The sequence below is a fragment of the Serinicoccus marinus DSM 15273 genome (genome assembly GCF_008386315.1).
Classification (GTDB): Bacteria; Actinomycetota; Actinomycetes; order Actinomycetales; family Dermatophilaceae; genus Ornithinicoccus; species Ornithinicoccus marinus.
On sequence record NZ_CP043808.1, the window covers coordinates 675840 to 791182 of the forward strand.

Below are 115343 nucleotides of genomic sequence, written 5' to 3' on the forward strand. Positions count from 1 at the left end.
TCGCACCGTCGGCGGGGACGGTGGCGGTGCCTGCTGCAGCTGCGCCGGCGGTCGCGTCGGTGGTGGGGGCTGCCGCGGCCGCCGCAGCCGCGCGGTGAGGCGGGCACGGTGGGGGCACCGCGGTGGCGCCCGTCCGCGGCCGGCTCACCGAGGAGCCGGCGCACCGCGGCGACCGGGATGGCGACCCAGTCGGGCCGGTTCTGCGCCTCGTAGCTGACCTCGTACAGCGCCTTGTCCAGCTCCAGCGCGGCCAGCAGCGCAGTGAGCTCCTCGCGGCGGTCCTCCCCGGAACCGGTGGCGTAGCCGTCGAGGAAGGACTCGCGGGCGGCGGTGGCCCACGCGCCGCGGTCCCCCGCCCCCGAGGCAGCGGCGGAGGCGGCGGCGTAGTCGAAGGAGCGCAGCATGCCCGCCACGTCGCGCAGCGCGAGGTCGGGCTCGGTGCGCTCGGCGAGCGGGCGCAGCGGCTCGCCCTCGAAGTCCAGCAGCACCCAGCCGCGGTCGGGGGCGTCGAGCACCTGACCGAGGTGGTAGTCGCCGTGGATCCGCTGCAGGTCGGGCAGGTCGGAGGACTCGAGCTCGGCATACACCCCGAGCACCGGCTCGCGGTAGGCCGAGAGCTCCGGCGCGTCCCGGAAGGCCTGCTCGGCGCGGGTCCGCATCTGCGCGACCAGGGTGGAGCGGCGGTCCGCGGCGGGCCGGGTGCCGAAGGCGTCCCGCAGCACCGCGTGCACGGCGGCCGTGGCGGCGCCCAGCGAGCGGGCACTCTCGGTGAAGTCCCGGTCCGCCCCGGCGGCGACGAGCGCACGGCGCCAGGCGTCCTCGGTGCCGGGCAGGAACTCTTGGGCGAAGGCGAGGTGGCCGTGCGCCTCGCCACCGCCGGGAGCGACCCAGCGACCCTCGATCGAGCCGACCGGGTCGGGCACCTGTCGCGACCCGCCACGGCTCACCGCGGTCTGGACGGACACGTCCGGGTTGTCCCCCTCGGCGAGCACCCGGAACAGCTTGATGATGACCGGCAGGTCCTCGCCGTGCATGTCGACGATGATCGAGGTGTTGGACTGCTCGCCGGTGAGCACCCGGGAGCTCGCCAGCGCCGGGACGGGACCCTCCGGCGCGAGGCGTCTCGCGCGCGCGGCGGGGACCTCGTGCTCGGCATACATCTCGCGCAGCAGCACGTCGGCGAAGACCGGGTCGTGGGTCGCGTCGTAGATGTAGCGCGTCCCGAGCTCGCTGTGCTCGGCCGTCGCGACGAGCGCGTGCTCGAGGAAGGGCACCGCCTCGGCGCGGTAGGTGAGGGGCACCTGGTAGACGACGGGCTCGGGACCGGACTCGTCGACGAGGAGGTGGTCGTCGATGCCCACCTCGCCGAACGGGTCCTGCCAGCGGATGCTCGACACGCGCCGCAGCGCCGGCGCACCGGCGCGCTTGCCGCGGTACCACCGCTGCCGGGCCACCCAGGCGGGCAGGAAGTCCTCGAACGTCGGCGTCAGCGTGGCCATCAGGTCCCCTCCGGGGTAGACGTCTCGGGCGTGGCAGCAGCGGCTGCCGGTGCCGGGGGTGCCGGCGGGCGCAGCCCCAGCCAGAAGAAGCCGCGCGACCCCAGGGTGAGGGTGATCGTGCCGTCCGCGGCGACGTCGGGGAAGTTCAGCCCCCCGAAGAGGTCACGGACGTCGGAGCCCCGGAGCCGCTCGGGCAGCGTGATCGTCGTGGCCTGCGGCCGCGAGGAGAGGTTGTTGACGCAGAGCACCGCCGGGTGGCCCTCGCGCTCCTCGTCGTCGGCGTCCTCGCTCTCCGGCAGGGCCCGCGCGAAGGCGAGGACGGCGTCGTTGTCCGCCTCGCAGGGCAGGTAGTCGCCGGTGCCGAAGACCTCGTGCGCGGCGCGGACCTGGAGCATGCCCCGGGTCCAGTGCAGCAGCGAGGAGCCGCTGGCCATCTGGGCCTCGACGTTGACCCCGTTGTGGTGGTAGACGAGCGAGCTGATGACCGGGAGGTAGAGCTTGCCGGGGTCGGCGGTGGAGAAACCGGCGTTGCGGTCCGGGGTCCACTGCATCGGCGTGCGCACCGCGTCACGGTCCTCGAGCCAGATGTTGTCCCCCATGCCGATCTCGTCGCCGTAGTAGAGGCAGGGCGACCCGGGCAGCGAGAGCAGGAGCGCGTTGATGAGCTCGATCTCCTCGCGGGAGTTGTCGAGCAGCGGCGCCAGCCGACGCCGGATGCCGACGTTGGCTCGCATCCGCGGGTCGGGGGCGTACCAACCGTACATCGCCGAGCGCTCCTCTCCGGAGACCATCTCCAGGGTCAGCTCGTCGTGGTTGCGCAGGAAGGTGCCCCACTGGGTGCCGGCGGGGATCGCGGGGGTCTCCTCCATCACCCGGATGACGGGCTCGGCCTTCTCCTCGCGCAGCGAGTAGTAGAGCCGCGGCATCACCGGGAAGTGGAAGCACATGTGGCACTCCGGCGCCTCGGGCGTGCCGTAGTAGTCCACGACCTCGGCCGGCATCTGGTTGGCCTCCGCGAGCAGCACCCGGCCGGGGTACTCCTCGTCCACCATGGCCCGCAGCGCGGCGAGGAACTCGTGGGTGCGGGGGAGGTTTCGCAGTTGGTGCCCTCCTCCTCGAAGAGGTAGGGCACGGCGTCGAGCCGGAAGCCGTCGATCCCCAGGTCCATCCAGAAGCGCACGACGTCGAACATCGCCTCCTGCACGGCCTCGTTCTCGAAGTTGAGGTCGGGCTGGTGGGAGAAGAAGCGGTGCCAGAAGAACTGGCGCCGCACCGGGTCGAAGGTCCAGTTGGAGGTCTCGGTGTCGACGAAGATGATCCGGGCGTCGGCATACGCCTCGTCGGTGTCGGACCAGACGTAGAAGTCGCCGTAGGGTCCCTCGGGGTCGGACCGGCTGGCCTGGAACCAGGGGTGCTGGTCAGAGGTGTGGTTCATCACCAGGTCGGTGATGATCCGGATGCCGCGGGCGTGCGCCTGGCTGATGAGCTCGCGGAAGTCGGGCAGGGTGCCGAACTCGGGCAGGACCGCGGTGTAGTCCGCCACGTCGTAGCCGCCGTCCCGCAGCGGCGAGGCGTAGAACGGCGGGATCCACAGGCAGTCGACCCCCAGCCACTGCAGGTAGTCCAGCCGGTTCATCAGCCCGCTGAAGTCGCCGGAGCCGGAGCCGGTCGAGTCGTCGAAGGCCCGCACGAGGACCTCGTAGAAGACCGACTTGCGGAACCAGTCCGGGTCGTTCCGCAGCCCCGGCTGGTGCAGGTTCAGCCCGCGCATCGTGCTCCTCTCAGACCGTCGTCACGTGGATGATGTGCACCGGCTCGTGCCCGTAGCCCGGGCCGAGCTCGACGTAGGGCGCGTCGTCCCACTCCCACGTCGCGCCGGTGACCAGGTCGTGGGCGCGGAAGTGGTCGCCCCAGCTCAGCCCGAGCGCGGGCAGGTCGAGGTGCAGCCGGGAGCCGCGGACGGTGTAGGGGTCGAGGTTGGCGACGACGAGGACCGTGTCGTGTGCCGAGCCGTCCGCGGCACCACCGCCGTGCTTGGAGAAGACCAGCAGGTTCTCGTCCTCGGCCTGGTGGAAGGTGACGTTGCGCAGCCAGTGCAGGCTCGGGTGCTCGCGCCGGATCCGGTTGAGCATCGTCAGCCAGCCGGACAGGTCCGGGCGGCCGTCGGCGGGCTCGTCCCAGCGACGGTTCTTGTACTCGTACTTCTCGTTGTCGACGTGCTCCTCGGCACCGGGGCGCGGGACGTCCTCGACGTGCTCGAAGCCGGCGTAGATGCCGTAGGTCGGCACCAGCGTGGCGGCCAGCGCGGAGCGGACGAGGTGGGCGGTCACCCCGCCGTTGCTCATGTAGGGCGTGAGGATGTCGTGCGTCGTCGGCCAGAACGAGGGGCGCATGTAGGGCGCGGTCTCGGTCGCCAGCTCGGTCACGTAGTCACGCAGCTCGGCGGCGGTGCTGCGCCAGGCGTAGTAGGTGTAGGACTGCTGGAAGCCCACCTTGGCCAGGGTGCGCATCATCATCGGCTTGGTGAAGGCCTCGGCCAACCAGATGACCTCCGGGTGGTCCTGGGCGACATCGGCGATGAGCCACTGCCAGAAGTTGACCGGCTTGGTATGCGGGTTGTCGACCCGGAAGATCCGCACGCCGTGGTCGATCCACACCTGCACGACGCGCCGGATCTCGGCATACACCTCGTCCGGGGTGTTGTCGAAGAAGACGGGGTAGATGTCCTGGTACTTCTTGGGCGGGTTCTCCGCGTAGGCGATCGAGCCGTCCGCTCGGATCTGGAAGAACTCCGGGTGGCTGGTGGCCCACGGGTGGTCGGGGGAGGCCTGCAGCGCGATGTCCATCGCGACCTCGAGCCCGAGCTCCTCGGCACGGGCGACGAAGGCGTCGAAGTCGTCGAAGTCGCCCAGGTCGGGGTGCAGCGCGTCGTGGCCCCCCTCGGCGGCGCCGATGGCGTAGGGCGAGCCGGGGTCGTGCTCGTCGGCGTCGAGGGTGTTGTTCTTGCCCTTCTTGTTCGTCGAGCCGATCGGGTGCACCGGCGTGAGGTAGACGACGTCGAAGCCCATGTCGGCGATCGCCGGCAGCCGCTCCTGGGCGGTCCCGAAGGTGCCGCTGGTCCACAGCCCGGTGTCCGGGTCCTGGGTGGCGCCCTCGGAGCGGGGGAAGATCTCGTACCACGCGCCGGTCAGGGCGAGCGGACGCTCCACGAGGAGGGTGTAGGACGGGGAGGGACTGACCAGCTCGCGCAGCGGCGTGCGGGCGAGCACGGCCTCGACCTCGGGGGAGGTGCCGGCGTGCAGCCGCTCTGCCACGGGTAACGCGCCGCGGCGCAGGGTGTCGGCCGCGTGCTCGAGCACCTCGCGGTCCCCCTCGGTGTGCTCGTCGGCGTCCAGCGAGCGCTCCAGGACCCGCGCCCCCTCCTCGAGCATGAGCTCGACGTCCACGCCCGCCTCGACCTTGATCGTGCCGTCGTGCTCCCAGGTGGCGTAGGGGTCGGACCAGCCCTCGACCCGGAACTGCCACACGCCCTCGCGGTCGGCATACACCTGCGCCTGCCAGTGCGAGAGCCCCGGGTTGGCGCAGGTCATCGGCACGTGGTGCTCGCCGCCGTCGGGGTCGACGAGGACCACGGTGGCGTTGACGGCGTCGTGCCCCTCGCGGAAGACGGTCGCGGTGACGGTGAAGACCTCACCGGTGACGGCCTTGGTCGGACGCCGCCCGCCATCCACGACCGGCTCGACGTCGAGGACCGGGATGCGGCCGAGCGGCTCCTGGCCGCACGTGGCCAGGGCGGAGCGGTCGATGCCGGGGGAGGCGGACGCCTGGGCGTCGGGACGGGACTGGGCGGTCGTGGTCGAGTGCTCGGTCACCTGGCCAAACCTACCCGGCTTCCGTCCGGGAAACCACGCGCGGTCACCCACCCGCCGGGCGGCCCGGCCCGACCCGGGCGACGAGGACGGTGAGGGTCGTCGCGTCGACCTCGACGACGCCCCCGGACGGGACCGGGCCCGCCCCGTGTCCGGCACCTTCGCTGGAGAAGCGCACGTCCCACCCCGTCACGCCGCCGAGGTCGGGCAGCGCGATCGTGGTGCGTTCGGTGCCGGCGTGCAGCAGCAGCGCCACCGCCACGGGCTCGTGGTGGTGCAGCGTGTCGTGCACGACCGTGAGGGTGCAGCGGTGCGGGTCGTTCCACCGGTCCTCGCCCATGACCTCGCCGCGCTCGTCGAACCAGCGCAGCCGGGTACGGCCGGGCGCGGCGTCGTAACGGGCGAACTCCGGGCCCCGCAGCAGCGCCAGCTCACGGCGCAGCCGCAGGAGCGCGGTGGTGTCCGTGAGCAGCGCGGTCTGCCACTCCTCGAGGTCCCAGTCCACCCAGGTGAGCTCGTTGTCCTGGCAGTAGGCGTTGTTGTTGCCCTGCTGCGTCCGGCCGAGCTCGTCTCCGGCGACGAGCATGGGGACACCCGGGGAGAGCAGCAACGTGCCCAGCAGGTTGCGGATCGAGCGGCGCCGGTGCCGCTGCACCTCCGGGTCGTCCGTGGGGCCCTCGACGCCGTGGTTCCACGAGCGGTTGTCGCCGTGCCCATCCCGGTTGTCCTCGCCGTTGGCGTGGTTGTGCTTGTGCTCGTAGGCGGTGAGGTCGGCGAGGGTGTAGCCGTCGTGCGCGGTGACGAGGTTGACCGAGGCGATGGGACCCCGTCCGTCGCGCGCGAAGAGGTCGGCCGACCCGGCGATCCGGGTGGCGAGCTCGCGGACCCCGTGGCCGTGGTGCCCGTGCAGCCGCCGGCCCACGTCGGCCAGCCAGAAGCTCCGCGCCGTGTCGCGGAAGCGGTCGTTCCACTCGGCGAAGACGGCCGGGAACTGCCCCGTGCGCCACCCGTGGACGCCCACGTCCCAGGGCTCGGGATGAGCTTGACCCGGCTCAGCACCGGGTCGGCCTCGAGCGCGACGTGGAAGGCGTGCTCGCGGTCGTAGGCGTCGTCGCGCCCGCGGGCCAGCGCCGGGGCGAGGTCGAAGCGGAAGCCGTCGACGTGGAAGTCCTCCACCCAGTGCCGCAGCGAGTCCAGCACCATGCGGGCGACCTGCGGGTCCCGCAGGTCCAGGGTGTTGCCGCACCCGGTGACGTCGATGTCGCGGCCGCGGTCGTCGAGGCGGTAGTAGGTGCGGTTGTCCAGACCGCGGAAGGACAGCGTGGGGCCGTCCCACACCGACTGCTCCGCGGTGTGGTTGTAGACGACGTCGAGGATCACCTCGATGCCGGCCGCGTGCAGCGCCCGCACCGCACCCTTGACCTCGTCCACGACGCCCTGCGGATCGGTGGCGGCGGCATACCCCGCGTGCGGCGCGAAGAAGCCCAGCGAGTTGTAGCCCCAGTAGTTGGCCAGGCCCCGGCGCACCAGGGCGGGCTCCGAGGTGAAGGCCTGGATCGGCAGGAGCTCCAGGCTGGTCACGCCGAGGCTCGTGAGGTGCTCGACCAGCGCCGGGTGGCCGAGCGCGGCATAGGTGCCGCGGATCTTCTCCGGTATGCCCGGGTGCCGCATCGTGAGCCCGCGCACGTGCGCCTCGTAGAGCACCATCTCGGTCCAGGGCACGTCTGGGCGGGTGTCCTGGCCCCAGTCGAAGACGTTCTGGTCGACCACGACGGAGCGCGGGACGTGGGCGGCGGAGTCGCGGTCGTCGGGCGTCTCGGGATCGGTCCAGCCGTCCTCGCCGACGACGTGGCCGTAGACCTCGGGCGCCCAGGCGACCTCGCCGTCCACGGCGTGGGCGTAGGGGTCGAGCAGCAGCTTGGCGGGGTTGTGCCGGTGGCCCTCGTCCGGCGCCCACGGGCCGTGCACGCGGAAGCCGTAGCGCGTGCCCGGGGTCAGCTCGGGCACGACGTCCCACCAGATGCCGTGCGCGTTGCGGCGCAGCGGGATCCGGCGCTCGCCGGACGCGGTGGACAGGCATACCTCGACCGCGCTCGCGTGCCGGGCGAGGACAGCGATCTCCGGGCCGGCGTCGGTGCGGGTGAGGCCGAGGCGGGGCGGTCGCTCGGTGCTGCTGCGGGGGCGGACCGGGGCTCCCACGCTCAGATCTCCGCCTCTCGCACCACGTCGTCCTCACCTCCGGCAGGGCGCCCACCGCCGGGCACCGGGCGCAGACTACCGAGCCGGCTCGCGCCTAAGTGATCCGGCCCGGCCGTGCTACAACTCACGTGCCGCAGGAGGGCTGCGGACCGGTCGCAGGGGCCGCAGCGGGAGATGGGCGTCGGGTGAGCGTCAGCAGGTCGACCACGGGTCCGGACCCGGGCGACGACGCGGGTGTGGCGGTGTCCGTCGTCGTCCCCGTCCACGACGCCATGCCGTATCTCGTGGGGCTGCTGCGCTCGCTGGCCGAGCAGGACCTCGACGCCGACGCCTACGAGGTGATCCTCGTGGACGACGGCTCCACCGACGAGGGGCCGCGCGTCCTCGACGCCTGGGCCGCGGACCGACCTCAGGCACGCGTGGTGCACCAGGAGAACAGCGGGTGGCCCGGTGCCCCGCGCAACCGCGGCCTGGAGCTCGCGCGCGGCCGCTACGTCTTCTTCGCCGACGCCGACGACGAGCTCGGTCCGGAGGCGCTGCGCCGCATGGTGGAGTTCGCCGACGAGCAAGGCAGCGACGTCCTCGTCCCGCGCTCGGTCGGCGTGGGGCGGTTCGTCCCCTACCTGTTTCGCGTGACCCGCGTCGACGCCGACCTGGAGCGCGTCTTCCACACCCTGACCCCGCAGAAGCTGTTCCGCCGCAGCCTCCTGGAACGGGAGCAGATCCGCTTCCCGGAGGAGAAGGTGCGGCTCGAGGACGGCATGATGCTGGCTCGGGCCTACCTGCTCGCCGACCGTGTCTCCTTCCTGGGCGGTGAGGTCGTCTACCACCTGATCTCGCGCGACGACGGGCAGAACATCAGCGTCCAGGACTTCGACCCCGACGGCTACACCTGGTCGATCGGTGAGGTCGCCCGGCTGATCCGGGAGAACGATCCCGACCCGGGGCGGGCCGACCGGGTCGTGCTCGACCTGTACCGGCGCACGTGCCTGAAGTTCTACCAGCCCGCGCGGTGGTCGACGATGCCGAGGGCGCGCCGGGAGAAGTTCCTGGCCGCGCACCGCCGGTTCATGGACGTCCACATCCCGCCGGCCCTCGAGGACCAGCTGGCCGAGCCCTTCCGCACCCGCTCGCGACTGGTGCGCGCAGGCGATGCCGCCGGCCTGGACCTCGAGGCCCGGGAGAGCCGGGACCGTGCCCTCGTGGCGGCGCTCGTGGCCTCGGCGACGTGGCGGCGACTCGGAGGCCTGCGCCTGTCCGTGGAGGTCCACGGTGCACGGGCCGGGGATGAGCACCGGCCGCTCCACCTGGTCCTGCGTCGACGAGGGGGGGACGTCGTGGAGACCCTCGACCTCGGTTCGCCCGGCCGTGTCGAGCGGCCCGAGGGGCGGCCGTGCGTCTCCGTCTTCGACGTGAGCGTCCCGACGGCCGCGCTCTCCGCCGGGGCCGGGACCACGCTGGACCTCTACATCCAGGTCGAGGGGAGAAGGACCGGACGCGCCTGGCGGCACCGTTGGTGTCGGTGCTCCCGCCGGCCCGCTCCGGGAACCGGGTCTACAGCACCGTGCAGAACAACCTCAGCATCGAGTGCGGCGCCGGCTGACCCGGGTCGGGGCGCTGGGCCGCGGCCGAGCCGTTACGTTGGATCCATGAGTGATCCGACCTCGCTGCCCAACTTCCCGCCCCCGCCGCAGGAGCACCCGCTGACCGGGCGGGTCCTCGACGCGCTGCAGGACCTGCAGATGTCGCCCAACCTCGACAAGGCCGGTGACGTCTCCTTCGAGGTGCAGAACCAGAAGCTCTTCGTCAAGGTCATCGAGGGCGAGCAGTTCGACATCATGCGCGTCTTCGGCCAGTGGCAGATCGCGAGCAGCGTCCCCGACGAGATGCTCACCCGGCTCAACGGCTGCAACGACGTGACGCTCGGCGTCAACCTGGTCAAGGCCGGGATCGCCTCCGGCAACCTGGTGCTCGCGGTCGAGCAGATCATCGCCCGCGCCGAGCAGCCCAAGCCCAAGGTGCAGATCGCGACCGGCCTGCTGCTGCAGGCGCTGCAGCTGTGGCACCGCAACGTCGTCGCCAAGGCGCAGGCCGAGCAGGGCCTGGAGCCCGAGCTGCCCGAGGGCGCCCCGGAGGGCACCGAGGTCGGGCCGTGGCTGTCGGTCGGGCCGCAGGGACGTTCCGGTGGTGGTCAGGGCACGCCCGGCGGTGGCGGCGTCGGCGAGGACACGCCCGACGCCTCCGGCGAGGGCTCCCCGCGGGACGACGCGTGAGCAGGACCGTCCCCACCGCCAGCGACTTCGTCCGGGTCGAGGTCGAGGAGGGGGTCGGGACCATCCGGGTCGACCGGCCGAAGATGAACCCGCTCTCGATCGAGGTGCAGGACGCCCTCGGCGAGGCCGCCGGGATCGTCGCGGACGACGACGAGGTCGCTGCTGTCGTGCTCTACGGCGGCGAGAAGGTCTTCGCGGCGGGCGCGGACATCAAGGAGATGCAGGACATGTCCCTACACGGACATGGTCCGGCGCGCCCCGGTCATCCAGGAGTGCTTCTCCGCCGTGGCGCGCATCCCCAAGCCGGTCGTCGCCGCGATCGAGGGGTATGCCCTCGGCGCCGGCAACGAGCTCGCGCTCTGCGCCGACTTCCGGGTCGCCGCGTCGGACGCCAAGCTCGGGCAGCCGGAGATCCTGCTCGGGGTCGTGCCGGGGGCCGGCGGCAGCCAGCGGCTGGCGCGGCTGGTCGGCCCGGCGAGGGCCAAGGACCTCGTCTTCACCGGGCGCATGGTCGAGGCCGACGAGGCGCTGGCCATGGGGCTGGTGGACCGGCTCGCGGAGCCGGGGCAGGCATACCAGGTCGCGCGGGAGATGGTCGCCCGCTACGTCGGGGGACCGGCCTACGCGCTGCGCGCGGCCAAGGAGGCGATCGACCGCGGGCTGGACGGTGACCTCGAGACCGGGCTCGCCATCGAGGCGATGCAGTTCGCCGGCGTCTTCGCGACCGAGGACCGGCAGATCGGCATGACCTCCTTCGTGGAGGAGGGTCCGGGAAAGGCGCGCTTCACCGGTCGCTGACCAGCGAGCGTCGCTCGTGGTTGCCCCACCCCCGACCGAGCGTCGCCTGTGGTTGCCGCCGGCCTCGCTGCCCACCACACGCGACGCTCGGTGGGTCTCTGGGTGTCCACCAGCGACGCCCGATCGGCAAATGGTGAACGTGACTAGTTGACATGACTGACTAGTCAGAGACATGATCTAGTCATGGAAGGCGATCAGTGGCCGGGCGAGTGGCTCCGTGGGGTGCTCGGGGTGTGCGTGCTGCGCATCCTGCTCGACGGGCCGAGCTACGGCTACGCCATCACCCAACGCCTCGCCGAGGCCGGGCTGGGCACGGTCAAGGGGGGCACCCTCTATCCCCTGCTCGCCCGCCTCGAGGACGCCGGGCACCTGGCGGTCGAGTGGCGCCCCGGCGAGGGCGGGCCCGGCCGCAAGTTCTACGCCCTCACCGAGCAGGGACGCGTTCTGGCCGGTGAGCAGGCTGCTCGCTGGGCCGACTTCACCACTGTCACGCGGGGGCTGACCGATGCGGCCGCCCGCACCCCCGAGCCGGAAGCGAGCACGCCATGAACGCCACCTCCAAGCGCCCCACCGCCAACCCCGAGCGGCTGGCCCCCAGCGTCGACGCCACCTGGGTGCGCGCCTTCGTCACCGAGCAGAACCTGCGCGGGGTCCCGGCCCACCGGATCGGCGACCAGCTGGCCACCGTCGAGAGCCACGTCCGCGAGGCCGGCGAGCCCGCCGCCGAGGCCTTCGGCGAGCCCGTCGCGTATGCCCGTGCGCTGCCGGAGGGGGAGCCGTGGCGGCTGGGCCGGCGCACCGTCGTCGAGCTGGTCCTCGGCCTCGCGGGGATGCTGCTCGTCCTGGCCGGCTTCCAGGCCTGGCTGGCCGACGGCCCGGTCCGGATCACGACCGGCTACCTCGCCGTCCTGGCGATCACCGCGCTCTGCACGGCCGCCCTCCTGCTCCGCCCGACGGCGCTGCTGCGGCTGGTCGTGGACCGGCCCGCGCTGGCCTGGGGCGTCATGATCGCGCCGTTCGCGGTCTTCGTGGTCTGCCTGCTCCTGCTACGCGCCGAGGTTGCGACGCTCCCCGTCCTGCCTGTCGCCCTCCTCGGGGTGGTGGCCCTCGCGGCCTCGAGCACGCTGGCCGCGCTCAACCCGGAGGAGGACGAGATCACCGGCCCGGGCGAGGCGCCCGGTCGCAGCGCCGTGGCCCGCCGGGTCGGCGTCCTGCTCTACCCGCTGCTCACGCTGGCCGTCATGGCGATCACCTGGGTGCCGACGCTCTTCGCGTGACCCGGCTCCCGGCATACCTCTGCCGGGTGTCGTTGACGCGCGCGTCAAGTGGCATCATGGCGTCAACGACCACCCACAACCACGAGGACGTGAGCAGTGAACATCGTCGTCTGTGTGAAGTACGTGCCCGACGCCCAGGGCGACCGCGCCTTCGAGGCGGACCACACCACCGACCGTGAGGGCGTGGACGGCATCCTCTCCGAGCTGGACGAGTATGCCGTCGAGGAGGCCCTCAAGATCGTCGAGGCGGGCGAGGGCGAGGTGACCGTGCTCACCATGGGCCCGGACGACGCCGCCACCGCCGTCAAGAAGAGTCTGCAGATGGGTGCCGACAAGGGCGTGCACGTCCTCGACGACGCCATCGCCGGCTCGGACTCGGTCGCCACCTCGCTGATCCTGGCCGAGGCGATCCAGAAGATCGGCGACGTCGACCTGGTCCTCACCGGCCTGGCCTCGACCGATGGCGTGATGTCCGTCGTGCCGGCGATGCTCGCCGAGCGCCTGGGTATGCCGCAGGTCACCTTCGCCTCCGAGCTCACCGTCGAGGGCGGGTCGGTGACGATCCGGCGCGACAACGAGTCCGTCTCCGAGACCGTCGAGGCCAGCCTGCCGGCGGTCGTCTCGGTCACCGACCAGATCAACGAGCCGCGCTACCCCTCCTTAAGGGCATCATGGCGGCCAAGAAGAAGCCGGTGGAGACCTGGGGCCTGGACGACCTCGGCATCGACGCCGCCCAGGTCGGGCTCGGGACCGCCTGGACGATGGTCACCGACATCCAGGCCCGCCCGCCGCGCGAGGCCGGTCAGGTCGTCACCGACGAGGGCCAGGGCGGCGAGGCGCTCGCCCAGTTCCTCGCCGACCGCAAGCTGGCCTGACCCGACCACGACATCCCAAGGAGCCATCGACATGAGTGAAGTCCTCGTCCTGGTCGACCACGTCGACGGAGACGTCCGCAAGACCACCGCCGAGATGCTGACCGCCGCGCGCCGCCTGGGTGAGCCGTCGGCCGTCTTCGTCGGCCAGGGGTATGCCGCGGCGAAGGAGGACCTCGCGCGCTACGGCGCCGCGAAGGTCTACCTCGCCGAGGACGCCGTCTACACCGACCACCTCGTCGCGCCCGTCGCCGAGCTGCTGGCCGACCTCGTCGGCCGGGTCTCGCCGGCCGCGGTCCTGGTCGCCTCGACCAACGACGGCAAGGAGGTCGCCGGGCGGCTCGCGATCAAGACCGGGTCCGGCATCGTCACCGACGCGGTCGACGTGCAGCCGGTCGACGGCGGCGTCGGCACGACGCAGTCGGTCTTCGCCGGCAACTACACGGTCACCACCACCGTCACCCGCGGCACCCCGGTCGTCACCGTCAAGCCCAACAGCATCAGCGCCGAGGAGGCCCCCGCCAGCCCGGCTGAGGAGGCCGTCTCGGTCGAGGTGTCCGAGGTCGCGCGGGCGGCGCGGGTCACCGCCCGGGCGGAGAAGGAGAAGTCGGACCGGCCCTCGCTGACCGAGGCCTCGATCGTCGTCTCCGGCGGGCGCGGCACCGGCGGCGACTTCGGCCCGGTCGAGTCCTTCGCCGACTCCCTCGGCGCCGCGGTCGGGGCGTCCCGCGCCGCCGTCGACGCCGGGTGGTACCCGCACTCGCACCAGGTCGGCCAGACCGGCGTCTCGGTCAGCCCGCAGCTGTATGTCGCGGCCGGCATCTCCGGCGCGATCCAGCACCGCGCCGGCATGCAGACCTCGAAGGCCATCGTCGCCGTCAACAAGGACGAGGAGGCCCCGATCTTCGAACTCGTGGACTTCGGCGTCGTCGGCGACCTGTTCACCGTCCTGCCGCAGGCGGCCGAGAAGGTGCAGCAGCACAAGGGCTGAGTCGGGCACCCGGCATACCGGGGGAAGCGACCCCTCGGATGACCTGGGCAAAGTTGCGCACCGCAGACTGTGTCGAGAGCGCTGCTTCTGGTGCACAGCCTTGCCCAGGTCGCCGCAGGGTCGCGGTATGCCCCAGCCTGACGCGGGCGCGACCCGTCCCGCGCGCGGGTGCGCCCGACCCGGCCGGCCGCTCGTAGACTGGCTGACCGTCATGAGCACCCCGCCCAGCCCGCAGCCCCAGGCCGCCCACGCCTACCTCGACCACGCCGCGACGACGCCGGTGCTGGACGAGGTGGTCGAGGTGGTCGCGCGGGAGATGCGGCAGACCGGCAACGCCAGCTCGCTGCACGACCCGGGCCGCCGGGCGCGGCGGGTGGTCGAGGAGTCCCGCGAGCAGGTCGCGGAGGCGCTGGGCGTCCGGCCGTCGGAAGTGGTCTTCACCTCCGGCGGCACCGTGGCCGACAACCTCGTGGTCAAGGGCACGTATGCCGCGCGGCGGGCCGCTGACCTGCGGCGGGACCGGCTCGTCGTCAGCGGCGTCGAGCACCATGCCGTCCTCGACCCGGTCGAGCACCTGGTCACCCACGAGGGTGCCCGGGTCACCTGGGTGGAGCCGGACGCCCAGGGCAGGATCACCGCTGACGCGCTCCGGCAGGCGCTCGACGCCGACGGTGGGCCCGAGACCGTCGCCCTGGCCAGCGTCATGTGGGCCAACAACGAGGTCGGCACGATCCAACCGGTGTCCGAGCTCGCGACCATCGCCCACGAGCACGGCATACCGGTGCACTCCGACGCCGTGCAGGTGCTGGGGCAGGCCCCGCTCGACCTGAGCCAGGTGGACCTGGGGGTCGTCACCGGGCACAAGATCGGCGGGCCGCTCGGGGTCGGCGTGCTGACCGCCGGCCGCGACCAGGCCCCGGTGCCGCTGACTCACGGCGGTGGCCAGGAGCGCGGGCTGCGCTCGGGCACGCTCGACACCCCGGCCATCGCCGGTCTCGCGCTCGCCGTCACGCACGCCGCGGAGCATCAGGAAAGCCACGCGCTGCACCTCGCCCGGCTCCGCGACGCCCTCGTCGAGGGCGCGCTCGCCCTCGACCCCGGCATCAGCGTCTCCGGCCCCTGGACCCGTGGCGACACCACGGCACGCCTCGCCGGCAACGCCCATCTCCAGGTCGCCGACTGCGAGGGCGACTCGCTGCTCTACCTGCTCGACGCGGCCGGCGTCGCCTGCTCGACCGGCTCCGCCTGCCAGGCCGGGGTGCCGCGACCGAGCCACGTGCTGCTGGCGATGGGCATACCGGAGGAGCAGGCGCGAGGTGCGCTGCGGCTGACCCTCGGGCACGGGTCGAGCCGGGCCGACGTCGACGCCTTCCTCGCCGCGCTGCCGCCCGCCCTCGAACGCGCCCGGCGCGCGCACGCCGCGAGCCGCCGCCCGAGCACCCCGGCGAGGAGCGCCTGATGCGGGTCGTCGCCGCCATGAGCGGCGGGGTCGACTCCGCCGTCGCTGCCGCGCGCATGCTCGACGCCGGTCACGAGGTCGTCGGCGTGCACCTGGCGCTCGCCCAGTCCGCCTCCACCCTGCGCGAGTCGGCGCGCGGCTGCTGCACGATCGAGGACGCCGGGGACGCGCGCAGGGTCGCCGACCGGCTCGGCATCCCGTTCTACGTCTGGGACATGGCGCAGCGCTTCCGCGAGGACGTGGTCGAGGACTTCGAGCGGGAGTATGCCGCCGGCCGCACCCCGAACCCCTGCCTGCGCTGCAACGAGAAGATCAAGTTCGCCGCGCTGCTGGACAAGGCGCTCGCGCTCGGCTTCGACGCGGTCGCCACCGGGCACTACGCCCAGATCGAGGAGCACGAGGACACCTCGGCGCCGGGCGGGGTGCGCCGCGAGCTGCACCGCGCGGTCGACCTTGCGAAGGACCAGTCGTACGTCCTCGGTGTGCTCGACGCCGACCAGCTGGCCCGCAGCTTCTTCCCGCTGGGCGACACCACCAAGCCGCAGATCAGGGACGAGGCGCGGCGGCGCGGGTTCTCGGTGGCGAAGAAGCCGGACAGCCACGACATCTGCTTCATCGCCGACGGCGACACCCGCGGCTACCTCGCGAAGCGGCTCGGCGCCGAGCCGGGGCCGATCGTCGACGCCGAGGGGGAGGTGCTGGGCGAGCACGGGGGCGCGCACGGCTACACCGTCGGGCAGCGGCGTGGTCTGGGGCTCAAGGTCCCGCCCGCCGACGGCAGCAAGCGGTATGTCGTCTCCACCGACACCCGCAGCAACACCGTCGTCGTCGGCCCGGAGGAGCTGCTCGGCGTGGACCTCGTCGAAGGCGACCACCTGCGCTGGTGCGGCGCACCGCCGCCGGTCGGCGCCGAGCTGGCCCTGGGGGCGCAGATCCGCTCCCACGGCCAGGAGTACGCTGCCCGGGTGAGCGTGGGGACGCAGGGGGACGAGGGCATACCGGAGCGGGTCGCGGTGCGGCTCGCCGAGCGGATCCGGGGCGTCGCGCCCGGACAGTCCGTGGTGCTCTACGACGGGACGAGGGTGGTGGGGTCGGCCACCATCGCGAGCACGGGGAGGGCCGCGTGCTGAGCCGGATGCGCAGCTGGCCCTGGTGGCTGCCGGAGTCGCGGCGCACCGTGCCGGTGATCCTCCTGTCCCTGCCGGTCGCCCTGCTCGTGCGCGGACGCCCGCGCAGCCTCGAGGAGATCCCCTCCTACGTCAGCGACAGTGCGGTGATCTTCCTGCTCATCTACCTCGTCATCTACACGGTCTTCACGCTCGTGGTGCTCGTCCGCTCCTCGCGGGCCGAGATGGAGGAGTGGGCGCGTGCCGAGGACCGCGGCTCCTGGGCGCAGCGCTACGTCTACGGCACCGCGCCCGGGCCGGGGGTGTCACTCTTCATCGGGGCGGCGGCGCTGCTGGTCACCATCGTCTGGATGCCCGGGGAGGTGATCGAGAACTCGGCCTTCTCGGCCGGGCTGCGGGTGCTGCTCGGGGTCTCGCTCGTCGTGGTGTCGTGGGTCGCGGTCGCCGTGTCCTTCACCGTCGCCTACCTCGTCGAGGACGTGCAGAGCGGGGGCAAGGCCCTGGGCTTCCCGGGCAAGGAGGTGCACTACCGCCCGCTCGCCGACTATGCCTACCTCGCCGTCGCCGTCTCGACGACCTTCGGCACTACCGACGTCGACCTGCGGACGGGTCAGGTGCGCCGGACCGCCACGGTGCACACCGTCGTCTCCTTCGTCTTCAACACCGTCGTCCTCGCGGTCGTGGTCAGTCTGCTCGCCTGAGCACCTAGAGTGTCCGCCGTGGTCGACGTCACCGGCATCGGATCCTGGCCCGGCACCCGGGTGCGCGAGGCGCTCGCGGTGGTGCGGGGTGAGCTCGCGCAGGGCGCCGCGGACGGCGTCCGACCCATCCCGTACCTGCCCGAGCTGCCTGCTCGCGGCCCCGGCGCCGACATGATCGGCCGGGCCGCGCACCTGCTCGTCGACCTGCCGGTGGACCTCCAGCCGCAGGGGTGGCGGCTCGTCGACCGCCCGGGCCGCGACGCCGAGCGCGCCGCCTCGCTGCTCGCCGAGGACCTGGACGAGCTCGCCGAGGCCTCCGACGGGTATGCCGGTCCGCTCAAGGTCCAGGTCGCCGGCCCCTGGACGCTTGCCGCGGCGCTGTGGCGGCCGCTCGGCGACCGCGTGCTCGGCGACGCCGGCGCGACCCGGGACGTGGTGGACTCGCTGACCGAGGGGATCGGGGCATACCTGGGGCGGGTGCAGGCCCTGGTGCCCGGCGCCGAGCTGGTGCTGCAGGTCGACGAGCCCTCGCTGCCGACCGTCCTCCGGGGCCGGGTGCGCTCGGAGTCGGGCTACAGCGTGCTCCGGACGCCGGAGCGCGGCGAGGTCGTGCCGGCGCTGCGGCAGGTCCTCGACCAGCGCGGCGCGCGGACGACCGGGGTGCACTGCTGCGCCGGCGACCCCCCGGTCGACGTGCTGGCCGGGAGCGGCGCCGACTTCGTCGCGCTCGACCTGGAGCAGGTGGGGCGTGGCCGCTTCGAGCAGGTCGCCGCGGCGGTGGAGGGTGGCGTGCGACTGTGGGCCGGTGTGGACCCGTGGTCACCGGATCCTGCCGAGCCCTTGCTACGTCGGTGGCAGGAGGTGGGGCTGTCACCGGCCGCTCTCGCCGAGGTCGGTCTGACCCCGCCGTGCGGACTGGCCTCCGCCGCGCCGGACGATGCGCTCGACGCGACGCGCGGGCTCGTCCAGGGTGCGCTCAGGCTCGCTGAGCGTGCTGACGCCTGAATCACACCCGTCCCGCTAGGCTACGGGCGTCACGCGTGCGCACCGGCACGCTCCACGGAAGGGGAATCATGACGCAGAACCCGGGCCAAGACCCGTACCAGCACGACCCGAACGCGCCGCAGCCCGAGGGCGGCTACCAGTCGGCGCCCAGCTACGACAACGCCGGCGCCGGCCACGGCGGTCCGGTCGCCAAGCCGGGCTCGGTGGGTCTGGCCGAGAAGCTCATGTATGCCGGTGGTGCCCTGGCGCTCGTCAGCGGCATCCTGGCGCTCACCACGCCGGAGGACCAGCTGCGCCAGCAGGTCGAGGAGCAGCTCGAGGCCTCCGGTCAGGCGGTCGACCCGGCCATCGTGGACGCCTCGGTCTCCAGCGCTCCCATCATCGGCCTCGTGACGGCGATCATCATCGCCGCCATCTGGTTTCTCATGGGCTTCCTCAACGGCAAGGGCAAGAGCTGGGCGCGCATCGTCGCGACCATCCTCGGTGTCATCAACGTGGTGACGACCCTGCTCAGCCTCATCGGCACGAGCATGATGCCGGGCTCCGCGGCGGGCGGCACGCTCAACCTCGTCCTGTCGCTGGTCAGCGCTGTCCTCGCGGCGGTCATCGTCTTCATGCTGTGGAAGAAGGAGTCGACGGCCTACTTCAAGAGCACCAGCTGAGCCGGGTCTGAACGGCCAGCACGAGGGGCTGGTGTCGGTGGCGTGCAGCACAATGAGCACGTGACCGACGCCAGCCCCTCGACGCATACCCCCGCCGCCGCCGACGAGGCCCCGCCGCCCGAGGACGCGCGGCGCCGCGCGACCGAGCTCGCCGAGCAGATCCGGGGCCACCAGTTCGCCTACTACGTCCGCGACGCGCCCACCGTCAGCGACGGCGAGTTCGACGGGCTGCTGCGCGAGCTGGAGGAGCTGGAGGAGGCACACCCCACGCTGCGGACCCCGGAGAGCCCGACCCAGCAGGTGGGCGGCACCTTCTCCACCGAGTTCACCGCCGTCGACCACCGCGAGCGGATGCTCAGCCTCGACAACGCCTTCTCCCCGGAGGAGCTGGACGAGTGGTTCGACCGGGTCGAGCGCGAGGCCGGGGGCGCCGAGGTGCACTACCTGTGCGAGCTCAAGATCGACGGCCTCGCGGTCAACCTGCTCTACGAGGACGGCGTCCTGACGCAGGCCCTCACCCGGGGCGACGGCCGGACGGGGGAGGACGTCACCCTCAACGTGCGCACCATCGAGGGCGTCCCGCACCGGCTGACACCGCCGACCGAGCAGCCCGCGACGTCTCCGGACGTCCCCAGCGAGATCCCTGCCCTGGTGGAGATCCGCGGCGAGGTCTTCTTCCCGCTCGAGGGCTTCACCGAGCTCAACGCCTCCCTGGTCGAGGCGGGCAAGGCGCCCTTCGCCAACCCGCGCAACTCGGCGGCCGGGTCGCTGCGGCAGAAGGACCCCCGCGTCTCGGCCAGCCGCCCGCTGCGCATGCTCGTGCACGGGATCGGAGCGCGCACCGGCTTCGACATCACCCGCCAGTCGCAGGCGTATGCCGTGCTCGGCGCCTGGGGGATGCCGGTCAGCGACCGCGCGAGGGTCGTCTCCACCCGGGCCGAGGTGCACGACATCGTCTGCTACTACGGCGAGCACCGGCACGACGTGGAGCACGAGCTCGACGGGGTGGTCGTCAAGGTCGACGAGGTGGCCGTGCAGCGCCAGCTCGGGGCGACCTCGCGGGCCCCGCGGTGGGCCATCGCCTACAAGTACCCGCCCGAGGAGGTCACGACGAAGCTGCTCGACATCAGGGTCGACGTCGGCCGCACGGGGCGGGTCACGCCCTACGGGCTGATGGAGCCGGTGCTCGTCGCCGGGTCGACCGTCGAGCGGGCCACCCTGCACAACCAGCACGAGGTCCGGCGCAAGGGCGTGCTCATCGGCGACACCGTGGTGCTGCGCAAGGCCGGCGACGTCATCCCCGAGATCCTCGGCCCGGTCGCCGACCTGCGCACAGGGGAGGAGACCGAGTTCGTCATGCCGACGCACTGCCCGTCCTGCGGCACCGAGCTGGCCGAGCAGAAGGAGGGGGACAAGGACATCCGCTGCCCCAACAGCAAGGAGTGCCCGGCACAGCTGCGGGAGCGGCTCTTCAGCCTGGCCGGGCGGGGCGGCTTCGACATCGAGGCGCTGGGCTACGAGGGCGTCACCGCGCTGCTCGACGCCGGGGTCATCCGCAACGAGGCGGGCCTGTTCGGGCTGGCCCACGGCACCCCGGAGCAGCCGCCCACCGCCGAGGAGGAGCGCGCGGACCGCGAGCGCCTCCTGGCGGTGCCGCTGTTCACCCGGTCGGCCAAGAAGGCGGACCCGCCGGAGACCGTGGTCGAGGGCCGGGTGCTCTCCGCCAACGGCGAGCGGCTGCTGGCGCACCTGCGCGGGGCGAAGGACCAGCCGCTGTGGCGGGTGCTCGTCGCGCTGTCCATCCGGCATGTCGGGCCGACGGCGGCGCGGGCGCTGGCGACCGAGTTCGGGTCGATGGAGGCCATCCGGTCGGCCTCCGTGGAGGAGTTGGCCGCGACCGAGGGGGTGGGCCAGATCATCGCCGAGTCGGTGGTCGCGTGGTTCGACGTCGACTGGCACCGGGAGGTCGTCGAGCAGTGGGCCGCCGACGGGGTGCGCATGGCGGACGAGCGTGACGCCTCGATCGAGCGCACGCTGGAGGGGAAGACGGTGGTCGTGACCGGCTCGCTCGAGGGTTTCTCGCGGGACGAGTCCAAGGAGGCGATCATCGCCCGCGGCGGCAAGGCGGCCGGGTCGGTGAGCAAGAAGACCGACTACGTCGTCGTCGGCGCCAACGCCGGGTCCAAGGCCGCCAGGGCCGAGGAGCTGGGGGTCCCGGTGCTCGACGAGGAGGGCTTCGCGCGGCTGCTGGCGTCGGGCGAGGCCTGATCGTGTCGCGGGTGACCCTGGAAGTCTCGCCGGGGCGGGCCTTTCCCGGTCGGCCCTCGGAGGTGACCGTGGAAGTCTCGCCGGGGCAGGCATTCTCCGGTCGGGCGCGGAGGGTGACCGTGGAAGTCTCGCCGGGGCAGGGATTCCCCGGTCGGTGGCACGGCTCAGACCGGTTGCTGCTCCGTCTGCTCGGCGGTGCGTAGCCCGAACCAGCTGATGACCCCGCCGCCCACGAGCAGCGCCGTGCAGGCCAGCATCGCCCACCGGTAGCCCTCGGTGAAGGCGACGGGATCGGCGTAGTCGTCGCCCGAGAGCCCGACGAGCGCCGGCAGGGCCGCCACCGACAGCAGCGAGCCGGTGCGGGCGACGGCGTTGTTGATGCCGCTGGCGAGCCCGGCATACCGGTCCGCGACCGCGGCGAGCACCGCCGCCGTGAGGGGCGAGACGAGCAGCGCGAGCCCGAGCGCGAAGACGACCATGCCGGGGACCACCCCGACCCATCCGGTGCCGCGCCCGATGCCGACCATGAGCACCGTCCCCACACCGCAGACGATCGGGCCGACGGTCATCGGGATCCGCGGCCCGATCCGGTCGGCCAGCGCCGCCGCCCGCGTCGAGAGCAGCAGCAGCGCCACCGTCACCGGCAACCCGGCCAGCCCGGACGCGGTGGCCGACCACCCGGAGGTGACCTGGAGCTGGATGACGACGAAGAGCATGACCGCCCCGAGCGCGCCGTAGACCAGCAGCGTCATCGCGTTCGCCGCGGAGAAGACCCGGGAGCCGAAGAGGTGCAGCGGCACCAGCGGGTGCGACGCCCGCCGGCTCCACAGCAGGAAGGCCGCGGCGGCGACAGCCGTCACCACCCAGGCCAGCACGAGCGCCCACGTGGGGGACTCTGCGGCGGTGGTGAGTGCCCACGTCGAGGCGCCGAGGGTCACGACCACCAGCGCCGACCCGACGAGGTCGAAGCGGCCGCTCGACTCCTCGTCGCGGCTCTCCGGTGCCGACCACCACGCCAGCGCCATGACGGCCAGGCACAGCGGCACGTTGATCGCGAAGATCCAGCGCCAGCTCGTCGTGTCGACGATCGCGCCGCCCAGCAGCGGCCCGATCGCGGCGGCGATCCCGGAGACGCCGGCCCAGGTGCCGATGGCGGGCGCCCGGTCGCCGGGGGCATAGCTGGCCTGGATCAGCGCCAGCGCGCCCGGCGTGAGCAGCGCCGCCCCGATGCCCTGCACCAGCCGGGCGGCGATAAGCTGGCCGGGGTCCTGCGCCAGCGCGCACAGCGCGGAGGCGACCATGAACCACGCCATGCCGATGAGGTAGACCCGGCGGCGGCCGATGCGATCACCGAGCGCACCGGCGACGAGCACGAGGGAGGCGAGCGAGAGCAGGTAGCCGCCCACCACCCACTGCAGCTGCGGCAGCGAGGCGGACAGCGACTCACCGATGGTGCGCAGCGCGACGTTGACGATCGACCCGTCGAGGATCGCCACCCCCGACCCAAGGGTCACGGCGGCGAGCATCGCCCGGCCGCGCGGCGAGCGCCGGTCCAGATATCCACCCTGCGGCTGATCCGTCACCGGCTCAGCGTAGGGCTCCCGGTGACGGGATCCGTCCCGCGGGCGATCCGCCGCCAGGGCGCGGGAGCCATCATGGGGGTATGCGCTCTCGACCGCTGTGGATCGCTCTCGTCGTGCTGCTGGCCCTGGTGGCGGTGGACCTCTACCGCGACGGCTCGCGTCTGGCGGCGGTGGGCTACGGTGTCCTGGCTCTCGGGATCGCCTGGTGGACCTCGCCCTGGCGCGGCCGCGGGGGCACGACCCAGGAGGAGGTGGCCGCGATGGCCGAGGAGGACCCGCGCAGCGACGTGGTCGTCTACTGGCGTCCGGGATGCGGCTTCTGCGCCATGCTCAAGGCACGGCTGGGGAGCCTGCGGGAGCGCGCCACCTGGGTCAACATCTGGGACGACGAGGACGCCGCCGCCTTCGTCCGCAGCGTCAACGACGGCAACGAGACGGTGCCCACCGTGGTGATCGACGGCATACCCCACACCAACCCGGACCCGCGACTGGTCAAGGAGCGGCTGCAGGCCGCCTGACGCCCCACCGCCGGCGCTCACGACGAGCGGGAGGAGCTCTCAGCCGCGCCCCTGCTCCGTGAACGGGCCGGACGCTGGAGGCGTCGCCGATGCTGTCGTGCGTGATGACGCCGAGGCTGCCCTCCCGGAGCAGCAGGATGGTGTGCACCGGCTCGAGCGACCCGTGCCCGGCACCGCGCGGCCTCGTGCAGGTCGGCCTCGACGAGACGGTGCCGCCGCAGCGCGCGCTCCACCGGGCGACCGTCGGCATAGAGCACGACCGGCGGGTGGTCGACGCCCCGTCCGGAATGTCCCGTGCCGGGTGGTGGTTGACGCCCTGGTGAGCGACCAGACCACCCCCACGACCCTGCTCGTCCTCCTCGGCAGCCTGCGCGCCGACTCGTCCAACCGGCGGCTGGCCGAGGCGGCGATCGCCCAGCTCCCGGCAGGCATTGCGGCCCACGTCAGCGTGCTGCCCGCGCTGCTGCCGCACTACGACCAGGACCTCGACGGCGACGACGTGCCCGAGGCCGTGACGACGTTCCGCGCGGAGGTGGCCGCCGCCGATGCGGTGCTGGTCGTCACCCCTGAGTTCAACGGCAGCCTGCCGGGCGTGCTCAAGAACGCCATCGACTGGGCCTCCCGCCCGCGTGCCGAGGCCGCGCTGGCGGGGATGCCCGTCGCCGTGCTCGGAGCCGCCGCCTCGCCGCGGGCGGCGCAGTGGGCGCGCGAGGACGCCGTCCGCGTACTCACCGTCGCCGGGGCCCGGCCGCTGGAGACGACGGTGGGTTGGGCTCCTCGCTCGCGGCCTTCGACGGCGCGGACCTCACCGACCGCGAGGTCGCGGAGGCGGTGGCGGCGACGATGCGCCGCCTGGTCAGCGAGCCGCTGGCGGCCTGAGCGGCCCGTCCACGGCGTGGATCTCGTTGCCGAAGCTGCTCCCCACGCCGTCACCGTCCTGCGGTGAGACGTCGACGACGATCCCGGTCCGCACGTCCAGGCTGACGAGGTATGCCGTCGGCAGGCTCTCCCGCGACGTCGCCAGGGTGGGGTCGTCCGGGCCGTACTCGGGCAGTCGGCTGGCCACGCTGTCCAGCAGCGGGCAGCACCCGCAGCGGGGGTCGTAGGCGTCCACGAGCGGGCGGCACACCGCCTGCCAGGCGCGTCGCCCCCGCAGCTCGACCTCGGCGACCTCGGTCACCCCGACGCCCGGCACGCCGCCGTCCGGCTGCTCACCCGGCAGCAGGCCGTCGGCCAGCTCGACTGGGTCGAGCATGGCGGTCCAGCGGTAGTCGCCCCACATCGGGTCGGAGTGGTCCTGGTGCCAGCCCCGGGGCCTCGCCGAGACCAGCCCGTCTTCGCGGAAGGTCACGCCCTCGTCCCGGCCGGGCGGGACGTAGGGCGGAGGGGGCCCAGAGGGGCGTTCCTCCCCGGGCTCCCAGGCGAAGCCCACAGCCGTGCCGTACGGCACCTCGGTGTCGGTGAAGACCTCCCGACCATGCTGCACCGTGAGCCGCGGCTCCTCCCGGTCCAGCCAGGCCTGCGCCGGCTCGTCCCGCGCCACGGTGCCACCGTCGTGGGCGCGATGGGTCCAGTGCAGCGTCGTGAAGCGCCACGGCGCGCTGCGCGCCAGCGCACGGAAGTCCTCCGCGTCCGGGGTGCGGGTCAGGTCGGTGCTCACCCCGCGACGCTACCGGTCTCCCGTGCTGTCGGCGACGGGCTTCTCGACCCAGGGAGCGCCCACCTCGCCCCCGGACGGACCTGGGCAAGGCTCTGCACCGGAAACCACGTCGAGAGCGCTGCCTCCGGTGCCCAACCTTGCCCAGGTCCCGTCGCAGTGCACAGCCTTGCCCAGGTCGGGTCGCCGGTCACCGTGGTGTGGTCCCGTCCCGGTGCTCAACTCTGCTCAGGTCGGGCCCAGAGGTATGCCCGGTCGCCCGCCCGGGTGCCGGGCACCAGGGCGGCACCGCGTGCGACCTAGACTGGCGGCCATGTCCAACCTCTCGCGCGAGGACGTCGCGCACGTCGCCATGCTGGCCCGGATCCAGCTCGAGGACGCCGAGCTCGACCGCTTCGCCGGCCAGCTCGACCAGATCGTCGACTGGGTGGGCCAGGTCGGCGAGGTGACCTCGGCCGACGTGCCCCCGATGTCCCACCCGCTGCCGCTGACCAACGTGACGCGCCCGGACGAGGTGCGCCCGAGCCTGACCCGCGAGCAGGCCCTGGCCAACGCCCCGCAGGCGCAGGACGACCGCTTCGCGGTGCCGCGCATCCTGGACGAGGAGTGAGATGAGCGACACCACCACCCACGCCGCGTCGGGCGGGGGGTCGGCCGAGGCCGACCTCACCCGGCTCACCGCGGTCGAGATGACCGACCGGCTCGCCGCCGGGACCATCACCTCGGTCGAGCTGACCCGGGCCCACCTCGACCGCATCGCGCGGCTCGACCCGACGCTCCACGCCTTCCTGCTCGTCGACGCCGAGGGCGCGCTCGCCACGGCAGCCGAGGTCGACGCGGCCCGCGCCGCGGGGGAGGAGCTGCCCCGCCTCGCCGGCGTCCCGGTCGCGGTCAAGGACATCGCGTGCACCCAGGGCCTGGCCACCACCGCGGGCAGCCGCATGCTGGAGGGCTTCGTGCCGCCCTACGACGCCACCATCGTGACCCGGCTGCGCGAGGCCCGGATGCCCATCCTCGGCAAGACCAACATGGACGAGTTCGCCATGGGCTCCTCCACCGAGCACTCCGCCTTCGGCCCGACCCGCAACCCGTGGGACCTCTCCCGCATCCCCGGCGGGTCCGGCGGCGGCAGCAGCGCGGCGGTCGCGGCATACCTCGCGCCGCTGGCGATCGGCTCCGACACCGGCGGCTCGATCCGCCAGCCCGCCGCGGTCACCGGCACGGTCGGCACCAAGCCGACCTACGGCGCGGTCAGCCGCTACGGCGTCATCGCGCTCGCCTCGAGCCTGGACCAGATCGGCCCGTGCGCCCGCACCGTCGCCGACGCCGCGCTCCTGCACGAGGTCATCGCCGGGCACGACCCGATGGACTCCACCTCGGTCGACGCGCCGGTCCCCGACGTCGTCGGCGCGAGCGCCACGGGTGACCTGACCGGCCTGCGGGTCGGCGTGGTGCGCGAGATCAGCGGCGAGGGCTTCCAGGCCGGCGTACAAGCCCGCTTCGACGAGGCGCTGGAGCAGCTGCGCGCGCTCGGCGCCGAGATCACCGAGGTCTCCTGCCCGCACTTCGGGTATGCCATGGCCGCCTACTACCTCATCCTCCCCTCCGAGGCGAGCAGCAACCTGGCCCGCTACGACGCGATGCGCTACGGCCTGCGCGAGGTGCCCGAGGGCAGCCCGAGCGCCGAGCAGGTCATGGGTGCCTCCCGCGACGCGGGCTTCGGCGACGAGGTGAAGCGGCGCATCATCCTGGGCACGTATGCGCTGTCCAGCGGCTACTACGACGCCTACTACGGCCAGGCGCAGAAGGTCCGCACCCTCATCGCCCGCGACTTCGCGGCCGCCTTCGAGCAGGTCGACGTGCTGGTCAGCCCGACTGCACCGACCACGGCCTTCCCGATCGGTGACAAGACGCAGGACCCGATGGCGATGTATCTCAACGACATCGCGACGATCCCCGCCAACCTCGCCGGGGTGCCGGGCATGTCGATCCCGTCCGGCACCGCCGACGAGGACGGTCTGCCCGCCGGGCTGCAGATCCTCGCCCCCGCGATGCAGGATCAGCGCCTGTATGCCGTCGGCGCGGCCCTGGAGGCCAGGCTGCGCGAGGTGCACGGCGGCTACGTCATCGAGCAGGCTCCCGAGATCGAGGTGGAAGCATGAGCACGACCGCGACCCGCGAGGCCGTCGTCCCGTTCGAGGACCTGATGACCCGCTACGAGCCGGTGATCGGGCTCGAGGTGCACGTCGAGCTGGGCACCGCGACCAAGATGTTCTGCGGGTGCGCGACCGAGTTCGGGGCCGAGCCCAACACCCAGACCTGCCCGGTGTGCCTGGGCCTGCCCGGCGCGCTGCCGGTGGTCAACGGCACCGCGGTGGAGTCGGCGATCCGGATCGGCCTGGCGCTCAACTGCGAGATCGCGCAGTGGTGCCGCTTCGCCCGGAAGAACTACTTCTACCCGGACATGCCGAAGAACTTCCAGACCAGCCAGTACGACGAGCCGATCGCCTTCGAGGGCCATCTGGACGTCGAGGTGCCCCCGCGTGACGGGGTCGACGAGGAGCCCTTCACCTACCGCGTCGAGATCGAGCGGGCCCACATGGAGGAGGACACCGGCAAGTCCACCCACCTTCAAGCGGACGGCCGGAGCGCTCGTATACAGGGCGCGAGCCACAGCCTCGTCGACTACAACCGCGCGGGCATACCCCTCATCGAGATCGTCACCAAGCCGCTCACCGGCGCCGGCGAGCGGGCGCCGGAGGTCGCGCGCGCCTACGTCGGCGCGCTGCGCGACCTGCTGCGCGCGCTGGACGTCTCCGACGTCAAGATGGAGCAGGGCTCGCTGCGCTGCGACGCCAACGTCTCGCTCATGCCGACCGGTGGCGAGCGCTTCGGCACCCGCACCGAGACCAAGAACGTCAACAGCCTGCGCTCGGTGGAGCGGGCGGTGCGCTACGAGATGACCCGGCACGCCGCGGTGCTCGACGCCGGCGAGACGATCCTGCAGGAGACCCGGCACTGGCACGAGGACACCGGGATCACCACCTCCGGTCGCCCCAAGTCGGACGCCGACGACTACCGCTACTTCCCCGAGCCCGACCTGGTGCCGGTCGCCCCGACCCGCGAGGACGTCGAGCGGCTGCGCGCCACCCTCCCAGAGAACCCCACCGAGCGGCGCCGGCGGCTGCAGGGGGAGTGGGGGTATGCCGATCTCGAGATGCGCGACGTCGTCAACGCCGGCGCGGTCGAGGTCATCGAGGAGACCGTCGCCGCCGGCGCGACGCCCGCCGCCGCCCGCAAGTGGTGGATGGGCGAGCTGGCCCGCCGGGCCAAGACCGCGGGTGCGGAGGGAGGCGCTGTCGACCTGCTCGACCTGGGGGTCACCCCCGCCCACGTCGCCGAGCTCGACGGCCTGGTCACCGGTGGCCGGCTCAACGACTCGATGGCGCGGCAGACGCTGGACGGCGTCCTGGCCGGCGAGGGCACGCCGACCCAGGTCGCCGACGCCCGCGGCCTGGAGCTGGTCCAGGACGACGGCGCGCTGCAGACCGCTGTCGACGAGGTCATCGCCGAGAACGGCGACGTCGTGGAGAAGATCCGCGGCGGCAAGACCCAGGCGGTCGGCGCCCTCATCGGCCAGGTGATGAAGAAGATGCGCGGCCAGGCCGACGCGGCGAAGGCCCGCGAGCTCATCCTCGCCACCCTCGGCCTCGAGGGCTGAGCGCTGGTATGCCCTCCCGCCCGCCCGTCGCGGCCGTCCCCGAGGAGCTGGCGCCCTACCTCGGGGAGGTGGCCGGCGTCGAGGTCCTGCCCTACGACCACCACGACGTCGGGGCGCTGCCGGGTGGCGGACGGGACGTCGACGTCCTCGCGCTGTCGATGATCGCCGGGCCGTGGCTGCGGCGGATGGACGAGGTGCCGGGTCTGCGGGCCGTCGTCCTGGCCTCGGCCGGCTACGAGCACGCGCTGCCCTACCTGCCCGGCGGGGTCCAGCTGGCGAATGCCGTGGGCGTGCACGACACGGCGACCAGCGAGCTCGGGCTCGCGCTCGTCCTCGCCGCGCAGCGGCACCTGCCGCACCACGTGCTGCGCCAGGCGCAGGGCGTGTGGGACCGCTCGGCACCCGGACCGTGGCGCTCGCTGGCGGACTCCACGGTGCTCGTCGTCGGCTACGGCGGCATCGGGACCGCGCTCGCCCGTCGGCTGCGGGCGTGCGAGTGCGAGGTCGTGGCGGTCGCGAGCACCGACCGGGACGGTGACGACCTCGTCGACCGGGTGCACGGCATCGAGCACCTGCCGGACCTGCTGCCCGCCGCGGACGTCGTGGTCCTGACCCTGCCGCTCACGGACGCCACGCACGGACTGCTCGGTGCGAAGGAGCTGGCGGCGCTGCCGGACCACGCTCTCGTGGTCAACATCGCCCGGGGCCCGGTCGTCGACACCGACGCCCTCCTCGCGGAGTGCGCGTCCGGCCGGACTCCGGGCCGCCCTGGACGTCACCGACCCCGAGCCGCTGCCCGACGGGCACCCGTTGTTCTCCACCCCGGGGGTGCTGGTCGTGCCGCACGTCGGGGGAGCCTCACCGGCCTCGCTGCCGCGCATGGGAAGTTACCTCCGGTCCCAGCTCGAGGTATACCGGGACACGAGACAGCTGCGCCACACCGTCGGTAGTTGAGCATTCACCCACCGCCTGACCTGCACAAATACATCTCCAGGTGAACATCTGGCCACAGCGTCCCTTGACCCTTGCGCCAACCTACCGACCTCGGTATAGGGTGCATGGAGCCGGTGCCCATGGGAGGCCTCGGCTCCACCTGCCGGTCGCCTCGCCGCGATCTGGCGTGACACTGAAACAGGGGTTATTGCAGTGACGCAACGGACAACGTCGGGGGCACGCCGCGCCCTGGCCATGGTGGCTGGGATCAGCCTCGTGGCCGGACTGGCGCCAGCAGCCGCCTCCGCGATCGACGGGCCGGCACCGGCCGGACCGGTCAGCGCGACCGGTGACTTCCAGGACGGCGCCTACATCGTCGTCCTCAAGGATCTTCCGCTGGCGACCAACCCGGGCACCGCCGGGTCGGCCATGGCCAAGGTGGACACCACCTCAGCGCAGGCCGTCGCCTACGCCGACCGGCTCCTCGCCCTGCAGGACGCCGTCCTGCAGGGTGTGGCGGCCGAGCCGACCTACCGCTACACCGTGGCCCTCAACGGATTCGCCGTGAACCTGACGGCGGCCGAGGCGGCCGCGCTCTCCCAGCGTCCCGACGTGGCCTCCGTGACCCGGTCCACGATGCGGCAGCTGCAGGAGGGCATCATCAACGAGCCCGACGGTGCGCCGGCGCAGCCCGACACCGACCTCTCGCCCGACCTGCTCGGCCTGCGTGGCGACGGCGGCGTCTGGCAGCAGCTCGGCGGACCGATGGAGGCCGGCGCGGGGACCGTCGTCGGCATCATCGACTCGGGCATCGCCTACGACAACCCGTCCTTCGACGCGGCCGGTATGCCCGCCCCGCCCGCCTCGTGGTCGGGTGAGTGCGAGACCGGCGAGGGCGAGGACGCGGGCGACTTCCCCGCGTCCGCCTGCACCAACAAGCTGGTCGGCGCCCGCTACTTCGTCGAGGGCGCCCGGGCCGCCGGCTACGAGCCCGCCCCCGAGGAGAGCGTCAGCCCGCTCGACGTCGACAGCCACGGCTCGCACGTGGCGGGCACCGCGGCCGGCTCCCAGGTCGAGCTCGAGGACACCGGTGGCAACACCTACAACATCGCCGGCATGGTGCCGGGGGCGCACGTGGCGGCCTACAAGGTCTGCTACGACTTCGGGTGCCACCCGGACGACTCGATCGCGGCGGTCGACGCCGCGCTCGCCGACGGTGTCGACGTGCTGAACTTCTCGGTCAGCGGCGACCCGACCACCTTCGAGGACCCGGTCGACCTGGCCTTCAAGAACGCCGCGGCCGCCGGGTCTTCTCGGCCGCCTCCGCGGGCAACTCCGCCGAGGACGGCGTGCCGGTGGCGCACCTCGGGCCGTGGCAGACCACGGTCGGTGCCTCCACCCACCGCGCCGAGGACGGCCCCGTCCCGTCCATCGGATCCTTCTCCGGCCGCGGCCCGGTGGACGTCGCCCCGGACGAGCAGACCATCCTCAAGCCGGACATCGGTGCCCCCGGCATCAACGTCCTGGCCGCGGCCGCCAGCGACGGCGGCCCGAACTGGGGCTACCTGACCGGTACCTCCATGTCCTCGCCGCACATCGCCGGCCTCGCCGCGCTGATCCACGGTGAGTACCCGGAGTGGTCGCCGATGGCGATCAAGTCGGCCATGCAGACCTCGACGATCGACTACGCCAACGCCGAGAGCAACCAGGCGATCGTCGGCGGCACCGGTTTCGTCGAGCCGCGCAGCTTCCTGGCCCCCGGCCTGGTCTTCGACTCGACCGAGGCCGACTGGGACGCCTTCCTGGCGGACCCGACCATGGGCTACGAGCTCAACGCGGCCTACGTCTCGGTCCCCGCGCTGGGCACCGAGCCGACCACGCTGACCCGCACCGTCACCAACCCCGGTGGCGCGGACGCGACCTTCGAGGCCTCCTTCGCCGGTCCGGACACCCTGTCCGTCACCGTCGAGCCGGCCTCGGTGACCGTCCCGGCCGGTGGCTCCGCCGAGCTGACGATCACCGTCGCCAACACCGGCGCGGACACCGACGTGTGGCAGGAGGGCGACCTCAGCTGGACCTCCGGCGAGACCGTCGTGGAGATCCCGGTCCTGGCCCGCGGCGAGGTCGCGGACGACGACCCGGACCCGGAGCCCGACCCCATGGTCGAGCGCGTGTTCGGTGAGGACCGCTACGACACCGCGGCCGAGATCGCGGCGCTCTACCCGGCCATCGAGACGGTCTACGTCGCCTCGGGCACCGGCTTCGCCGACGCCATGTCGGGCTCGCCGGCCGCCTCGCAGGGTCTGGTCCCGCAGATGATGACCACCCCCGAGGGCGACCCGGCCCCGGTCCTGCTGACCAAGAACGACCGGCTGCCGAACGCGACGGCCGCGTCCCTGGAGACGCTGGACCCGACCAACATCGTCATCCTCGGTGGTGAGGGTGCGGTCGACGGCGACGTCGAGGCCGAGCTCGCCGCCTACGGCGAGGTCTCCCGCGTCGAGGGCACGGACCGCTACGAGACCTCCGCCAACCTCGCCATCATGTTCGGTGAGGACGTCGACACGGTCTACCTCGCCTCCGGTGCGGATGCCGCCTACGCGGACGCCCTGACCGGTGCGGCCCGTGCGGGCAGCGAGACCGCTCCGGTCCTGCTGACCCGTCCGGACATGGTGCCGGCCGCCACGGCCGAGGCGCTGGCGACCCTGAACCCCGACAACCTCATCGTCCTCGGTGGTGAGGGTGCGGTGAGCGACGTCGTCTACACCGCGGTGCAGGCGGACGACCGCATCGCGGGCGCCAACCGCTACGAGACCGCTGTCGCGATCTCGCAGGAGCACGAGCCCGACGTGGAGATCGTCCACATCGCCTCGGGCCGTGACTTCCCCGACGCCCTGGCCGGCTCCGCGCTCGCGGGCACCCAGGACGTGCCGGTGCTGCTCACCAAGCCCGACCAGCTCCCGTCGGCCACGCTGGCCGAGCTGGAGCGGCTGAGCCCGGAGCGGGTCGTCATCCTCGGTGGCACCAACGCGGTGTCGCAGGACGTCGAGGACCGGCTCAACGAGGAGTACCCGGGCTGGGTCGGCTGAGGCTGACCTGACCGGCCGGGTCTCCCGGCACGCATGACCGGCAGGGCCGGGGCGGGTATCCGCCCCGGCCCTGCGGCGTCCCCGCGTGGGCATGCGGGACGATGGTCGAGCCCGCGGAGCGGGCCAGGAAGGAGAGACATGCGCACGCTGGTGCTGGTCCGACACGCCAAGGCGGAGGCCACCCCGTCCGGCCCAGGAGGCGACCACGCCCGGACGCTGGTGGCCCGCGGCCGCCGGGACGCGGCGGCGCTGGGGGAGGTGCTGCGCGACTCGGGTCTCCTCCCGGACCTCGCGGTCGTGTCCACCGGGGCGCGGGCACGACAGACGCTGGAGTCGATGCTCGGCGACGACGGCGTGGAGACCTGGCCGACGCGGCGGGTCTACGACGGCGGCCTCGACGGGGTGATGGAGGCGGTGCGGGAGGTGCCCGACCACGTCGAGGTGCTGTGGGTCGTCGGCCACGAGCCGGTCATGTCGACGACGGCGTGGGAGCTCGCCGACCCGGAGCGGACCGGGCCGGCGCTGCGCGAGGCGATGTCGAGCGGTATGCCGACCGCCACCGCCGCGGTGCTCGAGCTGGAGGTCCCGTGGTCCGAGGTGGACCTCGGCTGCGCGCGCCTGGTGGGCAGGCATACCGGACGGGGTGAGGAGTCGGACGGGTGACACGCAGGCACAAAACCGGCTGACGTCGCGAGTCCGGCGACATAAGGTGGGGCGTCGTGCCAACAGTGATCACGGCCCGGGGGCTGCGCAAGACCTACGGCGACGTCCACGCCGTCGACGGGATCGACCTGGAGGTCGAGGCGGGGGAGAGCTTCGGGCTGCTCGGTCCCAACGGCGCCGGCAAGTCCACGACCATGAGGATGATCGGGGGCACCCTGGACCGCACGAGCGGGTCCTTGGACGTGCTGGGCCTGGATCCCGGCGTCCGGGGCCCGGCGGTCCGGGCCCATCTGGGGGTGGTCCCGCAGCAGGACAACCTCGACGAGGAACTGCGGGTCCGGGAGAACATCGTGATGTACGGCCGCTACTTCGGGCTGTCCCGGTCCTTCCTCGCGGCGAAGGCCGACGAACTGCTGGCCTTCGCCCAGCTGGAGGCCAAGGCCCAGGAGAAGGTGGTCAACCTCTCTGGCGGCATGAAGCGACGGCTGACCATCGCCCGCGGCCTCGTCAACGAGCCGCGCATCCTGCTCCTGGACGAGCCGACCACCGGTCTGGACCCGCAGGCCCGGCACGTGCTGTGGGACCGTCTCTTCCGGCTCAAGGAGTCCGGCACCACGCTGGTCGTGACCACGCACTTCATGGACGAGGCGGAGCAGCTGTGCGACCGGCTGGTCGTGGTCGACCACGGGCGCATCGTGGCGCACGGCTCGCCGGCTCAGCTCATCCGCGAGCACTCGACGCGGGAGGTGCTCGAGCTGCGCTTCGGGTCGGCCCGCAACGCCGCCGTGGTGCAGCAGCTGGACGGGGTGGGGGAGCGCCACGAGGTGCTGCCCGACCGCATCCTCGTCTACGCCCCGGACGGCGAGGCGGCGCTGGAGGAGGTCACGGGCCGGGGTCTGCACCCCACGACCTCGCTGGTGCGTCGGTCCTCGCTGGAGGACGTCTTCCTCCGGCTCACCGGGAGGTCGCTCGTTGAGTGAGGTCGACAACGCCCTGGTCACGACCGGCGTCGGGGGTGCCCCCGCCCACACCGAGATGGCGGCGCGGGCGCGACGCTGCGGCATCTGGTTCTACGCCGAGACCGTGCTGCGGGGCATGCGCGCCTTCGCGCTGCCCATCGCCCTGTATGCCGTGGCCCAGCCGCTGCTCTACATGATCGCCCTCGGGGTGGGCCTGGGGGCGCTCGTCGACCGCGGCGTCGGGTCGATGGCGGGCGTGGACTACCTCGTCTTCGTCGCCCCCGCGCTGCTGGTCTCGACCGTCGTCATGTCGGTCTCGGCGGAGATGACGTTTCCCGTCATGAGCGGCTTCACGTGGAACCGGCTCTACTACGGCCCCGTCGCCTCGCCGCTGGAGCCGAGCCAGGTGGCGCTGGGCCACTTCACCGCGGTGATGCTGCGCTTCCTGGCGCAGGGCCTCATCTTCTGGCTGGTGATGCTCGCCTTCGGCGCCGCGCCGGCGGGGTGGGTGCAGTCGGTCCTGGTGGTGCCGGTCGGCATGCTCGCGGCGGCGGCCTTCGGCGCGCCGCTCCAGGCGTATGCCGCGACCCTGGACGACGGCTTCCAGTTCTCGCTGATCCAGCGTTTCGTCGTCATGCCGATGTTCCTCTTCTCCGGCACCTTCTTCCCGCTCTCGGCGATGCCGGGCTACCTGCACTGGATCGGCTGGATCTCCCCCGTGTGGCACGGCACCGAGCTGGCCCGCTGGGCGTCCTACGGTGTCGACCTGCCGCCGCTGCAGGCCGCGGTCCACCTGCTGTTCCTGCTCACCTGCTCCGCGCTCGGCCTGTGGTGGGGCGTGCGGACCTACACCCGCAGGTTGCGCTCGTGAGCACGGCGAGCGGCGGTCCTCGCGAGGTCGCGGCGAGGGTGCGGACGGGCATACCGGTGCTCGCGTCGCTGTCCTCGGGCAACGTGCGTTCGGTCGTGGAGCGCAACGCCAGGGTGATCCGCAACCAGAACGGCGTCATCCTCGTCTCCGGCTTCTTCGAGCCGGTGCTCTACCTGCTCGCGATGGGGCTGGGGATGGGTGCGCTGGTCGGCGAGGTCATCGGGCCGGGAGGGGAGCCGGTCGAGTATGCCGCCTATATCGCCCCGGCGCTGCTCGCGACCTCGGCGATGAACGGGGCGGTCTACGACTCCACCTGGAACGTCTTCTTCAAGCTGCGGCTGTCCAAGCTCTACCAGGCGATGCTGCAGACCCGCTGGGGCCGTTGGACGTGGCGCTCGGGGAGATCCTCATGGCGCTCTTCCGCGGTCTGCTCTACGCCCTGGGCTTCCTCGGGGTCATCGCCGTGCTCGGCCTGGTGACGTCGTGGTGGGCGCTGCTCATGGTGCCGGCGGCGCTGGTCATCGCCCTCGGCTTCGCCGCCTTCGGCATGGCGGTCACGAGCTATCTGACGACGTTCCAGCAGATGGACCTCGTCAACTTCGCGCTGCTGCCGATGTTCCTCTTCTCCGCGACGCTCTACCCCATCGCGATCTACCCGGAGTGGATCCAGTGGCTCATCATGGCGATGCCGCTGTGGCACGGGGTGGAGCTCATGCGGGCACTCTCGGTGGGCTATCTCGACACCTCCACCGTGGTGCACGCCGGCTACTTCGTGGGGATGACGGTGGTCGGGCTGGTGCTGACGACGCTGCGGCTGCGGACGCTCTTCCTGCGCTGACCGAGGTGGTGGCTCAGCGCAGCCAGCTGGTCATCTGCCGCACCGCGCGACCGGCGCGCTCGAGCGGGTGGGCCCCGGCGGCCGCCTCCCGGCGGGAGGTCGCCGCCGATTCGCCGGCTGCTTGCCCCGAGGGACCGTGGTGGCTGGCGAAGCCGGCGGAGTAGATCTGGTCGACGTGGGTCTTGAGCTCGTGGACCAGCGCGACGTAGGCCACCTCCGGCTCGACGCCGCGTGCCGCCAGCTCGTCATAGGCGGACTGCAGGGCCTCCTGCAACGGCGTCTGGACGCGCTCGCGGGCAGCCTCCATGGCCAGGGCCTCGTGCTCGACCGTGGTGACGACGGCGCCCGAGCGCAGCGCACCCATGGCCGCGGCGTAGGCGGTCAGCGTGGCCCACGCAGCGCCGCTGCGGTCGTGCTCGACCGCCACCAGGGCGGGGCAGCCGCGACCGTCGAGGTACTCCTCGCGCACCCGGTCGCCGTCGCCGATGGTGCGGAGCATGGCGAGGTCCACGCCCGCGGGGACGGTCAGCCGGCCGGTGTGCACGGCGTCCGCGCCGGTGACGACGACCAGGTCGCCGGGCTCGGTGTGCTCCTGCACGAGCCGTTGCACGGTGTCGATGTCCTGCTCACCGCGCGCGCCGCCGGGCACCAGCACGATGTCGCACCGCTGCACCGCCTCCTGCGGTGGGACGATGGGCAGGCCCTCGATCTCGGCGCGGGCCGCCAGCCGGCTCTCCGGGTCGGTGCCGACCCAGACGTCGACCCCGCTGTCGCGCAGGTTGAGCGCGTGCGCCGCGGCGACGGCGTCGAAGCCCAGCACAGCCACCTGGCGGTCCTGGAGCAGGGTCAGGTCGGCGCTGTCCGGGTCGAGGGTCGTCACGGCGCCTAGCCTACGAGTGCGTGCCGGGCGTGCGGGGTCCGGCCGTGTGCCCGGGGCCCCGAGGGGGTATGCGTGGCGGAGCCGACGATGCTTGTGCGCGGCGTCGTGCGTCTCCTGGGGTCGCAGGCGTGCCCAGAAGCACGCGTGCGACACATGCTTCGGCGCACGACGAAGCACCTTCGTGCGGGCGGCGTGGGATCAGGCATACCCGGAGGTCAGCGGTCCAGCGTGACGCTGCGTCAACCTTGCCGCTGGCGGTGACGCCTCGTCAGGTGGATACCCTGACGCCCATGACCCAGACAGCGTCGTCCCCGTCCTTCGCGGTCACCGAGGTGAGCGACCGTCGCTCGCCCCAGGAGATCGCCGAGCTGCTGCGCAACCCCGGCTTCGGCAGCCTGTTCTCCGAGCACATGGTGATGGTCGAGTGGGACCGGGAGCAGGGCTGGCACGACGCCCGGGTGGTGCCCTACGGGCCGATCCCGCTGGACCCCTCGGCCGCGGTCTTCCACTACGCGCAGGAGATCTTCGAGGGGATGAAGGCCTACCGGCACGAGGACGGCACGGTCTGGACCTTCCGGCCCGAGCGCAACGCCGAGCGCTTCAACAACTCGGCACGGCGCCTGGCCATGCCCGAGCTGCCGCCGACGCTCTTCCTCGACGCGATCAAGGAGCTGGTCAGCCTCGACGAGGCCTGGGTCCCGGGCGCCGACGCGGGTGAGATGTCGCTCTACCTGCGGCCCTTCATGATCGCCACCGAGGAGGCGCTGGGGGTGCGACCCAGCAACCGCTACCTCTTCAGCGTCATCGCCTCCCCGGCCGGCGCCTACTTCTCCGGCGGGCTCAAGCCGGTCAGCCTGTGGGTCAGCGACCAGTACGTCCGCGCCGCGGCGGGGGGCACCGGCGCGGCCAAGTGCGGCGGCAACTACGCCGCGTCCCTCGCGAGCCAGGCCGAGGGCATCGAGCACGGCTGCGACCAAGTAGTCTTCCTCGACGCGGTCGAGCACCGCTACGTCGAGGAGCTCGGTGGGATGAACCTCTTCTTCCTGTATGCCGACGGCCGGGTCGTCACCCCCGAGCTCACCGGCACGATCCTCCCGGGGGTGACCCGCTCCTCGCTGCTCGACCTGCTCCGCGAGCGCGGCCATCAGGTGGAGGAGCGCCGCTTCACCCTCGACGAGTGGCGCGACGGGGTCGCCTCGGGGGAGATCACCGAGGTCTTCGCCTGCGGCACGGCGGCCGTCATCACGCCGGTCGGGCGGCTCGCGTGGAGCGGCGGCGAGCTCGACATGCCGGAGGAGCACAAGCTCACCGAGGACCTGCGCGCCGAGCTGCTCGACATCCAGTACGGCCGCGCCGAGGACCGGCACGGCTGGCTCTACCAGCTCGTCTGAGCGCGAGGGAGTGGACCTCGGGTCACCGGACCGTCGCCTCGGCGCACCTCAGCCCAGCTCCGGTCCGAGCCCGTCGAGCACGTCCAGCAGCCGCTGGCGCAGCGCGTTCGACCGGCGGGCGAAGGCGCGCTGCGCCTCGGCATACTCGCGCTTGCCCTCGTTCGTCTCGATCCGCACCGGCGCGTAGCCCAGCGCGCGCAGGTCGTAGGGCGCGGCCCGCATGTCGAGCTCGCGGATGTCCCGGGCGAGCAGGAAGGCGTCGAGGGTGAGGTCGCTGGGCACCGCGGGGGCGAGCTTGAAGCACCACTTGTAGACGTCCATCCCCGCGTGCAGACAGCCCGGCTGCTCGTGCTCGACCTGGCTCTCCCGGGTCGGGCGCAGCGCGTTGCGCGGGGCGGCGTCCGGGGTGAAGAAGCGGTAGGCGTCGAAGTGCGAGCACGCGACCTGGTGGCCCTCGACCACCGCGTCGGTGCCCTCGCGCCCCAGCCGCAGCGGCCAGTCGTGCCGCGTCTCGTCGGCGCGGTAGACCATCGCCCACTCGTGCAGCCCGAAGCAGCCGAAGCGACCCGGCCGGGACAGCGTCGCGGTCAGCAGGTCGCGGACGAAGCCGACGGTCCGGCCCCGTCGGCGCACGAAGCCGGCCACGTCGAGGTATGCCGTTCCGCTCCCGTCGACGAGATAGCCGCTCCACGCCGCGCGCTCGTGGGCGTCGGCGAGCCCGACGCCCGGCCCGGGGTGCCAGCGCGCGAGCTGCGCCGGGCGGAAGGCGTAGTACTCCCAGAGGAAGTCGTCGACGGGGTGGGTCCGCCCCTCCACCTGGCGGGCGAGGCGGCCGGCGGTCAGGGCGTCCACGGCTTCCGCGTGCGCCGTGGCGCGCGCCCGCCATACCCCTGCCTCGAGGAGCTGGAGGTCGGTGGTGGGGGTCGGCACGGCGGACCAGCCTAGCGCCGGCCCGGTGTCGCGAGGGCGCCCGGAGCTGGCTCCTGCCGTCGCCCGTGTGGGAGCCTGGAGCAGGACGCCCGCGGTGGGCGGTTCCCCGGACGAGGCACGTCGTACCCGGCTCCGACGACGACGTGGCGCGCCCGGGGAGGGCGTCATCATGGTGGCCATCTCCTGGATCGTCCTCATCCTGTCCGGTGTCCTCGAGAGCGTCTGGGCCGCGGCCCTCACCGCCTCGGACGGCTTCACCAAGCTGTGGCCCAGCGTGCTCTTCGGCGTCGCGCTCGCCGTGAGCATGATCGGGCTCGGCTGGTCGCTGCGGACCATCCCGCTCGGCACGGGGTATGCCGTCTGGGTGGGGATCGGTGTCGTCGGCACCGCGCTCTGGGGGATCCTCGCCCTCGGCGAGCCGGTCTCGGTGGCCCGGGTGATCTGTCTGGTCGCCATCGTCGGCGGCATCGTCGGGCTGCAGCTCACCGGCTCGGGCCACCACTGACGAGGCGACGCCGACGGCATACCCTGACGGCATGCGTATCTGCCGCTTCACCGACGGTGACGACCCCCGCTTCGGCCTCGTCGACGGGGCCGGGGAGCGGATCGCCGAGATCTCCGGCGACCCGCTCTACACCAGGATCGAGCTGACCGGCGAGACCGCCGAGGTCGCCGACGTGCGGCTGCTCGCGCCGGTCATCCCGCGCAGCAAGGTGGTCGCCGTGGGCCGCAACTACGCCGACCACGCGCGCGAGATGGGCAACGAGCTGCCCGCCGAGCCGATGATGTTCTTCATCCCCAACACCTCGGTGTGCGGCCCCGGCGACCCGGTCGTCATCCCCCCTTTCGCGACCGAGATCTCCTACGAGGCCGAGCTCGCCGTCGTCATCGGGCGGATGTGCAAGGACGTCACCGCCGAGGACGCCAAGTCGGTGGTCTTCGGCTACACCTGCGCCAACGATGTCACCGCGCGCGACCTGCAGCGCGGCGACGGGCAGTGGGCCCGCGCCAAGGGGATGGACACCTTCACCCCGCTCGGGCCGTGGCTCGAGACCGACCTCGACACCTCCGACCTGCGGATCTCCTGCACGGTCGACGAGGAGGTGCGCCAGGACGGCACGACCGCCGACATGCACTTCGGCATCGGCGAGGTCATCGCGCACGCCTCGGCCGCCTTCACGCTGCTGCCGGGCGACGTCATCCTCACCGGCACGCCCGCGGGGGTCGGTCCGATCACCGCCGGGCAGCGGTGCGAGGTGGAGATCGAGGGCATCGGGACGCTCGCCAACCCCTTCGTGGCTGGCGACGCATCTTGATGCCACACGCACGATGCATCATGATGTCTCCATGAGGACCACGCTGACCCTGGACGCGGACGTGGTCCGGCTGCTCGAGCAGGCCGTCCATGACCGGCGGACCTCCATGAAGAGCGTCGTCAACGACGCCCTGCGGCAGGCCCTTCGACCAGCGCAGGCTCCCCGCCCCTACCGCGTCGACGTGCACCACAGCGAGCTGGTGGTCGGCGTCGACCCAGCACGACTCAACCAGCTCGCCGACGAGCTGGAGGACGAGACGATCGTGGACAAGCGCCACCGATGATCGTCCCCGATGTCAATGTCCTCCTCTATGCGCACGTCGATGCCTTCCCGGAGCACGACCGAGCCCGTACGTGGTGGGAGGAGACCTTGTCGGCGGGCCGGCCAGTGGGCCTGGCGCCCGTCGTGGTGTTCGGCTTCATCCGCATCGCGACCAGCCGTCGAGTGCTCACCCGACCGTTCAGCGTCCAGCAGGCGCAGGCCGTCGTCGAGTCGTGGCTCGCTCAGCCAGGCGTCCAGATGCTGGACAGCGGGAGAGAACACCTCGGCCGCACGCTCGAGGTCCTGACGGGTGTCGGCACGGCCGCGGCGCTGACCATGGACGCCCAGATCGCCGCCCACGCCTTCATCGAGGGTGCTGCGGTCGCGACGCACGACACCGATTTCGGCCGCTTCGCCGACCTGGACGTCGTGGACCCGGTCCGATGATCGGGCGTCGATCGTGACCGAGGCGCCCATCGGGGTCTTCGACTCCGGCTTCGGCGGGCTCACGGTCGCCCGCGAGGTGCTGGACCAGCTGCCGCACGAGTCGGTGCTCTACCTCGGCGACACCGCGCGCACCCCCTACGGGCCGCGCCCCATCGCGCAGGTCCGCGAGTTCTCCCTCGAGTGCCTGGACCGGCTGGTCGAGCACGGGGTGAAGGCGCTGGTCATCGCGTGCAACAGCGCGTCCGCCGCGGTGCTCGCCGACGCCCGGGAGCGGTATGCCGTCCCCGTCGTCGAGGTGATCCGCCCCGCCGTGCGCCGGGCGATGGCGGTGACCCGCAACGGGCAGATCGGGGTGATCTCGACGGCTGCGACGCACCAGTCACGGGCCTACCTCGACTCCTTCGTCGCGGCCCCGCCCTCGGTGCACGTCGCGAGCCAGGCCTGCCCGCGCTTCGTCGAGCTGGTCGAGGCGGGGGTGACGAGCGGTCCGGAGGTGATCGAGGTGGCGCGCGACTACCTCGCGCCGCTGCAGGAGCGCGACGTCGACACCCTCATCCTGGGGTGCACGCACTACCCGTTGCTCACGCAGGCGCTGCAGTACGTCCTCGGCGAGCAGGTCCAGCTCGTCTCGTCCGCGGCGGCGACCGCGGCCGACCTCTTCCGGGTGCTCACCGACTCCGGGCTGCTCGCCGCGCAGGACAACGAGCCGGTGCACCAGTGGCTCACGACCGGCGACCCGGACGGCTTCCACTACCTCGCGCGCCGGTTCCTCGGGCCGGAGGTGGAGCAGGTGCACCGCGCCTTCGTGGGACGGGCCGACGAGCGGCTCGCCGCTCAGTAGGGCGCCGCGAGGTCGGGGAACATGGGGAAGTGCTTGACGTTGCGCGTCAGCAGCGGGACCTCGAGGTGCACCGCTGTGGCGGCGATGACGAGATCGGCGGTGTCGATGCCGCGGTGGCTGGGCAGCCAGCGACGCCCGAGATCCCCAGCCAGCTCTGCGAGGCCGGCGTCGAGGGGGTGCCAGGTGAGGGTGGAGAGAAGGCTCTCGGTGGCCCGCCGCTCGCGAGAGCGCATCCCGCAGAGCACCTCGGCTCGCGTGATCTCGCTGGCATGAACCGGTCCGGCCCGGCGGCAGGACAGCAGCAGCGAGGTGGCGGCAGCGTCACCGCGCAGCGTGTCGATGAGCACGGAGGTGTCGACGAGCGCGGTCATGCCTGCTCGCGCAGCCGAGACCCGGAGCGCAGCGTCTCGACGTAGCCGGCGCCGTCGACGTCGCGGCCGACCCATGCACCGCTGGCCGAGGCGATGGCCGCGATGTCGTCGTCGGCGTCGCGGCCCGCGCCGTAGGTCTGGTTCACCGCATCGCGGATCAGGCGGGACAGCGACAGCCCGGTGCGGGCGGCTGCGGCGTCGAGCAGGCGCCGATCCTCTGCCGTGAGGGAGATCTGCGTCCGTTGCATGATGTAAGACTACATCATTCTGGGCCGGTGGTCTCTGCCCGGTGGCTCGCCGTGACCCCACCGCCGCGCGCCACGGTGGGTTAGTGTTCACCGGACGTTCGACCGCACGACAGGCGAGAGCAGGTGACCGGTGACCCAGGTGGACTTCCGGCCCGTGGAGAAGGCCACCAGGAGCACCCGCGGCGAGGTGGGGCGGATCGGCGTCGCCGTGCTCTTCATCGTCGGCGTCATCGTCTTCACCGGCGCGGCCTTCGGTCACGTGGAGCAGGCATACCTGCTCATCGCGGCGGCCGTCATCGGCGGCTACATGGCCCTCAACATCGGCGCCAACGACGTCGCCAACAACGTCGGCCCGGCCGTCGGCTCGATGGCGATGACCATGGCCACCGCCATCGGCATCGCCGCGGTCTTCGAGGCGGCGGGGGCCATCATCGCCGGCGGCGACGTCGTCGACACCGTGAAGAACGGCATCATCGATCCGGACAGCATCGCCGACCCGCAGATCTTTGTCTGGGTGATGCTGGGCTCGCTGCTGGGGGCGGCGCTCTGGCTCAACATCGCGACCTTCATGGGGGCCCCGGTCTCGACCACCCACGCCATCGTCGGCGGGGTGCTCGGCGGCGGCGTGGCCTCCTCCGGCTGGGCGATCGTCAACTGGGACGTCATGGGCTCGATCGCCATGAGCTGGGTGATCTCGCCGCTCGTGGGGGGTCTCATCGCGGCGGGCACGCTCTACCTCCTCAAGCGCACCGTCCTCTTCCGCGACGAACCGGTCGACGCCGCGACCCGGGTGGTGCCGCTGCTCATCGCAGTCATGGCCTGGGCGTTCGCCACCTACCTGGCGCTCAAGGGCCTGTCCAACCTGGTCAGCATCTCCTTCCCGGTCGCGCTGTTCGGAGGGCTGGTGATCGCGGTCATCACGTATGCCGTCGTCCGCCCGATGGTCATCCGCGCCGCGCCCGGGCTCACGCAGGACACCGAGGGGGTCAACAGCCTCTTCACGATCCCGTTGATCTGCGCCGCGGCGCTGCTGAGCTTCGCGCACGGCGCCAACGACGTCGCCAACGCGGTCGGGCCGCTGGCCGGCATCGTCGAGGTGCTCGACGGGGGAGCGGCGGGGGTGAGGCGGGCATACCACTGTGGGTGCTCGTCATCGGTGCCGTGGGCATCTCGGTGGGTCTGGCCCTCTTCGGCCCCCGGCTCATCCGCACCGTCGGGTCCGAGATCACCGACCTGGACCGCTCCCGGGCCTTCTGCATCGCGCTGGCCGCCGCCGTCACGGTCATCGTCGCCAGCCAGCTCGGCCTGCCGGTCAGCTCCACCCACGTCGCGCTCGGCGGCATCTTCGGCGTCGGCTTCCTCCGGGAGTTCCTCGACGACCGGATGAACCGGGCGATCGAGAAGGTGCTCCGCGCCCACCGCGACGACACCGACTTCGCCAAGGTCGAGGGGATGCTCGAGGCCTTCCGCGAGGCGCGGCCCGAGGACAAGCGGCGGATGCTGGACACGCTGCAGGAGATGGGCCCGGAGGCCGTCATCACCGCCGCCCAGGGCAAGAAGCTGCGCAAGGCGCTCAAGCGCCAGCTGGTCCGCCGCTCGCACATCCTCAAGATCGCCTCCGCCTGGGTCATCACCGTCCCGGTGGCCGGCATCCTCTCGGCGCTGTTCTTCTTCGCGCTGCGGGGGATGCTGCTCCCCTGACCGGGGAGCGCCGAGGCGGTCGCGGCGCTGCGCTCACGTATCCTGGATCCTCGCCCCGACCCTCGCACCAAAGAACGGTTCCATGCCCCTGGCTGTCCTGACGGCCCGTCCCTGCCCGCCCCGACCACGGCGGTGCTCTCGTGACGACCGCCATCCTGCTGCTGCTCGTCGGCGTGCTCGCCATCGCCGTCATCATCGCGGCCAACGGCTACTTCGTGGCCCAGGAGTTCGCCTACATGTCGGTGGACCGGTTGCGGCTCGCGGCAGAGGCCGAGAGCGGGGACGAGGCCGCCGAGCGTGCGCTGCGGGTGACCCGCCGCACCTCCTTCATGCTCTCCGGCGCCCAGCTCGGCATCACGGTCACCGGCCTGCTCGTCGGGTATGTCGCCGAGCCCCTCGTCGGGCGCGGCCTGTCGGTCATCCTCGGGGGCACGGGCGTGCCGGAGGCGCTGAGCATCACCGTCGGCACGGTGGCGGCGCTGGCCATCGCGACCGTGGTCCAGATGATCTTCGGCGAGCTCTACCCCAAGAACCTCGCCATCGCCAACGCCGGCCCGCTCGCCCGCGCGCTCGCCCGGTCGACCCTCATCTACCTCGCCGTCTTCGGCTGGCTCATCAAGGTCTTCGACTGGTCGGCCAACGCGCTGCTGCGGCTGGTGGGGATCGAGCCCATCCACGACCTCGACACCACGGCGACCGCGGAGGACCTCGAGCGGATCGTCGCCGACTCCCGCGACAGCGGCGACCTGCCGGCCGAGCTGTCGGTGCTGCTCGACCGGATCCTGGACTTCCCCGACCAGGACGTCGAGCACGCCCAGATGCCGCGCTCGCGGGTCGACACCATCGCCCCCGCCACCCCGGTCGGTGAGCTGCGGGAGCTCATGGCGCACGGGCATACCCGCTATCCGGTCATCGACGACGAGGGCCAGCCGGTGGGCGTGGTCAACCTCGTCGACGTGCTCCGGCACCCCGACGCCGAGCACGCCAGTCAGATCATGCGTGAGCCGCTCATCGTGCCCACGCTGATGGCGCTGCCGGACGCGGTCGCCGAGCTGAGCAGCTCGGGCCAGCAGCTGGCCTGCGTGGTGGACGAGTGGGGCGGCTTCGCCGGCGTCCTGACCATGGAGGACCTGGCCGAGGAGCTGCTGGGCGAGATCACCGACGAGCACGACGACGAGGTGCCGGAGGGGATCGTCGGCGAGGACGAGCACCTGTGGCGGATGGACGGCGACGTCCACGTCGACGAGCTGCAGCGCGCCCTCGGCCACGACCTGCCCGAGGGCGACTACGAGACCGTCTCGGGCCTGGTCATCGCCGAGCTCGGGGCGCTGCCGGAGGTCGGCCAGACCGTGGTCGTCGACCTCGCCGAGGACCCCGCCGAGATGGTGCTCGACGAACGGGTCACCCGGTCGGTCGAGATCGAGGTGCGGGAGATCGACCGGCACGTGCCCAGCCTGCTGGGAGTGCGGCTGGTGGAGCGGGCGCTGTCGCAGGACCCGGAGTCGATGGATGACGACACCGAGGCCGCCGGGCGCGAGGAGGAGCAGCGATGAACGGACTGACCGTCACCCTCGTCACGGTGCTGCTCATCGTGCTGAGCGCGCTCTTCGTCATCGTCGAGTTCGCCCTCCTGGGTGCCCGCCGCAGCCGGCTGGAGAACGAGGCCGAGCACTCGGCCTCGGCCCGGGCCGCCCTGCGCGGCATGAACGAGCTCACGGTCATGCTCGCCGGCGCCCAGCTGGGCATCACGGCCTGCACCTTCGCCCTCGGCGCGGTCACCAAGCCGGCGCTCGACTACTGGCTCGGCCCGATCCTCGCCGACCTCGGGCTGCCCGGCTGGCTGGCCGGGGGTATGTCCTTCGGCCTGTCCCTGCTCTTCGTCACCTTCCTGCACCTCGTGGTGGGCGAGATGGCGCCCAAGTCGTGGGCGATCGCGCACCCCGAGCGGGCGGCGCGGCTCATCGCGCTGCCGATGCGCGGCTTCATCACCGTCGTCCGGCCGCTGCTGGTCTGGGTCAACGCCGTGGCCAACCGCCTGGTGTCCGCCAGCGGAGTCACCCCGGTGGACCGTGCCGCCGTCGGCGGGCAGGACGCTCAGACGATCCGCGTCCTCGTCGAGCAGTCGGCGGCCGAGGGGGCGCTGGAGAGCACCTACCAGGAGCAGATCTCCGAGGCCCTCGAGCTGGAGGAGCTCACCCTGGCGCAGGTGGCGCCGGAGGAGCTCGATCTGGCGGCGGTGGGCTCTGGCGCCTCGATCGGCGAGGTGCAGGAGGCGTCGGCGCGCACCGGCCACAAGCGCATCCTCATGCTCGACGACGACACCACCGACCCCCGCGTGGTCCACGTGCGGGACACGCTGCTGCACTCCGGTGAGGAGCGCGCCGAGCCGCTGGCCCGGGCCGCGCTCGTGCTGCCGGCGCAGACGCCGGTCTACGAGGCGCTCACGACCATGCGCGGCTCGGGCGAGCAGCTCGTGGTGCTGCGCGGCGAGGGGCGGCTGGTCGGGCTGGTGAGCATCGCCGACATCATGCACCGGGTGCTGCCGCTGGAGCGGTCGGCCGGCTGAGGTCGGGGACGTCGCCGGAGGCGGGTCAGGGACGACGCCGACGCCGATGACGCCGACCGTGTGGACGCCGACGCTGAGACGATCCCGGGCCTGTCGGTCCGGTGCGGCAGCATGGGGCCATGAAACTCACGGTGATCGGCTGCTCCGGCTCGCTGCCGGGGCCGCGCGGCGCCGCGAGCTGCTACCTCCTCAGCGCGCACGACGGTGATCGGGAGTGGCGGGTGCTGCTCGACCTGGGCTCGGGGGCGCTCGGGCCGTTGCAGCGGCATACCGATCCGCTCGCGCTCGACGCCGTGCTGCTCACGCACCTGCACCCGGACCACTGCCTCGACCTCACCGGCCTGCACGTGCTGCGCCGGCACGGCCCCACGCCGGCGACGGACGACCTGCCGGTGTGGGGGCCGCCGGGCGTGGCGGAGCGGATGGCCCGGGCGCACGGGGTGCGCGCCGCGGAGCCGCTGCGGGGCATCGCCTGGGGCGAGCTCACCGACCGGGTCGCGGTGCGCGTCGGACCCTTCACCATCACCCCGTATGCCGTGCGCCACCCTGTCGCGGCCTTCGGCTTCCGGGTCGAGGCGGGTGGGCGGGTGCTGGCCTACACCGGTGACACCGACAGCTGCGAGGCTCTGGTGCCGCTGCTGCAGGGCGCCGACCTCGCCCTGGTCGAGGCGGGCTTCGAGGCCGCGGAGGCGACGCGGGGCATACACCTCACGCCGGAGCGGGCCGGGCAGGCGGTCGCCGGGGCAGGAGGCGTGGGCCGGCTCGTCCTCACCCACCTGCCGCCCTGGGCCGACCGGAAGGAGGCGCGACGGGAGGCAGAAGAGGCGTGGCCAGGCCCGCTGACACTCGCTGAGGAAGGAGGGATCTGGGAGGTCTGAGTGACCTCAGAAGCCCCAACTGTCACACCAGTCACGTCAGATAGTGATGTTTCGGGGGGTTTCGGCTCTCAGGTTGGTGTCGGGTTTGTTCCCCTGCGGCGAGGTCCAGGCCATCTGGCGGGCCGTGATCGCGCAGACATCGACCCAAGGAGAGAGGGATACCTGGCGGGACTACGACTGGGTGGGGCTGGCCGAGAAGGCCGGGATCGCCCTCATCATCCTCATCGTCACGTGGATCGAGGCGCGTCTGGTGAAGGCGGGCTTCACCAAGCTGGTGGGCAGGGCCAAGTTCCTGCAGCGCCAGTCCTCCGACGGCCAGTCGCTGGGGGCGGCGCTGGGGCAGATCGCCTTGCTGCTGGTCTGGCTGTTCGGCGCGCCGCGGGCGCCGTCCCCTCCACGGGTCGGCGCCCGCGCCGCGTCCGGAGGTGGGGCCCGCGCCGCGTCTAGAGATCTCCCCCTGGGCCGACCTGGGCAAGGTTCTGCACCGCATACCCCGTCGAGAGTGCTGCCTGCGGTGCAGAGCCTTGCCCAGGTGGCGTCCCGTCGCCCCGGGCCACGTCTGACGAAACGATGACGATCCACGGCTCCGGTGCGCGGACGGGCCTCGGGGCGCGCATCATGGAGGTATGTCCGTGCTAACCCGTCCCGAGCCGACCTCGACCCAGCGACCCCAGGGCCGCGGCCTGCTCGCGGCCCTCGCCGGGATCGCTGCCGGGGCCGTGACCCTGGGTCTGGCCGAGGTCCTGGCCGCGGTGTGGACCGGCTGGCTGGGCTCGGCCGGGACCTCCTCACCCCTGCTGGCCGTCGGTGGCGCCTTCGTCGACCGCACACCGCCGTGGCTCAAGGACTGGGCCATCGAGACCTTCGGCACCGCGGACAAGCTGGCGCTGGGCGTCGGCATGGCGATCACCCTCACCGTCGTGTGCGCGCTCATCGGCGTCCTCGCGCTGCGTCGCCGGGGGCCAGGGATCGGCGCCTTCGCGGTGGTGGGCCTGGTGGGGCTGGCGGCCGTCTACAGCCGTCCAGCCACGGGTCTGCTCGACCTCGTGCCCACCGCCCTCGGCGTGGTGGTCGGCGGACGGGTGCTCCTGTGGCTGCTCGACCGGGTGGCCGGCGTGCGGGACGGCGGCCCGAGCTCGTCGCACCACCCGTCCGCGGCGCCACCGAGCGGATCCACCCGGCGCAGCGTCCTGCTCCTCGGTGGTGGCCTCACCGGCCTCGGTGTGCTGGGCGTCGTCGCGGGTCAGGTGCTGTCCACGGGTGGCCGCGCGGTGCAGCGCACCGCCGAGGCGCTCGGTCTGCCCACGCCGACCCGGACGGTGAGCGTGCCCGGGGGCGCGACCAGCGACATCACCGGGCACACGCCATACCTCGTCGACAACGAGGACTTCTATCGCATCGACACCGCGCTGCGCGTGCCCCGCGTCGACGCGGCCGGGTGGACTCTGCGCGTCACCGGTCTGGTCGACCAGGAGGTCGAGATCACGTATGCCGACCTGCTCGCTGAGGAGCACGTCGAAGCACTCGTGACCCTCACCTGCGTGTCGAACCAGGTCGGCGGCGACCTCGTCGGCAACGCGCGGTGGCTCGGCTGGCCGGTGCGCGAGCTGCTCGCCCGTGCGGGGGTGCAGCCGGAGGCCGACATGGTGCTCTCGCGCAGCACCGACGGCTGGACCGCCGGCACCCCGATCGAGGCGCTGACCGACGACCGCGACGCGCTGCTCGCGGTGGCGATGAACGGCGAGCCGCTGCCGGCCGAGCACGGCTACCCGGTGCGGTTGGTGGTGCCGGGGCTCTACGGCTACGTCTCGGCGACCAAGTGGGTGACCGAGCTCAAGGTGACCCGCTTCGACGCGGACGAGGGGTACTGGACGCCGCGCGGCTGGTCGGCCCGGGGCCCGATCAAGACGGCCTCCCGGATCGACGTGCCGCGCTCGGGGGGTCGGCTCGAGCCGGACGCCGACGGCGCCGTCGTCCTCGCCGGGGTCGCCTGGGCCCAGCACCGCGGCATCGAGCGGGTCGAGGTGCAGGTCGACGGAGGCGACTGGCAGGAGGCCACCCTGCTGGAGGAGCCGACCGTGGACGCCTGGCGGCTGTGGACGTATGCCTGGCCCGAGGCGACCTCCGGCGATCACCAGGTGCGGGTGCGCGCGACCGACGCCGACGGACAGACGCAGACCGAGGAGAGCGCCGCCCCGGCGCCGAACGGCGCGAGCGGCTGGCACACGGTCGACTTCACCGTCGCCTGACCCCCGACCGGGCGCCGCGAGAGGTTGCTCCTGCCCCGACCGGGCGTCGCGGATGGTTGCTCGCGGTATGCCTACTGCGCCGTGGGCGCCAGCTCCGTCCTGGGTGCCGGCGCAGGAGTCTGCGCCTGACTGCGCACGGCACCTGCACCCGCCCAGGCCAGCCCTGCCGCGAGCGCCGTGGCCGCGACGGTGACAGCGAACGCGGGCAGATGTCCGCCGACGTCCGCGAGGCGACCGGCGAGAGCCGCGCCGAGGGCATACCCGGCGCCGGTCGACGCGGCGAGGGCGGTCATGGCGGCGCCGAGCCGCCGGACCGGCGTGGTCCGCTCGGCCAGCGTGAACGTCGTGATCATGGCGGGCGCGATCGCGATGCCGAGGCCCAGGAGTGCCAGCGACAGCGACCCCACGGAGTCGACCAGCAGCAGCGGCAGGGCCAGGACCACCAGCGCGAGGCTGAAGACGCGCAGCCGGGTCAGGTGCCCGACGCGCTCGGGGAGCGCGACGACCGCCAGCCCAGCCAGGACGCTGCCGACGCCGAGCAGCGCGTGCAGCAGACCGGTGAGCCCAGGGGCGCCGGCCTGGGTGGCGAGCACCGAGGTCCCCGTCTGGATCGAGCCGAAGACCATGCCGATGCTGAGCTGGATGCCGGCCAGCACGAGGAGGGCGGGGGTGACCAGGCGGCCCCGGCCCCCACCACCGCTGGTGTCGCGACCGACGAGGGCGACCGTCGGGTGCAGCGCGAACCACGTGCCGAAGGCACCGAGCAGAGCCGCCGCCACGACGAGCGAGGCCACCGGGGCGGCGGCCGTGACGATGAGGCCGACGAGCGCGGGGCCGAGCACGAAGGACGCCTCGTCGGCTGCTCCCTCGTAGGAGAAGGCGGCGTCCATGACACGGGCGTCGGCGGTGGTCCGGGGAGGTGCATGCTCTGCTGTCGCCGAGCTGGTCGGGCCGACTCGCAGGCCGGCCGCACTGATCGGCCGCCAGCGCACGCGGGCCATCGTGCCGACCTGCGGGACGAAGGCTCCGCCGAGGGCGGCCGCGAGAGGCAGCGGCCACCAGGGATCACCGGCCTCGGTCCGGAGGGTGAGGACGGCGAGAGCCAGGAGGCCGACGGCCCCGAGCACGCTCTGCACCAGCAGGACCGGGCGCTGACCCACCCGGTCGGTGAGGGCCCCGGCGACCGGGGAGCCGAGGGCGTTCGCGACGGCGAGGGCGCCCGCGGTCGCGCCGCCCGCGGCATACGATCCGGTCGCGCCGGATACGGCTAGCAGGGCGGCGATCTGCGACATGGCCAGGGGGAGCCGGCCGAGGAAGGCGATCACGACATACATCGGGCCGGTGAGCGCGAAGAGCTGACGGTAGGACTGGACGGGTGACACGGGTTTGCCTCTCGCATCGGTCCGTCGTGGACGGACGCACGCGCCGTCCCAGCCACCCGGCGCGCAGAACCCTTGTCAAGCACGACCAGTCTATCTCGTGACCCCGGTCTGGCACGAGACGACCACTCGCGGCGCTCGGTGGGGGCTGGGGCAACCACTGGCGGCCTCGGTGTGGAGTGGGGCAACCACTGGCGGCGCTCGGTGGGGGCTGGTCAGGCGATGATGCGGCGCTCGACCGGCTGAGGTCCGCGCCGGTCGTCCCGGCCAGCGCTGACCCGGCCCGCCAGCACGTCGGCCCAGGCTTGCGCGAGCCGCGGTGCGACCTGCTCGAGCTGGTCGTGGCCGAGCACGTAGGGCAACCGGACCCAGCCGTCGAGCCCGCCGCCCGCGGCGAAGTTGGGGCCGGCGGCGAGCGCGACATCATAGGCCCGCGCCGCGGTCGCCAGCGCGGTCGATCCCGGGCGCGGCAGGGCGCACCACAGCGCCATGCCGCCGCTCGGCACCCGCACTCGCCAGTCGGGCAGGTGCTCGCGCAGCCCGGCCAGCAGGACGTCGCGGCCCGCCCGGAGCCGGGCCTGCTGCTGCGGCAGGATCTCGGGCGCCGCCTGCAGCATCCGTGCGGCGACGAGCTGCTCCAGCACCGGCACCCCCAGGTCCAGCTTGAGCCGGCTCGCCGCCATGTCTGCGGCGCGGCCCCGCGGCACCCGCAGCCAGCCGACCCGCAGCCCGCCCCACAACGACTTGCTCACGCTGCCGACGGTGATCGCGTCCGGGACGTGACGGCCCAGCGGCTCAGGGACGACCTGTCCGTCGAGCGGCAGGTCGACGATCGACTCGTCGATGATCGGCACGACGCCCGCGGCCCGCAGCATCCGGCCGATCTCGGCCCGCTGCCCGGCCGGCATGAGAGCGCCGGTGGGGTTGTGGAAGTCGGGGATGAGGTAGGCGAACGCGCGCCCCGCCTCTGACGCAGCGTCCGGCCCAGCCCAGCGACGTCCCAGTCGTCGTGGGCGTGCTCGATCGGGTGCGCCACGGTGCGCGCACCGGCGCCCTCCAGGGTGGCGATGGCGTTGGGGTAGGTGGGCGTCTCGACGAGCACCCGGCCCCGTGGCGCCAGCAGCGCCCGAGCCGCGATCGCCACTCCGGCCAGGGCCCCCGGCGCGACGATGACCTGGTCCGGTGTCGTCGCCAGACCGCGCGCGGTGAACCGCTCCGCGACGACCTCGCGCAGGACGGGGACGCCGCCGGGGTAGTAGCCGGTGCCGGGCAGGTAGGCCCCGAGCTCCTCCAGCGCCTGCCCGTAGGCCTCCGAGGTGCCACCCGGCGCACCGGCCGCGGTGCAGGTCAGGTCGATCGCGCCGTCGCTGAGCGCCGAGGGCGTCAGCAGGTGGTCGATGCGCCCGCCCGGGACGTCCGGCACCTGGACCACGCTGCCCGATCCCCGGCGGGTGTGCAGGTAGCCCTGGGCGCGCAGCGCGGTGTAGGCACGGGTGACCGTGGTCCGACTGAGGCCCAGGGGACCGGGCAGGTCCCGTTCGGAGGGGAGCCGGCTGCCCTCGGGCAGCCGGCCGTCGGCGATGAGGTGCCGCAGCGCCTCGGTGAGGCGGCCGTAGGCCGGCCCGGACGACTCGGCGGCCAGCGCCGGCGCCACGAGGTCGGCGACGGCGCGGGCGGTGAGGACGCGGGGCATACCCCCACTGTGTTCGACAGGTGGCCCTCTCGTCCATAGCCACTTTGTGTCCACCGGCTCGGAAGTGGCTATGGATCGCATAGCCAGTTGCGCGCACCTTGGAGGTATGAGCATGCTCACCCACGTGGAGAACTCCCGGGCCGTCACGAGCGCGCGGCGCCGCGCGGCCGACCCGCGCCGCCAGCTCGCCGCGCTCGGTCCGGTCGAGCAGCTGCGCGCCGGGCGGCTCGGTCGCCGGATCCCGCAGCTGCTCGTCGGGCTCGCCCTCTACGGCGCCTCGATCGCCCTCATGGTGCGCGGCGTGCTCGGCAACATGCCGTGGGACGTGCTGCACCAGGGCGTCACCCGGCACGTGCCGCTCAGCCTCGGCGTCATCATCATCGCGGTGTCGGTGCTCGTGCTGCTCCTGTGGGTGCCGCTGCGACAGTCGCCAGGGCTCGGCACCATCGCCAACGCCCTCCTCGTCGGCCTCGCGGCGGACGCGACGCTGTGGGTCGTGGCGCCGGGTGAGGGCTGGGTCGTGCGTGGTGCGCTCATGGCTGCGGGGGTGCTGCTCAACGGGGTCGCCAGCGCGATGTACATCGGCGCCCAGCTCGGCCCGGGCCCGCGCGACGGGCTGATGACGGGGCTGGCGCGCCGCACGGGGTGGTCGCTGCGGCTGGTGCGCACCGGCATCGAGGTGACGGTCATCGCGCTCGGCTGGCTGCTCGGCGGCGTGGTCGGCCTCGGCACGGTGGTGTATGCCGTGGCCATCGGCCCGCTGACCCAGGCGCTGCTGCCGTGGTTCACCGTCGACCTCGGGGACCGCGCCCGGCGGTGACGGTGCCCGCCGGTTGGCGGGCCCGCCCTCGCGCGCGTTGGCTCAGTGCTCGCGCAGGGCCTCGATGAGCTCGTCCTTGGTCATGGAGGAGCGGCCCTCGATGTCGAGCTCGGCGGCCCGCTCGCGCAGCTCCTCGACGGTGCGGTCCTCGTAGTCGGAGGCCTCACCGCCGCGCTCGCCGACCTCGGAGCGGGAGGAGTTCGCCGCGGCGTTGGCGATCCGCGCCGCCTTCTCCTTGCTCGCGCCGTCCTCGCGCAGCGCCTCGTAGACCTCGGGGTCCTTGACGCTCGGGCCTGGGTCGTCCTGCGTCTTGTTCTCGCCTGCCATGCTCCCGACGGTATGCCCAGCCACGCTGGGCCGCATGGCGAAGACCCCTGAGCGCCCCGTCCGCCTCGGCGTGCAGATCCAGCCGCAGCACGCGGCACACCCGCAGATCCGGGAGACCCTGCGCCGCGTCGAGGAGGCGGGCGTCGACGTGGTGACCACGTGGGACCACTTCTTCCCGCTGACGGGCGAGCCCGACGGCTACGACTTCGGCGAGATCGAGGTGTCGGTCGCCGGCGGCGCGCTCGACGGTCCCGGGCCGGGGCAGGCGGCGCAGGACCTGTATGCCGAGGGCGCACGGCTCGTCACGGTCACCACGAGCGGCCCGGACCACCCGCTCGACCAGCTCGACGCCTGGCTCGCGTGGCGGGACGAGCGGAACGGCTGAAGCAACCATTCGCGGCGCTCGGTGGGCTGAGGGCAACCCTTGGCGGCGCTCGGTGGGGGGGAGCGGGGTCGAGCGCCTACCCTGGCTGCCATGACCTCACGCCACGACGGCCGTAGCGCCGACCAGCTCCGCGAGATCCGGATCACCCGCAACTGGCTCGACCACGCCGAGGGCAGCGTCCTCGTGGAGTTCGGCAAGACCCGGGTGCTGTGCGCCGCGTCGTTCACCGGGGGCGTCCCGCGCTGGCGCAAGGGCAGCGGCAAGGGCTGGACGACGGCGGAGTACGCCATGCTCCCGCGCTCCACGCACACCCGTTCGGACCGTGAGTCGGTCAAGGGTCGGCTCGGGGGCCGGACGCACGAGATCAGCCGGCTCATCGGCCGCTCGCTGCGCGCTGTCGTCGACCTGGACGCCCTGGGGGAGAACACGATCCAGCTCGACTGCGACGTGCTGCAGGCCGACGGCGGCACCCGTACGGCGGCGATCACCGGCGCCTACGTCGCGCTGGTCGACGCCGTCGAGACGGCCCGCGCCAAGGGGCTCATCGCCAAGAAGGCCGAGCCCATCACCGGCTCGGTCGCGGCCGTGAGCGTCGGCGTCGTCGCGGGTGAGCCGGTGCTCGACCTGGACTACCCGGAGGACTCGACCGCCGAGACCGACATGAACGTCGTCATGACCGGCGACGGCCGCTTCATCGAGGTGCAGGGCACCGCCGAGGGCACCCCTTTCGACCGGGAGCTGCTCGACGCGCTGCTGGACCTGGCCGCCGAGGGCTGCGCCGAGCTGACCGCCCGCCAGGCCGCCGCCTTCGGGGCCGACGACATGGCCGGGTCGGACAGCCACGAGGCGGGCGCCGACGTGGACCAGGGCCCACCCACGTGGTGAGCGACCCCACCTCGGGCGCGGACCGTCCTGGCCAGGTCGTCCTCGCCACCCGCAACCCGGGCAAGGTGGGCGAGCTGCGCGACATCCTCGCGGGCGTGCTCGACCGGGCCGGGCTCGAGCTCGTCGGGCTGGACGCCTTCCCCGGGCTCGAGGACGTCGTCGAGTCCGGCGTCACGTTCGCGCAGAACGCCCTGCTCAAGGCCAGGTATGCCGCAGCCGCCACGCGCGTTCCCGCGCTCGCCGACGACTCCGGGCTGGCCGTCGACGTGCTGCACGGTGCGCCGGGGATCTTCTCCGCCCGCTGGTCCGGCCCGCTGGGCGAGGCCACCGGCCGCAGCAAGGACGAGGCCAACAACGATCTGCTCCTGGCCCAGCTCGCCGACGTGCCCGACGAGCACCGCGGGGCGGAGTTCGTCTGTGCGGCGGCGCTCGTGCTGCCCGATCGCCGCACCCCCGAGGCGGTCGTCGCCGCCGGGGGCGCCGGCCCTCAGGTGCCGGGGACCGAGTGGGTCCGTGAGGGCCGGTGCCGCGGCGTGCTCGGCCGGGAGCCGCGCGGGAGCAACGGCTTCGGCTACGACCCGCTGCTCGTCCGCCCGGACGGCCGCACCCTCGCCGAGCACACGGCTGCGGAGAAGCACGCGATCTCCCACCGCGGCGAGGCCTTCCGGGCACTGGCCCGAGACCTGGAGGCCCTGCTCGGCCCCGACGCCGGACCGTGGTCGGGATAGCACGACCGTCATCAGCAACGTCGGCGATGACGGTCGTGCCAGGCCGTGGTCACTCCCGCAGTGAGGCGTGGTCGCTTCCCGGGTGAGGTGCAGGACGGGGCGCGCGACCCCATACCCTTGTCCCTTGACCCGTGGTCACCTGCGACGAAAGACACCCCACGATGGCCCACCAGTGGCGCGGCGTGATCGCCGAGTATGCCGACCGCCTGTCCGCCTCGATCACCGAGCAGGTCGTGACCCTGCGCGAGGGCGGGACGCCGCTCATCCCGGCCGAGCACCTCAGTGAGCTCGTCGGGGCCCAGGTGCACGTGAAGTACGAGGGTCTCAACCCCACCGGCTCGTTCAAGGACCGTGGGATGACCGCGGCCATCAGCGACGCCGCGCGGCAGGGCGCGAAGGCCGTCATCTGCGCCTCGACCGGCAACACCAGCGCGAGCGCCGCGGCCTACGCCACGAAGGCCGGGATGGAGTGCGGCGTGCTGGTGCCCGACGGCAAGATCGCGATGGGCAAGCTGAGCCAGGCCATCGCCGGGGGCGCGACGCTCATCCAGGTGCAGGGCAACTTCGACGACTGCCTCACGCTCGCGCGCAAGCTGGCCGAGGCCTACCCGGTCGAGCTGGTCAACTCGGTCAACCCGGCCCGGATCGAGGGGCAGAAGACCGCCGCCTTCGAGGTCGTCGACGCGCTCGGCGACGCCCCGGACATCCACTGCCTCCCGGTGGGCAACGCCGGCAACATCACGGCCTACTGGAAGGGCTACGGCGAGTATGCCGACCCGCAGGCCCCCGGCGCCGGCGGCACGGCCCCCGCCTCGCGCCGACCGCGCATGTGGGGTTTCCAGGCCGCCGGGGCCGCACCGATCGTCAAGGGTCACCCGGTCGACGACCCGGAGACCATCGCGACCGCCATCCGTATCGGCAACCCGGCCTCCTGGGAGCAGGCCGAGGCGGCCCGCGACGAGTCGGGAGGGCTCGTCGACGCCGTCACCGACGAGGAGATCCTCGCCGCGCACCGGCTGCTGTCCTCGCGCGAAGGGATCTTCGTCGAGCCCGCGTCGGCCGCCTCGGTCGCCGGGCTGCTGAAGCGGCACGCCGCGGGGCAGGTCCCGGCCGGCGCCACGATCGTGTGCACGGTCACCGGACACGGGCTCAAGGACCCGCAGTGGGCGCTGAAGGGGGCCGACGGCAGCGACGTCGACCCGGTGCGGGTCTCGGTCGACGTCGTCAGCGTCGCCGACGCCCTCGGGCTGGAGTGATGGCACCGCTCACCCCCGGCGCGACCGCCCGGGTGCGGGTGCCGGCCAGCAGCGCCAACCTCGGCCCGGGCTTCGACAGCGTCGGGCTGGCCCTCGGGATCTGGGACGAGTATGCCGTCGAGGTGCTGCCCGAGGCGGGTGCCCTGGAAGTGGTGCTCGCCGGGGAGGGTGCGGACGACCTGCCGGCGGACGAGCGGCACCTCGTCGCGTCCCGGTTGCGGGAGGCGCTGCAGGCCTGCGGGGTCGGCTGGCTCGACGGCTACGGGCTGCGGCTGACCTGCGCCAACACCATCCCGATGGCCGCTGGCATGGGCAGCTCGGCGACGGCGATCGTGGGCGGCTTGGGGCTCGGCTTCACGCTGGTGCGCGGCGGCGACCTGACCGAGGCCGACCTGGGCCTCGTCAACACGCACGCCGGAGTCGCCGAGGGGCACCCCGACAACTCCTCCGCCTCCGTCCACGGCGGGCTCACCGTGTCGTGGATGCCCAGCGCCCAGGTGGTGCGCACCGCGCGGCCCCCGCTGCACCCCGACGTCGTGCCGGTCGTGCTGCTGCCGGAGGGGCAGCGCCTCGACACGGCCACCGCCCGGGCGGTGCTGACGCCCACGGTGCCCCGGTCCGACGCGGTGCGGCAGGCGGGCCGGGCCGCGCTGCTCGTGCACGCGCTGACCAGCGACCCCACCCTGCTGCTCGACGCCACGAGCGACTGGCTGCACCAGGAGCAGCGGCGCGAGGCCTACCCCGTCACGATGGGGGCGGTCGACACCCTGCGGGCCCTCGGGCACGCAGCCGTCGTCTCGGGGGCCGGCCCGACGGTCCTCTGCCTCACGACCGCCGACCTCCTCACCACGGTGCTCGCCGAGGCCCGCTCGTGGGGACGCGGCTGGCGGGTCCTGACCCCGGGCATACCGAGCACCGGGCTGCACGTGGTGACCGACGCGGCTGGCTAGGCTGGTCCCTCACGCGCTCGTGGTGGAACTGGTAGACACGCAGGATTTAGGTTCCTGTGCCTTGTGGGTGTGCGGGTTCGAGTCCCGCCGAGCGCACCGCACGCTGGTGCGGCTCCCTGTGACCTGGGCGTCGCCATGGTGACGCCTGCGTCACCAGCGAGCGCACCACCAGGCGCACAGGTATACCCTCAGCCGGCTCCCGGCAGCTCGACGCCGAGCTGCCGGGCCAGGGAGGCGACGTGGCCCTTGGCGCGCACGTTGTACTTCGCGACCTCGACGACACCCTGCTCGTCGAGGACGAAGGTCGAGCGGATGACGCCGACGACGGTCTTGCCGTAGTTCTGCTTCTCGCCGTAGGCCCCGTAGGCGGTGAGCATCTCCTTGCTCTCGTCGGACACGAGCGGGAAGCCGAGCGACTCCTGCTCGGCGAAGGTCGCGAGCTTGCCCACCGGGTCGGGGGAGACGCCGACGACCGCATACCCCTCGCGGGTGAAGACCGCCTCGTTGTCGCGGAAGTCGCAGGCCTGCGTCGTGCAGCCCGGCGTCATCGCGGCGGGGTAGACGTAGAGGACGACCTTGCGGCCGGCGAGGTCGGCGAGGCTCAGCTCGCCGCCGTCGGCGGTGGGCAGGGTCCAGGCGGGGGCGGGCTGACCAGGCTCGAGGCGGGGCACGGGGGTCCTTTCGACGTCACCAACGGGGCAGGCCTAAGTTATCGTCTCAGCAGACAGCACGACCACGTCGACCCGAGGACTTCACCACATGGCCAACAAGCAGCCTGCCCGCTCCGTCAAGGAGATCGAGGCCGACATCTCGGCGACCCGCAGCCGGCTCGCGCGCACCGTCGACGAGCTGACCTACCGGGTGAGCCCGGACACCATCAAGGCCAACGCGGTCGCGTCGCTCAAGGGCAAGGTCAACGACGCGACCATGGACGCCGAGGGCAACCCGCGCTTCGACCGGCTCGCGACCGTGCTCGGGGGCGTCGCCGTCCTGGCGGTCACCCTCGGCAGCCTGCGTCGGGTCTTCAACCGCAGCTGAGCGGTATGCGGGGGCCGCGCCGCGGCTGCGTGATCAGGCCCGCTCGCGCACCCGGCCGGCGCTCGCCTCGGGGGAGAGGTCGAGCCGCCGCAGCAGCTGGGCGTTGAGCGCCACGACGACCGTCGAGGCCGACATGAGAATGGCGCCCACGCTCATGGGGAGCACGAAGCCCACGGGGGCGAGGATCCCGGCCGCGAGCGGGACCGAGAGCAGGTTGTAGCCGGCGGCCCACCAGAGGTTCTGCGTCATCTTCCGGTAGCTCGCGCGGGAGAGCTCCACCACCGACAGCACCGACCGCGGGTCGGAGCCGGCGAGGACGACCCCGGCACTGCCGATGGCCACGTCCGTGCCGGCGCCGATCGCGAGACCGACGTCGGCCTGGGCCAGGGCCGGGGCGTCGTTGACGCCATCGCCTACCATGGCCACGGTGCGGCCCTCGGCCTGCAGCTCGGCGACCTTGTCCGACTTGTCCTCGGGGCGGACCCCGGCGAAGACCCGGTCGATGCCCAGCTCGCGGGCGACCGACTCGGCCACCGCTCGGGCGTCACCGGTGATCATGACGACCTCGACGCCCTGCGCGTGCAGCGCGTCGACCGCCTCGCGGGACTCCTCGCGGACGCCGTCGGCGAGCCGGAGCGCGCCGGCGACCTCGCCGTCGACGACGACGTGCAGGATGATCGCGCCCTCCTCCCGCCAGGCGTCGGCCGCCGGCAGCTCGTCGAGTCCCTCCTGCTCGAGGAGGTAGGGGCCACCGACCTGCACCGTCGTCCCGTCCACGGTGGCGCGCACCCCCACCGCGGGTGAGGAGGAGAAGTCGGCCGCGCGCGGCAGGTCGAGGTCGCGGTCCTGCGCGGCGCGGACGATCGCGCGGGCGAGCGGGTGCTCGCTGTCGGCCTCCGCCGCGGCGGCGAGCCGGAGCAGGTCGTCCTCGCCGGCCTCGCCCGCGGGCTCCACGGCGGTGACCCGGGGCTCGCCCTCGGTGAGCGTGCCGGTCTTGTCGAAGAGCACCGTGTCGACCCCGCGCATCGCCTCCAGCGCCAGCCGGTCGGTGACGAGCACCCCTCCGCGGGCCGCCCGCTCGGTCGCGATCGAGACCACCAGCGGGATGGCCAGACCCAGCGCGTGCGGGCAGGCGATGACCAGGACGGTGACCGCCCGCACGACGGCGGAGTCGGGCATACCGAGCGTCGACCACACGATCGCCGTGACGACCGCGGCGACCAGGGCGAACCAGAACAACCAGCCCGCGGCGCGGTCGGCGAGCCGCTGGGTGCGGGTCGAGGAGGACTGCGCATCGCTCACCAGGCGCTGGATGCCGGCGAGGGTCGTCTCGTCACCGGTCGCGGTGACCTCGACGCGGAGGCCGGAGTCGGTCGCGACCGTCCCGGCGACCACGTCGTCGCCCTGCTCGCGGCGCACCGGGGTGGACTCACCCGTGACCATCGACTCATCCATGCTGGCCGAGCCGTCGACGACGCGACCGTCCGCGGGCACGGCGGCCCCGGGGCGCACGACGACGACATCGCCGACCTCGAGGTCGGCGGGGGAGACGGTGACCGTGGTGTCGCCCTCGACCTTCTCCGCCTCGTCCGGCAGCAGGGCGGCGAGGCTGTCCAGGGCCGAGCTCGTGGCGGCCAGCGAGCGCATCTCGATCCAGTGGCCGAGCAGCATGACGACGACGAGGAGCGCCAGCTCCCACCAGAAGTCGAGGCTGCCGTCGAGCAGGCCGAGCGTGGCCCCCCACGACGCGAGGAAGGCGACGGTGATCGCCATGCCGATGAGCAGCATCATCCCCGGCTGCCGCGAGCGGAGCTCCGCGATCGCCCCGGTGAGGAAGGGCCGCCCGCCCCAGGCATACATCACCGTGCCGAGCAGCGGCGAGACCCAGCTCACCCAGGCGGCGTCGGGCAGGTGGTAGCCGAGCAGGTGCGCGAAGGCCCCGCTCGCGAGCACCGTGGGGACGGCCAGGACGAGCATGATCCAGAAGAGCCGGCGGAACTGCGCCACGTGGTCGCCGTGCCCGCCGTGGCCCGCGTGCTGCTCGTGACCACTCTCCCCCTCGCTCGCAGGGTGCTCGTGCCTGCCGTGGCCCTGGCCCGCATGCTCGCCGCTGTCGTGCTGCTGTTGCGTGTGCTGGGCGTGCTCCATAGCCCGACCATATACCCCTAGGGGGTATATGTCAACCAGCTCACGGACCCGGGCAAGGCTCTGCATCGTAGGCAGCGTCGAGAAGGTTGCTTGTGGTGCAGAACGTTGCCCAGGTCCCGTCGCTGACGCCCGGACAGGGCATACCGGGGTGTGCGGCGGCCGCCAGGTCGTGCGCTGGCGGGGTATGCCGGCGTGCCTGCTCAGGCGGCGCTGCCCCGCACCGTCAGGACGGGACGCGTGCTGCTGACCTGCTCCGGGACGACCAGACCCATGGAGTTGCCGTAGTCCAGGCGGGGGCAGACCAGGACCGTGTCACCTGAACGGAAACCGGCGGTGCCGCGAGGCAGCGTGAGCCGCACGCTGATGTCGCCCCGCGTCAGCACCACGACCTCGTCACGAGACCCCGACGTCCCGACTCGCTCGACCCTCGCCTCGACCAGCGGACCTCCCGGCCGCCGGACCCAGACCGGCCCGAGGAAGAGGTACTGCATCAGCCCCACCCCACACATGATCAGCGCGGCGAAGATCAGGGACTCACCGAGCGGTCGGTCCAGCAGCCAGAGCTGGAAGCCGAGGTAGAGGAGGAAGGCGCAGGGGAGCGACAGCGCCAGGAGCAGCCGCATCCGTCGCGCCTCGGCCCGCAGGATCCGCCGGGCCTCGTCCTCAGACATGGGGTCTGCGCTGTCTCGCCTGCTCACGCTCACCTCCTGCGTCGTCCTGGCGCGCCGGTATGCCCGTCCGGTCGCGCCGCGGCCTCGACCGCCTCAGACCGGCTGCCGACGACGTCTTGCATCAGACCGAAGGACCGGGCGGCCCGGACCAGGACGATCCGCTCGCCCGGCGCGATCCGCGGCGCGGCCCAGACCTGCTGACCGGCCCGGAGGCCCAGGGTCGAGTCGGGCCGCCACGTCACCTCGTGCCGCTCGCCCCGCACCGTCACCGTGCCGCGCTCCTTGGCCGTGACGACACCCGGCTCGACCTCGGTGGCGTCGAGTGCCGAGGAGCGGGTGGCCCGTCGGCGGCGCTCGGCCCAGGCCCACACCACCACGAAGACGGTCGCGTAGATCGTCGAGAAGATCGCCGCCTCGGCCACGGGATCGTCGGCCCACACGGCACGGAAGACGAACATCAGGCCGCCGAGCACGACGAACATGAACGCCAGCTCGCCGCGGGACGCCCGGTGCGACACGCCTCGCGCCAGCGTGCGGAGGGCCTCTCGTTCGTCGCGCTGCGGGGCCACGTCAGCCCACGGCGTCGCGTGCGGCGACGAAGGCGTCGACGCAGGCGCGCACATCCTCCTCGGAGTGCGAGGCCGACAGCTGAACCCGGATCCGGGCCTGCCCCTTGGGGACGACGGGGTAGGAGAAGGCGATGACGTAGACACCGCGCTCGAGCATGGCGTCGGCGACCTGGCTGGCCGTCCTCGCACCGTCCTCGCCGGGGAACATCACCGGCACGATCGCGTGCTCGCCGGGCAGCAGCTCGAAGCCGGCCTCGCCCATGAGCGACCGGAAGAGCTCGGCGTTGCGCCGCAGCTGCGCGCGCGGCTCGTCGCTGTCGCGGGCGATCTCCAGGGCCTTGAGCGAGCCGGCGACGACCGAGGGGGCGACGGCGTTGGAGAAAAGGTAGGGCCGGGCCCGCTGCTTGAGCAGGTCGACGATCTCCTGGTGCGCCGCGACGAAGCCGCCGCTTCCGCCCCCGAGGGCCTTGCCCAGGGTGCCGGTGACGATGTCGACCCGGTCCATGACGCCGCACGCCTCGTGCGACCCGCGGCCCCCCTCGCCGACGAAGCCGGTGGCGTGGCTGTCGTCGACCATGACCATCGCGCCGAACTCCTCGGCCAGGTCGCAGATCTGCTCCAGCGGCGCGAGGTAGCCGTCCATCGAGAAGGCGCCGTCGGTGACGACGAGCACCCGCCGCGCCCCGCCGTCCCGCGCGGCCTGCAGCTGGGTGCGCAGGTCGTCCATGTCGCGGTTGGCGTAGCGGAAGCGCTGTGCCTTGGACAGCCGCACCCCGTCGATGATCGAGGCGTGGTTGAGCTGGTCGGAGATGATCGCGTCGTCCTTGCCGCAGATCACCTCGAAGATGCCGCCGTTGGCGTCGAAGCAGGACGGGAAGAGGATCGAGTCCTGCGCGCCCACGAAGTCGGCGATCGCCCGCTCCAGGTCGCGGTGCTGGGTCTGGGTGCCGCAGATGAAGCGGACCGAGGCCATCCCGAAGCCCCAGTCGTCCAGCGCCTGCCGCGCGGCGCCCACGACGTCCGGGTGGTCGGCGAGCCCGAGGTAGTTGTTGGCGCAGAAGTTCAGCGCCTCGCCGGCCGTCGTCGCGATGTGCGCCGACTGCGGCGTGGTGATCTGCCGCTCGGCCTTGGTGAGCCCGTCGGCCTCGATCTGCGCGAGCTCCTCGCTCAGCTGGTCCTTGACATCGGCATACATCTGATCGCTCCTAGCTCCAGTCCATGATGATCTTGCCGCCCTGCCCCGCGCGGGCGGCGGCGAAGGCGTCCTGCCACCGCTGCGCGGAAAAGCGGTCGGTGATGACCGAGCGCACGCGGTCGCGCAGCAGCTCCGAGCTCTGCAGCATGGCGGTCATCTTGTACCACGTCTCGTACATCTCGCGGCCGTAGATCCCCTTGAGGGTGATCATGTGCGAGATCACCTTGCCCCAGTCGATCGCGAACGGCTCGGCGGGTATGCCCAGCATCGCCACCCTGGCGCCGTGGGTGCAGTTGTCGATGAGCTCGGCCATGGCGCGCGGGTTGCCCGACATCTCCATCACCACGTCGAAGCCCTCGTCCATCCCGAGCCGCTCCTGCGCCGTGGCGATGCGGTCGCGGGAGACGTCGACGCCGAGGTCGGCGCCGACGCGGCGGGCCAGCTCGAGCCGCGCCTCGGAGACATCGGTGACCACGACATACCTCGCGCCGGCGTGCCGGGCGATGGCCGCCGCCATGACGCCGATCGGCCCGGCGCCCGTGATGAGCACGTCCTCGCCCTCCAGCGGGAACGACAGCGCGGTATGCACGGCGTTGCCGAGCGGGTCGAAGACCGACCCGAGGTCGGGGTCGATCAGCTCCGGCTGCACCCAGACGTTGGTGTGCGGCACGACGACGAAGTCGGCGAAGCAGCCGTCCCGGTTGACCCCGAGGTTGGAGGTGCGCACGCACATGTGACGCCGGCCGGCGCGGCAGTTGCGGCAGACGCCGCAGACGACGTGGCCCTCGACCGAGCATCGCTGCCCGACCTGCAGGCCGTAGCGCTCGTCGGTCGGCACCCCGTCGCCGAGCTCGACGATCTCGCCGTAGAACTCGTGGCCCACGACGAGCGGCGGCTCAAGCATCGAGGCGGCCCAGTCGTCCCACGCCTCGATGTGCAGGTCGGTGCCACACAGCCCGGCGCGCAGCACCCGGATCTTGACCTCGCCCGGTCCGGGCGTCGGCTCGGGCACGTCGGTGAGCTCGAGTCCCGGCCCGGCGCCGGGCTTGATCAGGGCGCGCATGGGTCCATCTTGACGCATGGGTCAAGCCGCGACGTACCCACCGGGCGTCGCGAATGGTTGCCCTGCACCTGACCGGGCGTCGCCTGTGGTTGCTTCTGACCCGTTGCCCGGTGCCGGACCCGGCGAGCGCGCCACTACGGTGGCTGCGTGAGCTGGGAGACGCGCGTCGGGTGCTACGTCTGGGTCGAGCGTGACGGAGCGGCCCTGCTCACCCACTGGCGCGGCGGGCGGATGCCCGACGGGCGCGCCCTGCGTCCCGGATGGACGCTCGTCGGTGGGGGTATGCAGTGGGCCGAGAGCCCCGAGCAGGCGGCGGTGCGCGAGGCGCGCGAGGAGAGCGGCTACGACGTCGCGGTGCACGAGCTGCTGACCGTGCAGTCCCACCCGATCGCCGCTCCTGATCGAGCTGTGGCGGGATCGCCGCCCCTCACCCTGGTGGACGTGGTCTTCCGCGCCGAGGTCGTCGGGGGCGCGCTCGCGGCGGAGCGGGACGGCTCGACCGACGACGTCCGGTGGGTCCCGCTGGAGGAGATCGACTCCCTGCCGTGCTCGACCGTCGTCGACCGCGGCTGGCGGGCGGCGGCTGGGCCCGGATTGCGGCAGCCGCTGCTGCCCGACGGGCACCCGGTCGACGAGGAGGCGGTCGGCCGGATCCGTGCGCAGGTCGACGCGAGGACGCCCGAGGGGGTGCTGGTCGTGGCGATCGACGGGCCCAGCGGGTCGGGCAAGACGATCCTGGCCACCGCCCTCGCGCGCGACCTGGGGGCACCCCTGGTGCAGATGGACGATCTCTACGCCGGGTGGGACGGGCTCGCCGACGCGCCCGCCCGCCTGGCCGAGCAGGTGCTGGAGCCGCTCGCTCGCGGTGAGCGGGCGGCATACCGACGCTGGGACTGGCACGCGGACCGGTGGGGTGAGGAGGTCGCCCTCGATGTCGGCGCGGGTGGCGTGCTGGTCGTCGAGGGCTGTGGGAGCAGCGTCGGTGCGGCGGGGGAGCAGGCTGACGTGCGCGTCTGGGTGGACGCGGACCGCGACGTGCGGATGCGGCGGGGGATCGCGCGGGACGGGGAGACCTTCCGCCCGCACTGGGAGCGCTGGGCGGACCAGGAGCAGCAGGTCTTCGGCGCCGACGGCACACGCGAGCGCGCCGACCTCATCCTCGACACCACCCCGGCGCCGCGCTGACCGTCGATGTCGCGCCCCGGCGGGACTTCCGCGGTCACCGCGGGCGCCCCGACCGGCGAAGTGCTGCCCCGGCAGACATTCCACGGTCACCGCGGGCGCCCCGACCGGGGAAGTCCTGCCCCGGCAGGCATTCCACGGTCACGCTCTGGGACTTCGCACGGATTTCGTCGCCCGACTGACCCGGTGGTAAAGTTCTGCGCTGTTGCGCGCCTATAGCTCAATTGGCAGAGCAGCTGACTCTTAATCAGCGGGTTCGGGGTTCGAGTCCCTGTGGGCGCACCACATCGAGAGCGCCTCGGCATCACGCCGGGGCGCTCTTCGCATCCCCGGAGGTGTGTCCTCAGCCCGCCCAGGCGGCGGCGACCAGCCGGCGCAGGGCGGTCTCGTCGACGTCCTCCAGCTGGTTGACGTAGATGCAGCCCTTGCCCAGCTTCGTCGTCCCGAGAGCGTCGACCAGGTCCTCGTGCGAGCCGTAGGACTGCAGGCCGTAGAGCGTGATCGCGCCCTTGCGCGGGGAGAATCCGACGCGCATGGTGTCGCCCTCGCGGCCGGTGGCGTACTGGTAGTGCGCCTCCCCGAACCCGACGATCGACGGGCCCCACATCCGCGGTGGCGCGCCGGTCACGTCCTCGAAGATCTCCAGCAGGCGCAGCCCCTGCTCGACCCGGCGCGGCCAGGGCAGCTGTGCGATCCACTCGCGCGCGGAGTCGCCCGACGGCGCGGTCTTCGCCTCCGCCGATCTGCCCGCCGCGAGCGGCGCCTCCCCGCGATCCGTGGCCGTCCACGAGGCGTGCCCGCCGTCCAGCGCGAGCCCCTCCTGCTCCATCGCCTCCTGGAGGCGAGTCAGCCCGACCTTCCCGACCCCGTGCAGGTGGAGGAGCGCCGTGCGCGACTGCCCGTCGAGGTCGGCCAGGGTGGTGAAGCCGGCCTCCGCCAGGGCCGAGCGCATCGGAGCGGACAGGCCGGGGGTCTCGGCGATCGTCATACTCATGAGCAGGAGCCTAGATCTCGGCACCGACAGACCGTGCCGACCGGCGCCGCCCTGACCGTGCACGCCCGCACGGGGTCGCGCCGCCCTGCCCCTGTCGGACCCGCGTGCCAGACTGGCCGACGTCACCGACAGCACGCACGAGAGGGCGCGATGAAGACCGACTGGAAGGCCGTGGGCAAACGGACCCTGGCCGAGTTCACCGGCGACAAGGGCACCGACCTGGCCGCCGCGCTGACCTACTACTCGATGATGTCGATCTTCCCGATGATCCTGGCGATGTCGACCTCGCTCAGCTTCATCGACCAGGGTGAGGCCACGACGGAGGCGATCAGCGACCTGGGCTCGGAGCTGGGCCTGCAGCAGGACACCATCGACACCATCACGGCCTACCTCGCCAGCATGAGCGAGAGCGAGGCCGGAGGCGTCCTGCTCATCGTCGGTCTGCTCGGCTCGCTGTGGTCGGCGTCGAACTACGTCAACGCCTTCAGCCGGATGATGAACACCGTCTACGGCATCGACGAGGGACGGCCGATCTGGAAGCTGCGACCGTGGCTGCTCGCCCTCACCGTCCTGGTGATGCTCATGCTCATGACGATCGTGCTGTCGGTGACCCTCTCGGGCACCCTGTCCGAGGCGATCTTCGGTCTCGTCGGCCTCGACGAGACCGCCACCATGGTCTGGAACATCGCCAAGTGGCCGGTCATCCTCGTCATCCTCATGACCATCGTCAGTCTGCTCTACTGGGGCACCCCCAACGTCCGGCAGCCCAAGTTCCGCCTGCTCGCGCCGGGCGCGATCCTCGCCGTCATCATGGCGATCCTGGCCGGGGCGGGCTTCTTCGTCTACGCCATGAACGCCGGCAGTTACAACGCCACCTACGGCGCCCTCGGTGGTGTCATCATCCTGCTGCTCATGGTCTGGCTCATCAACACCTCGCTGGTCATGGGGGCCGAGCTCGACGCCGAGATCGAGCGCGGCAAGGAGCTCGCCGCCGGGATGGCGGCCGAGGACGAGATCCTGCTGCCGCCGCGCGACGTGGAGGGCACGGAGAAGAAGGAGGCCAAGCAGGCCGAGGTGGTCCGCGAGGCGCGGGAGACGCGCATGCAGGCCGCCGCGGACCTCGAGGCCGCGGGGGAGGAGCCCGGGCTGGAGGGTCGCGAACCCTCGCGGCGTTGAGCCGTCCCCGCGACCACGCTTCTGATGACCGCCGCGTTTCTCGGGCACACCCCGGAGGCGCTACGATGGTCGGCGTTGCCCGGGCTCGCCCGCAGGCAGCATGGTGGGCGTAGCTCAGCAGGTAGAGCATCGCGTTGTGGTCGCGAGGGTCGCGGGTTCAAACCCCGTCGCTCACCCCGAGAGAAGGCCCCGGCAATCGTGCCGGGGCCTTCGTCGTGCTCGGGGTGGGTATGCCGCGGGGCGTCGGCTCAGGCCGGCGCCGTGCCCTCGGTGTGCCGCGCCGCGATCTCCTTGAGCGTGGTCGAGTCCAGCCCGGGCAGCTCGCGGAAGAGCGCCTCGCGGTAGTAGCGCAGCTCGGCGATGCTGTCCCGGATGTCGCCGAGCGCGCGGTGGCCGCCGGTCTTGGCGGGGGCCATGTAGTAGGCGCGGGGGTACCACCGCTTGGCCAGCTCCTTGATCGAGGAGACGTCGACGATCCGGTAGTGCAGGTGCGCGTCCAGCTCGGGCATGTCGCGCGCGAGGAAGGCACGGTCGGTGCTCACCGTGTTGCCGCCCAGCGGCGCCTTGCGCGCCTCCGGGACGTGCGCACGGACATACTCCAGGACCTGGCGCTGCGCCTCCTCCAGGGTGATGCCGCTCTCCAGCAGGGGGAGGAGCCCGGAGGCGGTGTGCATCGTGCGCACGAAGTCGCCCATCTGCTCCAGCGCCTCGTCCGGCGGCCGGATCACCACGTCGACGCCGTCACCGAGCACGGTCAGCTCGGAGTCGGTGACGAGGCAGGCCACCTCCACCAGCGCGTCCGCGACCGTGTCCAGGCCGGTCATCTCGCAGTCGATCCAGACGATCCGCTCACCACTCACGGCATCCAGGGTAGGCGCTCGTGTCCCGGTAGCCTCAGGCCCATGGTCTTCCAGCCCACGCCGCCGAGCAGCTCGCTGCCCGGCTCCTCCGCCGGCAGCGGCGCCCCCGGCACGTCCGGCGACTGGCACCAGGTGATGTCCTTCCAGCAGCCGCAGGGGCCGACGCCGCCCAACGCCACGCGGCGCCCGGTCATCCGTCGCGTGCTGCTCTGGAGCGCCGTGGTGAGCGTCTTCGGGCTGGCCGCGCTCGCCATGACCCTCATCGTCACCACGGCGGTCGGGCTGCAGGCCGCGATCCTCGGCATGTTGAGCGCCTCGCTCGCGCTGGGCATCGTCATACCCCTCTTCATCTGGGTCGACCGGCTCGAGGCCGAGCCCGCGCGCCTGCTGTGGTTCGCCTTCCTCTGGGGCGCGCTGATCTCCACGCTCGCGGCGCTGCTGCTCAACGAGCTCGGCGTGACGGTCCTCGCGGGCACCGGGGCCGACCCGCTCGTCGCGGGCGCCGTCCTCGTGGCCCCGCTCACCGAGGAGGTCGCCAAGGGACTCGGCGTGCTGCTGATCTTCCTCTTCGCCAGGCGGGAGTTCAACGGTGTCACCGACGGCATCGTGTATGCCGGCATCGTCGCCGCGGGCTTCGCCTTCGTGGAGAACATCCTCTACCTGGGGCAGACCTTCCTCGAGGCCGGCGCCCCCGGGCTGGTCGGATTGTTCATCATGCGCTGCCTGGTCAGCCCGTTCGCCCACCCGATGTTCACCGTCTGCACCGGTCTGGCGCTCGGGCTGGTCGCCCACCGTCGCCGGGCCAGCTCCGCCTGGGTCGTGCTCGTCGGTCTGGCGTGCGCGGTCTTCCTGCACGCGCTGTTCAACTACAGCGCGGTCGCCGCCTCGGAGTACTACCTCGTGCTCTTCCTCGTCGTCCAGGTCCCGCTCTTCATCGCCTTCCTGCTGCTGCTGCGCTGGGCCCGCAACCGCGAGTCCCGGCTCATGCGCGACGCGCTCACGACCTACGGCATGGCCGGGTGGTACACCACCGCCGAGGTCGCCATGCTCGCCAGCCCCGGCGAGCGTCGCCGGGCGCGCCGCTGGGCCGGCGGTGTCGGGGGCAAGCAGGCCGAGAAGGCGATGGAGGCCTTCCAGGACGAGAGCGGGGAGCTGGCGATGGTGCGCAAGCACCTGATCTCCGGCGGCCCGGACCCGGTGTGGCAGGCGCGCGAGAAGCGGATCCTCGACGCCGTCACCGCGCACCGGCGGGTCTTCGTGCCCCAGGCCTGAGCACGCCTGTGCCTCATCCTGTGACTCGAGCGTCGCTAGAGGCACGCCCGCGTCACGAGGAGAGGCACGAGCGTGGGGGAGCGCTCAGGCGTCGCGGGCCTCGACCTTGGGCTGGCTGATCTCGACCCCGGGGACCGAGAGGTCCTTGAGGGCCTTGGAGACGCCCGCCACCAGGCTGGAGGCGGCGCGCTCCTCCTCGCGGATGTCGTGCGGGGACAGCGAGTCGTCAGGGGTGTCCTGCTCGACCGACTCCACGAGGGCGTCCTCGTCGGTGATGTCGGCCTCCAGGGTGATGGTGAGGGTGTGCTTGCTCATGCCTCCAGCGTCCCCGATCGCGCCGGGGTGTGCGACCTGGACGGGCCCCGGGCGACGACCCGGTCGGGCCGGACCCGGGCGCCTGCTCCGATCGGTGCCCCCGGCGCGACTCGAACGCGCAACCGACGGATTAGAAGGCCGTTGCTCTATCCATTGAGCTACGGGGGCCGGAGCGTCCCAGTCTAGTGCGCGCTCCTCTAGGATCGGTCGCCATGAGCACACCCTCGGGGGCGCAGGAGGCCCTGGCGCCGCTGCGGGACCAGATCGACGACGTCGACGACCAGGTGATGGAGCTGCTCGCGCGCCGGCTGGAGCTCGTCTCCCAGGTGGGGGAGGTCAAGGGGCGGCACGGGCTGCCGATCTACGACCCCGCGCGGGAACGCGCGATGATCGCCACGAAGCGCGAGCGCGCCGCCGAGCGCGGCCTGCCGCCCGACCTCGTCGAGGACGTGCTGCGCCGGTGCATGCGCGAGGCATACACCCACGAGAAGAACATGGGCTTCACCCGGCAGGCACCCGACCTCGGCCCGGTCGTGGTCGTCGGCGGGGCGGGGCGGATGGGCGCGCTGTGGGGGCGGATGTTCGCGCTGTCCGGGTATGACGTGCGCGTCGTCGAGCGCGACGACACCCCCGAGCAGGTCGCGGACGCGGTGCACGGTGCCGGGATGGTGCTCGTCTCGGTGCCGATTCACGACACGGTCGGGGTGGTGCGCGGCCTGCCCGCGCTGCCCGCCGACTGCCTGCTCGTCGACCTCACCTCCACCAAGCGGGAGGTCATGCGGGCGATGCTGGAGACCCACCCCGGGCCGGTGCTGGGGATGCACCCGATGTTCGGCCCCGACGTCGACAGCTTCGCCAAGCAGGTCGTCGCGGCGGTGCCGGGACGCGACCCGGGCGCGAGCACCTGGTTGGTCGAGCAGGTGCGGCTGTGGGGCGCCCGCGTGCACGAGGTCGACGCCGACGAGCACGACCACGCGATGGGTCTGATCCAGGCGCTGCGGCACTTCTCGACCTTCGCCTACGGCTGGCACCTGGCGCACGAGGACCGCGACCTCGACACCCTCCTCGCGCTGTCCTCGCCGATCTACCGGCTCGAGCTGGTCATGGTCGGCCGCCTCTTCGCGCAGGACGCCGAGCTCTACTTCGACATCATCACCGGCTCCTCGGACGCGCTGGAGCTCATCGAGCGCTACCACCGGCGCTACGCCCGGGCCATCGAGCTGTTGCGCACCGGCGACCGCGAGGCCTTCGTCCGGCAGTTCGGCGAGGTCGAGGAGTGGTTCGGCGAGCACGCCGAACGCTTCCTCGGGGAGTCCAAGGCGCTGCTGGCGCACGCCGACGCGACGCGCAGCTGAGCGGCCCGGCGGTTCGTCTTGGTGGACGGCGGCGCGAGGGCCACACTAGGGCCGTGACTTCGGACCCCGCTGCGCTGCTCGCTGCTGTCGAGAGGCTCCGCTCGGGCGCCGGGGAGGTCGCGCTCCCGCTCGACCTGGACGGCGCGCAGGAGGCCCGCACGGCCCGCCGCGAGCTCGAGCAGCAGCTCGACGACTACGTCCTGCCGCGGCTGCGCTCCCTCGACGCGCCGCTGCTCGCCGTCGTCGGCGGGTCCACCGGCGCCGGCAAGTCGACGCTGGTCAACACTGTCGTCGGCGAGGAGGTCAGCCGGGCCGGCATCCTGCGGCCGACGACGAAGGCCTCGGTGCTCGTGCACCACCCCGACGACGCGCGCTGGTTCACCGACACCAGGGTGCTGCCCGGGCTGGCCCGGGTGCGCGGCGACGCGGCCGAGGTCGAGGACCCGGGAGCGGTGCGGCTGGTGGCCGCGGACGCGCTCCCCGCCGGGCTCGCGCTCCTGGACGCTCCCGACATCGACTCGGTGGTCGAGGCCAACCGCCAGCTCTCCAAGCAGCTGCTCTCCGCCGCCGACCTGTGGCTCTTCGTCACCACCGCGTCCCGGTATGCCGACGCCGTCCCGTGGGGCCTGCTGCGCGAGGCCAGCGAGCGCGGGACCTCGGTCGCCATCGTGCTCAACCGGGTGCCGCCGGAGGCGATGGAGCAGGTGCGGGTGCACCTCGCCACCATGCTGCGCGAGCAGGGCCTCGGGCAGTCCCCGATCTTCACCGTCCCCGAGGTCGACCTCGACGACGGCGCCATCCCCGGCAAGCAGAGCGAGCGGCTGCGCGGCTGGCTGCACTCGCTGGCCAGCGACGCCCGGGCACGCTCGGTCGTCATCCGCCGCACCCTCGCCGGCACGCTCGGCTCGCTCGATGCCCGCGCGCAGGCGCTCGCCACGGCCGGCAGGCACCAGGTCGAGGCGCTGGGCTCGCTGCAGCAGGCGCCGGAGCAGGCATACCGGGACGCGCTGGAGTCGGTCGGCGAGGGAGTCCAGGACGGGTCGCTGCTGCGCGGCGAGGTGCTCGCGCGCTGGCACGAGCTGATCGGGACCGGTGAGTTCTTCCGCTCGATCGAGGCGGGCGTCGGGCGGATCCGTGACCGGCTGGCCTCCTTCTTCACCGGCAAGGAGGTCACCTCCGAGCCGCTCGGCGAGGCGCTGCAGACCGGGGCCGCGGCGCTCATCACCTCGCACGGGCAGGTCGCCGCCAGCACCGCCGCCCGCGCGTGGAAGCAGGCGCCCGGTGGCCGCGGCCTGGTCGAGGGGCACCCCGAGCTCGGCAAGGCCTCGCCGGACTTCACCGAGCAGGTGGAGCGGCTGATCCGCGACTGGCAGCGCGACATCCTGGAGATGGTCAAGGAGGAGGCCGGGTCGCGGCGCACGACCGCGCGCTACCTCGCCTTCGGCGTCAACGGGCTCGGCGTCCTGCTCATGGTCGTCGTCTTCAGCGCGACCGCCTTCATCCCGACCGGGGCCGAGGTCGCCGTCGGCGCCGGCTCGGCCGTGCTCGCCCAGCGCCTGCTGGAGGCCGTCTTCGGCGACGAGGCGGTCCGTCGGATGGCGGCGCGTGCCCGCGACGACCTCGTCGTCAAGGTGCGCGGCCTGTATGCCGCCGAGCAGGCCCGCTTCGACGGCGTGCTGGCGGAGTCGGTGCCGGTGTCGCCGGAGCCGATCGAGGAGCTGGAGTCGGCCGCGGCGCAGGTCGAGGGGGCACGCTGATGAGGAAGGGCAAGGGCAACGCCATCGCCGAGCACTCCGTCGTGGAGCGTTCGGAGCACCTGTCCACCGCGCTGGACGTCGGTGGGCCCGAGCTGGAGCAGGAGTCCGCCGGTGCCGCCCGGGAGGTGCTCGGCCGGGTCGGTGAGCGCTGGGCGATCGCCGGTGGCCGGACGGTCGTCGCGCTCGCCGGCGCCACCGGCTCGGGCAAGTCGAGCCTCTTCAACGCCCTGACCGGCGAGGACGTCTCCGCGATCAGCCCGCGCCGCCCCACCACCGCGGAGGCCGGGGCCGCCGTGTGGGGCGACGAGGACGCCGCCGAGCTGCTGGACTGGCTCGGGGTGGCCACCCGCCACCACGTGACGATGACCGAGGACAACGCCGGGCTGGACGGGCTGGTCCTCGTCGACCTGCCCGACGTCGACTCCCGCGAGCTGCGGCACCGGGTCGAGGCCGACCGCATCCTGGAGCGGGCCGACGTCTTCGTCTGGGTCGCCGACCCGCAGAAGTATGCCGACGCCCGGCTGCACGACGACTACCTCCGGCCGCTGCGCCACCACGACGCGGTCATGCTCGTCGTGCTCAACCAGGTCGACCGGATCCGCGAGGAGGGCGGGGTCGAGCAGATCGCCGCCGACCTGCGCCGCCTCGTGCAGGCCGACGGGGCCGGCGAGCACGACATCATCGCCACCTCGGCGCGGACGCAGCAGGGCATACCCGAGCTGCGCGACCGGATCGGCGAGGTCGTCGGTGCGCGTAACGCGGCCGAGGCGCGCCTGGTGGCGGACCTGCGCTCCAGCGCCGGCCGGGTGCGCGAACGCGGGACAGCCGGTGAGACCCCCGAGCTGGGGCAGGAGGCCGACCACCGGCTGCACCAGGCGCTCACCGTCGCCTCCGGCGTCCCGGTCGTGCTCGACGCGGTGGACCGCGACTACCGCCGCCGGGCTGCCGCACGGACCGGCTGGCCCTTCACCCGCTGGGTCGCCGGGCTGCGCCCGGACCCGTTGCGCCGGCTGCGGCTCGGCGACGACTCACCCGGTGAGGCCGGGATCGCGCCCTCCGACGTGCGCGCCGTGCTCGGCCGCTCCTCGCTGCCGAGCCCGACGCCGGCCGCCCGCGCCAACGTGCAGCTCGCCACCCGACGCCTGGGTGAGAACGTGGGCGGGCAGCTCCCGCAGCGCTGGGCGGACGCGGTGCTCGAGGCGGCCAGCCCGCCGGAGGACACCCTCGCCGACGCGCTCGACCAGGCGATCGTGGGGGTGCCGCTGCGCACCCGCACCCCCTTCTGGTGGTCGGTGCTCGGCATGCTGCAGCTGCTCTTCGCCGCGACCGCGGTGGCCGGGCTGCTGTGGCTCGTGCTGCTGGTCGTCCTGGGCTGGCTGCAGCTCCCGGTGGACGCGCCCTTCTGGGGCCCGGTGCCGATCCCGCTGGCGCTGCTCGTCGGCGGGGTGCTGGCCGGGCTGCTGCTCGCCCTGATCGGCCGGCTCGCGGCCGGGGTCGGTGCCGCGCGACGCCGGCGGCACGTGCAACAGGTGCTCGACGACGCCATCGACGAGGTCTCCTACCGGCACGTGCGCAAGCCGGTCATGACGGTGCTGGACCGGCACGAGAAGACCCGCACCCTGCTCGACCAGGCTGCCGCCTGACGCTCCCGTCCACACCCTGCACCGGGCGCGGCGGTCGTCCACAGATCCCGGTATGCCGGTAGTCACCGGCGTCCGGGATGGTCAGGGTGGGGGCACGCCCGCATCCGCGGGTGGGACGTCCAGGAGGGGAACGCACCATGATCAACGAGATGACCGTCACCGTCGCCGGCAACCTGACCCGCGACCCCGAGCGCAAGGTCAGTCACGCCTCGGGCAAGCCGTTCGCCGTCGTGCCGATCGCGGTCAACCGACGGCGCTTCGATGCCGGCCAGGAGGCCTGGATCACCGAGGACACGACGTATGTCGACCTGCAGTGCTTCCGGGGGACAGGGGCCACCGCCCTGGCCAGCTTCCGCAAGGGGGACCCGGTCCTCGCCCACGGCAAGCTGGCGCTGCGCGAGTGGAAGGCCGGCGACGCGAGCGGCACGCGCGTCAGCGTCACCGTCGACAGCATCGGGCACGACGTGACCTTCGGGGTGAGCAGCTTCACCCGGGGCAAGGTCGCCTACGACCCCGACCCGACGAGCGCCCACGACCAGGCCCCGCCGGAGCACGGGGGCGGCGGGGTCGTCGGGGCGCTGGAGGAGAGGACCGGCGGGCCGGTCGCCTCGTCCGAGGAGGTGCCCGACGGGGAGGTGCCCGACGCGGAGATCGCGACCGACGCGGACGGCGTGGTCCAGGACGACCAGCAGGCCGACGCCGCCCTGGCCCGCAGCGCCTGAGCGCGGGCGCGGCGGGCCGGGCCCGGAGATTCGGACTCGGCCCGCCCGCCCTTATACCCTGGCGGCATGGCCGAATTCATCTACACCATGACGCGCGCTCGCAAGGCGCACGGCGACAAGGTGATCCTCGACGACGTGACGATGTCTTTCTACCCCGGCGCCAAGATCGGCGTCGTGGGGCCCAACGGCGCGGGCAAGTCCACGATCCTCAAGATCATGGCCGGCATGGACCAGCCGTCCAACGGCGAGGCCCGGCTCACCCCCGGCTACTCGGTGGGCATCCTCGAGCAGGAGCCGCCGCTCAACGAGGACAAGACCGTGCTCGGCAACGTCGAGGAGGGGCTCGGCGAGATCAAGCAGAAGGTCGACCGCTTCAACGCCATCGGCGAGGAGATGTCGTCGCCCGACGCCGACTTCGACGCCCTCATGGCCGAGATGGGCACGCTCCAGGAGGAGATCGACCACGCCGACGCCTGGAACCTCGACGCCCAGCTCGACCAGGCGATGGACGCGCTGCGCTGCCCCCCGGGGGACAGCGACGTCACCGTCCTGTCCGGTGGTGAGCGCCGCCGGGTCGCCCTGTGCAAGCTGCTGCTGTCCAAGCCGGACCTGCTGCTGCTCGACGAGCCCACCAACCACCTCGACGCCGAGTCGGTGCAGTGGCTGGAGCAGCACCTCGCGTCCTACCCGGGCGCCGTCCTGGCCGTCACCCACGACCGCTACTTCCTCGACAACGTGGCGCAGTGGATCGCCGAGGTCGACCGCGGTCGGCTCTACCCCTACGAGGGCAACTACTCCACCTACCTGGAGAAGAAGCGCGAGCGGCTGGCCGTCCAGGGCAAGAAGGACGCCAAGCTCGCCAAGCGGCTGGAGAACGAGCTGGAGTGGGTCCGCTCCAACCCCAAGGCCAAGCAGACCAAGAACAAGGCGCGCCTGGCCCGCTACGAGGAGATGGCGGCCGAGGCCGAGCGCACCCGCAAGCTCGACTTCGAGGAGATCCAGATCCCGCCGGGCCCGCGGCTGGGCAGCCAGGTCATCGAGGTCAAGAACCTCACGAAGGGCTTCGGCGAGCGCACCCTCATCGACGACCTGACCTTCACGCTGCCGCGCAACGGCATCGTCGGGGTCATCGGCCCCAACGGCGTCGGCAAGACCACGCTGTTCAAGACGATCGTCGGGCTCGAGGAGCCGGACGCCGGGGAGGTCAAGGTCGGTGAGACCGTCGAGATCTCCTACGTCGACCAGTCACGCGGCGGCATCGCCGCCGAGAAGTCCCTCTGGGAGGTCGTCTCCGACGGGCTGGACTTCATCCAGGTCGGGCAGGTCGAGATCCCCAGCCGCGCCTATGTCAGCCAGTTCGGCTTCAAGGGCCCGGACCAGCAGAAGAAGGCCGGGGTGCTCTCCGGCGGTGAGCGCAACCGCCTCAACCTCGCCCTCACCCTCAAGGAGGGCGGCAACCTGCTGCTGCTGGACGAGCCGACCAACGACCTCGACGTCGAGACCCTCGGCAGCCTGGAGAACGCGCTGCTCAACTTCCCCGGGTGCGCCGTGGTCATCAGCCACGACCGGTGGTTCCTCGACCGCGTCGCGACCCACATCCTGGCCTACGAGGGCACTGACTCCGAGCCGGCGAACTGGTACTGGTTCGAGGGCAACTTCGGCGCCTACGAGGAGAACAAGGTCGAGCGCCTCGGCGTCGAGGCCGCGCGACCGCACCGGGTGACCCACCGCAAGCTCACCCGCGACTGAGCGACTGAGCGACTGAGCCTCGTGGACCGGCCACCCGGTCCGCACGGTATGCCCCGCCGCCCCCGCCCCCAGCCCCCGTTGCCGCCGCGTGACGGGCTGGGGGCGGCGCGCGTTCGGATGCCCCTGGAGGCTTCCTGGGAGAGCGTCGTGGCCTTCCTCGTCGAGCGCACCGGCGACGAGGACGGGATCGCCCGCCGCCTCGCCGTCGGCGAGATCCACCTCGCGGACGGCACCCGTGTCGATCGCGGGACGGCATACCGGCCGGGCGGGGTGGTCCACCTCTACCGCGACCTGCCGCAGGAGGTGCCGGTCCCGTTCGAGGTCGACGTCCTCGAGCACGACGAGGGCACCGGGCTGCTGGTCGTGGACAAGCCGCCCTTCCTGGCGACGATGCCCCGCGGCCGGCACGTCGCGGAGACCGTCGTGGTGCGGCTGCGTCGGGCGCTGGACCTGCCGGAGATCGCGCCGGTCCACCGCCTCGACCGGCTGACCAGCGGCGTGCTGCTCCTCACCACCCGCGCCTCGGCCCGCGCCGCCTACCAGCGGATGGTCCAGGCCGGCGGTCTGCGCAAGACCTACGAGGCGCTCGCCCCCGCCCGAGACGACCTGGACCTCCCGCTCACCGTCCGCACCCGGATCGTCAAGGAGCGCGGCTCGCTGCAGGCCCGCTCGGTCGCGGGAGAGCCGGACGCGGTCACCCACGTGGAGCTGCTCGGCGAGCGTGCGGGTCGTGGGCACTACCGGCTCACGCCGCAGACCGGCCGCACCCACCAGCTCCGGGTGCACCTCGCCGGGCTCGGCATGCCCATCGACGGCGACCCGCTCTATCCCACGGTCCGGCCGGTCGACCCCGACGACCTCGGCACGCCGCTGCAGCTGCTCGCCGTCGGGCTGTCCTTCGTCGACCCGGTCACCGGGCAGGACCGCGACTACGCCTCGCGGCGGCGGCTGCCCATCAGCGGTGTCGACGGCTCAGCGTGACCGCGAGCGCAGCATCCCGAGCAGCGGTGAGCCGGCACCCATGAGGAAGCCGAGGTCGTACCAGTTGCCGGCACGCATCTCGTTGTAGAAGGGGAACTGCTCCCACGCGCCGAAGACGTGCGCGATGAGCACCACCCACGCCGTCAGGCCGTTCCACACACCCCACAGCAGGTCGCTCCACCACATCGCCGGTGTCCTCTCGCTCGTCCGTCACGGGCGGTCGGCCACCCACGGGTGCGGCCGACCGGTCGCTCCATGGTGCACCGCCCACCTGTGCCGCAGGTGTGCGCCGCCACGCGCGGGCGGCAGGGATGCCGGACGCGCCGCACGCGGCTGACAGACTCCTGGGTATGACTGCGGCGGAGAACCCTGGCCCGGACGTCCCCATCGGCGACTACGCGGTGGTCGGCGACATGCGCACCGCCGCGCTCATCTCGCCCGAGGGCAGCGTGGACTGGCTCTGCCTGCCCCGCTTCGACTCGCCCTCCGTCTTCGCCTCCCTGCTCGGGACCGAGCAGGACGGGCGCTGGTTGATCCGCGTCGTCGACGGCGAGGTCGAGGACCGCGACTACGTCGAGGGCACCTTCGTCTTCCGCACGCACTGGCGAGGCCCCGAGGGCGCCGCCGAGGTGACGACCTTCATGCCGCACGTCGACGGCCGCTCCGACATCGTCCGGGTGGTGCGGTGCACCTCCGGACGGGTCGAGGTCGAGCACGAGCTGGTCATGCGCTTCGAGTACGCCACGGTGCGGCCGTGGGTGCACCGGACCACGGTCGAGGAGGAGGACGGCCGGACCGAGGAGGTGCTCACCGCGGTCGGTGGGCCCTCGCGACTCATCCTGCACGGCCCGCTGCCCGAGGCGGTCCGCGAGGAAGACACGCACCGGGCCCGGCACAGCCTGGACGAGGGGGAGGAGCTGGCCTGGGTGCTGACCGGCCAGGCATCGTGGAAGCCGCTGCCCGCGCGGATCGACGTCCCCGCGGTGCTGGAGGAGACCATCCGGGACTGGCGTGGCTGGAGCGGGCAGATCCAGGCGACCGGCCCCTGGGCGCGGCAGGTGACGCGCTCGCTGACCGTCCTGCGGGCGCTGACGCATACCGACACCGGCGGCATCGTCGCCGCGGCGACCACCTCGCTGCCCGAGGACCCGGGCGGCGAGCGCAACTGGGACTACCGCTTCACCTGGCTGCGCGACTCCGCGCTCACCCTCCAGGCGATGATCATGCACGGGCTCGACGGCGGGGCGCAGGCGTGGAAGGACTGGTTGCTGCGCGCCATCGCCGGCCACGCCAACCAGCTGCGGATCATGTATGGCCTGGCCGGTGAGCGCGACCTCCTCGAGCGCGAGCTGGACCACCTGCAGGGGTATGCCGACTCCCGCCCGGTCCGCATCGGCAACGGCGCCGCGTCGCAGTACCAGGCCGACGTCATCGGCGAGGTCATGCTCGCGCTGGCCGACCTGCGGGACGCCGGCATCGCCGAGGACGGCTACAGCTGGGGGATCCAGAAGATGATGCTCGCCACCCAGGCCGAGCGGCTCGACGAGCCCGACCACGGCATCTGGGAGATGCGCGGCGACAAGCACTTCTTCACCCACGGCCGGGTCATGGTGTGGGCCGCCTTCGACCAGGGGATCCGGGCCGTCGAGGAGCACGGCCTGCGCGGCGACGTGGAGCACTGGCGCGAGCTGCGCGACAGGGTCCGCCGGGAGATCGAGGAGCAGGGCGTGGGCCCGGACGGAGCCTTCCGGCAGACCTACGGCGCCGACGAGGTGGACGCCTCGCTGCTGCAGATCCCGCACACCGGCTTCTGCGGCTACGACGACCCGCGCATGCTCGCCACGGTCGCGCGGCTGGAGCGCGAGCTCGTCGACGACGAGGGCTTCCTGCACCGCTACCGGATGACCGAGAGCGACAACATGGACGGTCTCGCCGGGGGAGAAGCACCCTTCCTCATCTGCACGTTCTGGCTGGTCGAGCAGTATGCCCGCTCCGGCCGGATCGAGGACGCCGAGCGGCTCATGCACGCGTGCGTGGACGCCGGGGCGCCGTTGGACCTGCTCGCCGAGGAGTACGACCCGGCCTCGCGTCGGATGCTGGGCAACTACCCGCAGGCGTTCAGCCACCTGGGACTGGTCCGTGCCGCCGACGCCATCGCCGACGTACGGGAGCCGTCGGCCTGAGGCATACCGCGCGGTCGGTCGACGCAGACCGCGCGGCCGCTCGGGGGAAGGCGAAGGGCCCGCCCCTCCCGGTGGGAGAGGCGGGCCCGTCGCGGTGACCGGCCGGGGCGCTGCGCCCCGGCCGGCCGAGGTCACGGCGTGTTGACCGAGACCAGGGTGTAGGCGACCTCCTCGGTGCCGTCGCTGTAGCCGATCGCACCCATGTAGCGGGTGGCGGCCTCCAGCCCGGTCCAGGCGGCGGTCAGGTCCAGCGGCGTGCCGGCGACCACCGTCACCGGGGACGGCGTGACCGTCATGTTGCCCTCGTCCGCGGACGGCATGAAGACGTGCAGCGGACCGCTGGCGGTGGCGCCGGCGGCGCCGTTCCAGTAGTCGACCGCCACGGTGTACTCGCCCGGGGCAGGCGCCATCATCGTGATCGACTCGTCCGAACCACCGGCGGCCGACTGGCCGACGACAACGCCGTCGCTGTCCTCCAGGAAGAGGTCCAGGTCGAGCTCGGCCGGCGTCCATTCCGACGCCACGACCTCGACCCGGATGGCCGTGGTGCCCTCCGGCACCGTGACCGTCTGAGTGTAGTCGTCGTAGTCGGCGCCACCGTTCGGGCCGTCGGAGGTGACCTCCACCTCGGTGACCTGCGAGGCCATGAGGCCGTGCACGACCGAGGTGAGCTCACCGGTGAAGCCCGGGGTGACCTCGAAGGTCTCCGAGCCGTCGGTGGAGGTACCACGGATCTCCTCCGGCGCACCCATGGCCACCGGCCGGATGGCCAGCGGGCTCGTCACGTCGGCACCGGGACCGGTCCAGGTGAGCGACCCGAAGGTCCACTCGTCCAGCGGGGCGCCGGCCGTGGTGAACGAGACCGTGAAGGTCGCCGTGCCACCGGGCTCGACGGTGATCGTCGACGGCTCGACGACCGCCTCGACCCCCGGGGGCGCCTCGACCTCGGCGGTGAACGTGCCACCGTCGCCCGTCGCGTCGGTCACGGTGCGGGTGACGGTCTGCGCGCCGCCCAGGTCACCGATCGAGATGCTCGGGTAGTTGAGGTCACTCGCATCCGTCGTGCCGAGGTCCTCACAGATGGCGGCCCCGCCGACCAGCTGCAGCTGGCCGATGGCGCAGGCGTAGGCATACCAGTCGACGATGCCGGAGTCGTAGACCAGCGGCGTGTCGTACGCCGCAGCCGGCTCGACCTCACCGGACCCGTAGTGGAGCGGGCTCGCCGGCGCACCGGCGTAGTTGATCAGCTCGCCCTCGGAGTTGGTCGGGTCGGCCGTCGTCATCATGGCGGACTTGACGCCCATCGGGCCCCAGTCCGGGTTGTCCTGCATCATCAGCGCGGCCAGGCCGGCGATGTGCGGGGCGGACATGGAGGTGCCGGAGAGGCTGTCGAAGTTGCTGCCACTGGCGGACCCGGCCGGGGAGACCGCGGCGATGACGTCGACACCCGGGGCGGTGATGTCCGGCTTGAGCAGGTCCCCGCCACCGGCGATCGCCGGGCCGTAGGAGCTGAAGCCGGCCATCTCCGGGACGGTGATCTCCGGGCCCTCGCCGGAGGCCGAGATGGTGGCCATCGGGTCGGGGTCGGAGGCCTCGTACTCCTTGATCGCGTCACCGGCGGTGCCGTTGACGTGGATCGTGGGCACCGAGTGGAAGTCGCCGTTGAGCGACTCGTCGTTGGTGTTGTTGGCCAGGATCATGCCGACACCGCCGGCGGCCTCGACCGTCTCGCTCTTCTCCACCCGGGCGTTGGTGCCCCGGGTGCAGATGACGATGTGGTCCGCGGCCTCGGCAGCGTCCAGCGAGCCCGGCAGGCACAGCAGCGCGTCATCGGCGGTGGCGCCCGCGGCCGGGATGTCGACCGAGTTGACCAGTGGAGCCGGACCGACGCCCTCGCCGGCGCTGATGCCGGCATAGGTCTCGGTGCTGTCCGCGAACAGCGCCTCGATCTGGATCCGGACGTCGTCGTTCAGCGCACCCTCGCCACCGAGGATGACCGCGGACTCGGGAGCCAACGCCTCCATGCCGTCGAGCACGACGCTGGGCACCCCGTCGGGGCGGCTCAGCATGACGGGCACGCCCTGGTAGCCGGCGAGTGCCGACCCCGCGAGAGCGTCCGGGTAGTCGCGCCCGGTGGCGGTGTGCACCACGGGCGCCGGGTCGTCCGCGCTGAAGCCGAACTGCTCGGCGACGGCGACGGACGTGCCGTACCGGTCCTTGCCGGCGAGGCGCTCTGAGGCGCCGAGCTCCTCGAAGACGTCACCGGTCACGGCCTTGGGCCCACCGATGACGTGCACCTCGGGGTCGCCCATCGCGGCAAGTGCCTCACGGACCGAGTTGGGCACCCGGTCGGTCTTGGTGAGCAGCACGGGCACGCCCTCGCTCCCGGCGAGCGCGGAGCCGGACAGCGCATCCGGGAAGGCCTCGTCCTGTCCGGTGGCGACGTAGACGTGGTCCGCGTCGCCGTACTGCTGGGCGACGAGGGCGGCGGTCTCGTAGCGGTCGTCGCCGGCGACGCGGGTCACCGTGCCGTACGCCTCGAGGGCGTCGCTCACCGTGGTGGAGACGGCGTTCTCGCCGCCGAGCACGACGATGTTGTCGGGGTCGATCGCCTCGAGGGCCTCGATCGTGGCGCCGGGGAGCTCGCCGACCTTGGTCAGCAGGACCGGGGCCGGGGAGCCGTCGGGGGCCACGGCCGGCTGGTCGAGGCCGGTCGCGGGGACGAGGCCCTGCGAGGCGGCCGCGGCGCCGGAGAGGGCGTCGGCGAACTGGTTGCCGGTGGCGATGTAGACGGTGTCCACGCCCTCGGGGTAGGCCGCCGCGATCTCGGCAGCGGTCTCGTAGCGGTTGTCGCCGGCGATGCGGGTGACGGGGGGCTCGCCCAGCTCGACCTCGGCCGAGTTGGTGCGGTCGTGCGTGGAGGCGGCGACCGTCATGGTCCACGGCGAGTTGTGCGCGACCGAGCCCGGACCCAGGTCGTCACCCGAGTTACCGGCCGAGGTCGACACGAAGACGCCGGCGTCCGCAGCGTCGAAGAAGGCCAGCTCGTCGGCGGTCACCACGAACTGCGAGGAACCGGAGACCGAGTAGTTGATGACGTCCACACCGTCCGCGACCGCGTCGTCGATCGCGGCGACCAGGCCACCGGTCGTGCCGCTGCCGCCGCCGTCCTCGGTCGCCCAGAGCGCCTTGTAGAACGCGAGGTGGGCGGCCGGCGCCATACCGCTGCCGGTGCCCAGCTCGGTGCCGGCGAAGTCCATGGGGACGTCGATGTTGCCGGCCGAGGTGCCACCCACGTGGCTGCCGTGACCGTCGGTGTCGCGCGGCGACAGGAAGTCGAACGCGGTGTTGTTGCCCTCGGGGTAGTACCGCGCGCCGATGACCTTGCTGTTGCACTCCACGTTGTCGGCCGGGTTGGCCGCGTCACCCTCGACGCACTCACCGTTCCAGTCGGCGGGCGGCTCCGGGTCGCCCGGCAGGGCGGCGAAGCTGGGGTTCTCCGGCCAGAAGCCGGTGTCGATGATGCCGACGACCATGCCCGCACCCGCGTCGGCATCGCCGCCGAACTGGGTGTTCCAGACGCCGTCCTCGCCGGTCAGGCCCAGGTAGTCCGGGGTGGTGATGGTGTCGGTGGTCCGGACCTCGTCCTCCCACACCGCGGCGACGGCGGGGTCCTTGCGCAGGGCGGACACCTGCGAGCCGGTCAGCTCGGCGGTGAAGCCGTTGAACGAGGTCGAGTAGGTGTAGCGGGCGTCCGCCCGGTCCAGGCCGACCGAGTCGAGCACGGCGTTCTGCTGCCGGTCGAGGTATGCGGTGTACTCCTCGGCGGCGGCGCTCGTGGTGCTGAGCTTCTCCCCTTCGGCGGGCTTGGTCGCGGGGATGCCGCTGACGCCGCCCTCGTAGGCGGCCAGCGAGCTGTCCGCGAGCATGACGATGTAGGTCCCGTCCTCGTTGACCGTGATCTCCGGGTTCGCCCATGCTGCGGGGGCGACCAGGGCCAGCGGTGCGACGACGGCCCCTGCGCCGGCGAGCGCCAGCAGGCGCGTCCTCCGGCGTGCAGATGGCTGGTGCACAGTGTGTCCTTTGCTTGGAACGGTGAAGACGTCGCCGCTGGACAGCACCTCACCGTCGAGGCACTGCGGGTTCCCAGGGGACCCTGGCAGTATCTCCGGGCACCCTCAGGGTGTCCACAGGTAGCGACGAACGGATCTCCGCCGTGACCGGATCGTTACCCGGACGCCACGTCAAGCATCAGCCCCCGGCCTCGCCCTTCACCCGGACCATGCCCTCCTGCCCGACGGTCGCGAGCAGCGTCCCGTCGGCGGCGAACATGTGCCCCGTCCCTAACCCCCGACCGGACTGCGCGGACGGGGAGCTCTGGGTGTAGAGCACCCAGTCGTCGACCCGTGCCGGGCGGTGGAACCACATGGAGTGGTCCAGGCTCGCCGGACGCAGCCGCGGGTCGCCCCAGCCCAGGCCGTGACGCCGCAGCACCGGCTCGAGCAGCACGTAGTCCGAGGCGTAGGCCAGGATCGCCGCGTGCAGCAGCGGGTCCTGCGGCAGCTCGCGGGCGATCCGCAGCCACACCGACTGCTCGCCCGGTCCCGGCTCGGTCGGGCCGAGCAGCAGCGGCTCCACGTGGCGCAGCTCGACCGGTCGGCGCCGCGCGGTCTCCTGCGCGACCGGGTGCGGCACCTGCTCGAGGATCTGCCGGTCCGAGCGGAGACCGTCCGGCCCGGGGACGTCGGGCATCGCGATCTGGTGCTCCAGGCCGCCGGCCTGTTCCTGGAAGGACATGATGATCGACATGAGGATGCGCCCGTCCTGGACGGCGTGCACCCGCCGGGCGCTGAAGCTGCGCCCGTCGCGCATGCGCTCGACGAGGAAGCGCAGCGGACGGTCGGCGTCGCCCGGGCGCAGGAAGTAGCCGTGCATCGAGTGGATCGGGCGGTCCAGCGGCGCGGGGTCGGTCCCGTCCTCCACCGGCTCGACCGTGCGGCCCGCAGCGATGAGGCTCTGGGCGATCACCTGGCCGCCGAAGACGCGGCCGTGCGGCATGGGCTGGCTGCGAGCGGAGAAGACGTCGCCCTGCGAGTCCGCCAGGTCCTCACCCAACCCCTCGGGCGAGGCGACCCGGATGGTGGTGCTGCCCTCCCGGCGCAGGTCGAGCACGTCGAGCAGGTCGTCGATGGGGTAGTCCAGGGGTGCCTCGGTCACGGGGCGAAGCCTAGTGACTCACTCGATGTCGGCAGAGGTCGCCCAGAGGTCGACCCCCTCGGTGCTGCCCGACAGCCGGTCGATCTCGGCGATCTCCTCGTCGGTGAAGTCGGTGCGGTGGGCGGCCGCGAGGTTCTCCTCGAGCTGCCGCACGCTGGAGACGCCGATGAGGGTCGAGGTCACCCCACCGGGCCGGATCGCCCAGGACAGCGCCATCTGGGCCAGGCTCTGCCCGCGCCGCTGGGCCACGGCGGCCAACCCGCGCAGCCGCTCCAGGTTGTCCTCGGTGAGCACCCCCTCGTCGAAGGAGGGACGCTGCATCGAGCGCTGGGCCTCGCCGTCGCCGAGGTACTTGTCGGTCAGCAGTCCCTGGGCGAGCGCGGTGAACCCGATCGAGCCCATGCCGTGCTCCGACAGCGTCGTGAGCAGGCCGTCCTCGGGCCACCGGTTGAGCATGCTGTAGGCCGGCTGATGGATGACCAGCGGCGTGCCCAGGTCTCGCGCCACGGCGACGGCCTCGGCGGTGCGCTCCGGGGAGTAGCTGGAGATCCCGGCATACAGCGCCTTGCCCTGGCGGATCGCGGTGTCGAGCGCCCCGATGGTCTCCGCGACGGGCGTGTCCTCGTCCGCGCGGTGGGAGTAGAAGATGTCGACGGCCTCCACGCTCATGCGGCGCAGCGACTCCTCCAGGCTGGTCAGGAGGTACTTCCGCGAGCCGAGCATGCCGTAGGGTCCGGGCCACATGTCCCACCCGGCCTTGGTCGAGAGCACCAGCTCGTGCCGGTAGGGCGCGAAGTCGGTGCGCATCATGCGCCCGAAGTTCTCCTCCGCGGAGCCGTAGGGCGGGCCGTAGTTGTTGGCGAGGTCGAAGTGCGTGATGCCCTCGTCGAAGGCGCGGCGCAGGATCTCCCGCTGGGTGTCGAACGGCCGGTTGTCGCCGAAGTTGTACCAGAGCCCCAGGGACAGCGGCGGCAGCAGCAGTCCGCTCTCGCCCACCCGGCGGTAGTCCAGCTTCTGGTGCCGGTCGGGGGCCGCGACGTAGGGCCGGTGGGTGTCCGGGACGTCCTGCGCGTAGTAGGGCTCGCTCATGGGGCAACGCTACGCCGGTCGGCTCCCAGCCGCGGGCCAGCAGCGCACGGCACGATGGTGGTATGCCCCCACCCACCCCGCCCCGGCGGACCCGGGTCGCCGTCGTCGCCCTGGTGCTGCTCGCCGCGGTGGCGGTGCTCGCCTGGCGGCCGGTGGTCGGGTGGGCCGAGCGGGCCGCGGCGCCGTGCTCGGTCGTCGTGGCCGGTGAGCGGGTGCCGCTGGACCGGGAGCAGGCGCAGGCCGCGACCGCGACGGCCGCCGGCGACGGTGACGTGGCCGACCCGGCCGGGGCGGGCATACCGGAGGGCGTCGTCGAGGCCGTCAGGGGTGCTCGCGAGAGCACCGCGCTGACCTGCCGGGCGAGCGCCCCCGACGTCGTGGCGCAGGAGCTCACCGCCGACGGCCTCACGCCGCGGGCCCAGACCGTGCTCGAGGAGGCCCGGCGCTCCTTCCCCGACCTGCCCACCGGGGGCTTCGCCCCGGGCGGGGTGGACTCCGGCCACGGCCCGGAGTCCACGCACTACGACGGGCGGGCGGTCGACGTCTTCGTCCGGCCCGTGAGCGAGGCCAACCGGGACCGCGGCTGGATCCTCGCGCAGTGGCTCGTGGCGCACGCCGAGGAGCTGTCGGTGCAGTACGTCATCTTCGACGACCACTACTGGGGGGTGCGTGAGTCGGTCCGGGGCTGGCAGGACTACCGCGTCCCCGGCGGCTCGCAGGACCCGGTGCTGCGCCACCTCGACCACGTCCACGTCGACGTGCTGCGGGGGGAGTGACGCCGGATCGGCGATGGGGGCAGGTGGGCCACACCCTCGGCGTCCTAAGCAGAGAAACACTCTCCACACAGGCGCTGCAGCACGCGTCCCGAGCACTCTTCTCTGCTCAGGTCCTCGGGGAGCGGCAGGGCGGCTCAGCCCACCACGACGACGTCGAGGACGCGGGGCCCGTGGACGCCCTCGACCCGGTCCAGCTCGATGTCGCTGGTCGCGCTCGGGCCGCTGATCCAGGTCAACGGGCGGGCAGGGTCCAGGAGGGCGACCGCCTCGGGCACGTCGTGGACGACCTGGTCGGCGCGGATCACGCAGACGTGCTGGTCGGGCACGAGGGTGAGCGCCCGGCGGCCCTGGTCCTCGGTGTGGTCCAGCACGATCGTGCCGGTGGTCGCGATGCCGACGCGGGCCGCCGTCACCACCGCGTCGATCTCGTCGAGTGCGCCAGGGCTCAGCGGGCTGCCGTCCTCACCGGCGTCGCGGCGCAGCCACATCCCGGCCGCCTGCGAGGGCTCCACCCAGGTCGCCTCCAGCCCGTCGGGCACGAGCACAGCGTGCGCCCGGCCGCGGGCCAGCGCAGCGGCCACCTCCGCTCCGACCCGGTCCGGGGCGCAGCGGACGACGGTGGCGCGGTAGTCGGCGACGTTGTCCACGAAGAGGTCCAGGGTCCCCGCCGCGGACGCCGGGGCGGCCGAGATGGTCGGCACCTCGCCGCGCGCGCCGACAGGGGTGGTCACGTCGGCGGTGGCCTCGCGCAGCCGCGCCAGGATTGCCTCGCGTGCGCTCACGCGTCCTCCCCGGTATGCCCGTCGTTGCGGTGGGAGCGCGCCCACCACTGGCGGAAGGTCTCGGTGGGTGGGGTCGGCACGTCGCGCGCCTGCGTCCAGGCACCCAGCCCGGGCACCGAGCGGATCGTGCGACCACCGAGCAGCCGACCGCCCAGGGAGGCGGCCCGCTGCGCCGCCTCGAGCCGGCGGTGGTCGCCGAAGACCCAGGAGGCGGCGCGCATACCCGCGGCCTCCGCACTGCGCCCACTGGCCTCGTCGACGACCTGGGTGCGCAGGTGGACCAGGAGGGAGGGAATGTCGATCCGCACCGGGCAGGCCTCGAAGCAGGCGCCGCACAGCGAGCTGGCGTAGGGCAGGCTCTTGTCGACGTCGGAGGAGACACCGCGCAGCAGCGGGTTGAGCACCGCGCCGATGGGCCCGGGGTAGACCGAGCCGTAGGCGTGCCCGCCGGCCCGCTCGTAGACCGGGCAGACGTTGAGGCAGGCTGAGCACCGGATGCAGCGCAGCGCCTCCCGGCCGACCTCGTCGGCGAGCACCCGGCTGCGGCCGTTGTCGAGGAGCACGACGTGCACCTCCTGCGGCCCGTCGCCGGGGGTGACGCCGGTCCAGGTGGAGGTGTAGGGGTTCATCCGCTCGCCGGTGCTGGAGCGGGGCAGCAGCTGCATCATCGTGCCGAGGTCGGCGAAGGTCGGCAGCACCTTCTCCACCCCGACGATGCTCACCAGCGTCTGCGGGAGCGTGAGGCACATCCTCCCGTTGCCCTCGGACTCGACGACGACGAGCGTGCCGGTGTCGGCGACCGCGAAGTTGGCGCCCGAGACGGCGACCTTGGCGCGCAGGAACTTCTCCCGCAGGTGCAGCCGTGCCGCCTCGGCCAGCCGCGCCGGCTCGTCGGTGAGGTCCTCGGGCGCGGCCCGCCCGGCCCGGCCCATCTCCCGCCGGAAGATCTCCCGGATCTCGGCCCGGTTGCGGTGGATGGCCGGCACCAGGATGTGGCTGGGACGGTCCTGGCCGAGCTGCACGATGAGCTCGGCCAGGTCGGTCTCCCAGGCGGCGATCCCCGCCTCTTCGAGCGCCTCGTTGAGCTCGATCTCCTGGGTGGCCATCGACTTGACCTTGACCACCTCGTCGGCGCCCTGGGCCCGGGCGACGTCGATGACGACCTGGTTGGCCTCGGCCGCGTCCCGTGCCCAGTGCACGGTCGCACCCCGCGCGGTGAGGTTGGCCTCGAGCTGCTCGAGGTAGTCGGGCAGGTGGTGCAGCGCCTCGTCCTTGGCGTCCGCCCCGGCGACGCGCAGCGCCTCCCAGTCGGCGACCTCCCCGACCACGGCGGCCCGCTTGGCGCGGATCGTGGCGGTCGCGTGCGCGAGGTTGCGGCGCTGCTGGGTGTCGGCGAGGGCGCCCTTCGCCGCGCGCTGGAAGGAGGGCATGCCGAGGAAGGTCGACGACGTCTGCTGCGCCGGTATGCCGCTCACGCCGGATCCTCCTCGGTCGCGGCGAGGATCTGCGCGAGGTGCACGGTGCGCACCCCCGAGCGCTGCCGGTCCAGGATCCCGCCGATGTGGGCCAGGCAGGAGTTGTCGCCCGCGGCGAGCACCTCGGCGCCGGTGTCGCGGACGTGTCGGGCCTTGTCGGCGCCCATGGCGATGGAGGTGTCGGCGTTCTTCACCGCGAAGGTCCCGCCGAAGCCGCAGCACTCGGTCGCGCGCGGCAGCTCGACGAGGTCCAGGCCCCGCACCTCGCGCAGCAGCCGCAGCGGCTTGTCGCCGACCCCGAGCATGCGCAGGCTGTGGCAGGTGGGGTGGTAGGTGACCCGGTGCGGGTAGTAGGCCCCGACGTCGGTGACCCCGAGCACGTCGACGAGGAACTCGGACAGCTCGCGCACCCGCGGGGCCCGCTCCTCGACCTCGCGCTCCAGCCCGTGGTCACCGGCCCGTCGGGCCAGCATGGCGTGCTGCTCCCGGACCGATCCGACGCAGGAGCCGCTGGGGGCGACGACGTGGTCGAAGCCGTCGAAGACGTCGACGAAGCGGCGCACGAGCGGGGTGGCGGCGTCGGCATACCCGGTGTTGGTGAACATCTGCCCGCAGCACGTCTGCTCCCGCGGGAAGGCCACGCGGCAGCCCAGGCGCTCGAGCAGGGTGACGGTGGCGCGCGGGGCCTCGGGCCACATCGTGTCGTTGAAGCACGTGGCGAACAGCGCGACGCTCACCCCGGTGCCGGGGCGGTCGCGGTCCGTGCCGACATCGGTGGCGGTCATCGGTCTCCTCGTGTCGCAGGGTCCCCGCCCACGCTACCAGTCGCCGGGATCGAGGGTCGGCACCCGTGGCCCCGCCGCGCGGGCGTCGCGACACAATGGCGCCATGAGCACCTCCCTGCCCGACGTCCCCGAGGTGGCCTCGGTCTTCGACATCACCGTGCGCTGGTCGGACCTGGACGCCTACGCCCACGTCAACAACGTGCAGTACCTCCGGCTCTTCGAGGAGGCCCGGGTCTACGCCTTCAAGGCGTGGTTCGGTCAGGGCCGTGACCTCATCGACGAGGGGATGCTCGTGGTCTCGCAGGCGATCGACTACCTGCTGCCGATGGAGTTCGCCTATGCCCCCGCCCGGGTCGCGGTGTGGTGCGGCGGGGTCGGGGGCGCCAGCTTCGAGCTCGGGTATGCCGTCGCCGGGCCGGAGGGGGACGACACCGTCTATGCGCGGGGCCGGGTGAGCCTGGTCGCCTACGACCTGCGGCAGCAGCGGCCGCGGCGGCTCGGGGCGGAGGAGCGGGAGGCGCTGGCCGCGGTGACCGGCCCGAGCCCCGTGCTGCGCAGCGACCGGTCGGTCGGCGGAGGGGCCCGCGGGGGGACGCGTGAGCGGCGGCTCGAGGCTCGCCTTCCCCGACGGGGAGGGCTTGGCCGACCTCGCGACGTATGCGCGGCGGGCATCGGTGCTCGACGAGGACGGCGCCATCCGGCTGCAGGTGACCGGCGGTGCGCGTCCGGTGCTGGGCGCCTGGGTGTGCGTGCTGCCCGGTCAGGGCGTGCTGCGCTCGGGGCTCGTGCTGGGGCTGCGGACGATGGCGCTCGCGACCGGGCAGGAGGCGCTCGACGTCACCGTGCCGCTGGCCGGGCTGGCCGACCGCTTCGCGAGGCGGGCCTCGACCGGGGACGTGTCGACGACGCTGCCGGTGCCGCCGACGACGGTCACGCCGCCCTGGACCGCGCTCTCGCCGCCGATGGGTGGCTGGGAGCGGGTCGACGAGATCGCGCCGGAGCTGCTGGCGCAGGGGGCGCGTGACGGAATCGCCGAGGTGGCGCAGGGCTCGCCCGAGGGCTCCGGCTCGGCGGCCGTGGGCGCACTGCGGGCCCGGGTGTGGGGGCGACCGCTGCCGGGGAGCGGCGGGTCTGGCGAGGGAGCGGGCGCTGCGGTGATGGGCACCGCGGTGCCGGCCGGGGCAGCGCTCGCCGCGCACGCGCTCGGCTTCCTCGGACCGGACGGGGCTGGCATACCTCCCGGGGCCGCGGCCAGCGTCCACCGCAGCGGCCCCTGGCTGCGGGTGTCGACCGAGGCAGGCCACGTCGTGCTGCGGCCGTGAGTTCTTGGACATCGGGAAGTGGTGCCCCGGCCCCGGAAACCGATGTCCAGATCCGTGGGCCGGCCGGAGACCGACCGGTCCGGGTCAGGCCGTCAGTCGCCGGGCTGGGCGCTCGGGGCCTCCGGGTGGAGGGCGAGGAAGAACGACCAGGGCTCGGCGTCCGGGTCTCGCGGGCGGTCGTGGAACTCCATGACCAGCTCGTGGAGCCGACGCCGGAACTCCGCCAGCTCCTCCGGCGGCAGCCTGAGTCGGAGGCGGGTCAGCGTGACGTCGGCGCGGTCCGCGGGCACCTGCCCGAGTTCGGCGACGAAGGCCTCGACCATGCTGTGGGAGATGGCCGGGGTGCGGGCATACCAGGAGCGGCCGGTGGCGCGGTAGGGGATCTCCCGCGCGCCGCGCCGTCCGCGCCGCGGCTCCAGCGCCTCGAGGAAGCCGGTGTCGACGAGGGTGCGGACGTGGTGCAGACACGTGGCGGGGTTGAGCCCGAGGGCGTCGGCGATCTCCCGGTTGGTGAGCGGCTCGTCCAGGGCCAAGCGCAGCATCCGCAGCCGCAGCCCGGAGGCCAGGGCGCGGGCCTCGGCGTCGGTGGCGTCGAAGGGCTCCGGCGCCGGGGTGCCCGACGCCGACGTGGGGTCGTGGCGCGCCGGGGTCACCGGACCGCCCCGGAGCGGCGCATGAGCTCGCCGAGGAGATGGGCATACCCCCGGGCGTCGTCGATGGCGCGATGGGTATGCGCCACGTCGCCGAGCCACTCCGGCGGCAGCGTGTGCGGGGAGATCTCGCCGACCGGGCGGCCGAGGACGGCGGCGGCGTAGCTGCGCAGGCACAGCGCGCCGTGGTCGAAGAGGGTGTCGGTCTCGTAGGGACCCATGGTGAGGCCGTAGCGGGTGAAGCGCCGCAGGTAGAGGTCGATCCACGGGCCGTCGAAGGCGATCGGGGAGGCGGCGAAAGCCCGCGGACGGGGGAGCGCCGCGACCCAGTCGACCCAGCGGGCCATGACCTCCGGCACCGGCTCCGGGTCGGTGGTGCACGCGGCCCAGGCCTCGGGGTGCCCCTGGAACCACGCGAGCGTGTCGGGGTTGGGCGCGGCGCCCGGCAGCGGCTCGAGCACCGCCTCGAAGGTGTCGACCTCCTCGCCGGTCTCGCGGACCGCGACGCTGGCGAAGGAGCGCATCGAGTTGGGCCCGGGCCAGGGCCCGTCGACCTCGATGTCGGTCACGATGTAGAGCCAGGAGTCGCCAGCCGCCATGCCAGCATCCTACGCAAAAGTGATTGACAGAACTCAATCACTTGCCGCAGGATCATCGGCGTGACCTCGCCCCGACCCGGCAGCCTCTGGCGCCACCACGACTTCCGCCAGCTGTGGATGGGCGACACCGTCTCCGTCTTCGGGGCGCAGTTCGTCGGTTTCGCGATGCCGCTCATGGCGGTGCAGCTGCTGGGCGCGGACGCCTTCGAGATGGGCCTGCTCGCGGCGCTGGAGTCGCTGGCCTTCCTGCTCATCGGGCTGCCCGCCGGGGCCTGGGTCGACCGCTGGCGCAAGAAGCGGGTGCTCGTGCTGGGGGACCTCACCCGGGCGGCGCTGCTGCTGACCCTGCCGGTGGCGTGGCTGCTGGACGCGCTGACGATGTGGCAGGTCTACGTCGTGGCCTTCGGGGTCGGCTGCATCACCGTCTTCTTCGACGTCGCCAACCAGTCCTACCTGCCCGAGATCGTCGCCGGGGACCAGATCAGCGACGGCAACGGCAAGCTGCAGGCCAGCCAACAGGCGGCGTTCGTCGTCGGGCCGGCCGCGGCCGCGGTCCTCGTCCGCTGGTTCGGCTCGCCGCTCACCATCGCGGTCACCTCGGTCTGCATGGGGCTCTCCTCGCTCTTCGTCAGCCGGATCCAGCACGAGGAGCCGGCGCCCGACCCCGCGGCGCGGCGCCCGCTGGTCACCGAGATCAAGGAGGGTCTGGGCTTCGTGCTCGGCCACCCGCTGCTGCGGCGCATCGTGGCCTGCACCGGGCTCACCAACTTCTCCTCCAGCGGCATCTTCGCGCTCTTCGTGCTGTATACCGTCAGCACGCTGGGCTTCTCCGAGACCACCCTGGGGCTGGTGCTCTCGCTGGGGGCGGTCGGGGGCATCCTTGGTGCGGTGACGTCGGGGTGGTTCGGCCGGCTCGTCGGGGAGGGACGCTCCATCCCGCTCGCCTCGCTCCTCGGGGGCATCGCGCTGCTCAGCGTGCCGCTCGCGTCGATCCTGCCGCCGGTGCCGACGCTGCTCGTGGGCAACCTGCTCATCTCCTGGGCGGTCGTCGTCTACAACGTCGTGCAGGTCAGCTTCCGTCAGCGGCTCTGCCCCAAGCCGCTGCTGGGCCGGATGAACGCCTCGATCCGCTTCCTCGTGTGGGGCCCGATGCCCATCGGCGCCTTCCTCGGCGGGGTGCTGGGGCGCGAGCTGGGTGTGATCCCGACGCTGTGGATCTTCGCGGTCCTGTGCGTGCTGGCCTCGCTGCCGGTGCTGCTCTCACCGCTCATCGGGATGCGCGACCTGCCGCGCGAGCTCGACGCCCTCTCCCCCCGGGACTGACCGCGGCCTAGCACGACCTTCATCGGCATACTTCCCGATGGAGGTCGTGCTACCCCGACGTTGGTCCCGGGTGGGGCGGGGCGGAGGCGGGCTCGGCATACCCTGACCGCATGGATGCCGCCCTGCTGACCAACATCGCGCTGGTGCTGCTCTTCGTGCTCGTCGGGGGCGTCTTCGCGGCGACCGAGATGGCGATCGTGTCGCTGCGACCCTCGCAGGTCGACGAGATCGAGCGCTCCGGCGAGCGGGGCGCGCGGATCGCCGAGCTGGTGCGCGACCCCAACACCTTCCTCTCCGCCGTCCAGGTCGGGGTCACCGTCGCCGGCTTCTTCTCCTCGGCCTTCGGCGGCGCGACGATCTCGCCGTCGGTGTCGGCCTGGCTGCACGGTGTGGGTATGCCCGAACCGGTCGCGGACCCGGTCGCCCTGGTCGCGATGACGCTGGTCATCGCCTACCTGTCCCTGGTGCTCGGCGAGCTGGCCCCCAAGCGGCTGGCGATGCAGCGCTCCGCCGGGCTGACCCGCGTCCTCGCCCCGCCGCTGGGGCTCTTCGCGACCCTGCTGCGCCCGGTCATCTGGTTCCTCTCGGTCTCGACCAACCTCGTGGTGCGGCTGCTCGGCGGCGACCCGGACGCGACCAGCGAGGAGATGACGATCGAGGAGCTGCGGCGGACCGTGGAGGACAACCGCGACCTGCGGCCCTACAGCCGCGAGATCCTCTCCGACGTCTTCCGCGCGGCCGAGCGCACCCTCGGCGACGTGCTCCGCCCGCGTCCGGACGTGCAGTTCCTCGCCGCGGACGCCACCGTCGCCGAGGTCGTCGGACCGATCCGGGACAGCGGACACAGCCGCTACCCGGTCACCGACCAGGGTGTGGACGACGTGCTCGGGTTCGTCCACATCCGCGACCTGCTCACCCTGCCCGAGGCCGAGCGCGAGCAGCGGCAGGTCCGCGAGGTCGTCCGCGAGATCACCGCGCTGCCGGTCACCAAGCCGGTGCTGGCCACGCTCGCGCTGCTGCGCGCCGAGCAGCAGCACCTCGCGCTCGTGGTCGACGAGCACGGCGGCACCGAGGGCATCGTCACCATCGAGGACCTCGTCGAGGAGGTCGTCGGCGAGATCTACGACGAGTACGACACCGACCCCGACCCCGAAGACTCGCTCGTCCGCGCCGGGGGCCGGGCCGTCGTGTCGGGCAGCCTCATCGTCGAGGAGCTGGAGGACGCGCTCGGGCTGGCGCTGCCGCACGGCTCCTACGAGACGGTCGCCGGGCTGGTCCTTGACCGGCTGGGGCGGCTCGCGGAGGAGGGTGACAGCGTCGCGCTCGACGACGTGCGGCTCACCGTGGTCGGGCTGGAGGGGCTGCGGATCACCGAGGTCGAGGTGGTGCGGGAGAAGGCGCCCGGGGGCGAGAGGAAGCGGCCCGGCTGAGGGCATACGTGCCGATGGTGGTGCAGGACCGTGCGTCGCATCCGTGCTCCCAGCGACGGGTGTGACGCACCACTGCGCACAGGGCTACCCCAGCGCGGCGTCCAGGGCAGCCTCGACGTGCAGCGCGGTCGTGGCGAAGACGGGCACGTCGACGTCGTCGGCCCCGAGCAGCAGCTCGATCTCGGTGCAGCCGAGGATCACGCCCCGCGCCCCGCGCTCGACGAGGTCGGCGACGACCCGCTGGTATGCCTGCCGCGACTCCTCGCGCACGACGCCCTGGCAGAGCTCGTCGTAGATGACGCGGTGCACCAGCTCGCGGCCCGGCGCGTCCGGCACGAGCACGTCCAGGCCGTGGTCGGAGAGCCGCCCGGTGTAGAAGTCCTGCTCCATCGTGAAGGCTGTGCCGAGCAGCCCGACCCGCTCGATCCCGGCGCCCTGCACGGCCCGCGCGGTGGCGTCCGCCAGGTGCAGCAGCGGTATGCCCACGGCCGCCTGCACCTGGTCGGCCACCTTGTGCATGGTGTTGGTGCAGATGAGCAGCAGGTCCGCACCGGCCGCCTCGACGCCGCGCGCCTCGTCGGCGAGCAGCCGGCCCGCGGCCTCCCAGTCGCCGGCGACCTGCATGGCCTCGACCTGCGCGAAGTCCACCGACGCCAGGACCAGGCGGGCGGAGTGCAGACCACCCAGCCTGTCCCGCACGCCCTCGTTGAGGAGGCGGTAGTACTCCGCGCTCGACTCCCAGCTCATGCCGCCCAGCAGCCCGATCGTCCGCATGGGCTGCACGCTAGCCAGGCCTCAGCGCCGCTCGGCTGGCACCTGGATCTCGAGGCGGCCCTTCACGCTGATGCCGTCGGAGGAGTAGGTCGGGATCTCCAGCGGCTCCCGCTCCACCTCGCGCCAGCGCTCGAGCTCCTCCAGCGTCTCCGGGGTCGCCCCGGCGAGCTCCTCGAGGCGGCTGGCCTCGACATACCCGCCGACCATGTCCTCGCCGCGCACCTCCACGAGGTCCGGCTCGCCCATCGGGCTGGCCACGCCGTAGGTCTGGCCGCGCTCGTTGACGCCGAACGGGATCTGGTCCACCTCCACCGGCTCCACCACCAGCTCCCAGGAGGCCTCGTCGGTGACCTGGATGGTGAAGGCGCCGTCGGCCTGCTCGACCGGCACGAGGAAGGACCGCGGGAACTCCTGGTAGGCCTGCTCCGGGAGACCGTCGACGGGTCGGCAGCCGATCGTCGCAGCCCGGAAGGGCCACATCGCCAGGGCGTCGCCCTGGCAGTCGACGCGCAGCCGCAGCGCCTCGGTGCCCTCGGGCCGGCTGATGCCGGCGAGGTCGACCTCCTGCACGCCTGAGCCGGTGAAGGTCGTCGGCTCGGCGAGCGCCGTGGAGCCGAGGACGGTCCCCGGGGAGCGGTTGCTGAACTCGAACCCGGGGTTGGTGGTCTCCACGCTCCCCGCCGGGCCGGTCGGACCAGGGTCGCCGGGGATCACCCGGGTCACGCCCCAGCCTGCGAGGACGACCGCGAGGGCCCCCGCTGCGGTCACGGCGGCGGTGCGGCGACGTCGTCGGACCACCCGCTGCCCGATCTGGCCGAGGCGGTCGGCCTCGTCGGGCAGGTCCGGCGGCAGTGCCTTGAGCTGCTGGCTGAGCTGGTCGGTGGTCGTCATCGCACGTTCTCCTCCCGCTCGACGGCGGTGCGCAGACTCGCGAGCGCCTTGGCTGTCTGGCTCTTGACGGTGCCCTCCGAGCACCCCATGGCCCGTGCCGTGTCCGCGACCGACAGGTCCTCGAAGTGCCGCAGGACGACGCACTGACGCTGCCGCACGGGCAGCGCGCGCAGGGCGCGGGCCAGGTCCAGCCGGTCCGGTATGCCCCGCTGCGGGTCGTCGGTCTCCGGACGCGCCGGGCGCACGTCGCGGTCCCCGGCACCGGCGGCTGCCCCGGCGAGGTCCTCGGTCGGCCGCTCGCCGCGCCACCGCCGGGACCACCAGCTCGCGTTGGTCCGCACCATCACCCGGCGCACGTAGGCCTCCGGGTGCTGGTCGTGGATCCGGGACCAGTGCGGCCACGCCCGTGCCAGGGCGGTCTGCAGCAGGTCCTCGGCCGTGTGCGCGTCTCCGGTCAACATCCACGCGGTGCGCAGCAGGGCCGGCGAGCGCTGGGTCACGAACTCGCGGAACCCTTCGGGTTCACGCACCATGGTCCATCCCTTCGCTCGGGTGCTCTCCTGGATGAACCGGCTGGGGGTGCGGATCGGTTGCCTCGGCCGCCTCAGCCCTCGCGCCGGGCCTGCCGACCGATGCTCATGCCAGCCAGACCGTGGTGTCCCGCTGCAGCAGCCGCTGGCCGTCGGCGCCGGTGTGCAGGAAGCCGCTGCAGACCAGCACGTCGCGGTCCTCGGGGACTATCACCGGGTCGTAGCCCAGGTTGGTGACCACGGTGATCGGCGCCCCGTCGGCGCGGGCGTTGGTGAACGCGACGACGTCGTCGGGCAGAGGCATACCCCCGAGGTCGGTGATCCACTCGAGTCCGCCGACGCCGAGGTCGTGCTCGCGCCGCAGCCGTAGGAGGGTGCGGTAGAGCTCGAGCGTGGACCCGACGACGCCGTCCTGCCGGTCGACCGACAGCGGGCCGTAGAGCAGCGGCTGCGGGAGCCAGGGCTCGGTGTCCGCCCCGGTCCCGAAGCCGAAGGACGGCTGGTCCGCGACCCACGGCAACGGTATGCGGCACCCGTCGCGGCCGGTTTCCTCGCCCTGCGTCCGGTGGAAGGCGGGGTCCTGGCGCACGCCGTCCGGCAGCGCCGTGTGGTCCGGCAGGCCCAGTTCCTCGCCGTTGTAGAGGTAGGCCGACCCCGGCAGGGCGAGCATCATCGCGGTCGCGGCGCGGGCCCGGCGCAGCCCGAGGACGGCGTTGGGCTGCGGGTCGTCGACGCCGATGCCGTTGGGGCGGGGCGACCCGACCGGCAGGCCCATCCGGGAGGCGTGCCGGACCACGTCGTGGTTGGAGAGCACCCAGGTCGTGGGTGCGCCGACCTCCTCGGCGGCGACCAGCGAGGTCTCGATGATCCGGCGCTGGTCGGTCGCGCGCCACGCGGCCTGGAGGTAGTGGAAGTTGAAGGCCTGGTGCATCTCGTCCTCCCGGACGTAGGCCATCGTGCGCTCCTGCGTGGGCAGCCAGGCCTCGGCGCACAGGATGCGGTCCCGCGCCGGGTCGCCCTCGGGGTTGTAGGAGTCCAGCACCCGGCGCCACCCGCGGTAGACCTCGTGCACCCCGTCCTGGTCCCACATCGGGCCCAGGTCCCCGTGCACCAGCGGCTCGTCGTCGGCGCCGGCCATGACGGCCCGCTGCTCCCAGTCCGGCAGCTCCGGCTCCTTGACCAGCGAGTGCGCGACGTCGACCCGGAAGCCGTCGACGCCGCGGTCCAGCCAGAAGCGCAGGATGTCGTGGAACTCCTCGACGACCTCGGGGTTGTGCCAGTTGAGGTCGGGCTGCTTGGTGTCGAAGAGGTGGAGGTACCACTGGCCGGGCTGGCCGTCGGCCTCGGTGACCCGGGTCCAGGCGATCCCGCCGAAGATGCTCTTCCAGTTGTTGGGGGGCTCGCTGCCGTCGCCGCGGCCGTCGCGGAAGATGAAGCGCTCGCGCTCGGGGCTCCCCGGGGCGGCCGCCACGGCCTCCTCGAACCACAGGTGCTCGTCGCTCGTGTGGTTGGGCACGAGGTCGACGAGCACCCGCAGCCCCAGGTCGTGGGCCGTGGCGATGAGGCTGTCGGCGTCGTCCAGGGTGCCGAAGACCGGGTCGATGTCTCGGTAGTCCGCGACGTCATACCCCGCGTCGGCCATGGGGGAGAGGTAGAACGGGCTGATCCAGATCGCGTCCACGCCCAGCTCGGCGAGGTACGGCAACCGGGAGGTGATGCCGGGAGGTCACCGACCCCGTCGCCGTCGTGGTCGGCGAAGCTGCGGGGGTAGACCTGGTAGATGACGGCGTGGCGCCACCAGGGCGAGTCGTGGGTCGTGGGGGCGTGGGTCGTGGGGGCGTGCGTCGAGGGGGAGGCGGTCACGCTGCGCAACGCTATGTTGCCGCGCCCCCGCCCGCGCAACTCGACCGACCGTGCGGCCGGTCAGTCCTCGGCGAGGGTGTTGACCATCGCCTGCGCGGCGTGCGCCATGTAGGCGCGCATCTGCTGCTCGTCCAGGGCGCTCATCCGGTCGCTGACGGTGTCGAGCGCGGTGTTCATGTGGTGCAGCCAGCGGTCCCGCTGCGCGGGGGTGACCCGGAAGGGGTGGTGGCGCATACGCAGGCGGGGGTGGCCCCGCTGTTCGGAGTAGGTCGTGGGGCCGCCCCAGTACTGCTCGAGGAACATCCGCAGCCGGACCTCGGCCGGGCCGAGGTCCTCCTCGGGGTAGAGGTCGCGCAGCGGCGGGTCCTGGGCGACGCCGCGGTAGAACTCGCGCACCAGGACGACGAAGAAATCGTGGCCACCGACTCGCTCGTAGACGGTGGTGGGGACGTCGGGGGAGGGCTGGGTCACCCGTCCATGGTGCCAAACCCGGACGGCCCCGGACGACGCCGCAGCAGAGCCCCGCCGGTTCCCGGGTTGTCGGCACCGGCCTCTAGGCTCGGACCCGTGCCGGCCAGATCCTCGTCCTACCCCGGTATGGGCGCGGTCCCGCACGACGACGGCGTGACCTTCCGCGTGTGGGCACCGCAGGCGCGGCAGGTCGCGGTGGTGGGCGACTTCTGCGGCTGGGACCAGCGGCGGCGCACCGTCCTCGCGAAGGACCACCACCGCTCCGGCACCTGGTCCGCCTTCGTGCCGGGGGCCGGCCCGGGCAGCCACTACCGCTTCCTCGTGCGCCGTGGCGGCCCCTACCTCTCGCGACAAGACCCGTGCGCCCGGCAGGTCACCGGTGCGCGGGGGGCCTCGGTCGTCTTCGACCCGCGGCGGATCGACTGGGGAGGAGAGCACTTCCGGGCACCGGGGTGGGACGACCTCGTCGTCTGCGAGCTGCACGTGCCGACCTTCGCCGCCACGGCCGAGGGCCCCGGCACCTTCGACACCGCCATCGGGCGGCTCGACCACCTCGCCTGGCTCGGGGTCACCGCGGTCGAGGTGATGCCGCCTTTCGAGTTCGCCTCCGGGACGAGCTGGGGCTACAACCCCTCCCAGCTGTATGCCATCGAGTCCAGCTACGGCGGGCCGCAGGCCTTCGCACGCTTCGTGCGCGAGGCGCACGCGCGGGGCATCGCGGTGATCCTCGACGTCGTGCACAACCACGTGGGTCCGGACGGTCCGCACCTGTGGCGCTTCGACGGGGCCGCCGGGCGCCGCCGCTACGGCGGTGCGTTCTTCTACAACGACCGCCGGGCCCTCACCCCGTGGGGGCGACCCGGCCCAACTACGACCGCAAGGCGGTGCGCAACTTCCTGCGCGACTCGGCCGTCATGTGGCTGGAGGACTTCCGGGTCGACGGCCTGCGCCTCGACGGCACCAACTTCGTGCGCTCGCGCTGGGGCGACGTGCGCGATCCCGCGCACCACATCGCGGCCGGCGACCGCTACCTGGCCGCGCTCACCAGCGACCTGCGCTCGCGTCAGCCGTGGAAGCTGCTGGTCGCCGAGGACATGCAGGACGACCCGGCGGTCACCCGGTCGCCTCACGAGGGAGGGTTGGGCTTCCACAGCCAGTGGGACGCCCGCTTCGTGCACGGGGTGCGCGCGGCGCTGGAGGCCGTCGACGACGCGGGGCGTGATGTGCGGGCGGTGGCCGCCGCGGTCCTGGGGCAGGGCGGTCCCCTGCACGAGCGGGTGGTCTACACCGAGTCGCACGACGAGGTGGCCAACGGCCGCGCCCGGGTGCCGGAGCAGATCATGCCGGGCCGGGCCGACTCCTGGCACTCCCGGACCCGGTCCGCCCTCGGGCTGGTCCTCACCCTGACCGCCCCGGGCATACCCATGCTGTTCCAGGGACAGGACGTGCTGGAGGACGGCTGGTTCACCGACACCCACCCGGTCGACTGGGCCAAGGCCCATCATCGGGCGGGTTTCCTCCACCTGGTGCGGCAGCTGGTCCGGCTGCGCCGCGACGCCTCCGGCACGACCCGTGGCCTGCGGGGACGGCACACGCAGGTCCTCCGCGCCGACGACGGGATCCTGGCCTACCACCGGTGGGACCGGGGCGGGCCGGGCGACGACGTCGTGGTCGTCGTCAACCTCACCACGCACCCGCGGCGCGACCTGCGTCTCGGGCTGCCGGGAGGCGGCCGGTGGCGGGTGCGCTGCAACACCGACGCCCCGACCTACGGCCCCGGGCTGGGGTCCGTCCACGCGCACGACACCGACACCGAACCGCGCCCGTGGGACGGTCGGGCGGACAGCGCGCTGGTCAGCGTCGGTCCGTATGCCGCGCTGATCCTCTCGCAGGACTGATGACGACCTCGCGCGGTCAGCTGCTCAGCACGCCGGCCACCGGCGTCACATCCGCAGCAGCTCGATCGTGAAGTCTTCGTAGTCCTCGACGACCACGGTCAGCTGCGGCTGGATCGTGCCACCGTAGGAGTAGCTGAGCGGGGTCTCCGAGGTCACCGCCTCGACGGTCCAGCTCGACCACCACCCGCCGGCCGTGCAGACCGTCGACCGGGTGATCGTCTACCAGGAAGCGGATGCGGCCCTTGCCCTCGGTGCTGATCCGGGCGCCGAACCCGCCGGCGGGCACTTTCCAGCACGGTCGTGCCGTCCTCGTCGAGGTCGGCCGGCCGGAGGGTCTCCAGCGGGTCGCCACGCAGACCGTAGTCGGAGCGGCCGGGATCCTCCCCGGCGCTCCACACGTGCTCCGGGACCGCCGCGGCGGCGAAGTCGAACTCCTCGTAGGGCACCGGCTCGTAGCCGACGAGCAGGCTCGTCGGGTGGCCGGGCGTGGCGGGTGCCGTGGCGCGCAACGGTGCGTCGGCGTCGTCCAGGGGGAAGGGATCGGCCCAGGGAGCCGCGAGCCCCTCGACCACCTGGGACGGGTCGAGCATCGTGTAGACCGGGATGGCCTCCTCGCCGCGCTCGAGCAGCCCCTCCCCGGCGAAGGGGGCCCAGCGCGACGCGCTCTCGGGAGCCTCCTCGAGCAGCAGGGACCATACCAGGGCCGACGGGTCCGCGGGAGGGGACTCGAGCTCGCGGGCGTGCGCGTCCGCCGGGAGCTCCCACGTCCCGACGAGCCGGTGCCCCGAGACCAGGGTCGGGAGGTCGGGCGGCTCCGTCCTGGCCGCGGGCGAGAGGTCGACGTCCACCGGCGAGGTGTCGGTCGCCACGACCTGCACGTGGTCACCGTTGCCCTCGGCCATGACCTCGACGACCGCCTCGCGCCGCTCGCCCGGAGCGGGCAGCGCCTCCGGTGGGAGGGGGAACTCCCGTTCCTGCCCCGGCGCGTAGACCGTCCACCGCCCGTCGCGGAGCCCGGGGTCCTGCTCGCGCCAGTCGGCCTCGCCGTCGGCCCAGGCGGCCAGGTCGCCGTCGTCCGTGACCGGCGAGCCGTTCACGGTCACCGACACCGCGCCGGTGCGGCCCGCCCAGACGCGGATCGTCGTGTCGGCCCCGAGCTCCACCGCCTGCACGCGCCGCGTGTAGGGCGCCATCCGGAACGGGACGGCTGCCTCGGTCTCGACGACCGTGCTGTCCGCGGGCACCGCCGGGGCGTCCGTCCGGTCCCCCTTGGGGAAGGGGGTCTGGAAGACCTCGGGGTCCTCGGCGTAGACGCCGAGCGCTGCCTCCCCGTCGGGCGGCAGGTCGCCGGTCACCGCCACCGTGGCCAGGCCGCCGGGCGGCAGGGTGACGAGGTGGTCCTCGGTGACGGCCGGCTCCCCGTCCCGCCCGGCGCACGGCAGGGGTATGCGCTCGCCCGCCACCGTGACCATCCCGGCGGGGGTCTCGAGGTTGCGGTCCTGCGCCGGGGGCATGTCGCACCAGAGGACCGCGAAGGTCGCGAACAGCGCCTGGTCACCTCCCAGCTCGACGTCGACCTCGTCACCGGCCGCGAGCACGACGGACTCCTGCAGCCGCAGCCCGGCCGCGCCCCGCGGTGGCGTGCCGTCGTCCCGCAGCTCGAAGCCGGCGTCGGTGAGGTCGACGGCGCCGGCCGACACGCTGGTGCTGGGTGCCGCGGCGTCGTCCGGCCCGGTCCGGTCCTCGCGGTCCAGGGAGAGGGCATACCCGCCCAGCACGGCGAGCGGGACGGCCGCCGCAGCGGCCCACCACCACTGTCGGTCGCGGTCCGGCGGCTCCGGCGGTGCCTGCGCCACGGCGTCCCCGAGCTCCTGCTGCAGCTGGTCACCGGTCAGCGCGTGCCGGTGCGCCAGCGCCTCCAGCGCCACACCCACACCCTCCTGGTCCGGCACGAGCCGACCGACCCGGTCCGGGGCGATCCGCAGGGTCGTGGCGACGTCGGCGACGCTGGCCCCCTCGACGAGACGCAGCACCGCGGCGGCGCGCGCCCGGGGCGCCAGCCGCGCCACCACGTCCCCGGCGTCGCGGGTCGCGGTCGGGAGCGTCCGCTCACGCCGTCGGGGCGCGGTGCGCACGAAGGTCCGGACCAGCCGCTGCCGCAGCTCCTGCGCCGTCGGTGCCCCCGGCGCGTGGGCCAGGGTCAGGCCGGTGAGGCGGGTGGCGGCGGCCTGGTCGCCGGTGAGCATGACGGCGAGGCGGTGCAGCCCGGCACCGTGGACGCCCACGAGCTCCTCGGCTCCGGTCCCTGCCTCCGTCGGCCTCCCTGCCATGCGGCCAGTCTCGCAAAGTCCTCAGCGATCCGCCGGTGCGAGCAGCCCGGCGCACCGAGATCGGGTCGAGGTGGTGACGAGGACGGAGTCGCGGTCCTGCGTGACCGACAGGGGCGGCGCCGCCGCTCAGACCTGGGCGTCCCCGAAGGGTGAGATCCGCGGCCCGCGGACGCCCTCGTCGTCGAAGCGCTCCTTGGCGCGCTCCCGGATGACCCGGGGCACCCCCCACTGCTCGCCGGGCGTGTCTTGGCGAAGACCCGCAGCGTCATCGTGCCGCCGGAGACCGACTCGACCCCGGCCACCGAGGGCTCCTCGAGCAGCTTGTCCGACCACTCGGGGTCGGCATACACCTGCGCTGAGACCTCCCGCAGCAGGGGTATGACCCGGGCCGGGTCCTCGTCGTAGGCGACCGGGATGTCGATGGTCGCCACCGCCCACCCCTGGCTCTTGTTGCCGATGCGGATGATCTCGCCGTTGCGGATGAACCACACGACACCGCTGGGGTCCCGCAGCCGGGTGACCCGCAGGGTGACCTCCTCGACGGTGCCCACCGCCTCGCCGGTGTCGACGAGGTCGCCGACGCCGTACTGGTCCTCGATGATCATGAAGATGCCGGACAGGAAGTCCTTGACCAGCGACTGGGCGCCGAAGCCGATGGCCACGCCGCCGATGCCCGCGCTGGTGAGCAGCGGTGCCAGCGGCATCCCGAGCTCGGCCATGATCGTCAGCAGCGCCACCGTGGCGATGACGAAGGTCGCGATGCTGCGCAGCAGCGAGCCCATGGTCAGGGCGCGCTGGCGCCGCCGCTCCCGGCGGGCACCGGTCGCGGTGTCGAAGGCGCGCTCCAGCGAGGAGCGCTCGTGGTCGTCGGCCCGCTTCGCCGCGCCGTCGACGACGCCGCGGATGGCGCGGTGCGCGGCCCAGCGGGCCACGACGGCGAGCAGCAGGATGAGGACGACGCGCAACGGGGCGCCGAGCAGCCAGTCCACGGTCGAGTCCCAGGTGTCGAACGGCAGGTCGAGGCCAGACATGCCTGCCATTGTGGACCTGTGCCGCAGTGCTGACAGACTGGCCTCGAACCCGCCCCGCCCGAGAGGTCAGCACCCCTGTGACGCAGCGCACGCCCGCACTCGCCCACCTGGCGGACGCCTACGGCATCGCCACCGAGTTCTGGGACTGGCAGGGCCAGCACACCGAGGTCCCTGACGAAACCGTCGTCGCGGTCCTCGCCGCTCTCGGTGTCGACGTCTCCGGTGACTTCGTCGGCCGCGAGCTGAGCCGGGCCCAGGAGCGGGAGTGGCGGCGGACGCTGCCCCCGGTCCTCGTGATCGCCCAGGGCACCGACGCGACCGTGCCCGTGCACGTCCGCCCCGGCGTCGAGCCGGCGGGCGTGGTGCGGACCGAGGACGGCGAGGAGCTGCGGCTCACGGCGATGGCGGGCGAGCCCGAGCAGCGCGACGTCGGCGGGACGCCCGTGCGCCGGGTGCTGCTCCAGGTGCCGTCCGACCTCCCGCTGGGCTGGCACGAGGTGGTCGTGACGGTCGACGGCGAAGGTGCCGGGGGGACCGAGCGGATGCCGTTGGTCATCACGCCGCCGCGGCTGGAGCTGCCGGACGCGCTCGCCGGTGAGGGCGCCCAGGGCTGGGGTCTGATGACGCAGCTGTATGCCATGCGCTCCTCCGCCTCGTGGGGCCTGGGCGACCTCGCCGACCTGGGTGAGGCCGGGGCCTGGGCGGCGGGCATGGGCGCGGACTTCGTGCTGGTCAACCCGCTGCACGCGGCGGAGCCGGTGGGGGAGATGGAGCCCTCGCCCTACCTGCCCACCAGCCGCCGCTTCGTCAACCCCATTTACATCCGGGTGGAGGACGTGCCGGAGGTGGCCTACCTGTCGGCGGCGCAGCGCCAGCTCATCGAGTGGCACGCCGACGACGCGCAGCGCTACCTCGAGCTCGACACGCTGGAGCGGGACCCGGTGTGGGCGGCGAAGGAGGCCGCGCTGCGGCTCATCCACCGGCAGCCGCGGTCGCTGCGGCGGGCGCGCGCCTTCCACGCCTTCGTCGAGCGCGAGGGGCAGGGGCTGGTCGACTTCGCGACCTGGTGCGCGATCAGCCAGGAGCACGGCACCTCGTGGCGGCAGTGGCCCGAGGAGCTCCAGGACGCCCGCGCGGAGGCGGTCGAGGCATACCGTCAGGCGCACGAGCCCGAGGTGGAGTTCCACTGCTGGTTGCAGTGGGTGCTCGACGAGCAGCTCGGCCGGGTGCAGCGCGACCTGCTCGACACCGGGATGTCGCTCGGCGTGATCTCCGACCTCGCCGTCGGGGTGCACCCGGACGGCGCCGACGCCTGGGGGCTCGGCGACGCGCTCGCGCGCGGCGTGACCGTCGGGGCTCCCGCGGACCAGTACAACCAGCTCGGGCAGGACTGGAGCCAGCCGCCGTGGCGCCCGGACAAGCTCGCCGAGCTGGGGTATGCCCCCTACCGCGAGATGGTGCGCGCCGCGCTGCGCGACAGCGGCGGGCTGCGGGTGGACCACGTCATCGGCCTCTTCCGGCTGTGGTGGATCCCGGACGGTGCCGAGCCCTTCCAGGGCACCTACGTGCGCTACGACCACGAGGCGATGATCGGGATCCTGCTGCTCGAGGCGCACCGGGCCGGTGCCGTCGTCATCGGCGAGGACCTCGGCACCGTGGAGCCATGGGTGCGCGACTACCTGCGCGAGCGGGGCGTCCTGGGCACCTCGATCCTGTGGTTCGAGCGGGACTGGGACGGCGACGGCCGGCTGCTGGACCCCGAGGCCTACCGCGAGCTGTGCCTGGCGACGGTCACGACGCACGACCTCCCGCCGACCGCCGGCTACCTGCAGGGCGTGCACGTCGACCTGCGCTCCCGGCTGGGCCTGCTGGACCGGCCCCTGGAGGAGGAGCAGGCGGAGGAGGCACGCTCCCGCGACGAGGTGCTGGCCGACCTGCGCCGCCGCGGCCTGCTGAGCGAGGGCGCGGACCTCGACGAGCAGGTGCGGGCGCTGCACGCCTTCCTCACCCGCACGCCGGCCAAGCTCCTCGGCGTCAGCGTCAGCGACCTCGCCGGCGACACCGGGTCATCAACCAGCCCGGCACCGACGAGGAGTACCCCAACTGGCGGGTGCCGCTGGCCGGACCCGAAGGTCGCCCCGTGCTCCTCGACGAGCTCGTCACCTGGCGGACCGCCCGGCGGCTCGCGCGGGCCGTGAACGACCCCGCTGCACCTGCGCGCCTCGGCGACGTGAGTTTCTGAGCCTTGACGCCAGATCGACGCGGTGCCTACATCGTCCTGGGCGGCTTCTGCGTTCAGCTGCTGCTTGCCGCGATAAGCATCGTCACCGACGGTGGGAGCCGATACTGGGCCTGGGCCGTGGTGAGTCTGGCGGGCGCCCTCCTGGCGGGGATCTATCTGATCAAGATCAAGAAGACGGGGTCGGAACGCTCCTGAGAATCGAATCATCCGCGCAGGTGCACGGTCAGGGCTGGCCCGCTCCTCGGTCCGACGCACGGGCTGATCGAGGCGGATTGACAAGGGTGCTGCTGGTCTGGGACGAGCACGCCTGGGAGGACTACCTCTGGTGGCAGTCGCAGGACCGCAGGGTCCTCAGACGCATCAACCTGCTCCTCAAGGACAATCCAGCGCAACGGCCATGCGGGGTCGGCAAGCCGGAAGCGCTGAAGCACGACTTCGCCGGCTACTGGTCGCGGCGCACCACCGACGAGCACCGACTCGTCTACAAGATCGCCGCGCACGAGATCCGCATCGCCGCCTGCCGCTACCACTACGGATAGGGTCAGCTGGCTGACCGGCGGAAGCGCACGGTCTGGCCCGGCCTGGCCTGCGCGGCCAGCGGCACGTCCCGGGGGTCGACCACACCGATGACGGGGTAGCCGCCGGTGACCGGGTGGTCGGCCAGGAAGATGGTCGGCTGCCCCGAGGGTGGGACCTGCAGGCTGCCGAGGACCATGCCCTCGCTCGGCAGCTCCTGCGTGTCGGAACGTTCGAGTGCCGGGCCTTCCAGCCGGGCGCCGACCCGGTCGGAGTCGGAGCTGAGCCGGTATGCCTGCGCGAACAGGGTGCGCACGGCCTCGTCGGTGAACCAATCGTCCCGAGGGCCCAGCCGCACCCGCAGGACGACCTCGTCGGCGGTCGGCGGGTCGACCGGCGCGGCGTCCACGACCGGGTCGGCCTGCGGCGCCGGCCCGACCGGCAGGACCGTCCCCTCGGTCACCGGCTCCGGCCCCAGGCCCGCCAGCGTGTCCTGCGAGCGAGAGCCCAGGACCGGTGGCACGTCGAGACCGCCGCGCACGGCGAGGTAGCTGCGCAGGCCGACCGGGGGCATACCGAGGGAGAGCTCGGCGCCGTCCGGGAGCCAGTGGACCGCATTCGCCGCGGCGTCGCGACCGTCCACCGCCAAGGGGCAGGGGGCGCCGGTGAGCGCGACGTGCACACCACCGACGGCGCGCACGGTCAGCCCGCCCAGGGTGACTTCCACCGCGGCCGCCCCCTCGTCGTTCCCGAGCAACCGGTTGGCCAGCCGCAGCGAGGGCCGGTCCGCGGCACCGGAGCGGCCGACGCCCAGGGCGGCCAGCCCCGGACGTCCGAGGTCCTGCACGGTGGTCCCGGGCCCGGCGGCCAGCACCTCCAGCGCGGAACCCCCCGACCCGGTCACGCCCCGACCTCCACGAAGCGGACCCGCGTGCCCGGCACGAGCAGCGCCGGCGGGTCGCGCTCGACGTCCCACAGCGTCGCGTCGGTGCGGCCGATGAGCTGCCAGCCGCCGGGGGACTCGCGCGGGTAGATCCCGCCGAATTCCCCGGCCAGCCCGACCGCGCCCGCCGGCACCCGGGTGCGCGGCGTGCTCCGCCGCGGCACGTGCAGCCGGTCGTCCTGGGCGACCAGGTAGCCGAAGCCGGGGGAGAAGCCGCAGAAGGCGACCCGCCACTCCTGCCCGGTATGCGCCTGCACCACCTCGCGCGGGCCCATCCCGGTGTGCTCGGCGACGTCGGCGAGGTCGGCGCCGTCGTAGACCACCGCGATCTCGACGCTGTCGGCCGCCGGCGCCGCACCGGGCTGCAGCGTCGTGAAGCGCACCACCTCGGCCACCGCCCCCGGGTCGGTGAGCGCGGGATCGAGCTGCAGCAGCAGGGTTCGTGCGGCCGGCACGAGGTCGACGACACCGGGCGGCGGAACCTCCTGCAGCGCGGCGTGCATCGCCAGCACCTGCTCCAGGTCGTCCAGCTCGACCAGGAGCCCGGCCTCGCCACAGGGCAGGCAGCGCATACCGGCGCCCTAGCCTTCGACCTCGACGAACGGGCGCAGCCGCACGCCCGCGCCCTCCAGCGCCGAGCGCACCGCCCGGGCGATCGCGACCGCGCCGGGGCTGTCGCCGTGGACGCACAGGGAGGCCGCACGCACCTCGACCTGTGTGCCGTCCACCGCCTCGACGACGCCCTCGGTCGCCAGCCGGACGCAGCGGGCGGCGATCTCGTCGGGGTCGTGCAGGACGGCGCCGGGCTCGCTGCGCGGGACCAGCGTGGCCTCCGGGGTGTAGGCCCGGTCGGCGAAGGCCTCCTCGACGATCCGCAGCCCGGCCTCCTCGGCGCGTCGCAGCCACGCCGAGCCCGGCAGCCCCAGGACGGCGAGTCCGGGGTCGTAGGAGCGCACCGCCTCCACGACCGCGCCCGCCTGCTCCTCGTGGTGCACGATCGCGTTGTAGAGCGCGCCGTGCGGCTTGACGTAGGCCACCCGGGTGCCCTCGACGCGGGCCAGGGCCTCCAGCGCCCCGATCTGGTAGAGCACGTCGTCGACCAGCTCGGCCGGCGGGACGTCGAGGAACCGGCGGCCGAAGCCCGCCAGGTCGCGGTAGCCCACCTGGGCGCCGACCACGACGCCACGGGCCGCTGCGCCGGCGCAGGCCCGGCGCAGCACCCCCGGGTCACCGGCGTGGAAGCCGCAGGCGATGTTGGCGCTGGTGACGACCTCGAGCATCGCCTCGTCGTCGCCGAGGCTCCAGCGACCGAAGCTCTCGCCGAGGTCCGCGTTGAGGTCGATGTGCGTCATGTCTGCCTCACTCCCACAGCTGGGCGATCCCGCCGAGCGACTGCCACGCGAGATAGAGCGTCAGAAGCCACACTGCCAGACCGCACAGGCCCAGCCATAGCGGGTAGCGGTAGCCCTGCAGCAGGTCCTGGCGGCGCAGGGCCACCCACACGATGACGCCGAGTCCGACCGGCAGGATCAGCCCGTTGAGCGCTCCGGCCAGGATGAGCAGCGTGACGGGAGCCTGCCCCAGGGCGACATAGACCACCGTTGACAGCGCGATGAACCCGACGACGACCCAGCCCCGGTGCCGCTGCAGCCAGCCCGAGAAGGTGGCGAGGAAGGACACCGAGGTGTAGGAGGCGCCGATCACGCTGGTGATCCCGGCCGCCCAGAGGATGACCCCGAAGATGATGACCCCGACCTCGCCGAGCGCGGCCTCGAAGGCGGACGCCGGAGGGTTCTCCTCGGACAGGGCGACGCCCCCGGCGACGACGCCGAGCACGGCCAGGAAGAGCAGCCCGCGCATGATGCCCGCGACGACGATGCCGGTGACCGACACCCGGCTGATCTCCCGGACATGCTGCGGCCCGGTGATCCCGGAGTCCACCAACCGGTGGGCGCCGGCATACGTGATGTAGCCGCCGACCGTCCCGCCGATGAGAGTGACGATGACCAGGAAGTCGACCCGGTCCGGACGCACCGTCTGACGCAGCGCCTCGCCCAGCGGGGGATCGGAGGTGATCGCCACCCAGGTGACCATGACGATCATCACCAGCCCGAGCACGACCACGATCCGATCCATGGCCACCCCGGCACGCTTGCTGAGGAAGATGACGATCGCCACCAGCGCTGAGGCGGCGCCGCCGACCCGCGGGTCGAGCCCGAGCATCGCGTTGGCTCCCAGCGCGGTGCCGCCGATGTTGCCGATGTTGAAGACGAGCCCGCCGAAGACGACCAGCGCCGCGAGCAGGTATCCGGCACCCGGGACCACCCGGTTGGCCAGGTCCTGCGCCCGCAGCCCGCTCACCCCGATGACCCGCCACACGTTGAGCTGCACGGCGATGTCGACGATCACCGAGACGAGGATCGCGAACGCGAAGGCCGCACCCAGCTCGGCGGTGAAGACCGTGGTCTGGGTGATGAACCCGGGCCCGATGGCGCTGGTCGCCATGAGGAAGACGGCGCCGAGCAGGGCACCACGTCCCGCCCGGGCGGAGACCGGGGTGCGCGGCGACCCGGTGGACGCTGGTGGTTGCTCCATCTGCTGATCCTCCCCGTGGGAGCGGTCGGTCGCGCCCTCAGCCGGCGTCGGCCGCCTGGGCGGCGACTGCCCGGGCGACGGCGTCGCGGTTCTCGGCGATGGTACGCCGCAGGCTGTTGGAGGCGTCGGTGTGCGCCGCCAGCCAGTCCTCGCTCGCCTGCAGCAGGGCCGGGCTCGCCAGGGCCAGCGGGTAGAAACCGACCGCGAGCGACTCGGCGATGTGGTGCGTGCGCTCGGACCACACCCGGTCGATCACCGCGTGATAGCGCTCGGCATACGGCTCCAGCAGGGCCACGTCGTGCACCCGGCCGAAGCCGAGCGCCATGGCCGCGAGCACCGAGTTCGACAGACCGGCGGTCTCGACCGCGTCGGTCCACGCGCGCTCCTTGGCCTCAGCGGTCGGCAGCGCCGCGCGGGCGCGGGCCGCCTTCTCGTGCCCGGTGGCGGTGTTGTCGCGCTCACGCTCGGCGGCGATCTCCTCCTCGCCCGCCGCGCCGGCCGTGGCCAGCGCGGTGAGCAGCGTCCAGCGCAGGTCCTGGTCGATCGTCAGCCCGGCCAGCTCGCGCTCGCCGTCCAGCAGGGCGTGCACGAGGACGACGTCCTGCTCGGCCTGCGCGAAGGCGGCCCACGCCGTCACCAGCTGCAGCTGGGCGTCGCTGCCGCCGTCGGCGCCCAGCGCGGCCTCGCGCAGCCCGGTCGTCAGCGAGGACACCACCGACTCCCGGTGAGCCGGCGCGGTATACGTGAGCGCGGCAGCGCTGACCTGCTGGATCAGCACCCGGAGCAATGTGGAGTCGGTCTCGCCGGGCAGCGCGGTGAGCACGAGCCGGACGTAGTCGCTGGCCGACATCTCGCCGTCCCGGGTCATGTCCCACGCGGCGCCCAGCACGAGCGCCCGCGCCAGCGAGTCCTCGATCCCCCGGACGTGCTCCAGGGCCGTGGCGAGCGAGCGCTCGTCCAGCCGGATCTTGGCGTAGGCCAGGTCGTCGTCGTTGACCAGCAGCAGGTCCGGCACCGGCTGCCCGACGAGCTCGGCGACCTCGGTGCGCTCGCCGTCCACGTCCAGCTCGACGCGACGGGTCCGGCGCAGCACGCCGTCCACCAGGTCGTAGCAGCCGACCGCGAGGCGGTGCGGCCGCAGGGTCGGGTGCTCCTCCGGCGTGGTCTGCACGAGCGTCAGTGCCGAGATCGTGCCGTCCTGCGCGACCTCGACCTCGGGGCTCAGCGTGTTGACTCCGGCCGTCTCGAGCCAGACCTGGCTCCAGGAGCTCAGGTCGCGCCCGCTGGTCGCCTCCAGCTCCGTGAGCAGGTCGCGCAGCGTGGTGTTGCCCCACGCGTGCTTGGCGAAGTAGGCCCGGAGCCCGTCCCGGAAGGGCTCGCGCCCGACGTAGGCGACGAGCTGCTTGAGCACCGAGGCGCCCTTGGCATACGTGATGCCGTCGAAGTTCACCTCCACCGCGGCGAGGTCGACCATGTCCGCCGCGACCGGGTGGGTCGAGGAGAGCTGGTCCTGCTTGTAGGCCCAGGCCTTCTCCGCGGTGCCGAAGGTCGTCCAGGCGTCCTTCCACCCGGTCGCCTCGGCCTGGGCGGTCGTCGAGGCCCACTCGGCGAAGGACTCGTTGAGCCACAGGTCGTCCCACCAGGTCATCGTCACCAGGTCGCCGAACCACATGTGCGCCAGCTCGTGCAGGATCGTCAGCGCGCGCCGCTCCACGATCGCCTCGGTCACCTTGGACCGGAAGACGTAGTTCTCCACGATGGTGACGCAGCCCGCGTTCTCCATCGCGCCCATGTTGTACTCCGGCGTGAAGATCTGGTCGTACTTGCTGAACGGGTAGGCGCAGTCGAACTCCTCCTCGAAGAAGGCGAAGCCCTTCTTGGTGACGTCGAGGATGTTGTCCGCGTCCAGGTGCGGGGTGAGGCTCTTGCGGCAGAAGACCCCGAGCGGGATCTCGCCGGCCCGGGTGCTCACGCTGTCGCGGACCACGTCGTAGGGCCCGGCCACCAGGGCGGTGATGTAGGAGGAGATGCGCGGCGTCACCGGGAAGGCCCAGGTCGCGGCCCCGCGGTCGTCGTTCTGCCCGTCCGTGCCGTCGGCGACCGCCGTGGGCTCCGGGGTCGGCTCGTTGGAGATGACCTGCCAGTGGGCCGGCGCGGTGACCGTGAAGGCGAAGGTGGCCTTGAGGTCGGGCTGCTCGAAGACGGCATACATCCGGCGGCTGTCGGGGACCTCGAACTGGGTGTAGAGGTAGACCTCGCCGTCCGCCGGGTCGACGAAGCGGTGCAGGCCCTCGCCGGTGTTCATGTAGGTCCCGGTCGCCTCGACGACGAGCTCGTTGCTCTCCTTGAGCTCGGGCAGCGCGATCCGGGAGTCCACCCAGGCGGTGGCCGGGTCGAGCTCGGTGCCGTTGAGCACGACCCGCTCCACCGAGGCGCCGACGAAGTCGATCCACGTCGACTCGCCCGGGCTGGTGCAGGTGAACCTGACGGTGCTGCTCGTCGCGAAGGTCTCCGCGCCCCGGGTGAGGTCCAGGGCCACGTCGTAGGACTCGCAGCGGACGAGCGCGGCCCGGGCGGCCGCCTCGTCACGGGTCAGGTTGGTGC

The 115343-nt window shown here is 72.9% G+C and carries 96 protein-coding genes, 4 tRNA genes, 12 pseudogenes and 1 riboswitch (2 of these 113 cut by a window edge); of the genes and pseudogenes, 67 read left to right on the forward strand and 45 right to left on the reverse strand.

The window, feature by feature from the left end; all coding sequences use genetic code 11:
• The 5 genes and pseudogenes from FU792_RS03345 to FU792_RS19480 form a co-directional block, all read right to left on the reverse strand.
• On the reverse strand, positions 1-1499 hold the 5' portion of the coding sequence (locus tag FU792_RS03345; RefSeq protein ID WP_238706039.1) for a maltokinase N-terminal cap-like domain-containing protein. 352 nt of this gene lie to the left of the window's left edge; the window shows 1499 of its 1851 coding nt (coding positions 1-1499); its start codon is at positions 1497-1499; its stop codon lies off the left edge, out of view.
• Positions 1499-3270, reverse strand: a pseudogene (gene treS / locus FU792_RS03350) (maltose alpha-D-glucosyltransferase). The gene FU792_RS03345 and the pseudogene treS overlap by 1 nt, the downstream one beginning before the upstream one ends.
• Before the next feature lie 10 nt (positions 3271-3280).
• Positions 3281-5371 carry a maltotransferase domain-containing protein gene (locus FU792_RS03355; RefSeq protein WP_022924368.1) on the reverse strand — a complete coding sequence of 697 codons (2091 nt, stop codon included), beginning with the start codon at positions 5369-5371 and terminating at the stop codon, positions 3281-3283.
• Positions 5372-5414: 43 nt separating this feature from the next.
• A complete protein-coding gene (locus tag FU792_RS19100) occupies positions 5415-6389 on the reverse strand; it encodes a hypothetical protein (RefSeq protein ID WP_420876886.1) in 975 nt (324 codons plus the stop codon).
• A gap of 935 nt (positions 6390-7324) precedes the next feature.
• Positions 7325-7567 (reverse strand): annotated as a pseudogene (locus tag FU792_RS19480) (early set domain-containing protein); the annotation flags it as partial.
• Between the two features lie 185 nt (positions 7568-7752).
• Here FU792_RS19480 and FU792_RS03365 point away from each other — a divergent pair.
• From FU792_RS03365 to ligA, 12 genes and pseudogenes are all read left to right on the forward strand, one after another.
• Positions 7753-9840: a glycosyltransferase family 2 protein gene (locus tag FU792_RS03365; protein ID WP_149814546.1), complete on the forward strand. Its 2088-nt coding sequence runs from the start codon at positions 7753-7755 to the stop codon at positions 9838-9840.
• Positions 9837-10638 (forward strand): annotated as a pseudogene (locus FU792_RS03370) (enoyl-CoA hydratase/isomerase family protein). The gene FU792_RS03365 and the pseudogene FU792_RS03370 overlap by 4 nt, the downstream one beginning before the upstream one ends.
• A 183-nt stretch (positions 10639-10821) precedes the next feature.
• Positions 10822-11187, forward strand: coding sequence for a PadR family transcriptional regulator (locus tag FU792_RS03375; RefSeq protein WP_022924363.1), 366 nt, complete (start codon positions 10822-10824; stop codon positions 11185-11187).
• On the forward strand, positions 11184-11915 hold the full coding sequence (locus tag FU792_RS03380; RefSeq protein WP_022924362.1) for a hypothetical protein: 732 nt from the start codon (positions 11184-11186) through the stop codon (positions 11913-11915). Before FU792_RS03375 ends, FU792_RS03380 begins: the two co-directional genes overlap by 4 nt.
• Before the next feature lie 96 nt (positions 11916-12011).
• A pseudogene (locus FU792_RS03385) lies at positions 12012-12790 on the forward strand (electron transfer flavoprotein subunit beta/FixA family protein).
• 31 nt (positions 12791-12821) lie between these two features.
• A complete protein-coding gene (locus tag FU792_RS03390) occupies positions 12822-13778 on the forward strand; it encodes an electron transfer flavoprotein subunit alpha/FixB family protein (protein WP_022924360.1) in 957 nt (318 codons plus the stop codon).
• A 211-nt stretch (positions 13779-13989) separates the two neighbouring features.
• A complete protein-coding gene (locus tag FU792_RS03395; protein ID WP_149814547.1) occupies positions 13990-15237 on the forward strand; it encodes a cysteine desulfurase family protein in 1248 nt (415 codons plus the stop codon).
• Complete coding sequence (gene mnmA / locus FU792_RS03400) at positions 15237-16367, forward strand: tRNA 2-thiouridine(34) synthase MnmA (RefSeq protein ID WP_022924358.1); 1131 nt, start codon at positions 15237-15239, stop codon at positions 16365-16367. Before FU792_RS03395 ends, mnmA begins: the two co-directional genes overlap by 1 nt.
• A 5-nt stretch (positions 16368-16372) precedes the next feature.
• Positions 16373-17065 carry a DUF1345 domain-containing protein gene (locus FU792_RS03405; RefSeq protein ID WP_149814548.1) on the forward strand — a complete coding sequence of 231 codons (693 nt, stop codon included), beginning with the start codon at positions 16373-16375 and terminating at the stop codon, positions 17063-17065.
• 18 nt (positions 17066-17083) lie between these two features.
• Entirely contained in the window at positions 17084-18070 is a 987-nt protein-coding gene (locus FU792_RS03410) for a uroporphyrinogen decarboxylase/cobalamine-independent methonine synthase family protein (RefSeq protein WP_028130901.1), read from the forward strand.
• Between the two features lie 68 nt (positions 18071-18138).
• Positions 18139-18732: a hypothetical protein gene (locus FU792_RS03415; RefSeq protein WP_022924355.1), complete on the forward strand. Its 594-nt coding sequence runs from the start codon at positions 18139-18141 to the stop codon at positions 18730-18732.
• 60 nt (positions 18733-18792) lie between these two features.
• Positions 18793-21000 (forward strand): NAD-dependent DNA ligase LigA, encoded by a 2208-nt coding sequence (gene ligA / locus FU792_RS03420; protein ID WP_033418683.1) that lies wholly within the window; start codon positions 18793-18795, stop codon positions 20998-21000.
• 164 nt (positions 21001-21164) lie between these two features.
• Here ligA and FU792_RS03425 read toward each other — a convergent pair whose 3' ends face one another.
• Entirely contained in the window at positions 21165-22583 is a 1419-nt protein-coding gene (locus tag FU792_RS03425) for an MFS transporter (protein WP_237739995.1), read from the reverse strand.
• Positions 22584-22663: 80 nt separating this feature from the next.
• On the opposite strand from FU792_RS03425, the gene FU792_RS18745 reads away from it, so the two are divergent.
• Positions 22664-23101 (forward strand): glutaredoxin domain-containing protein, encoded by a 438-nt coding sequence (locus tag FU792_RS18745; RefSeq protein ID WP_022924352.1) that lies wholly within the window; start codon positions 22664-22666, stop codon positions 23099-23101.
• A gap of 319 nt (positions 23102-23420) precedes the next feature.
• Entirely contained in the window at positions 23421-24047 is a 627-nt protein-coding gene (locus FU792_RS03435; protein ID WP_238706040.1) for an NADPH-dependent FMN reductase, read from the forward strand.
• Here FU792_RS03435 and FU792_RS03440 read toward each other — a convergent pair.
• Positions 23958-24761, reverse strand: coding sequence for a hypothetical protein (locus FU792_RS03440; RefSeq protein WP_022924349.1), 804 nt, complete (start codon positions 24759-24761; stop codon positions 23958-23960). The genes FU792_RS03435 and FU792_RS03440 overlap by 90 nt on opposite strands.
• Before the next feature lie 310 nt (positions 24762-25071).
• Between FU792_RS03440 and gatC the strand changes: the two genes are divergently transcribed.
• From gatC to FU792_RS03490, 11 genes and pseudogenes are all read left to right on the forward strand, one after another.
• Complete coding sequence (gatC, locus tag FU792_RS03445) at positions 25072-25368, forward strand: Asp-tRNA(Asn)/Glu-tRNA(Gln) amidotransferase subunit GatC (RefSeq protein WP_022924348.1); 297 nt, start codon at positions 25072-25074, stop codon at positions 25366-25368.
• Between the two features lies 1 nt (position 25369).
• Positions 25370-26920 (forward strand): Asp-tRNA(Asn)/Glu-tRNA(Gln) amidotransferase subunit GatA, encoded by a 1551-nt coding sequence (gene gatA, locus FU792_RS03450; RefSeq protein WP_022924347.1) that lies wholly within the window; start codon positions 25370-25372, stop codon positions 26918-26920.
• Positions 26917-28479, forward strand: a complete 1563-nt coding sequence (gene gatB, locus FU792_RS03455; RefSeq protein ID WP_022924346.1) for an Asp-tRNA(Asn)/Glu-tRNA(Gln) amidotransferase subunit GatB — start codon at positions 26917-26919, stop codon at positions 28477-28479. Before gatA ends, gatB begins: the two co-directional genes overlap by 4 nt.
• A 185-nt stretch (positions 28480-28664) precedes the next feature.
• A pseudogene (locus tag FU792_RS03460) lies at positions 28665-29174 on the forward strand (NAD(P)-dependent oxidoreductase); the annotation flags it as partial.
• Positions 29128-29433, forward strand: a complete 306-nt coding sequence (locus FU792_RS18350; RefSeq protein WP_275100766.1) for an NAD(P)-dependent oxidoreductase — start codon at positions 29128-29130, stop codon at positions 29431-29433. The pseudogene FU792_RS03460 and the gene FU792_RS18350, both read left to right, overlap by 47 nt.
• Positions 29434-29667: 234 nt before the next feature.
• Positions 29668-30690, forward strand: a pseudogene (locus tag FU792_RS17675) (S8 family serine peptidase); the annotation flags it as partial.
• Between the two features lie 77 nt (positions 30691-30767).
• Positions 30768-32501, forward strand: a complete 1734-nt coding sequence (locus FU792_RS18355) for a cell wall-binding repeat-containing protein (RefSeq protein ID WP_338101151.1) — start codon at positions 30768-30770, stop codon at positions 32499-32501.
• Between the two features lie 138 nt (positions 32502-32639).
• On the forward strand, positions 32640-33164 hold the full coding sequence (locus FU792_RS03475) for a SixA phosphatase family protein (protein ID WP_022924343.1): 525 nt from the start codon (positions 32640-32642) through the stop codon (positions 33162-33164).
• Positions 33165-33220: 56 nt separating this feature from the next.
• Positions 33221-34144: an ABC transporter ATP-binding protein gene (locus tag FU792_RS03480; RefSeq protein ID WP_028130898.1), complete on the forward strand. Its 924-nt coding sequence runs from the start codon at positions 33221-33223 to the stop codon at positions 34142-34144.
• Positions 34137-34994 (forward strand): ABC transporter permease, encoded by an 858-nt coding sequence (locus FU792_RS03485; protein ID WP_028130897.1) that lies wholly within the window; start codon positions 34137-34139, stop codon positions 34992-34994. The genes FU792_RS03480 and FU792_RS03485 overlap by 8 nt, the downstream gene beginning before the upstream one ends.
• Positions 34995-35032: 38 nt before the next feature.
• Positions 35033-35832 (forward strand): annotated as a pseudogene (locus FU792_RS03490) (ABC transporter permease).
• Between the two features lie 13 nt (positions 35833-35845).
• Here the strand turns inward: FU792_RS03490 and FU792_RS03495 are convergent.
• Entirely contained in the window at positions 35846-36712 is an 867-nt protein-coding gene (locus tag FU792_RS03495) for a ketol-acid reductoisomerase (protein WP_022924341.1), read from the reverse strand.
• 290 nt (positions 36713-37002) lie between these two features.
• Between FU792_RS03495 and FU792_RS03500 the strand changes: the two genes are divergently transcribed.
• Positions 37003-38103, forward strand: coding sequence for a branched-chain amino acid aminotransferase (locus FU792_RS03500; protein WP_022924340.1), 1101 nt, complete (start codon positions 37003-37005; stop codon positions 38101-38103).
• A 48-nt stretch (positions 38104-38151) separates the two neighbouring features.
• On the opposite strand, the gene FU792_RS03505 is transcribed toward FU792_RS03500, so the two are convergent.
• Complete coding sequence (locus FU792_RS03505) at positions 38152-39033, reverse strand: hypothetical protein (protein ID WP_022924339.1); 882 nt, start codon at positions 39031-39033, stop codon at positions 38152-38154.
• Positions 39034-39114: 81 nt separating this feature from the next.
• Positions 39115-39181: riboswitch (guanidine-III (ykkC-III) riboswitch) on the forward strand.
• A 21-nt stretch (positions 39182-39202) separates the two neighbouring features.
• On the opposite strand from FU792_RS03505, the gene FU792_RS03510 reads away from it, so the two are divergent.
• Genes FU792_RS03510 through murI form a run of 5 tightly spaced genes read left to right on the forward strand, consistent with a single transcriptional unit; the run spans position 39203 to position 41898 of the window.
• The gene (locus FU792_RS03510) at positions 39203-39538 is read left to right on the forward strand and encodes a DMT family transporter (protein WP_022924338.1); all 336 of its coding nucleotides are present in this window, start codon (positions 39203-39205) and stop codon (positions 39536-39538) included.
• A gap of 31 nt (positions 39539-39569) precedes the next feature.
• A complete protein-coding gene (locus tag FU792_RS03515; protein WP_022924337.1) occupies positions 39570-40349 on the forward strand; it encodes a fumarylacetoacetate hydrolase family protein in 780 nt (259 codons plus the stop codon).
• A gap of 31 nt (positions 40350-40380) precedes the next feature.
• Positions 40381-40632, forward strand: a complete 252-nt coding sequence (locus tag FU792_RS03520; RefSeq protein ID WP_022924336.1) for an antitoxin — start codon at positions 40381-40383, stop codon at positions 40630-40632.
• Positions 40629-41057, forward strand: coding sequence for a TA system VapC family ribonuclease toxin (locus FU792_RS03525; RefSeq protein ID WP_022924335.1), 429 nt, complete (start codon positions 40629-40631; stop codon positions 41055-41057). Before FU792_RS03520 ends, FU792_RS03525 begins: the two co-directional genes overlap by 4 nt.
• 13 nt (positions 41058-41070) lie before the next feature.
• Positions 41071-41898: a glutamate racemase gene (gene murI, locus FU792_RS03530; protein WP_022924334.1), complete on the forward strand. Its 828-nt coding sequence runs from the start codon at positions 41071-41073 to the stop codon at positions 41896-41898.
• Here murI and FU792_RS03535 read toward each other — a convergent pair.
• Together FU792_RS03535 and FU792_RS03540 are read right to left on the reverse strand one after the other, a co-directional pair.
• Positions 41892-42269, reverse strand: coding sequence for a type II toxin-antitoxin system VapC family toxin (locus FU792_RS03535; protein WP_022924333.1), 378 nt, complete (start codon positions 42267-42269; stop codon positions 41892-41894). The two genes, murI and FU792_RS03535, sit on opposite strands and share 7 nt — an antisense overlap.
• Positions 42266-42517 (reverse strand): ribbon-helix-helix protein, CopG family, encoded by a 252-nt coding sequence (locus tag FU792_RS03540; protein WP_022924332.1) that lies wholly within the window; start codon positions 42515-42517, stop codon positions 42266-42268. The genes FU792_RS03535 and FU792_RS03540 overlap by 4 nt, the downstream gene beginning before the upstream one ends.
• A 379-nt stretch (positions 42518-42896) precedes the next feature.
• On the opposite strand from FU792_RS03540, the pseudogene FU792_RS18360 reads away from it, so the two are divergent.
• The 7 genes and pseudogenes from FU792_RS18360 to FU792_RS03570 all read left to right on the forward strand — a co-directional run.
• Positions 42897-43562 (forward strand): annotated as a pseudogene (locus tag FU792_RS18360) (inorganic phosphate transporter); the annotation flags it as partial.
• Between the two features lie 128 nt (positions 43563-43690).
• Entirely contained in the window at positions 43691-44218 is a 528-nt protein-coding gene (locus FU792_RS18365; protein WP_275100738.1) for an inorganic phosphate transporter, read from the forward strand.
• Positions 44219-44358: 140 nt separating this feature from the next.
• Positions 44359-45771: a hemolysin family protein gene (locus FU792_RS03550; protein WP_022924330.1), complete on the forward strand. Its 1413-nt coding sequence runs from the start codon at positions 44359-44361 to the stop codon at positions 45769-45771.
• Positions 45768-46784, forward strand: a complete 1017-nt coding sequence (locus tag FU792_RS03555) for a CNNM domain-containing protein (protein WP_022924329.1) — start codon at positions 45768-45770, stop codon at positions 46782-46784. Before FU792_RS03550 ends, FU792_RS03555 begins: the two co-directional genes overlap by 4 nt.
• Before the next feature lie 119 nt (positions 46785-46903).
• Positions 46904-47662: an MBL fold metallo-hydrolase gene (locus FU792_RS03560; protein WP_022924328.1), complete on the forward strand. Its 759-nt coding sequence runs from the start codon at positions 46904-46906 to the stop codon at positions 47660-47662.
• 124 nt (positions 47663-47786) lie between these two features.
• Positions 47787-48236 (forward strand): hypothetical protein, encoded by a 450-nt coding sequence (locus FU792_RS03565; RefSeq protein ID WP_161600192.1) that lies wholly within the window; start codon positions 47787-47789, stop codon positions 48234-48236.
• 52 nt (positions 48237-48288) lie between these two features.
• Positions 48289-49911, forward strand: coding sequence for a molybdopterin-dependent oxidoreductase (locus FU792_RS03570; protein WP_022924326.1), 1623 nt, complete (start codon positions 48289-48291; stop codon positions 49909-49911).
• A 71-nt stretch (positions 49912-49982) separates the two neighbouring features.
• Here FU792_RS03570 and FU792_RS03575 read toward each other — a convergent pair whose 3' ends face one another.
• From FU792_RS03575 to FU792_RS18375, 3 genes and pseudogenes are all read right to left on the reverse strand, one after another.
• Positions 49983-51293, reverse strand: a complete 1311-nt coding sequence (locus tag FU792_RS03575; protein ID WP_022924325.1) for an MFS transporter — start codon at positions 51291-51293, stop codon at positions 49983-49985.
• A gap of 212 nt (positions 51294-51505) precedes the next feature.
• Positions 51506-52198 carry an aminotransferase class I/II-fold pyridoxal phosphate-dependent enzyme gene (locus FU792_RS18370; RefSeq protein WP_338101152.1) on the reverse strand — a complete coding sequence of 231 codons (693 nt, stop codon included), beginning with the start codon at positions 52196-52198 and terminating at the stop codon, positions 51506-51508.
• 122 nt (positions 52199-52320) lie between these two features.
• Positions 52321-53097: pseudogene (locus FU792_RS18375) on the reverse strand (aminotransferase class I/II-fold pyridoxal phosphate-dependent enzyme); the annotation flags it as partial.
• Here FU792_RS18375 and yczE point away from each other — a divergent pair.
• Positions 53090-53803, forward strand: a complete 714-nt coding sequence (gene yczE / locus FU792_RS03585; RefSeq protein WP_022924323.1) for a membrane protein YczE — start codon at positions 53090-53092, stop codon at positions 53801-53803. The pseudogene FU792_RS18375 and the gene yczE sit on opposite strands and share 8 nt — an antisense overlap.
• Positions 53804-53845: 42 nt before the next feature.
• Here yczE and FU792_RS03590 read toward each other — a convergent pair whose 3' ends face one another.
• On the reverse strand, positions 53846-54130 hold the full coding sequence (locus tag FU792_RS03590; RefSeq protein ID WP_022924322.1) for a DUF7218 family protein: 285 nt from the start codon (positions 54128-54130) through the stop codon (positions 53846-53848).
• A 34-nt stretch (positions 54131-54164) separates the two neighbouring features.
• Here FU792_RS03590 and FU792_RS03595 point away from each other — a divergent pair, with 34 nt between their 5' ends.
• From FU792_RS03595 to FU792_RS03620, 6 genes are all read left to right on the forward strand, one after another.
• Positions 54165-54515 (forward strand): hypothetical protein, encoded by a 351-nt coding sequence (locus tag FU792_RS03595; protein ID WP_022924321.1) that lies wholly within the window; start codon positions 54165-54167, stop codon positions 54513-54515.
• A 90-nt stretch (positions 54516-54605) separates the two neighbouring features.
• Complete coding sequence (gene rph / locus FU792_RS03600) at positions 54606-55400, forward strand: ribonuclease PH (RefSeq protein ID WP_022924320.1); 795 nt, start codon at positions 54606-54608, stop codon at positions 55398-55400.
• Positions 55397-56128 carry a non-canonical purine NTP pyrophosphatase gene (locus FU792_RS03605; protein WP_033418674.1) on the forward strand — a complete coding sequence of 244 codons (732 nt, stop codon included), beginning with the start codon at positions 55397-55399 and terminating at the stop codon, positions 56126-56128. The genes rph and FU792_RS03605 overlap by 4 nt, the downstream gene beginning before the upstream one ends.
• A gap of 161 nt (positions 56129-56289) precedes the next feature.
• Complete coding sequence (gene thrC, locus FU792_RS03610) at positions 56290-57384, forward strand: threonine synthase (protein WP_022924318.1); 1095 nt, start codon at positions 56290-56292, stop codon at positions 57382-57384.
• Positions 57384-58334 (forward strand): homoserine kinase, encoded by a 951-nt coding sequence (locus FU792_RS03615; protein ID WP_022924317.1) that lies wholly within the window; start codon positions 57384-57386, stop codon positions 58332-58334. Before thrC ends, FU792_RS03615 begins: the two co-directional genes overlap by 1 nt.
• Positions 58335-58347: 13 nt before the next feature.
• Positions 58348-58430, forward strand: a tRNA-Leu gene (locus FU792_RS03620).
• Between the two features lie 92 nt (positions 58431-58522).
• Here the strand turns inward: FU792_RS03620 and FU792_RS03625 are convergent.
• Complete coding sequence (locus tag FU792_RS03625) at positions 58523-59005, reverse strand: peroxiredoxin (RefSeq protein ID WP_022924316.1); 483 nt, start codon at positions 59003-59005, stop codon at positions 58523-58525.
• Positions 59006-59093: 88 nt separating this feature from the next.
• Between FU792_RS03625 and FU792_RS03630 the strand changes: the two genes are divergently transcribed.
• A complete protein-coding gene (locus FU792_RS03630) occupies positions 59094-59372 on the forward strand; it encodes a DUF3618 domain-containing protein (protein ID WP_022924315.1) in 279 nt (92 codons plus the stop codon).
• 33 nt (positions 59373-59405) lie between these two features.
• Here FU792_RS03630 and FU792_RS03635 read toward each other — a convergent pair whose 3' ends face one another.
• The 5 genes from FU792_RS03635 to tdh form a co-directional block, all read right to left on the reverse strand.
• Positions 59406-61520: a heavy metal translocating P-type ATPase gene (locus FU792_RS03635; protein ID WP_022924314.1), complete on the reverse strand. Its 2115-nt coding sequence runs from the start codon at positions 61518-61520 to the stop codon at positions 59406-59408.
• A gap of 200 nt (positions 61521-61720) precedes the next feature.
• On the reverse strand, positions 61721-62191 hold the full coding sequence (locus FU792_RS03640; RefSeq protein ID WP_022924313.1) for a hypothetical protein: 471 nt from the start codon (positions 62189-62191) through the stop codon (positions 61721-61723).
• 29 nt (positions 62192-62220) lie between these two features.
• Positions 62221-62709, reverse strand: a complete 489-nt coding sequence (locus FU792_RS03645) for a hypothetical protein (protein WP_022924312.1) — start codon at positions 62707-62709, stop codon at positions 62221-62223.
• A 52-nt stretch (positions 62710-62761) separates the two neighbouring features.
• Positions 62762-63955, reverse strand: coding sequence for a glycine C-acetyltransferase (locus FU792_RS03650; RefSeq protein WP_022924311.1), 1194 nt, complete (start codon positions 63953-63955; stop codon positions 62762-62764).
• Between the two features lie 10 nt (positions 63956-63965).
• Positions 63966-65018, reverse strand: coding sequence for an L-threonine 3-dehydrogenase (gene tdh / locus FU792_RS03655; RefSeq protein ID WP_022924310.1), 1053 nt, complete (start codon positions 65016-65018; stop codon positions 63966-63968).
• Between the two features lie 147 nt (positions 65019-65165).
• Between tdh and FU792_RS03660 the strand changes: the two genes are divergently transcribed.
• Positions 65166-66203: an NUDIX domain-containing protein gene (locus tag FU792_RS03660; protein ID WP_022924309.1), complete on the forward strand. Its 1038-nt coding sequence runs from the start codon at positions 65166-65168 to the stop codon at positions 66201-66203.
• A gap of 206 nt (positions 66204-66409) precedes the next feature.
• A tRNA-Lys gene (locus FU792_RS03665) sits at positions 66410-66485 on the forward strand.
• A 58-nt stretch (positions 66486-66543) separates the two neighbouring features.
• Here FU792_RS03665 and FU792_RS03670 read toward each other — a convergent pair.
• Positions 66544-67194, reverse strand: a complete 651-nt coding sequence (locus tag FU792_RS03670) for a DUF1801 domain-containing protein (RefSeq protein ID WP_237141462.1) — start codon at positions 67192-67194, stop codon at positions 66544-66546.
• A gap of 150 nt (positions 67195-67344) precedes the next feature.
• On the opposite strand from FU792_RS03670, the gene FU792_RS03675 reads away from it, so the two are divergent.
• Together FU792_RS03675 and FU792_RS03680 are read left to right on the forward strand one after the other, a co-directional pair.
• Positions 67345-68370: a YihY/virulence factor BrkB family protein gene (locus FU792_RS03675; protein ID WP_052327760.1), complete on the forward strand. Its 1026-nt coding sequence runs from the start codon at positions 67345-67347 to the stop codon at positions 68368-68370.
• Positions 68371-68473: 103 nt separating this feature from the next.
• A tRNA-His gene (locus FU792_RS03680) sits at positions 68474-68546 on the forward strand.
• Between the two features lie 72 nt (positions 68547-68618).
• Here the strand turns inward: FU792_RS03680 and orn are convergent.
• Positions 68619-69230 carry an oligoribonuclease gene (gene orn, locus FU792_RS03685; protein ID WP_022924307.1) on the reverse strand — a complete coding sequence of 204 codons (612 nt, stop codon included), beginning with the start codon at positions 69228-69230 and terminating at the stop codon, positions 68619-68621.
• 42 nt (positions 69231-69272) lie between these two features.
• Here orn and FU792_RS03690 point away from each other — a divergent pair, with 42 nt between their 5' ends.
• Positions 69273-70502 carry a PrsW family intramembrane metalloprotease gene (locus tag FU792_RS03690; RefSeq protein ID WP_022924306.1) on the forward strand — a complete coding sequence of 410 codons (1230 nt, stop codon included), beginning with the start codon at positions 69273-69275 and terminating at the stop codon, positions 70500-70502.
• A gap of 84 nt (positions 70503-70586) precedes the next feature.
• Here the strand turns inward: FU792_RS03690 and FU792_RS03695 are convergent, their stop codons facing one another.
• Both FU792_RS03695 and FU792_RS03700 read right to left on the reverse strand, forming a co-directional pair.
• A complete protein-coding gene (locus FU792_RS03695) occupies positions 70587-70817 on the reverse strand; it encodes a hypothetical protein (protein WP_022924305.1) in 231 nt (76 codons plus the stop codon).
• A gap of 95 nt (positions 70818-70912) precedes the next feature.
• Positions 70913-70985, reverse strand: a tRNA-Arg gene (locus tag FU792_RS03700).
• A gap of 44 nt (positions 70986-71029) precedes the next feature.
• Here FU792_RS03700 and tyrA point away from each other — a divergent pair.
• The 6 genes from tyrA (at position 71030) to FU792_RS03730 (ending at position 79024) form a co-directional block, all read left to right on the forward strand.
• Positions 71030-72172, forward strand: a complete 1143-nt coding sequence (gene tyrA / locus FU792_RS03705) for a bifunctional chorismate mutase/prephenate dehydrogenase (RefSeq protein WP_022924304.1) — start codon at positions 71030-71032, stop codon at positions 72170-72172.
• A gap of 53 nt (positions 72173-72225) precedes the next feature.
• A complete protein-coding gene (locus FU792_RS03710) occupies positions 72226-73929 on the forward strand; it encodes a dynamin family protein (protein WP_022924303.1) in 1704 nt (567 codons plus the stop codon).
• A complete protein-coding gene (locus FU792_RS03715; RefSeq protein WP_022924302.1) occupies positions 73929-75572 on the forward strand; it encodes a YfjP family GTPase in 1644 nt (547 codons plus the stop codon). Before FU792_RS03710 ends, FU792_RS03715 begins: the two co-directional genes overlap by 1 nt.
• A gap of 137 nt (positions 75573-75709) precedes the next feature.
• Complete coding sequence (locus FU792_RS03720; RefSeq protein ID WP_022924301.1) at positions 75710-76294, forward strand: single-stranded DNA-binding protein; 585 nt, start codon at positions 75710-75712, stop codon at positions 76292-76294.
• Positions 76295-76360: 66 nt separating this feature from the next.
• On the forward strand, positions 76361-78043 hold the full coding sequence (gene ettA, locus FU792_RS03725; RefSeq protein WP_022924300.1) for an energy-dependent translational throttle protein EttA: 1683 nt from the start codon (positions 76361-76363) through the stop codon (positions 78041-78043).
• A gap of 117 nt (positions 78044-78160) precedes the next feature.
• Positions 78161-79024 carry a pseudouridine synthase gene (locus FU792_RS03730; protein WP_022924299.1) on the forward strand — a complete coding sequence of 288 codons (864 nt, stop codon included), beginning with the start codon at positions 78161-78163 and terminating at the stop codon, positions 79022-79024.
• Here the strand turns inward: FU792_RS03730 and FU792_RS03735 are convergent.
• On the reverse strand, positions 79016-79210 hold the full coding sequence (locus tag FU792_RS03735; protein WP_022924298.1) for a hypothetical protein: 195 nt from the start codon (positions 79208-79210) through the stop codon (positions 79016-79018). The two genes, FU792_RS03730 and FU792_RS03735, sit on opposite strands and share 9 nt — an antisense overlap.
• A 164-nt stretch (positions 79211-79374) precedes the next feature.
• Here FU792_RS03735 and FU792_RS03740 point away from each other — a divergent pair, with 164 nt between their 5' ends.
• A complete protein-coding gene (locus FU792_RS03740; protein ID WP_022924297.1) occupies positions 79375-81207 on the forward strand; it encodes a glycoside hydrolase family 15 protein in 1833 nt (610 codons plus the stop codon).
• 131 nt (positions 81208-81338) lie between these two features.
• On the opposite strand, the gene FU792_RS03745 is transcribed toward FU792_RS03740, so the two are convergent.
• From FU792_RS03745 to FU792_RS03755, 3 genes are all read right to left on the reverse strand, one after another.
• Complete coding sequence (locus FU792_RS03745) at positions 81339-85280, reverse strand: cell wall-binding repeat-containing protein (protein ID WP_022924296.1); 3942 nt, start codon at positions 85278-85280, stop codon at positions 81339-81341.
• A 178-nt stretch (positions 85281-85458) separates the two neighbouring features.
• The gene (locus FU792_RS03750) at positions 85459-86424 is read right to left on the reverse strand and encodes an acyl-CoA thioesterase (RefSeq protein ID WP_022924295.1); all 966 of its coding nucleotides are present in this window, start codon (positions 86422-86424) and stop codon (positions 85459-85461) included.
• Between the two features lie 18 nt (positions 86425-86442).
• A complete protein-coding gene (locus FU792_RS03755) occupies positions 86443-87513 on the reverse strand; it encodes an aldo/keto reductase (protein ID WP_022924294.1) in 1071 nt (356 codons plus the stop codon).
• A 62-nt stretch (positions 87514-87575) separates the two neighbouring features.
• Between FU792_RS03755 and FU792_RS03760 the strand changes: the two genes are divergently transcribed.
• Positions 87576-88289 (forward strand): VldE C-terminal domain-containing protein, encoded by a 714-nt coding sequence (locus FU792_RS03760; protein ID WP_022924293.1) that lies wholly within the window; start codon positions 87576-87578, stop codon positions 88287-88289.
• A 134-nt stretch (positions 88290-88423) separates the two neighbouring features.
• Here FU792_RS03760 and FU792_RS03765 read toward each other — a convergent pair whose 3' ends face one another.
• Genes FU792_RS03765 through FU792_RS03775 form a run of 3 tightly spaced genes read right to left on the reverse strand, consistent with a single transcriptional unit; the run spans position 88424 to position 91331 of the window.
• The gene (locus tag FU792_RS03765) at positions 88424-89071 is read right to left on the reverse strand and encodes a LutC/YkgG family protein (RefSeq protein WP_022924292.1); all 648 of its coding nucleotides are present in this window, start codon (positions 89069-89071) and stop codon (positions 88424-88426) included.
• Complete coding sequence (locus FU792_RS03770) at positions 89068-90501, reverse strand: LutB/LldF family L-lactate oxidation iron-sulfur protein (RefSeq protein WP_084485105.1); 1434 nt, start codon at positions 90499-90501, stop codon at positions 89068-89070. Before FU792_RS03770 ends, FU792_RS03765 begins: the two co-directional genes overlap by 4 nt.
• A 41-nt stretch (positions 90502-90542) precedes the next feature.
• Positions 90543-91331: a (Fe-S)-binding protein gene (locus FU792_RS03775; protein WP_022924290.1), complete on the reverse strand. Its 789-nt coding sequence runs from the start codon at positions 91329-91331 to the stop codon at positions 90543-90545.
• Between the two features lie 103 nt (positions 91332-91434).
• Between FU792_RS03775 and FU792_RS19110 the strand changes: the two are divergent.
• A pseudogene (locus FU792_RS19110) lies at positions 91435-91812 on the forward strand (acyl-CoA thioesterase); the annotation flags it as partial.
• Positions 91813-91927: 115 nt separating this feature from the next.
• Positions 91928-92653, forward strand: coding sequence for a DUF8185 domain-containing protein (locus FU792_RS03785; RefSeq protein ID WP_022924288.1), 726 nt, complete (start codon positions 91928-91930; stop codon positions 92651-92653).
• A 92-nt stretch (positions 92654-92745) separates the two neighbouring features.
• On the opposite strand, the gene FU792_RS03790 is transcribed toward FU792_RS03785, so the two are convergent.
• Both FU792_RS03790 and FU792_RS03795 read right to left on the reverse strand, forming a co-directional pair.
• Positions 92746-93306: a winged helix-turn-helix transcriptional regulator gene (locus FU792_RS03790; RefSeq protein ID WP_022924287.1), complete on the reverse strand. Its 561-nt coding sequence runs from the start codon at positions 93304-93306 to the stop codon at positions 92746-92748.
• A complete protein-coding gene (locus tag FU792_RS03795) occupies positions 93303-93902 on the reverse strand; it encodes a hypothetical protein (protein WP_022924286.1) in 600 nt (199 codons plus the stop codon). Before FU792_RS03795 ends, FU792_RS03790 begins: the two co-directional genes overlap by 4 nt.
• A 60-nt stretch (positions 93903-93962) precedes the next feature.
• Between FU792_RS03795 and FU792_RS03800 the strand changes: the two genes are divergently transcribed.
• Entirely contained in the window at positions 93963-95225 is a 1263-nt protein-coding gene (locus FU792_RS03800) for an MFS transporter (RefSeq protein WP_022924285.1), read from the forward strand.
• A 110-nt stretch (positions 95226-95335) separates the two neighbouring features.
• Positions 95336-96655 carry a hemolysin family protein gene (locus FU792_RS03805; RefSeq protein ID WP_022924284.1) on the forward strand — a complete coding sequence of 440 codons (1320 nt, stop codon included), beginning with the start codon at positions 95336-95338 and terminating at the stop codon, positions 96653-96655.
• Positions 96656-96739: 84 nt separating this feature from the next.
• Here the strand turns inward: FU792_RS03805 and FU792_RS03810 are convergent, their stop codons facing one another.
• The 5 genes and pseudogenes from FU792_RS03810 to FU792_RS03830 form a co-directional block, all read right to left on the reverse strand.
• Positions 96740-97429, reverse strand: coding sequence for an aspartate/glutamate racemase family protein (locus FU792_RS03810; RefSeq protein WP_022924283.1), 690 nt, complete (start codon positions 97427-97429; stop codon positions 96740-96742).
• Positions 97430-97450: 21 nt separating this feature from the next.
• Positions 97451-98320: a hypothetical protein gene (locus tag FU792_RS03815; RefSeq protein ID WP_022924282.1), complete on the reverse strand. Its 870-nt coding sequence runs from the start codon at positions 98318-98320 to the stop codon at positions 97451-97453.
• Positions 98317-98853, reverse strand: coding sequence for a SigE family RNA polymerase sigma factor (locus FU792_RS03820; protein ID WP_022924281.1), 537 nt, complete (start codon positions 98851-98853; stop codon positions 98317-98319). The genes FU792_RS03815 and FU792_RS03820 overlap by 4 nt, the downstream gene beginning before the upstream one ends.
• 103 nt (positions 98854-98956) lie before the next feature.
• Positions 98957-100713: pseudogene (locus FU792_RS03825) on the reverse strand (glycoside hydrolase family 13 protein).
• Positions 100714-100773: 60 nt separating this feature from the next.
• Positions 100774-101184, reverse strand: a complete 411-nt coding sequence (locus FU792_RS03830; RefSeq protein ID WP_022924279.1) for a globin — start codon at positions 101182-101184, stop codon at positions 100774-100776.
• Positions 101185-101310: 126 nt separating this feature from the next.
• Between FU792_RS03830 and FU792_RS17680 the strand changes: the two are divergent.
• Positions 101311-101877: pseudogene (locus FU792_RS17680) on the forward strand (alpha-amylase family glycosyl hydrolase); the annotation flags it as partial.
• 155 nt (positions 101878-102032) lie between these two features.
• Positions 102033-103082 (forward strand): alpha amylase C-terminal domain-containing protein, encoded by a 1050-nt coding sequence (locus tag FU792_RS17685; protein WP_238706041.1) that lies wholly within the window; start codon positions 102033-102035, stop codon positions 103080-103082.
• A gap of 2200 nt (positions 103083-105282) precedes the next feature.
• On the opposite strand, the gene FU792_RS03850 is transcribed toward FU792_RS17685, so the two are convergent.
• Positions 105283-106443: a mechanosensitive ion channel family protein gene (locus FU792_RS03850; RefSeq protein WP_338101155.1), complete on the reverse strand. Its 1161-nt coding sequence runs from the start codon at positions 106441-106443 to the stop codon at positions 105283-105285.
• A 77-nt stretch (positions 106444-106520) separates the two neighbouring features.
• On the opposite strand from FU792_RS03850, the gene malQ reads away from it, so the two are divergent.
• Together malQ and FU792_RS03860 are read left to right on the forward strand one after the other, a co-directional pair.
• Complete coding sequence (malQ, locus tag FU792_RS03855; protein ID WP_338101156.1) at positions 106521-108641, forward strand: 4-alpha-glucanotransferase; 2121 nt, start codon at positions 106521-106523, stop codon at positions 108639-108641.
• A gap of 325 nt (positions 108642-108966) precedes the next feature.
• Positions 108967-109224, forward strand: a complete 258-nt coding sequence (locus tag FU792_RS03860) for a Txe/YoeB family addiction module toxin (protein ID WP_022924273.1) — start codon at positions 108967-108969, stop codon at positions 109222-109224.
• Between the two features lie 2 nt (positions 109225-109226).
• Here the strand turns inward: FU792_RS03860 and FU792_RS03865 are convergent, their stop codons facing one another.
• The 5 genes in view from FU792_RS03865 to pepN are tightly spaced (at most 37 nt apart) and all read right to left on the reverse strand, a layout consistent with a single transcriptional unit that may run on beyond the window.
• Entirely contained in the window at positions 109227-110105 is an 879-nt protein-coding gene (locus FU792_RS03865; RefSeq protein ID WP_022924272.1) for a 5-oxoprolinase subunit C family protein, read from the reverse strand.
• On the reverse strand, positions 110102-110716 hold the full coding sequence (pxpB, locus tag FU792_RS03870; protein WP_022924271.1) for a 5-oxoprolinase subunit PxpB: 615 nt from the start codon (positions 110714-110716) through the stop codon (positions 110102-110104). Before pxpB ends, FU792_RS03865 begins: the two co-directional genes overlap by 4 nt.
• A gap of 9 nt (positions 110717-110725) precedes the next feature.
• On the reverse strand, positions 110726-111496 hold the full coding sequence (locus FU792_RS03875) for a LamB/YcsF family protein (RefSeq protein ID WP_022924270.1): 771 nt from the start codon (positions 111494-111496) through the stop codon (positions 110726-110728).
• A 7-nt stretch (positions 111497-111503) separates the two neighbouring features.
• On the reverse strand, positions 111504-112739 hold the full coding sequence (locus FU792_RS03880) for an NRAMP family divalent metal transporter (protein WP_022924269.1): 1236 nt from the start codon (positions 112737-112739) through the stop codon (positions 111504-111506).
• A 37-nt stretch (positions 112740-112776) separates the two neighbouring features.
• Positions 112777-115343 carry the 3' portion of an aminopeptidase N gene (pepN, locus tag FU792_RS03885; RefSeq protein WP_022924268.1) on the reverse strand. 7 nt of this gene lie beyond the right edge of the window, so 2567 of the gene's 2574 nt are visible here — the last part of the coding sequence; its start codon lies off the right edge, out of view; it ends in the stop codon at positions 112777-112779.

Excerpts from the sequence above, each read along its gene's own strand:
- FU792_RS03375 (WP_022924363.1), top strand. The coding sequence starts at position 10,822 with ATGGAAGGCGATCAGTGGCCGGGCGAGTGGCTCCGTGGGGTGCTCGGG.
- FU792_RS03380 (WP_022924362.1), top strand. The coding sequence starts at position 11,184 with ATGAACGCCACCTCCAAGCGCCCCACCGCCAACCCCGAGCGGCTGGCC.
- FU792_RS03390 (WP_022924360.1), top strand. The coding sequence starts at position 12,822 with ATGAGTGAAGTCCTCGTCCTGGTCGACCACGTCGACGGAGACGTCCGC.
- FU792_RS03395 (WP_149814547.1), top strand. The coding sequence starts at position 13,990 with ATGAGCACCCCGCCCAGCCCGCAGCCCCAGGCCGCCCACGCCTACCTC.
- mnmA (WP_022924358.1), top strand. The coding sequence starts at position 15,237 with ATGCGGGTCGTCGCCGCCATGAGCGGCGGGGTCGACTCCGCCGTCGCT.
- FU792_RS03405 (WP_149814548.1), top strand. The coding sequence starts at position 16,373 with ATGCGCAGCTGGCCCTGGTGGCTGCCGGAGTCGCGGCGCACCGTGCCG.
- FU792_RS03415 (WP_022924355.1), top strand. The coding sequence starts at position 18,139 with ATGACGCAGAACCCGGGCCAAGACCCGTACCAGCACGACCCGAACGCG.
- FU792_RS18745 (WP_022924352.1), top strand. The coding sequence starts at position 22,664 with ATGCGCTCTCGACCGCTGTGGATCGCTCTCGTCGTGCTGCTGGCCCTG.
- gatC (WP_022924348.1), top strand. The coding sequence starts at position 25,072 with ATGTCCAACCTCTCGCGCGAGGACGTCGCGCACGTCGCCATGCTGGCC.
- gatA (WP_022924347.1), top strand. The coding sequence starts at position 25,370 with ATGAGCGACACCACCACCCACGCCGCGTCGGGCGGGGGGTCGGCCGAG.
- gatB (WP_022924346.1), top strand. The coding sequence starts at position 26,917 with ATGAGCACGACCGCGACCCGCGAGGCCGTCGTCCCGTTCGAGGACCTG.
- FU792_RS03475 (WP_022924343.1), top strand. The coding sequence starts at position 32,640 with ATGCGCACGCTGGTGCTGGTCCGACACGCCAAGGCGGAGGCCACCCCG.
- FU792_RS03500 (WP_022924340.1), top strand. The coding sequence starts at position 37,003 with ATGACCCAGACAGCGTCGTCCCCGTCCTTCGCGGTCACCGAGGTGAGC.
- FU792_RS03510 (WP_022924338.1), top strand. The coding sequence starts at position 39,203 with ATGGTGGCCATCTCCTGGATCGTCCTCATCCTGTCCGGTGTCCTCGAG.
- FU792_RS03515 (WP_022924337.1), top strand. The coding sequence starts at position 39,570 with ATGCGTATCTGCCGCTTCACCGACGGTGACGACCCCCGCTTCGGCCTC.
- FU792_RS03520 (WP_022924336.1), top strand. The coding sequence starts at position 40,381 with ATGAGGACCACGCTGACCCTGGACGCGGACGTGGTCCGGCTGCTCGAG.
- FU792_RS03525 (WP_022924335.1), top strand. The coding sequence starts at position 40,629 with ATGATCGTCCCCGATGTCAATGTCCTCCTCTATGCGCACGTCGATGCC.
- FU792_RS03535 (WP_022924333.1), bottom strand. The coding sequence starts at position 42,269 with ATGACCGCGCTCGTCGACACCTCCGTGCTCATCGACACGCTGCGCGGT.
- FU792_RS03540 (WP_022924332.1), bottom strand. The coding sequence starts at position 42,517 with ATGCAACGGACGCAGATCTCCCTCACGGCAGAGGATCGGCGCCTGCTC.
- FU792_RS03555 (WP_022924329.1), top strand. The coding sequence starts at position 45,768 with ATGAACGGACTGACCGTCACCCTCGTCACGGTGCTGCTCATCGTGCTG.
- FU792_RS03560 (WP_022924328.1), top strand. The coding sequence starts at position 46,904 with ATGAAACTCACGGTGATCGGCTGCTCCGGCTCGCTGCCGGGGCCGCGC.
- FU792_RS03570 (WP_022924326.1), top strand. The coding sequence starts at position 48,289 with ATGTCCGTGCTAACCCGTCCCGAGCCGACCTCGACCCAGCGACCCCAG.
- FU792_RS18370 (WP_338101152.1), bottom strand. The coding sequence starts at position 52,198 with ATGCCGGCCGGGCAGCGGGCCGAGATCGGCCGGATGCTGCGGGCCGCG.
- yczE (WP_022924323.1), top strand. The coding sequence starts at position 53,090 with ATGAGCATGCTCACCCACGTGGAGAACTCCCGGGCCGTCACGAGCGCG.
- FU792_RS03590 (WP_022924322.1), bottom strand. The coding sequence starts at position 54,130 with ATGGCAGGCGAGAACAAGACGCAGGACGACCCAGGCCCGAGCGTCAAG.
- FU792_RS03595 (WP_022924321.1), top strand. The coding sequence starts at position 54,165 with ATGGCGAAGACCCCTGAGCGCCCCGTCCGCCTCGGCGTGCAGATCCAG.
- rph (WP_022924320.1), top strand. The coding sequence starts at position 54,606 with ATGACCTCACGCCACGACGGCCGTAGCGCCGACCAGCTCCGCGAGATC.
- thrC (WP_022924318.1), top strand. The coding sequence starts at position 56,290 with ATGGCCCACCAGTGGCGCGGCGTGATCGCCGAGTATGCCGACCGCCTG.
- FU792_RS03615 (WP_022924317.1), top strand. The coding sequence starts at position 57,384 with ATGGCACCGCTCACCCCCGGCGCGACCGCCCGGGTGCGGGTGCCGGCC.
- FU792_RS03630 (WP_022924315.1), top strand. The coding sequence starts at position 59,094 with ATGGCCAACAAGCAGCCTGCCCGCTCCGTCAAGGAGATCGAGGCCGAC.
- FU792_RS03635 (WP_022924314.1), bottom strand. The coding sequence starts at position 61,520 with ATGGAGCACGCCCAGCACACGCAACAGCAGCACGACAGCGGCGAGCAT.
- FU792_RS03640 (WP_022924313.1), bottom strand. The coding sequence starts at position 62,191 with ATGTCTGAGGACGAGGCCCGGCGGATCCTGCGGGCCGAGGCGCGACGG.
- FU792_RS03650 (WP_022924311.1), bottom strand. The coding sequence starts at position 63,955 with ATGTATGCCGATGTCAAGGACCAGCTGAGCGAGGAGCTCGCGCAGATC.
- tdh (WP_022924310.1), bottom strand. The coding sequence starts at position 65,018 with ATGCGCGCCCTGATCAAGCCCGGCGCCGGGCCGGGACTCGAGCTCACC.
- FU792_RS03670 (WP_237141462.1), bottom strand. The coding sequence starts at position 67,194 with ATGAGTATGACGATCGCCGAGACCCCCGGCCTGTCCGCTCCGATGCGC.
- FU792_RS03675 (WP_052327760.1), top strand. The coding sequence starts at position 67,345 with ATGAAGACCGACTGGAAGGCCGTGGGCAAACGGACCCTGGCCGAGTTC.
- FU792_RS03690 (WP_022924306.1), top strand. The coding sequence starts at position 69,273 with ATGGTCTTCCAGCCCACGCCGCCGAGCAGCTCGCTGCCCGGCTCCTCC.
- FU792_RS03695 (WP_022924305.1), bottom strand. The coding sequence starts at position 70,817 with ATGAGCAAGCACACCCTCACCATCACCCTGGAGGCCGACATCACCGAC.
- tyrA (WP_022924304.1), top strand. The coding sequence starts at position 71,030 with ATGAGCACACCCTCGGGGGCGCAGGAGGCCCTGGCGCCGCTGCGGGAC.
- FU792_RS03715 (WP_022924302.1), top strand. The coding sequence starts at position 73,929 with ATGAGGAAGGGCAAGGGCAACGCCATCGCCGAGCACTCCGTCGTGGAG.
- FU792_RS03720 (WP_022924301.1), top strand. The coding sequence starts at position 75,710 with ATGATCAACGAGATGACCGTCACCGTCGCCGGCAACCTGACCCGCGAC.
- ettA (WP_022924300.1), top strand. The coding sequence starts at position 76,361 with ATGGCCGAATTCATCTACACCATGACGCGCGCTCGCAAGGCGCACGGC.
- FU792_RS03730 (WP_022924299.1), top strand. The coding sequence starts at position 78,161 with ATGCCCCTGGAGGCTTCCTGGGAGAGCGTCGTGGCCTTCCTCGTCGAG.
- FU792_RS03735 (WP_022924298.1), bottom strand. The coding sequence starts at position 79,210 with ATGTGGTGGAGCGACCTGCTGTGGGGTGTGTGGAACGGCCTGACGGCG.
- FU792_RS03740 (WP_022924297.1), top strand. The coding sequence starts at position 79,375 with ATGACTGCGGCGGAGAACCCTGGCCCGGACGTCCCCATCGGCGACTAC.
- FU792_RS03755 (WP_022924294.1), bottom strand. The coding sequence starts at position 87,513 with ATGAGCGAGCCCTACTACGCGCAGGACGTCCCGGACACCCACCGGCCC.
- FU792_RS03760 (WP_022924293.1), top strand. The coding sequence starts at position 87,576 with ATGCCCCCACCCACCCCGCCCCGGCGGACCCGGGTCGCCGTCGTCGCC.
- FU792_RS03770 (WP_084485105.1), bottom strand. The coding sequence starts at position 90,501 with ATGCCCTCCTTCCAGCGCGCGGCGAAGGGCGCCCTCGCCGACACCCAG.
- FU792_RS03775 (WP_022924290.1), bottom strand. The coding sequence starts at position 91,331 with ATGACCGCCACCGATGTCGGCACGGACCGCGACCGCCCCGGCACCGGG.
- FU792_RS03795 (WP_022924286.1), bottom strand. The coding sequence starts at position 93,902 with ATGGCGGCTGGCGACTCCTGGCTCTACATCGTGACCGACATCGAGGTC.
- FU792_RS03805 (WP_022924284.1), top strand. The coding sequence starts at position 95,336 with ATGGATGCCGCCCTGCTGACCAACATCGCGCTGGTGCTGCTCTTCGTG.
- FU792_RS03810 (WP_022924283.1), bottom strand. The coding sequence starts at position 97,429 with ATGCGGACGATCGGGCTGCTGGGCGGCATGAGCTGGGAGTCGAGCGCG.
- FU792_RS03815 (WP_022924282.1), bottom strand. The coding sequence starts at position 98,320 with ATGACGACCACCGACCAGCTCAGCCAGCAGCTCAAGGCACTGCCGCCG.
- FU792_RS03820 (WP_022924281.1), bottom strand. The coding sequence starts at position 98,853 with ATGGTGCGTGAACCCGAAGGGTTCCGCGAGTTCGTGACCCAGCGCTCG.
- FU792_RS03850 (WP_338101155.1), bottom strand. The coding sequence starts at position 106,443 with ATGTCTGGCCTCGACCTGCCGTTCGACACCTGGGACTCGACCGTGGAC.
- pxpB (WP_022924271.1), bottom strand. The coding sequence starts at position 110,716 with ATGCGCTGCCTGCCCTGTGGCGAGGCCGGGCTCCTGGTCGAGCTGGAC.
- FU792_RS03875 (WP_022924270.1), bottom strand. The coding sequence starts at position 111,496 with ATGACGCACATCGACCTCAACGCGGACCTCGGCGAGAGCTTCGGTCGC.
- FU792_RS03880 (WP_022924269.1), bottom strand. The coding sequence starts at position 112,739 with ATGGAGCAACCACCAGCGTCCACCGGGTCGCCGCGCACCCCGGTCTCC.